Source organism: Streptomyces hygroscopicus subsp. hygroscopicus, from assembly GCF_030269125.1.
In the GTDB taxonomy this organism is placed as follows: Bacteria; Actinomycetota; Actinomycetes; order Streptomycetales; family Streptomycetaceae; genus Streptomyces; species Streptomyces hygroscopicus_C.
Genome location: NZ_BSSM01000003.1, coordinates 56,251 through 171,593 on the forward strand (window position 1 = coordinate 56,251; position 115,343 = coordinate 171,593).

Consider the following 115,343-nt stretch of genomic DNA (forward strand, 5'->3'; position numbering starts at 1 on the left):
CGGGGCGGGACACGGCGGAGGGCATCGCCCGCGCCGTCATCGACTTCGCGCAGCAGTTCCTCACCGACGACCACGAGGACGTCGCCGACACCCTGCGCCAGCTGGAGGCCGTCGGCGTGGGCCAGGCCCTCGCTGCGCACCCCGCACCGACCGGTGTGCACCCGGTGCGCCCCATCGCCGTGTAACGCGCGTGCCGCGCGGTGGCGGTGCGCACCATCGCATGGCCGCCGCACAGCCGCTCCCGGGCCGTCGCCGACCTGGTCCGGGCCGCCACGCGTTTCTGAGTTCGGGGAGCCGTCAGGCGCGCCGCGCCGTCGCCGTGATCGTCGCCGTGCCGATCACGTGGCTCGACATGGTGAAGCGGGTGACGGCGGCCGGGGTCGCCGCGGGCAGTTGCAGGCCGGCCGTGTCCAGGGCGTAGACCGTGATCCGGTAGTGGTGGGTGATGTCACCGGCCGACGGGCAGGGGCCCAGGTAGCCGGTCTGGCCGGCGTCGTCCGTGCCGGCCACCGCGCCGGTCGGCAGGGTGCCGCCCAGCTCGGTGCTGGTGGCGGGGATGTCCCAGGTCAGCCAGTGCCAGAAGCCGGACCCTGTGGGGGCGTCGGAGTCGAACATGGTAACCGCGTAGCTGCGGGTGCCCCTCGGGGCGCCGTGCCAGGACAGCTGTATCTGCTGGTTGGCGCCGGAGCAGCCGAAGGCGTTCGCGTAGGCGTCGGCCGGGAAGGCACCGCCGTCGCGGATGTCGGGGCTGGTGACCTTGAAGTGGGCGGCGGAGTCCGGGACGCCCTCGCGGACCTCGGTGTAGCCGTACCCTCCGTCGTCGGCCCGGCCAGTGCGGTGGGTGTCGGCGTTGGCCGTGGTCACGCCGGTGGTGACGGCGGCGGCGACCGCGGCCAGGGCGGCGGCTCGGATCGGCTTTCTCATGGTGCCCTCCTGGGTCAGGTGTCGGTGTCTGGGGGCTCCACGATCAAGGAGCGGGAACACCGGCAGGAAGGCTCTTGGATTCCTGGCATCCGGAATACCAGGCTCCCGGGTCGACAGGGCGCGGCCGGGCTCAGGATCATGAGGGCATGGCGAGTCACCGGTCACCTCAACGCGCGGAACTGGCGGAGTTCCTGCGCGCCATGCGGGCGCGGCTGCGGCCCGAGGACGTCGGGCTGCCGGGCACGGACCGGCGCCGTACGCCGGGGCTGCGGCGGCAGGAGGTGGCGCAGCTCGCCGCCGTCAGCATCGACTGGTACATCAGGCTGGAGCAGGGCCGGGTCGGCACACCGGGCGCCGCCGTGCTGGACGCGGTGGCCCAGGCGCTGCGGCTGTCGCCGTCCGAGCGGACTCATCTGCACCTCGTCGCGCGGGACGAGACCCCGGTGTCCCGGCACCTGTCGGCGCCGGTCGGCGACTCGCTGCGGGTGCTGCTGGCAGGGATGCCGCTGATCCCCGCCTACGTCGTGGACTTCCGTTTCGACGTGCTGGCCCACAACGCGGCGGCCACGGCCCTGTTCGGCGCGGACTTCGGCACGGCCGGGGAGACCACCGGCAACACCGCGCGGGTGCTGTTCCTGGCGCCGCGGATGCGCGAGAGCCAGCTGGACTGGGTGCGGGTGGCCCGTGAGACGGTCGGCAACCTGCGGGCGAACCTGGCCCGCCACCCCGACGATCCCCGGCTGCGCGAGGTGATCACGGACCTGCGGGACCACAGCGCGGAGTTCGCCGCCTGGTGGGAGGACCACACGGTGCAGCGACGCGCCCACGGCCGTAAACGCGTCGTGGATCCGGTCGTCGGCGAACTGGCCGTCTGTTACGACACGTTGGCCACCCGCGACGACTCGGACCAGTGCCTGATCGCCGTCACCCCGGCCGACCCGGCCGCCGAGGACGGCTTCCGCAGGCTCATGAGCGGCCCGGGTCTGCATGCCATCGGAGCGGCCTGAGGCCGCCCTGCGGCGCACCGCGCACGCGGGCGGCAAGAGTCCAGGCGGTGCTGGTGAGCGCGGCCAGGGTGAGGGTGATCAGGAACAGGGTGGTGTGGGAGCCGGCGCTGTCGGCCGCGCGGGCCACCGGATTGGGCAGGCCGAGGCGGTCGACCAGCTAGCCGAGGGCCGCGATCCCGGTGAGCACCGCGCCGGTCAGGCGGAGCGCGGGCTGGACGCGCAGGCGGGCCAGGACCAGAAGTGAAGCTTCCCCTTGATCGTGGACACCTGGAGACTGGGACCTGAGGTTCCAGAGGAAGTAGCACCAGGTGGGAAGCAAGTACACGAAGCGGTACACCGAGGAGTTCAAGAGGGACGCGATCGCGCTCGTCGACTCCTCGGGCAAGACGGTCACCGCCGTGGCCCGGGAACTCGGCATCAGCTCGGAGTCCCTGCGCGGTAGCGGAGCCGGACAAGGGGGTGCAGCGGAGCCGGACAAGGGGGGCGGTCGGCGGTGGGCGCACCAATGCGGTGCGCGCACCGGGTGCGGTGGACCGGCGCGCGGGACAGTGCCGGGCACCGTCGGAATGGTGCGGTGCTGGATGCGGTGAGCCTACGCCAACTTGAAATCACAGGTCAAAGGGCTGACGTGACCGGCTCTCGGGGTCCTCGCGCTGGTCGTGGGTGACTGTCTTTGCAGTAGGTCATCTGTCAGCGATTGGCTCCGACGTTTGTCAGGACGAGCAGCGCGTCTCGGAGGCGGTCGACGGGTGCAGTGCCCATGGCGCCGACAGGGCCCGGCCGACGACAGCCGAGCGGAATCGATCAGCCCAGCGACGCAGTTGCCGCACGCAGGTCTTCCAGGGCTGCCAGTGCATGTGGCGCGAGCCCTTCCTCGTCGTCACGATCGCCTTCGGACCACTGGGCGTATCCCCGCTTGAACGCCAGGACTCCCAGCTCGGCCGCGAGGTGCGCGGTCGTCTCGGGGACGCCGCGGGCGATGAGCGCGGCTGTCATGGCGGCCGCGAGACCGACACTCTTGAGGGCGTCGCGTTCTTGTAGTTCGGTGCTGGCTGCCACGGCTGCTTTGAGACGGGGGCCGAGTTCACGGTTCGCCGGACCCATGGCGCTCGATGCGCGCTCGAGAGCGGCCGCCACCGCCTGGAGCGGGCTGGCGCTCGCAGGGGCCTCGGTGATGCCGTCGGCGAGCAGCCTGCTGAGCGTCTCCTGGCCGGCGACCAGCAACTCGCGCTTGTCGGAAAAGTACCGGAAGAAGGTGCTCTTGGTGACACCGGCGCGCTCGGCGATCTGGGTCACCGTGGTGGCGTCGTACCCCTGCTCGGTGAACAGGTCGACGGCAGCAACGACGAGTCGCTGGGCCGCACCCGGTTGCCATCTAGCCATGAGACCAGGATAGGTGATGGGACACCTGTCCCGTCACCGTGTAGGGTCAGTGATGGGACAACAGTCCCATCACTTTCAGGGAGAGCTCATGCACGTCTTCGTCACCGGCGGTACCGGCACCATCGGCTCTGCCGTTGTCGCCGAACTGCTCGGCAACAGCCACACCGTTCTCGCGCTGGCTCGCTCGGACGGCTCCGCGCAGGCCCTTGAGCGCGCTGGTGCCAAGGTGCTGCGAGGAGACCTGGCGGACCTCGACGTCCTGCGGTCCGGCGCAGCGCAGTGCGACGGCGTGATCAGCCTGGCGTTCGGACGCGACTACAGCAGTCCGGAAGCGCTCGCCCAGGCCATCGCCGAGGAGAGCGCCGCTGTCGCTGCGCTGGGGCAGGAACTCATCGGAAGCAACCGCCCGATCGTCACGGTCTCTGGCACGCCCTGGGTGCCGGGACGCGCCTCTGTCGAGGCCGATCCGCTGCCGACCGACGGACCGGTGGGCGGTCGAGGCCGTTCGGTCAATGCGCTGCTGGACCTCGCCTCGCGCGGTGTGCGCAGCACGGCTGTCCGCATGCCGCGCACAGTCCACAACGAGGGCAAGGGCGGATTCGCCGGTCTGTTGACCGATCAAGCGCGCCGCACCGGGGTGGCCGGCTACCCGGGCGACGGCACCCAGCGCTGGCCGGCCGTGCACGCGCTCGACGCAGCGGTCCTGTTCCGTCTGGCCCTCGAGTCCGCGCCGGCCGGGACATCCTGGCACGCCGTCGCCGACGAGGGCGACACGGTGCGGGACATCGCCACAGTCATCGGCCGGCGACTGGGCCTGCCGGTCGAGGAGGTTCCGCAGGAAAACTTCGGCCCGTTCGGCCCGATCTTCGCCATGGACCAGCCGGCGTCCAGCGCCCATACCCGCGATGCCCTCGGGTGGCAGCCGACCCACTCCAGCCTCCTCGAGGACCTGGAAACCATTCAGCCCTGACGCACACCGGTTCCAGGGGAGCGGACGGGGTCGGCTCAATGGGTCACTGGTCAAGGGCCGGCATGCCCGGTACCGGGACACTCCAGTTCGTCGTGGGCGACTGCCTGCTGAGTGGATCCCTCAGCGGTTGACTTCGAGGTACGTCAGGACAGCAGGGCGCGCAGGAAGCAGGTGGCGCGGGCCGGGTCGGTGCGGAGTTTGGTGAGGATCCGCCAGTTCTTGAGGTGGGCGAAGCCGTGCTCGACCGGTGCGCGTCCCACGGCGAGAACGTGGTTGGCGGTCTTCTGGCCGACGGTGAGCTTGCGCGTGCGGGTGGCGTGGAAGCCGGTGACGATCACAGGGTCGAGTACGTCGTTGTCCAGGCCGCGAAAGCCCAGGTCCGCCAGGGCCCCGAGGCCGGCGGCGCGCAGGTGGGCCAGGAGGTGATCGTGGCGGGCTGCGGTGTTGTCGTGGGTGCGGCAGGACCGGGCGGCGGATATCCAGATCAGCCGGCCCCGCTCGTCGGTCAGGGCGAGGAAGTGCGGGCCGTGCCGGTGGTGTTTACCGGAGTAGTTGCGCCGGTCGGCCTTCCCGGTGCGGCGCTGGGTGGCAATGAGGGTGCCGTCGATCAAGACCACCTCCCCGCCCTGCTGGCGACCTTCTTCAGAGCGCGGTCCAGACGCGGCGCTTGCGCTGTCGTACGGCAATGTCGGCTGTGTGTGGGCTGGGGCGTGCCCCGACTGCTTGTGGGACTGTGCTGGAGCTGTTGCAACTGGCTCAAACAGCGCCGCGACCAGACGGTTTGTGCCCGCTGCCGTCGGATCCGGCATGTGGATGGCGATGGCCTGTGCCGCCCGTGCGCGATCGCGGTGCGGGAGGAGATCCGGTCCGGGATCGAGGCTGTTCTCCCGGCGCCGACCCAGCTGCACCTGTACGTACCGGGACTCGGCCAGCAGGGCGGACGGAACCTGCCGCGCCCGCGCGGTGCAGCCAGCCCCTGTCTCGGGCCCCGCGAGGTGCGTCGGCTGATCGATGATCCGCGGATTTGTCCGGCGGCGATGCGCGGGCAACACGCCCTGTTTCCCGTCCGGCGACGCCTTGAGCGCGAGCACGCCCGGCGGATCAGCGCCCGAACATGGCCCGAGGAAGCAGTCCTGCAGACACTCGCCGAGCAGCAGGCGGCGAAGGCCGGTCTGGCAGCCAACTGGCCGTACATGGCGATGCGGGTGATCCGGTGCGCGTTGGCGATCCGGGATGCAGAGGGTGAGGCTTTGGTCGCACCGGAGATGCTCGACCAGGTGCGGCTGCCGCTGAAGGCGACCGCGGCCGAGATCCTCGACGAGGTTGGGATGCTGCGGCCGCGTGCGGCTCCGCCGCCGGCCTTGTGGCCGGTCGGCGCATGCGCGGACTGCGGGAGTTGGGGAATCACCACGGCTCGGTGCGGCGGCTGCGGCGAGTGGCGGCACAATCCCGGCCTCTACCCGCTCGGACCGTGTCCGCGCTGCCGTCGGCAGGGCCTGCCTCTGCACAAGCAAGGGCTGTGCCGCGGCTGCCTGGCCTACGTGCGGGAGTGCGGCACCGAGTTGGCCGCGGTGTCCTTCACGCAGCTCGCCTTCGCCGGGGTGCTCGCGCACCAGCTGAAGCGGCGGGCCGGGGAGCCGGGGTTCGTCGTGCACAAGCGGTCCGGCCCCGTCAGCCGCGCACGCGAACGAGCCCGGACGACGTTGGCGTCCAAGGAACAGGTGACACCGGCGCCGATGGATCCGGGACAGCTGACCCTGTTCACCATGCCCCGCGCCTGGAAGCGCGAACAGCACATCGCTACCACGGCCCTGGCCCCGCTGCCGGCCCCGGCGCAGGAAGTGTCGGACACGTTCACCGCCGGCCACCCGCGAACCTGGGTCGCCGACAATCGCAGTGTGGTGGGCGGCGCGGCCCTGGTCCTGCATACACTGCCGGCCCGGGTGGGCCCGCACGCGCCGATTGCTGAGCGTGATGTGCGCTCCCTGGCCGGGACGGTCCAGACGGGGGTTCCGGACCTGGGCGCGGAGCGGCGGGACAGGCACGACGAACGGGCCTGTACGAGCGGATCGCGCAGCTGCCCGAGCCGATGGCCGACCAGCTACGGGCTCGGATACGGGTCATGCGCGGTCGCGGCCGGTTCCAGCGTCCACCGACCGGCTACCGGCGCATCCGCCACTGTCTGCGCATCGCCTGGCCCGCCCTGACCTCCTGGGCCGCTGCCGGGAAATGCTTGCGACAGGTCACCGCCGACGATGTTCCGGGCCGAACTTGCCCGGCACCGGGGCAACGTGACCCGCGGACTGCTCAGCGTACTGCGCAGTATCTTCCGCGCCCTGAAGCAGGAGCAGCTGATCTTCCGCAATCCCACCGCCGGGATACAGGCGTCCGCCGGAGTCCACCTGCCGCGGCCCCTGTCCAGCGACCGGCCGGCCGGTGTTCTGGACCGGCTGGACGGTCCCGCCGCCCGGCTCATCGTCGGCCTGGCCGCCATCCATGCCGTGCGTGCCGTGGAGATCGCCCGCCTCGACCTGGCCGATGCCGACTTGGCCCGGCGGACGCTGGCGGTGCCGAGGCAAGCACACGTACACCGTCTACCTCGCCCCCAGTTCGCCTTCGTGCCGGTAGCCGACCCCGTTGAGCCGGCAGATCAACTCGGGCATGACGGCATCCTCGGACACCACGATGTCGAGGTCGATGATCGGTTTGGCGGCGCGCCCGGGAACGGCTGTACTGCCGACATGCTCGATGGACACAGCCAGATCCGCGACGTGAGGTGCCAGTCGCTGCCGCAGATCCTCGAACTGCTCGGACCACCGGGGGTCGTAGTCACTGATCACGATCATGCCGGTCATATCGACAGTCTCGCAGGATCGCCAGAGCCCATCGCACCCCGCAGGGATCCCTGGCTATGGCATACCGAGTCGTTGATGTCGCTCACTGTCTCCGCGAGATCGCTCAGCGACGGGGCGTCTGTTCCTGCGGGAACGCACATGTGTGTTCACACCGGTGGCGCAAGCCGTTCGACGTCGGCCTCCAGCGGAATGTCGTCTGCCCAGGGCGGGTTTGCGCCGGGAACTGAACAGGTCAGGGCAGCGACGCGGACGGCGAAGGCGCAGGCGTCTGTGACGTCTTCGAGGCTCAGCGTGCTGAGTCGGCCGCCGAGGTGCCCGAGGGCGGCGAGGCGGTGCAGCAGACCTGCGGTGAAGGAGTCCCCCGCGCCGACCGTGTCGACGACGTCGACGGCCAGTGCCGGAACGGTGACGCGGAGGCCGTCGAGGGAGGCGAGGGCGCCGCGTCCGCCAAGGGTGATGACGACGAGGCGCGCACCGGCGGCGTGCCAAATGTCGCACGCTTGCTCCGGGCTGGTGCCGGGGAGGAGCACGGCGAGATCGTCCTCGCTGAGGCGGAGGACGTCGGCGAGGGCACACCAGTGGGGAAGCCGTTCGCGATAGGCGGAGGGCGGTACGAGCAGGGGGCGCACGTTGGGGTCGATGGAGACGGTGACGTGTTCGCGTGCCAGGGCGAGGTGGTCCTCGATGCGGCTGCCGCCGGGTCGGCGTATCAGTGCCAGGGAGCCGGTGTGCAGGCAGACACCGTCGTCGTGCGGGGTGGCCGCGAGTTCGTCGGCGGTCCACTGCCAGTCGGCGGTGCTGTCGGCGTGGAAGGTGTAGGCGGCCTGACCGGTGTCGTCCAGGGCGGCTACGGCGAGGGTGCTGGGCTCGGAGGCGGTCACGCTGCCGGTCAGGTCGACGCCGGACTCCCCGAGGCGGCTGCGGAAGAGGGTGCCGAAGACGTCATGGGAGAGCCGCCCGAGGAAGCGGGTGGGAGTACCGAGCCGGGCGAGAGCGACGGCGGTGTTGGCGGGGCCGCCCCCCGGCAGGACGCGCAGGGCGAGTTCGCCCGCGGCGGATGCGGCGGGTTCGGTGAAGGCGTCGGCGACGCACTCACCGAGGACGGTGATGGTGCCGGGGGTCTCGAGTCGGGCCATGGTGGCCTGCCTTTCTGGGTAAGCGCGCGGCTGCCGCGGCCCGCGCGCGGTGGTTCGGACGAGGCGGGGCGTCCGGCGCGTTCGTGCCGGGGAAGGGCGCCCGACCGGTGCCCTGATGTGCCCCCTGCGCAGGTATTGACTTGCGGCGCGAAACGGTCGTAACTTCCTCGCAACCTCCTACTAACGCGCGTTATTAAAGCGCGAAACCGAGGGCCTGTCGCGCCATCGTCCACCAACGGGGACCAAAAACTTGCCAAGCGCCAGGGCCCTCGGACGGCCAAGAGCGACGTGGCACGTCGTCGCGGACGCCTCGCAGGCCACCGTCCTCTTCGTCCTCGGAAAGGGACACGAACATGGACTACCGCCATCTGGGCGGCAGCGGCATGCTGGTCAGCGCCATCGCCTACGGCAACTGGGTCACCCACGGGTCTCAGGTCGACCAGGACGCGGCCACGGCATGTGTACGCGCTGCACTCGACGCCGGGATCACCACCTTCGACACCGCCGACGCGTACGCGGAGACCCGGGCGGAGGAGGCACTGGGCGCCGCCCTGAAGGGCGTGCGCCGCGAGGGCGTCGAGATCTGCACGAAGGTGTACTTCCCGACCGGCCCGGGGAAGAACGACCGCGGCCTGTCGCGCAAGCACATCATGGAGTCGATCAACGGCTCGTTGCGCCGCCTCGGCACGGACCACGTGGATCTGTACCAGGCCCACCGCTACGACTACGCCACCCCGCTCGAGGAGACGATGGAGGCCCTCGCCGACGTCGTCCACGCCGGCAAAGCGCACTACATCGGTGTCTCGGAGTGGAAGCCGCAGGAGATCAGGGCCGCGGCGCAGCTGGCGCGGGAGCTGAGGATCCGCCTGGTGTCCAACCAGCCGCAGTACTCCCTGCTGTGGCGCGTGATCGAGCCCGAGATCGTCCCGGCCTGCCAGGAACTGGGCATCGGCCAGATCGTGTGGTCCCCGCTCGCCCAGGGCGTGCTCACAGGCAAGTACAAGCCGGGAGCGCAACCGCCGTCCGGTTCCCGCGCCACCGACACCAACGGTGGCAACGACGCCGTGGCCGGATGGCTGCGCGACGAGGTCCTGACCCGGATCCAGGAACTGGCGCCTCTCGCTGCCGAAGCAGGCATGTCACCGGCGACCCTGAGCCTGGCGTGGGTGCTGCGCAATCCGAATGTCTCCGCAGCGATCGTCGGAGCGTCCCGGCCCGAGCAGATCGCGGAGAACGTCAAGGCGGCGGACGTCACGCTGGGCGACGATCTGGTCGATCGGGTCGACGAGATCCTCGATCCGGTCGTCGAGCGCGACCCCGCGCGCATCGACGTGTTCCCGCAGCGCCCTTGAGAGCCGTGCCCTCCGCATCACGCCACCCGACAGGTATCGCACCGAAGAGGCGTCTCGATTCCGACGCTGTTACTCCCGGACGATGTATTGACATGCCGCATAAGACAGCCGTAACTTCCCTGCAACACCGAACTAACGCGCGTTACTAAAGCGCGAAACCGGAGGCCCGCCGAGCGGCCTCCCTCGACCGAAGGGGACCAGAAGTGGCCACGAACGAGGCACGCCGCGTGACCATGAGTGACGTGGCCCGCCATGCCGGTGTCTCGCGGACCACGGTCTCGTTCGTCCTCAACGACAAGCCCGGCGCCGTCATCCCCGACGAGACCCGTCGACGGATCCTCGCGGCGATCGACGAACTCGGCTACCGGCCCAACGCCGGGGCGCGGGCCCTGGCCGCGAAGCGCAGCGGCTGGTTCGGTCTGATCACCGAGATTGTGACTGGCCCCTTCGCCGCCGAAGTGATCACGGGGGCGCAGAAACGCGCCTGGAGCGACCAGAGGTTCCTGCTGATCGCGGCGAGCGAGGGCGATCCGGCCCAGGAGGCCGCCGCGCTCGACCAGATGCTGGACCACCGCGTGGAGGGGCTGCTCTACGCCACGACCTGGCACCGGGCCGTCACTCTGCCGCAGGCCGCCCGTGAGGTGCCGACGGTGCTCGTGAACTGCTACGACGCCGAAGGGGAGCTGCCGTGCATCCTGCCCGACGAGGTGTCGGGCGGCTACCGGGCGACCCGCCGCCTCCTGGACGCCGGGCACACATGCATCGGGTTGATCAACCTCGACCCGGCGATCCCGGCCGCCATCGGCCGACGCGAAGGGTACGAGCGTGCCCTGCGCGAGGCTGGGATCATCCCCGACCCCTCCCTCGTCATCCCCGGCTGGGCCACCGCCGACGGCGCCTACACCGCTGCCTGCGAGTTGCTGGACCGCCCGGCCGCCGACCGGCCGACCGCGTTGTTCTGCGGCAACGATCGGATGGCGATGGGCGCGTACGACGCGATCAAGGAACGCGGACTGCGCATCCCGCATGACGTGGCCGTGGTGGGGTTCGACAACCAGGAACTCATCGCCGCCTATCTGCGGCCCAAGCTGACGACGCTCGCCCTGCCCTTCGAAGCCATGGGCACCAAGGGCGTCGAGATGCTCTCCGCTCTCGCAGCAGGGCAGCCGCTCGACACCCATCGGGTGACGATCGACTGCCCGCTGCTCGAACGCTCATCGGTCTGACCGCGAATCAGCCCGCTGAGTAGTCCCGTCCCGTCTTCGTCCTGTGTTGAAGAGAGAAGAGAGTCTTCATTATGGCAGCCTCCACATCCCCACGGCGGTTTCGGACCGCCCTGAAAGCGGTCACCGCGACCGCCGCCGCAGCCCTGGTCCTGTCCGCCTGCACGGGCGGCTCGGGTACTGCCGCCGCCGGTGACACCTCCGGCAACCAGCTGCTCACCATCCCGCGCGAGGACCTGGCGACCTTCACGCGCAACTTCAACCCGCTCTCTCCGCAGGCCGCCCCGATGACCCTGCAGGCGATCTACGAGCCGCTGGTCGTGCACAGCATGTCGGACGCCAAGGACACGCCGTGGCTCGCCACCAAGTGGACGCAGGCCAAGGACGCCCGCTCGATCACGTTCACGCTGCGTGACGGCGTCAAGTGGTCGGACGGCCAGCCGTTCACCGCCGACGACGTCGTCTACACCTTCCAGCTCCAGAAGAAAGTGCTGGGCGGCTTCGACTACCTCGACAAGGTCACCGCGGTCGACGCCCACACGGTGAAGTTCTCCTTCAACAAGCCCTTCTCACCCGCCTTCTACGAGATCGGCGGCCACTGGATCCTGCCGAAGCACATCTGGTCCAAGGTGAAGGACCCGGCGAAGTTCACCAACCCCAACCCGGTCGCCACCGGCCCGTACACCGAGGTCGAGAAGTTCCAGAGCCAGTCCTACGAGCTGCGCAAGAACCCCGACTACTGGCAGCCGGCCAAGCAGCGGATCGCCGGCATCCAGATGCTCGCCTTCTCCGGCAACGACAGCGCCAACCTCGCCTTCACGAGCGGCGAGGCCGACTGGGCGCAGACGTTCATCCCGGACATCGACAAGTCCTTCGTCGCCAAGGACAAGAAGCACAACCACTACTGGTTCCCGGCCACCGGCGCCATGATCAACTGGCAGCTGAACACCACGAAGGCCCCCTTCAATGACGTGGCTGTGCGCAAGGCGCTCAGCATGGCCGTCGACCGCGACCAGATCACCAAGGTCGCGATGAACGGCTACGCCCAGCCCGCCGACTGCACGGGCCTGGCCCGCACGTACGACAAGTGGCGCGACACCTCTCTCTCGGCCTCCTGCACGTGGACGAAGTACAACACCGATGCCGCCGCCAAGGCCCTGGACGCCGCCGGCTACAAGGAGAGCGGCGGGAAGCGACTGCTGAAGAACGGCAAGCCTTTCACGCTCGACATCTCCGTCGGCTCGGCCTCCTCCGACTGGATCTCGGTCGCCAACATCATCAAGCAGGACCTCGCAAAGGTCGGCATCACCGCCACAGTGAAGACGCCGGACTGGTCGGCCGTCTCGGCGTCGTACAACACCGGCACCTTCGACACCGGCATCGTGTGGAGCAACAACGGCGCCACCCCGTACGAGTACTTCCGGGGCGTGATGTCGACGAAGGTGCTTCAGCCGGTCGGCAAGCAGGCCACCGAGAACTACCACCGCTTCGGTGACAAGAAGGCCGACAAGCTCATCGATGCCTTCGCCGCCGCCACCGACGAGAAGGCGCAGCACGAGCAGATCGACGGTCTGCAGAAGCTGTACAACCAGGACGCGCCCGTGGTGCCGCTGTTCACCGGCCCCGAGTGGGGCGAGTACACCGACGCCCGCTTCACCGGCTGGCCCTCCGCGAAGGACCCGTACGCCACCCTCGGCAACCGCAACGGCAGCACGATCCTGGTGCTCACCTCGCTGAAGCCCGTCAAGGGCTGACGCCCGCGCGGACCGGCGGCCGTCCTCCTCCCCGGACGGCCGCCCCACCACCGCCCCCTTCGCCCCCTTCGCCCCCACCGACAGGAGCACGACCCGTGCGTCTCATCCTGCGTAACCTGGGGTTCTATCTGCTCGCCTTCTGGGCCTCCATCACCCTGAACTTCGTGCTGCCGCGCTTCATGCCGGGCGACCCGGTCTCCCGGATGTTCGCGCAGGCCCAGGGCACGATGCAGCCCGACCAGATAGCCCAGCTGCGCAAACTCTTCGGCCTCGACAACCGCCCCCTGTGGGAGCAGTACGTCTCCTACGTCAAGGACGTCTTCACCGGCAATCTCGGCATCTCCATCACCCGCTTCCCGACCCCGGTCTCCGACGTGATCGGCTCGCAGATCGGCTGGACCCTGCTGCTCGGCGGCGTCGCGCTCGTCATCGCCGCCGTCCTCGGCAACCTGCTCGGCATCGTCGCCGCCTGGCGGCGCGGCGGCGTCCTCGACTCCGCCTTCCCGCCCCTGCTGATCTTCGTCGGCTCCTTCCCGTACTTCTGGCTGGCGATGGGCGCGCTGTACCTGTTCGGGGTCAGCCTGGGCTGGTTCCCGCTGCGGCACGCCTACGACGTCGGCCTGACTCCCGGCTTCAACGGCGGGTTCCTCGCCGACGTCGCCACCCACCTGGTGCTGCCGGCGCTGACCATCGTGCTGGTCTCCATCGGCGGCTGGATGCTCGGCATGCGCAACACCATGATCGCCACGGCGGCGGAGGACTACATCACGATGGCCGAGGCGAAGGGGCTCGGCCCCTCGCGGATCATGTTCCGCTACGCCGCCCGCAACGCGCTGCTCCCCTCCGTCACCAACTTCGGCATGGCACTCGGCTTCGTCGTCGGCGGCGCGCTGCTCACCGAGGTCGTGTTCGCCTACCCCGGCATCGGCTACCAGCTGCTGATGGCCGTCCAGGGCCTGGACTACCCGCTGATGCAGGGCATCTTCCTGACGATCACGGCGGCGGTACTGCTGGCGAACTTCCTCGTCGACCTCGTCTACGTCCGCCTCGACCCGCGCGTCCGCGTCCGCTGAAGGGGGTTGCCGACATGACCGCCATCGAGATCGCGACGGCCACCACGCCGACCGCCACCGCGCCCACGTCCCGCCGGCGGGGAATCCTGCGCCAGCTCATCGACAGCAAGAAGGCGCTTGCCGGGCTGATCCTGCTCGCTCTTTTCGCGCTGCTCGCGTTGCTCGCGCCCGTCCTTGAGCCGGGCGACCCCTCCCTCATCAATTCCACGGGCAGCCAGGCGCCTTCGGCCGCGCACTGGCTCGGTACGACCGCCAAGGGGCAGGACGTGCTCGCCCTCACCCTGTGGGGCGCGCGCAGCTCCCTGTTCGTCGGGTTCACCGTGGGGCTCGCGGCGACCGCGGTAGCCATCCTCGTCGGCCTGGCGTCCGCGTACTTCGGCCGCATCGTGGACGACGCGCTGACCCTGGTCACCAACATCTTCCTGCTGCTGCCCGGGCTGCCGCTGCTCATCATCCTGGCCGCGTTCCTGCCCGCCGGGACCTCCACCGTGATCCTGGTGCTCGTCGTCACCGGCTGGGCCGGCTCGGCCCGGGTGCTGCGGGCGCAGGCCAAGTCGATCCGGGGCAAGGACTTCGTGGCCGCCGCGGTCGTCACCGGGGAGCGCCCGCTGCGGATCATGTTCCGCGAGATCCTGCCCAACATGGCGTCCGTGGTGATGACCACGCTGCTCGGCTGCGTGATCTTCGGCATCGGCGCCCAGGCCGGCCTGGAGTTCCTCGGCCTCGGCGACAGCAGCGTCGTCAGCTGGGGCACCAACCTGTACTGGGCCGGCAACGACGGCGCCCTGATGACCGGGGCGTGGTGGGCCTTCGTTCCCTCCGGCATGTGCATCGCGCTCGTCGCCTTCGCGCTCGCGCTGGTCAACTACGCGGTCGACGAGATCACCAACCCGAGGCTGCGCAGCCGCCGCGCCCGCCGTGAGAGGAGGGCCTGAGCCATGGAACCCGTACTCGAGGTGAGCGGCCTGCGCGTCGAATACCGCGGCGACGGACGCACCGTCGTGGGCGCCGACAATGTCTCCTTCTCCATCGGCACCGGAGAGGTCTTCGGCCTCGCCGGGGAGTCCGGCTGCGGCAAGTCGACCATCGCCAACGCGGTGATGCGGCTGCTGAAGCCCCCGGCGGAGATCACCGCGGGCGGCATCCGCTTCCAGGGCGGGGACGTCCTCGACCTGGACGCACGGGAGCTGCGTGCCTTCCGGTGGCGGCAGATCGCCATGGTCTTCCAGTCGGCGATGAACTCCCTCAACCCGGTCCTGACCATCGGTGAGCAGATCGTCGACATCTTCACCACCCACGACCGGATGAAGAGGAGGGCCGCGCGGGAGAAGGCGGGCGAGCTGCTTCAGCTGGTAGGTATCGACCCGGGCCGGCTGAAGGCATACCCGCACCAGCTGTCCGGCGGCATGCGTCAGCGCGTGGTCATCGCCATGGCCGTCGCTCTGCGCCCCCGGCTGCTGATCATGGACGAGCCGACCACCGCGCTCGACGTCGTCGTGCAGCAGGAGATCATGGCGCAGATCCGCGACCTCCAGCGGGAACTCGGCTTCTCCATCCTCTTCATCACCCACGACATGTCCCTGATGGTCGAGCTGTCGGACCGCATGGGCGTGATGTACGGCGGACGGATCGTCGAACTCGCCGACGCCCAGGACCTGTTCGCCAAGCCGCTGCACCCGTACACGAAGGCGCTGATGAACGCCTTCCCGCCGCTGACGGGCCCGCGCCGGGAGCTCACCGGCCTCTTCGACGCCCCGCGCACCGCCGACAGCTGCGGCTTCCACGTCCGCTGCCCCGAGGACCGCTCGGACTGCTCCATGAACATCCCCGACCTGCGCGAGGTCGCGCCCGGCCGCTGGGTGGCCCGCAGTGAGGCCCGCGGTCCGGAAGGAGCCTCCCGATGACCGAACCCCTGCTGTCCGTGCGCGGTCTGACCAAGGACTTCCAGGTCGGTACCGTCTTCTCCCGGCGACGGGTCCGTGCCGTCAACGACGTGTCCTTCGACCTGCCCGCCGGCCGGATCACCGCTCTGGTCGGCGAGTCCGGCAGTGGCAAGTCCACCATCGCCCGCTGTCTCGCCCGCCTCGAACAGCCCACCTCCGGTCAGGTGCTGCTCGATGGCAAGGATGTCCTGCGCGCCGAGCGGCGCCGGGCGTCACGGGCGTACCGCCGCGAGGTCCAGATGGTCTTCCAGGACCCCTTCGGCTCGCTCAACCCCGTCCACCGCATCGAGCACTTCCTCACCCGCGCCCTCGTCCTGCACGGCCACCCCGCCACACCCGAAGCACTGCGGGAGCTGATGGCCACGGTCGGCCTGACCGAGGACATGCTCCAGTCCTACCCGCACGAACTCTCCGGCGGCCAGCGCCAGCGCGTCGCCGTCGCCCGCGCCCTCGCCGTCGAGCCCCGGCTGATCCTCGCCGACGAACCGACCTCGATGCTGGACGTCTCCGTGCGCGTTGGCGTGCTCAACCTGATGCGGCGCCTGCGCGACGAGCGCAACATCGCCATGCTCTACATCACCCACGACCTGGGCTCCGCGCGCTACCTCGCGGACACCACCATGGTCATGTTCGCCGGCGAACTCGTCGAGGGCGGCGACGCACTGGCCGTCATGGACGCCCCCGCCCACCCCTACACCCGCCTGCTGCTGTCCGCCGTACCCGACCCCGAACGGGCCGGAAGCTACGACCCGATCGAGCGCGCCCGGCTGCGCGAGGCGATCCTCAACCCCACGTCCTGCCCCTACGGCGACGACGGCACGTGCAGCCGCACCGAGCCCGTCCGCCACATCGTCGGCGAAGACGACGGACAACCGCACTGGGTGCGCTGCCACCTGCGCGCACCCGCCTCCGACATCGCCCGCCGCGTCCTCAAGGCCACCGACCGGCCGACCGGCGAGGCCACCGACGACACCGAGAAAGCGGAGACCACCGCCGCATGACCCACGACCTCACCCTCCCCTCCGGCCGTCCTGCCGCCGAGGGGCTGGCCGAGCGCGCCTTGCGCGACCCCCATCGCCCCCGCTTCCACTTCACCTCGCCCGGCGGCTGGCTCAACGACCCCAACGGCCTGAGCCACTGGAGGGGCGTCTACCACCTCTTCTACCAGTACAACCCGCTCGCCCCCGCCCACCACCGCATCCACTGGGGCCACGCCACCAGCACCGACCTCGTCCACTGGAGCGACGAACCGGTCGCCCTCGTCCCCGGCACCGACGGCCCCGACCGCGACGGCTGCTGGTCCGGCGTCCTCGTCGACGACGGGGGAGTGCCCACGATCGTCTACTCGGGCCGGCACAGCGAGCGTGAACTCCCTTGCGTGGCCAGGGGGTCGGCGGATCTGAGGTACTGGACCAAGGACCCGGCGAACCCGGTCGTCACCGCCCCGCCCGAGGGCGTCGACATCACCGCCTTCCGCGACCACTGCGTGTGGCGGGAAGGACAGGTCTGGCGGCAGCTGATCGGCTCGGGAATCCGCGGGGTCGGCGGAACCGCCTTCCTGTACGAGTCGGACGACCTGCGCAGCTGGCGGTACGTCGGCCCCCTGCTGACCGGCGACGCCGCGCAGAACCGGGGCCAGCTCGACTGGACCGGCACGATGTGGGAGTGCGTCGACCTGTTCGGGCTGGACGGAACGGACGTGCTCGTCTTCTCCGCCTGGGACGAGGGCACCACCCACCACCCCCTGTACTGGACCGGCCGCTACCAGGGCGACACCTTCACCCCGACCGCCCTGAACCGCCTCGACTACGGCGGACGCTACTTCTACGCCCCCCAGTCCACCCGCGACGAGCACGGCCGCCGCATCATGTTCGGCTGGCTCCAGGAGGGCCGCACGGACGAGGCGAACGCCGAGGCCGGCTGGTGCGGTGTGATGTCCCTGCCGAGGATCGTCACGCTCGGCGCGGACGGCCGGCTGGACCAGGCCCCGGTGCCGGAACTGGGTGCGCTGCGGGGGGAGCACCTACGGATTCCCGCCGGCCCGCTGGAGACCGCGTATACCCGGCTGCACACCGTACGCGGAGACCAGCTGGACATCGAGACGGCCCTGCGCCTCGCCCCCGGAGCGACCGCCCGGCTCGTCGTCCGCGAGACACCGGACGGCGTCGAGCGCACGGTCGTGGAGGTGAGCAGGGCGCACGATGGATCGAGCGGCACGCTCCGTCTGCACCGTGAGAGCAGCAGCCTCGATCCGACGGTCGACACCGAACCCCGTCACGGTGAGCTTCCGTTGGACTCCGACGGCCGTGTGGACCTGCGTGTCCTCGTCGACCACTCCGCCCTGGAGATCTTCGCGAATGGGCGGCCCCTCACCGCCCGCGTCTACCCCACCCGCCCCGACGAGGCGGTCGGCGTCGGCATCGGTGCCGACGGCGCCGTGACCCTGGAGCACTTCGACGCCTGGCAGATGGCGTCGGCCTTCACCGACGGACCCCGGCCGCTGTGGCCGTGACCGTCTTACATCCGGCCGCGGCCCGCGGGGTGGACGTCCCCCTGGGCCGTGGCCCACCCTTCCCTGCTTTCCCTCAGGAGCCGCCATGAGCGTGTCCCGCCGTACCCTCCTGCTCGCAACAGGTACCACCGCCGCGCTGTTGCCCCTCGCAGGCGGCCTCCCCGCAGCGCAGGCCGCCACCCCGAGCGCCGCCGGAGACACCCCCGCCCCCACCCCGATCCCCGACCCCCTTCCCGTCACGGGGGCCTGGACCCGCACCTTGGACGGCGGCCAGAAGGCGACTGCCCGCCGTCGCGGTACCGCCCTCGCCCTGTCCGAGCAGCAACTCGCGACCAGGGGCACGTACACGGCGCGCATGACGCCCGAATCCGCGTCCGTCGTGGGCGGTCTGGTGTTCCGGGGCGCCCTGGACGGCTCGACCGGATACGTGGCCGCCCTCGACGCGGGCCGTGCCCGCATACGGCTCTACGACCTGGCGAGCGGCGAAACCCTCGCCGCCGCTCCGCTGCCGGGTGGGCCGACCGGGAGCGCCCACGACCTGGCGGTGGCCGTGGACGGACCGGAGCTGACGGTGTCCGTCGACGGCAAGCGGCTCCTGCGCGTGGAGGACCACCGTCACGACACCGGCTCGGTGGGCCTGCTCGCCCAGGGCGGCAACGTCACCTTCGGCCCGCCCTCCCTCTCCGCGGTCACCACCAACCTCACCGGCTGGGCCACGAGCGGCGGCACCTGGACGGCGACCTCACTCGGCTGGCGCGCGGGCCCGTCCCAGGGGGCCACCGCCCGTGCCATCACCACGACCCGGGCGTACGACACGGCGTTCCAGGCCGACCTGCTCCTGCACGACGCCTCCGCTGTGGCCTCGCTGCTGGTGCGTACCGACGCGACAGCCACGCGCGGCTACGGCGTCGAAGCCGACCCGGGCCAGGGCAGGCTGAGGCTCTACCGCATCGACGGGAACGTCACCCTCGGCACGTACCCGACCACCATCAAGGCCGACACGGTCTACCGCCTTCGCCTGGAAGCCGAGGGCACCGAACTGCGCGTGCACTGGCAGACCGACTTCCGCTCACCCGACGGCTACAGCCCCGCCATCACCGCTCACGACTCCACCCACACGACGGGACGGCTCGCCGTCACCGCATCGGCCGGCGCGGTCTCGTTCGAGAACCTCGCCGCCACCGACCTCCTCACCGGCCTTCAGGGCTGGACGGCCCGCTCCGGCACCTGGACCCCCGACCTGCGCGGCATCCGCGGCGAGAACGGCCTGCGCACGGCTCCCTTCGCCGACGGCGACCTGGTGGCCAGAGCCGACATCACCCCCGCCGGCACCGCGTCCACGGCCGGTCTCGTCCTGCGCGCGTCCGCAAGCGGCTCCGGCGGCTACGAGGCACGCCTGGAAGCCGGCCGCAACACCGTCGTGCTCCTGGACCGCTCCTCCGGCGCCCGCCTCGCCTCCACCTCCGGCCCGGTGCGGCCCATCGCGTCCGGCTGCACCTACCGCGTCGAGGCCCGCGCCACCGGCAAGACGATCGAGGTGTACGTGGACGGCGTACGGGCACTCAAGACCCGCGTGTCCCGCGCCACGGGCGCCACCGTCGGCACCACAGCCGCACACGGCCTGTCCTACTTCCAGAACGTCGAGTTCACCAGCACCGCCGACTACTTCACCGAGCCGTACCGCCCCACATACCACTACTCCCAGCTCACCGGCCGCACCAGCGACCCCAACGGTCTGGTGCACTACGACGGCGAATACCACCTCTTCCACCAGGACGAGGGCCGCTGGGCCCACGCGGTCAGCACCGACCTCGTCCACTGGCAGGCCCTGCCGATCGCCCTGCCCTGGAACGAGTACGGCAACTGCTGGTCCGGCTCGGCGGTCGTCGACGCCGACGACACCTCCGGCCTCTTCGACGGCGGCTCGGGCCTGATCGCGTACTACACCAGCTACCACCCGGACAAGCCGGGCGGGAACGCCGGCGTGCGCATCGCCTACAGCAAGGACAAAGGCCGCTCCTGGCACTGGCACGGCGGCTCCACCCCAGCCGTGGAGAACCCGGGCGGGCCCGACGCGGGCTGGACCTTCCGGGACCCGAAGGTCATCCGCGACGACCAGCACGACCAGTGGCTGATGGTGGTCTCCGGCGGCGACCACATCCGCTTCCTCACCTCCACCGACCTGCTCTCCTGGACCCACGTCAGCTCCTTCGGCTACGGCGACTGGGCCACACCCGGCGTCTGGGAGTGCCCCGACTTCTTCCCCCTCCCCGTCGACGGTGACAACAACCATGTCAAGTGGGTCCTCACCCTGAGCACGGGCGCCGTACGCGCCACGAACGGCTCAGCCGCCCAGTACTTCACCGGCGACTGGAACGGCACATCCTTCACCCCCGACCAGACAGCGGGCACAATCCTGCGCGCCGACTCCGGCCGCGACTACTACGCCGCCATGTCCTACTACGGCCTGCCCGACGGCCGCCGCGTCTGGCTCGGCTGGATGAGCAACTGGGACTATCCCTTCAGCGCCCCGACCGGCGCCTGGAACGGCCAGCTGAGCATCCCCCGCGAACTGACCCTCACCGACGCGGGTGACGGCGTGCGCCTGGTACAGCACCCGGTCCCGGAACTGACCGCCCTGCGCACCTCCACGACCACCCGCGCGAACCTCTCCGTAGGCCCCGCCTCCGCGAACCCGCTCTCGGGCATCAGGGGCATCGCCTACGAGATCGAAGCCGAGATCACCCTCGGCACCGCCACCGAGATCGGCTTCAGGCTCCGGACCGACGGCGACCAGCACACGACGGTCGGATACGACGCCCAAGCCGCCCAACTGTTCGTGGACCGCTCGGCATCAGGCGTCAGCGACTTCACGCAGTTCTTCACGGGCCGCACGAGCGCGCCGATGAAGCCGACGGACGGCAAGGTGACCCTGCGTCTGTACGTCGACTCGTCCTCGGTGGAGGCATTCGGCGCGGACGGCCAGGCCGCGGTGACCAGCCTCGTCTTCCCCACCCCGGACGCCGACGGCATGGCCTTCTACGCCAAGGGCGGCACCGCGCACATCGAGACGCTCAAGGTCCACCGGCTGGAGGGCACCTACCGCCTCGTGGACCGCGTGCAGCCGCCGGCGGCCGCCCCGACCGGCGGCCAGTTCCGCACGGACCTCGGCACGTTGACAGTCACGCCCGCCGGCCACTGGTCGACCGACAGCGCGGGCCGCGCCGGCTCCTTCGACGCTGACTCCAACGCCATGTCCGCGCGCACCGTGAAGGACGTGGACCTCACCACCCTGGTCCGGCTCGGCGGCCCCGACCCGGACACCGGCGGCGCCCTCTCCCTCCTCTGGCGCGCCTCCGCCGACGGCGCCAACACCTACTGCCTCAACATCGACCCCGACCTACGGGTGATCCGTCTGGTCGCCAAGGCCAACGGCTACTTCGACGACGACGCCGCCCTCGCCCGCGTCCCGGTCCTGGTCCGCCGTGGCACGACCTACGCGATCCGTGTGCTCGCCGAGGGCCAACGCATCCGGGTGTACCTCGACGGCGAACAGATCGCCGACGTAACCGACTCGACGTACACCGAAGGACACATCGGACTGAACGTGTTCGGAGGGAGGGCCGCGTACCAGGACACATATGCGCGGGAGCTGTGAGCCACCGTTCCGTCACAGTCGAGCATCTGCTCTGGCCCTCGCCCTGGTCCAGTTGGCTTCGTAATCGAGAATGGGTTCTGGCTCAGCTTTCGTGCAGTGGCCACGGTGAGTGACGGCTGAGCGTCTCCGGACGGTATGCGAAGTCGCCCGAAAATCGACGGTGGTCAGTGCAGCTGGGCTGACAGTCCGGGCCGTGGAAGACGTTGCACTCCAGCTGAAGGCGCTGTTGTTCCCGGCGATCGCGGACATCGCGGTGCGGTCGCTGGACGTGGATATCGAGAACGTGCGCCTTGACGCACAGTGCACCACGGCCGGCGCCGCCTGCCCGGTATGCGGAGTCTGCTCGACCCGGGTTCACAGCTCCTACCTGCGGTTTCTCGCTGATGTCCCGAGCGCCGGACGAAGCGTCGTACTCCAGCTGCGGGTCCGGCGATTCCGGTGCGGGAACACCAAGTGCCCACGTCAGACGTTCGTGGAACAGATATCCGGCCTCACCCGCAGGCACGGCCAGCGCACCGAACGACTGCGTTCCATCCTGACCGCAGTCGGCCTCGCCCTGGCTGGTCGAGCCGGCGCCCGCCTGGCTGCTGTGCTCGGCATGTCCATCAGCCGGAGCACGGTCTTGCGCCTGGTCGATGCGCTGCCCGAGCCGGAGGCGCCGACGCCTCGGGTGGTCGGCGTCGACGAGTACGCCACCCGCAAGGGCCGCCGCTACGGCACTGTCCTGGTAGACGTCGAGACCCGTCGTCCGATCGATCTCCTGCCTGATCGAGAAGCGTCAAGCCTGGCCGCCTGGCTCGCCCAGCGGTCAGGGATCGAGGTCGTCTGCCGGGACCGCGCGCACCCCAGGCGACGCAGGTCGCCTACCGTTGGCACTTATGGCACAACCTCGGGGAAGCCGCTGAGCGGGCGGTCGCCCGCCACCGCCAGTGCCTCCGCGTCCTGGTCCCCGATCCCGTGGCGAAGGCCGCCGAACCCGCGCCGCCCGAGGAGAAGACGGACTCGCCATGGCGGAGCGAGCGGTTCGCCAACCGCGGCCGAGCCCGGCACGCCACGGTCCACGCGCTGCTGGAAGCCGGCCACAGCCGCCGTTCCATCGGGCGTCAGCTCCAGATGACCCACCGCACCGTCAAGAGCCTCGCCGACGCTGTGAAGTCGGAAGACCTCTTTCGTGGCCAGTGGCAGCACAGCAGGACCTCGGTCCTCGACGAGTACAAGCCCTACCTGGACGAATGTTGGGACGAGGGCTGCACCAACGCCTGGAGGCTGTGGGAGGAGATCGTTCCCTTGGGCTATCGCGGCAGCTACGGCCGGGTCAGCGCCTACCTGCGAGAGAAACGCACCTCGCCACGGCCGGTCACCGCGCAGCCGCCGGCACCCCGCGTGGTGACGAGATGGATCCTCAGCCGACCCGAGACGCTGACCGAGATCGAACAGCTCCGGCTCAAGGCCGTCCTTGCCAACTGGTCCGAACGCGACGCCCTGACCGGTCACGTCCGGTCCTTCGCCCACATGCTCATCGAACGCCAGGGCGAACGACTCCCGCAGTGGCTCGACGCCGTCCGTCAGGACGACCTGCCCAGCCTCCACACTCGCGCGGCCGGCATCGACCGAGACCGCAACGCCGTCATCGCCGGCCTGACGCTGCCCTGGAACTCCGGAGTCGTCGAAGGCCACGTGAACCGGATCAAGATACTCAAGCGCCAGATGTTCGGCCGCGCAGGCTTCGACCTGCTTCGCAAACGGGTCCTGCTCGCCCCGTAGTCGTGTTGTCAGTGCTTGATGCGAGGATCCGGGCGACCATACGCAAGGAGATCAGCATGGGCACCTGGGATACCGGTCCCTTCGACAACGACACAGCCGCAGACTTCGCCAACGCGCTCGACGACGCCGAGCCCGAGGCGCGTGAAGCCCTGATCCGAGGCGTCCTCATCCGGACGATCGACGCAACCGGCTATCTCACGGAAGCGGAAGAGGCAGTGGCCGCCGCCGCTTTGATCGCGGCGCAATGCCCGGGAGGCGAACCCGTCGACATGTCCTACGGCCCGGAAACACCGATGCCCGTGTTCCCTTCCGATCTTCGGGCACTCGCCGACGAAGCCCTCGCCCGCATCGTCGGCGACGAGGATGGGCCGGCCTCAAACTGGGTCGACCCGGAGGACTGGAAGCAGTGGCGAGCCATACTGACGCGCCTTCGCGCAGTGCTTGCCCCGCCACCCCCTTCCATTGCGCTCTTCGATGTCCAGCCGTAACGGAGCGTCACTCAGCACAGAAGATGAGCCAGAACCGTAACTCGTGAACAAAGCCATCAGATCGCTGCTGAACTGATGGGGTGGCCCGATGTGGTGCCGAAAGACATCACGCTTGGTCTTCTTCACCCGTGCCCGGTGCATACGGCTGTTCCCCCTCCGCTCCCACATCATGGCCATCCTTCCCTCCGGGACAATTAGCCGGGCAGCCGCCCAGGCCCAGGAGCGTGTGGGCAGGAGCGGCGCGTGTCGGCGTACACGTGAACGTGCAGGGCCGCGTACGGATGAACGTGCAGGTTTCCTGATGTGTTGAGGTTCGGGGTTCGGCACTCTGCTGCCAGTTGGTCGAGGTCGCAGAGATGGGGTGGTCGTGGTCCTGGATCCGCAGCGCTGGCTGGAACTACGGCGTTTTCGTGGCCTGGTGCAGTCCGGAGCGATGAGCCTGACCGAGGTCGCCATCCCTGCCTCGCCGCCGCGGCGGTCGCCGAACGGCCGGTCACGGGTCAGGGTGATTGACGAGTTCGCGCCGCTGGTCGGCTTTCGCGGTGTTCCCGGGTGACGCACAGAACGCAGCGGGGGCCGCCGTGTGCGGCGGGATCCAGAGGTGCGCCGGGGTGGCGCTGGCATCCTGATACGCGGGGCCGGGACAGTTCGCGGGTGATGATGAAGGCAGCGTGGACCAGGTCGGCCGTTTTCTGGAATTCCTGGTCCGAGGAGCGGTAGTCCAGCTCCACTACCGTCTCGTTGAGGGCACGACGGGTAGTCATGAGCCCGTGTGGTCGTAGGGCGGGTCGGGTACCGCTCAGTGGCTGGTGGCGGACTCCATCGCTTTTTTCGCTTCGGGATGGCTGATGCGTCGGTTGTGGTTACACAGCAGACAGCGGCCCCATCCAGCAGGGGCCTCGGTGTCGACAGGTCCCCCGGGGTGTCGTTGGCAGCCGGTCGCGTTCGGGGACGGAGCGAGATTCTTGACAACGAGGAACAGATCCCACAGCGCGTCCGCGATGTCTTCGTACTCAGTGGGGTCAGCGGGGTCGGGCAGCACCGCGATGCGGTCATCGATGCCCGGAAGTTTGTTGTGCATCTCGCGCATCAGAAAAGGCCAGCCGGTCGGTACTCGGTAGGAAGAGTGCTTGCCCACGCTCGTCACGGTAGAGATCCTCGCCTGGCGGAGGCGGGCCTTGCCCTGAACGTCGCCCTATTGGATGAGCTGTCCGCGGTTGAGCGACTCGGGAATGCGATAGCGGGGCCGTGTACGGCACTTGCGCCCGGCCAACCGCCGTAGCGGGAGATTGACCCCTGGCAGGCATCAGCAGAAGACGGGGAGGGCCCTGGGCTTGTCCGGCGGCTGTCTTGTCTGATCATTGCATGCTGCTTCACCATCGGTGATCGTGCGGATACGGCCGAATGGTGGGGGTGGCGATGTCGTCGGGTACGGGCGGGAGTTACTGGTCGGACAAGGCTCTGCCCAGCGGTACCTGCCGCAGTTCCCTGATGGCCGGCTTCTTCGACTCCGCGCACCAGGACGTCGTCGCCGTGCTCCTGACCGTGATGGTCACGATCATCGGCACCGTCGGCCTGTGGCTCCTGCCGCCCGCCCTGTCGCCGCGGCTGCTCGACACCCTGCGCCCGAAGAAGTCGCCGGCGGCCCCGGCCTGACGACGCGGGCCGCGAGTCGCTGCTTGAATCCCGTCCAGGCATCAGTGCCGGCAGCCTGAACCACTGCAGCGGGAGTCTACTGGCAGTTCGCGGTGAGTCACTCAGAAGCGAACTTGTGTACGGCCGGGGGGAGCCCTGTGAGCGTGACTGCGGCAGGCGCAGAGGCCTCTGTCTGCGAGAGGCGCGGCACTGGGCACGGCGGTGCGATGACGCGGTCGGCCCGGGAGTCGTGCCATGTAGCGCATCGCTGCTCGATGATGTGCCGGGCGGTGCCGCGCCGTTACGGGTGGGCCGCGCCAGCGTAGGGAGCCAAGCTACTCAGAGGGCGGTACGTAACTTGATGTCCGTTTCACACTTTCGGGAGGAGTGTGCGGACCGGCCGTGACGTCGCCTGGCGGTTACGGCCGCGGCTGGGTGAACAAGCCCTGCTCGGTCTCGACCAGGATCCCGCGCTCGGCGAGCCGCTTGAGCTTCAGGCGGGTGTTGTTGATGTTGTTGGGCGCGATCTCCAGGTCCATCGCCTCGCACACCTGCCGCGCTCGTAGCGGCAGGTCGGCTGCGGATCGGGCAGCGCCAGCAGTGTCTTGCGGGTGATCCGGACCTCCTCGACGGCCCGGCCGAGTTCGTCCAGCCGTGCAGTCAGCTGCGCGATCTGCTCCCTCGTCGTCTCGGCCTGCACGGCGAGCTCCTGTTCCTGCTCCTCCAGACGTGCCAGGACCGCCCCGAGGGTCAGTTCCCCGCCGGTCATGTGCTGCGCCAGGCCGCAGCGGTGGCCCCGGTCAGCCGGCGCAGTATCACCGCGGTCATCGCCCAGTACACCCGCGACTCCGAACTGCGCGGCAGGTGCTCGTAATCGCGCACCAGCCTGCGGTGCAGCATCAAGATCCCGTAGGCGCGCTCCACGATCCACCGCTTGGGGATCGGCACGAACCCGGTCTGCGCCGGGTTGCGCTCGATGATCTCCACCTCGATGCCCACCTTCTCCCCGTGCGCGACGACGGCGCTCTTGAAGCCCTGGTCGACCAGGGCCTTCTGAACGGTTTCGGTGTCGGCGGCGACCTTGTCCAGCAGCGCGATGCCGGCGGCGTTGTCGTGCACCGACGCGGCGAGCACCACTACCGCGATCACCAGGCCCAGCACGTCAACGGCCAGGCCGCGCTTGCGGCCCGGTACTTTTTTGCCGCATCACACCCCGTCGACTGTGCAGGCACCCCAGCCGCCGCGTGCACGCTCTGGGTGTCGAGCACCACCAGACTCGGGTCCGCCTTCCGCCGCGCCTTCTCCCGCACGTGCCAGCGCAGCAGGTCGTGGATGGTCTGGTCGGTGCCGTCATCGCGCCACTTGGTGAAGTAGTACATCACCGCACCGCGCGGCGGCAGGTCGTGCGGAAACAGGTCCCACTGACAGCCGGTGCGACCCTGGTAGAGGAGCGCGTTGACGATCTCCCGCATTTCGTACCGGCCCTGGTGACCGCTGACCGAGCGGTGTGCGGCCTTCCATGCCGCGATCACCGGCTCGACAAGCGCCCACTGCTCGTCGGACAGGTCGGTCTTGTAGGGCTTGCGCTCGCTCACGGCGCTCAGCCCAGCACGCCCGAGCTCGCCGACCGCCCGGGATACCGTGCTGCCACACATTCAGGTGACGGCAAATCACCTATGCACCTACATACCGCCCTCTCAGATCTGGGGTTCAGAAACACGCACTCAAAGACGTGAACGAACTGCTAATTCTGCCGCGCCAAGCCACCGCGCCACGCCGGTTCCTCGTGGAACTCGCTTCGTGCGCCTGGGCGTTGAGCGGTCTCATAGGTGCCACGATGTTCCTTTCTGCAGGTCAGCGCACTGCACTCCGGTCTCGCGACGGACAGGAGAAGGCCTCGCCCGCAAGGCGGGCGGAGCCTGTTGGAGCTGTCGGACCCAACGGGTCTACAGCGGGGCGAGGCGGGCGGCGCGGTCCAGGGCTCGCAGCAGTTCGGGCTCCCGGTCGGCGCGCGTGGGGTGCCGAAGGCGAGCAGGACAGCACGAGCGCGAGCACGGTGACGAGGCGGTCCGCCGGTGCTGACGCAAGGCGGAAGCCGCCGCGGACCTGACCGAGCGCGGTCTGAAGCCCCGGCCGGAACTGGAGCCGTCCGACGTCCTGCGGCTGAAGAAGCTTCAGCAGCTTGCCGTCGGCGACCGCAACGGGCCCTAGTGCTGTGCCGCCAGGCGCAGAGCGACCTCGCCCGTCTGGAGCAGGATCTCCTCACCCGGCCGGCACCGGGCGGGACGCCGACGGGCGACTAGGGCCTGTCTTCGGTTGTGATCAATTGGGTTTCAGGAGGCTGCTGATCCAGATGGTTGCTGCCCGGAGATGGAGCCCTGATAGACGCGGCGACAGTGCGCTCGTGCCGAACGGGCTTCGCCGACCCTTGCCCGGTGAAGCCCGTTCGGCCGAAGTGGCGCTGTGTCACGCGGTGTGCAGCGTCAGCCCGTAGCGGTTCAGGATCTCGTTGATGGGCTGGTACCAGGTCTCGCCGCCGGAGGCGCAGTCGCCCCAGCCGCCGGAGGTGACGCCCTGCGCCTGGTCGCCGCTGATGAAGGAGCCGCCCGAGTCACCGGGCTCGGCGCAGACGTTCGTCTTCGTCATCTCATGGACGGCGCCCTGGCTGTAGTTGACCGTCTCGTTCTTGGCGAGGACGGTGCCGCAGTGCCAGTGCGAGGTGGAGCCGGAGCGGCAGATGGACGCGCCGACGGGCGCCTCGGCGGAGCCGCGCACAAGCTGGTCGGACACCGTGCCCCAGCCGAGCACGACCGGCACGGTCCACCAGCCGCTGCCGACGTTCACCCACGAGTAGTCGTTGTCCGGGAACGACGAGCCCTGGAAGCTGCCGATGTACGAGTTGTCCCAGCCGTACACCGCGCCGGTGTGCTGGTCGCAGTGCCCGGCGGAGACGAAGCCGCCGTACACCGAGAAGCCGATGGAACAGCGGACGTTGCCGGTGTAGTACGGGTCGCCGCCGACGGTACCGGCCGCGAGGGTCCGCGGTGTCTTCGTGGTCTGCTGCACGGTGACCGGGCCGGCCTTGCGCGCCCGCGCCAGGAACGTCCGGACATCGTTGTCATCCCGGTGCGCGGTGACGACGTCCACGACAACCTTGTTCGCCTTGGTGTCGACGTACCAGTTGCTGACGCCGGTGGGCGCGGACAGAGCGTCGATGCGGGCCTTCGCCGCGTCGAGCTGCCGCGCGCTGTGCTTCACAAGGCGTACGGTCGCACCGGTCGCGCGTACGGCGTCGGTGTCCGCGCCACGGGTGACGGCCACGGTCAGCTTGCCACTGTCGGCGTCGAACCAGGAGCCGCCGTAGGAGGACCCGGCGGCGCGCTTCGCCTTCCGTTCGACGGCCGTCGCCGTCTTCTCTGCGGCCAGACGGGCCTCGGCCTGGCTCTTGGTGAGGCCGAAGTCATGCTGCATCGCAGATAGGAGCGAGGCGGAGGCGGGTACCTCGGTGGAGGGTGAGGGGGAGCCGGCGGCGGTGGCCGGCTGGGTGCTCGCGGTCGCCCAGGTGCCCAGCAGGAGGAATGCAGGCAGGGCTGTGCGCAGGGCTGTTGTGCGTCTCAAGGGAGTGGCCCCTTCGTTGTTCCAACAGGGTGGGGGTGGAACAGCAGATAGTGAGAGCGCTCTCAGGCAGCGTGGCAGAGCATAGCGGGAAATCAAGGTCAGGTCCATGCCAAGTTCACGGGCGGTCGCGAAGGTTCTTTCCAGCCGGGGGAACGCCGGTTGCACCCGTGGGTGGCCGTCGAAGGCTCCGCGGGCCGAGATCGGTTTGGCGAACACAACCAGCCAACAGCGCCTGGGCCTGTGTGGAGTTGTGATCTCGTGGGCCCGGCCCGGGAGGGCCGGGGGCCTTGGAGTAAAACGGTGGGGTGTCTCGACCTCAACTTTCTGATGCCGAGTCGGAGTTCATCTCCCCGTTCCTGCCGGTCGGTGAGTTCGGGCCGTACCCGGAGAACCTGCGGGCGCACTTTGAGGTGTCGTGTGGCGGTTCAGGAACGGTGCGAAATGGCGGGAGTTGCCCGAACGATTCGGCCACTGGTCCACCGTTAACGGCCGGTTTCGGCAGTGGCGGGATGTCGGGGTGTTCACCGCGGTGTTCCAGGGTGCGATCGCCGAGGCGGCGAAGCGGGGCCTGGTGGACTTGTCGCTGGTCAGCGTGGACTCGACCACGGTCCTGGCCCATCATGATGCTACGGGGATGATCGTGGAGCCCGAGATCCTGGACGCGCTGGAGAAGGCCGCCGCGGAAAATGGGGCGCCTGCCAGGAACAAGACGGGCAACTGGACCAGGAGCGGGAAGAACGACGACGCGTGAGGCGTCGCCGCAGGGCCCGACTCGCCGCTGCTGACCTGGGACGTTCCCGCGGCGGGTTGACCACCAAGACGCACCTGTCCCGTGTGCCGCAATGCCGGCCCCTCTCGCTCAAGATCACTGCGGGGCAAGCCGGGGACAGTCCGCAGTTCATCCCCGTCCTGAACAAGATCCGCGTACCCGGCCCGGTCGGCCGGCCCCGCACCCGGCCCGACGCAGTCGCGGGCGATAAGGCGTACTCGTCCGCCAGAACCGTTGCGGGGCCGTGCGGGGTCACGGTGCGCGGAGCTGTTGCGGCCGCCCTGGGCCCTGCCGTGGGCCTTGTGCCCGCCGCCGTCGGGGATGTTGCCGAGCTTCTTGATGTCGACGTGGACCAGTTCGCCGGGCCGGCCGCGTTCGTAGCGGCGGATCGGCTCGCCGGTCGCCCGGTCCAGCGTGCCCAGTACGGGCAGGTGGTGTCGGACGAGGATGCGGTGGGCGGTGGAGGCGGCGATGCCGCACCGGGCGGCCAGCCGCAGTGGGCCGATGCGGCGCTCACGCCGCAGGTGCAGCACCCGGGCCTCGACGGCAGCCGGGGTTCGTCGGGGCTGGCGGTGCGGGCGGCTGGAGCGGTCGCCCATCCCGGCCTGGCGACCGGTCTCGGTCAGGGGTGCATTACGGTGGACCACGAGGGCCTTTCTGGTTGGTGTAGACGTCGCAATCCACACCGAACCGGAAGGCCCTCACCTGTTCAAGATCCCTCAGCCGAGACCTGGCTCACCCGTCCACAACCTCCCCGGACAGAACAACTAGCGGCTGGTGAAGGATCTCCGGAGGAGTCCGGCTTCGACGAGTTCCTCCAGCGCTTCTTCGGCTTCGAAGACGGTGGTGCCGGCGAGGGTGGCTACGTGGGCCGCGGCCAGCTCGGGTCCGGTGACGAGGCCGAGGAAGCGGAGCATCCGGGCAGTCTGTGCGGTCACTTGCCGGTACCACGCGCACGTCGCCCGCGACGAGTACGCGCAGCCGGTGTTCCTGGTGGGCCACGCTCCAGCCCGGGGCGGACCGCCAGCCGGTTCCCCGCCACCCGCAACGTCAACGGCAGCCCCCTGCACAGCACGGCCACCTGTGCCACCACCTCCTGCCTCGGCGTTCCCCCGTTCCCGCCGAGGATCCGGCGCAGGAGTTCGACGGGCCTCGGCTGCCATCTCCGAGACCGTGAGGAGGTCCACGGCCTCCAGTCCCGACAGGGGCCAGCGGCTGGTGACCAGTACCAGGCTGCGGCCAGATCCGGGCAGCAGGAGGCGGACATTGCGCGTTTTGTCGAGAACTCGTGGCACCCGCCGAAGTCCGCGGGTCGGGCTCGCTCACCGCGAAGTCGCGCGCCGCCTGACGAAAGCCGCTACCCGTGCCGCTCCTGACGCGTCCGGCAGCGCCATGTGCTTTCGTCAGGGCACCAGGACCAGCCGTCCGCGCAGCCCGCCCTCCGCGAGCCGGGCGTGGGCTTTGGCGGCGTCGTCCAAGGCGAAAGTCTCGGCCACGCGGAGGGTGAGTACGCCCTCGTCGACCAGTCGGGCCATTTCCGCCAGCCGCGCCCCGTCCGGACGCACCAGTACGGCCGCGGTGCGCACCTCGCGCACGGAGGCGGGCTCGGCCCCCGGGATCACGCCGACGTAGGCGCCTGTGTCGCGGACCCAGGCGAGAGCCGCCTCGCCGAGGACCGCCGCGTCGAGGACCGCGTCGTATGCCCCTGCGCCGTCGGTGGTGAAGCCGGTGGCGCCCAGCGACCTCACGAGCCCCTCGTCACTCTTCCGGGCCAGCCCCGTCACCGCGATCCCGCGGTGTGTGGCGAGTTGCACGGCGAACCCGCCGAGAGCGCCCGCCGCCCCCGTCACGAGGAGGGACTGTCCCGATGACAGCTCCAGCACGTCCAGGGCTTGTGCAGCGGTCAGCGCGTTCAGCGGCAGGGTGGCGGCCGCCACCGCGTCCACCGTCGTGGGCGCCTTCGCCACGGATTCAGCGTCGACGACGACGTACTCGGCGTGCGTGCCGAGCGGCTTGGCCATGCTGTAGTCGAGGGCCACCACCTGGTCTCCGGTGTTCCATACGCCAGCGTCGTCACCCGTCGCTTCGACCGTCCCCGCGACGTCCCAGCCGAGGCCGAGCTGGTCATCGCCCCCGAAGGCGCCGGAGCGTATGGCCGCGTCGATCGGGTTCAGCGCTGCCGCCGTGACCTTGATCCGTACCTGTCCGGCGGCCGGCTCAGGCATCTCCGCGTCGAGTACCTCCACGACCTCCGGTCCTCCGAAAGCCCGCACGACTGCTGCACGCATGACAACTCTTCCTGTCTAGTGACCATAGCTGACACTCACTGTGTGAGCTGTTCATTCACTCAATCAAGAGCCTTCAACCAATGTAATGGCGTTACTATCCATGCGGAAGTAGTTACCTGTAAGTGCATATGTGTCCAGGAGGAGAGTCATGACGACCTCGGTCGAGGCGCCGCACGGTGAGCATCCAACCCTCGCCTACGATGCGTTCCGCTGTGGATGCCCCACCAACCAGCTGCTCGGCAGGCTCAGTGACAAGTGGGTCAGCCTGGTCGTCGCCGCGTTGGCGCCCGGCACGCTCCGATACAGCGACCTGGCCCGCACCCTCGCCGGAGTGAGTCCGAAGATGCTCACCCAGGCGTTGCGTTCCCTGGAGCGTGACGGCATCCTCACTCGCACAGTCACTCCCTCGGTGCCCGTCCGGGTCGACTACGCCCTCACCCCGCTCGGTGAGAACCTTGCGCTGCTGCTGACCGCGGTGAAGACCTGGGCGGAGACGCACTTCGACGAAGTGCTCGCAGCGCGGGAGCGCTATGACACGCAGAACGACATATAGTGTCGCGACATGTGTCGAGTTTCACTTGGCAACAGTACGAGGCATGACCGCATAGCTCGAATGACTCGATGAGTCACTGATGTCATGTCCTCAATCACTCACTCACCACACCAGGAGGATTCATGGACCAGTCGGCACATGATGCTTCCCACCGTCGCAGAACCGTGCTGACCGCGGGCCTGGGTGCCGCGGCGACCCTCGGGCTTTCAGCCGGTGCCGCCCACGCCGCGCCAGCCTCCCGTCCCCAGCGAACCGCCCGCATCCTGGGCCGCGAGGTCGACGTCACCCACGCGACGCCGGAAGTGGTGCGCCTGTTCGCGTCCTACTTCGAGGCGAAGACGGCGAGGGACGTCGACGCGACCATGGCCCACTTCGCGCGGGCCATGACCTACATCGACGCCACTCTGGGATGGGCCTGGTACGACTGGCAGTCGCTGTACGACCTGTTCGCCAAGCTGATGCCGACCTGGCCTGGGACCTCCGCGTCCTACCCCACCCGTATCCTCGGTGACGCGAACAGCGCCCTGGTCTGCTTCACCGACACCCCGGAACTGTTCGGCCACGAGATTCGCCCCCTGGGAGCCGTGAATTTCCGGAACGGCAAGATCACGCGATGGATCGATTACTGGGACGGGCGTGCCTTCACCATCGCAGGCATCGAACAGGAGCGCACACCGGCCGACCGGTTCCCGACCGACTTCAAGGAGGCGGTGGTCGGGGAGACGGCGTCGCCGACGCTGCGGTTGACCGTCCGGAAGCTGAGTCACGCGCTCGGCACCGGTGATGTCGCACAGGCAACCTCACTGTTCCACCCCGACGCGGTGCTCGAGGATCAGGCCCTGCACCTGAGCGTCACAGGGCGCATCGCGCTGGAGGCGTTTCTGACCTCGGCGCTCGGCCTGCTGCCCTATGGCCGGGGCGCGGCGGTGCGCCACGTGGTCGGCAGCCGTAGTGGCGGTGGATACGAGTGGGTCAACGCCTCCTCCGCGGCACCCCGCGGCATCACCGCGCTCTCCCTCGACGCCGCGGGACTGATCACACGTCTGACAACGGTTTGGGACAGCTCCCTGTGGCCGGTCGACGCGATCGGCCGGGCACAGGCGGCGAGCATCCCGCAGTGAACAAGGGCCCCCGGTGAAGCCAGCCCACGCGGGAAGGTACCAGCGGGGCGTCCCGTTCCGGTTGCGGTGCCGCCTCCTTCGGGCGGCACCGCTCGGCCTTGGCCAAGGATGACAGCGGACCGCTGAAGAGCCCGTCCGAGAGCCGTGCATGGCCGCCAGGCAGGACCACAGGGGAAAGGAACTTTCGTGGAACTCGGCGACCTCCTCCTCGACCGCATGCCCGAGGCGGCCGGACGACGCCTGGACACGCTCGTGCGCCAGGCACGGGCTGCGGACGAGGCGGGGCTCGACGTCTTCGCACTGGGGGAGCATCACCGGCCCGACTACGCGGTCTCGGCACCGGAGGTGGTGCTTGCGGCCATCGCGGCGACGACCCGGCGCATCCGGCTTTCGACGGCCGTCGTCGTCCTCTCGACGGCAGATCCGGTGCGGTTGATGGAGCAGTTCGGCACCCTCGACCAGATCGCCCACGGCCGGGCCGAGATCACGGTCGGGCGTGGGGTGTTCCCCGAATCGTATCGCCTGTTCGGGTACGACCTGCGGGACTACGAGGCCTTGTTCGATGAGAAGGTCCGCCTCCTGCTCCAGCTGCGCGACGACCCCGACAAGCCGTGGGAAGGCAGGTTCCGGGCACCCTTGAACGACGTGTGGATCGGACCCCGGCCCGCTCAGGAGAGGCTGCCAGTCTGGATCGGAGTGGGAGGCACACAGCAGAGCGCCCTGCGTGCTGGAACGCTCGGACAGCCGATGTTCCTGGCGCTGTTCACCGGGCCGCGCGACGGCGCGCGTCTGGCCGACCTATACCGGCGCGCGGGTGAGGAGGCCGGCCACGATCCCGCGTCGCTGCGGCTGGCCACCGGAGGGCATATGTTCGTCGCGCGCACCTCGCAGGGCGCCCGGGAGCAGTTCTTCCCGCACTACTCCCGCTACTTCTCCTCCCATCCCAGTTTCCCCGGCGGCATGCCGCGTCACGTCTACGATCAGTGGATTGCCAAGGGCCTGCTTGTGGGGAGCCCGCAGCAGGTCGTCGAGGGCATCATGACCCACCGCGAGGTGCTCGCCATCGACCGATTCGTCGCCCAGTTCGATCCCGGCCTGCCCACGGACCTCGCCGACAGCAGTCTTGAACTCTTCCTCACCGAAGTGCTCCCCGCCATCAAGGCCGAGACCCGCACTGCCGGGACGGCGGAGACGGAGCCTGGGCCGTGAGGGCCGGAGTCATCATCGCTCCTCCGCTTTTCCACGGCTTCGCGCACCGCGCCCACCAGCATGCCGCCGGGGCTCGAAAAGGGGCCTCGTAGCCCGGACTTCGGGCGCTCCCGAGGCAGACTGACCAGCAAGATTCACCTGGTCTGCGACGGTGTCGGCCGCCCGCTCGCCTTCATCGTCACGGGCGCCAACACCAATAACTGCACCCAGTTCACCGCAGCGATGGGGGCGATCCGGGTGCCCCGCACCGGCCCGGGACGGCCCCGCGTGCGGCCCTCGCACGTCCTGGGCGACAAGGGTTACAGCTCCAGAGCTATCCGCACCTGGCTGCGTCGGCGCGGTATCAGTGCCTGATCCCGGGGCCCGCCGACCAGGCCGCCAACCGCAAACGGCGCGGAGAGGCCGGCGGGTGGCCTCCGGCGAGTCGACCGCGAGGACTGCAAGGCCCGGCACGCGGTCGAATGCGGGATCAACCGGCTCAAGCGCAATCGGGCGGTCGCCACCCGGTTCGATAGACTCGCCGTCCGCTTCGAAGTCACCGTCCTGATCGCCGCGATCGGCGAATCGTGGTGACCGGCCTGAGCTGTCGGCCTCACCTGCCATGCTGACCGCGACCAGGGTGAACAGGCGAGGGGATGGGGGCTCAGTTCTACGGTGCCGACAGCGAGAACGGCAACCGCATCGACGACCCCTCTGAAGACGCGCTTTTCATGGTGCTCAGCGACCTCAACGACTCCGACAACACCTTCATGGTCGTCCAGCCCGACGAGGACGACCCCGTCTGGCTCGCCTCAGTGGCCGTCTGGACGAAGGCGGCTACGAGATCGTCCGCCGCGACACCTCCTGCAACGCCTTGTCGCGCCGCTGTAGGCTCGGGCCACCGGCGTCTCGGCCGGGCCCGGCGTATCGGCGAACACCCGTCGCGCGGGATTCGGAAGCCTCGGAAGACGCCGTCGTCATCCGCTGCATCGACGAATGCTTCCCAGTCCACGTTGCATCTTGCGGTGGGTGCGGCGGCGCTTGATCTCCATGGCCTGGACCGCGTGCGGGAAGAACAGACCTGGCCGGACGGTGCAGACCTTCAAACGGCGGACCTCGCGGCGGCCGTGTCTGGCCCCGGTGGTGCGGGCCTGCAGCGGAATCTGATGCCAGGGCAGGCCCCGCAGCTGCTTGCGCAGCTTCTTCTGGTTCCCCTTGACCACCAAGAGGTAGTGGCCACTGGCGGCGATGACGTGCTCGGCGTGGGCGCGCTGGGTGTGCATCGCATCGGCGGTGACGACAACGCCGCGCAAGTCGATCCGGTCCAGCAGCGGGGCGAGCGCGGGGATTTCATTGCTCTTCGCGGCGACCTGGCGCTGGGCGATCACGGTCTGGCAGGCGTGGAGCGCGGCGGCGAGCAGGTGGACGGCTTGGCCGTCGGTGCGGGATCCGCGCCTGGTCTTGCCGTCGACGGCCAGACCGACCAGGGTGTCGCCGGGTCCGACGACCGGGTCGTCGACGTAGCGGGCGAGCCAGGCACCTACGGCGTCGTCCAAGGCGTCGCCGTCCAGGCGGGCGAGGAGTCGTCCCAGCGTGGAGGCGTTGGGTGTGCTGGAGGTCAGTCCGAGTTGTTCGCGCAGCTCGGAGTCGGTGTCGGCGGCGAAGCGGGCGATGGCGGCCAGGGACGTGGCTCCGCCGAGGACGGCGACCAGGCACAGTGCGAGCAGGGAGCCCAGGGGGTAGCGGCGGCCCCGGGTCCGGCGCGGATCGGGTAGCCGGCCCAACACGTCCGCCAGGCAGGCGAGCTGTGACGGTTCCGGTTCCGGGTATGCGGAGTCGGTGTCCGCGCAGTGGTGCTGCAGGACACCGATCAGGGAGGATGACACGCGAACGCGACCTCTGTTCATGATCAAAGGCTTCGACAACCTTGATCATCAGGGGTCGCGTCTCTCGTTGCAGAACTGGGTTAACGGTCCACGCCTGCGCGTACTTCTCCGTCATACTCAGCGTGTTGAGCCGCGCTGGCCAGCGTCTCGGTCGCGCCGAAGGCGGGGCCCGCACCGGGCTCTCGGAGAGGAACCGGCCGGGTTTTGGCTCTGCGCATCGGACGTGGCCATCTTCGCAGGCCATGTGTTACCGGCCTTGTGGGCCGATGCGGTGACCAACCAAGAAGGCGGCGGTACCGCTTGCTGTGGCGTCGAGAGGTCAGACGCGGAGCAGGTCGGTCGAGACCGTCCAGAGGCGCTTGGCGGTGGCGGGATCGAGCGCCCATTCCTTGACACCGTGCGGGTGCTGCGCGAGGTCGGCGTCGTTCGTCACGGTGTAGGCCTCTTGTGCATCGTCGAGGTAGTGGCCTCCGGAGTGCGCGAACTCCGGGGCGACGGCTGCGACGATGCTGGTGGCAGCGCCCTGCTCGACCGTTTTGTACGTGAAGACTCCTGCGGCTTCGGCCGCGTCGAGCGACTCCTTCTGTTGCGTTGTGAAGTTCCGCTGCAGTCCCGTCGCGACACCGCCGGGGTTCACCGCATTGGCGATGATGCCGTCGGATGCCCAGAGGCGACTTGCCTCGACGGCGAAGAGTGAGTTCGCTGTCTTCGACTGGGCGTAGGCAATCTGCGGATCGTAGCTGCGACGCTCGAAGTGGAGGTCGTCGAAGTCGATGCCGGCACGCATGTGCGCCGTCGAACTGACCGAGACGATCCGTGCTCCGTCGCGGTCGGCCGCTCCCAGGGCCAAGGCGTCATGAAGGCCGATGGCGAGGGCGACGTGGCCAAGATGGTTCGTCGCGAATTGCAGCTCCCAGCCTTCACGTGTGCGTTCGAGGCCACCGGTGACCACGCCCGCGTTGTTGATCAGCAGGTGCAGCGGGCCGTCCCACGCGTCAACGAATCGCGTGACGGTGGTCCTGTCGGCAAGGTCCAGCCGGAGGGCTCGGGGTCGTATTCCCCCGGTCGACTTCTCGATCGTCTCAGCGACGGCGTCCCCCGCCGTCGTGTTCCGGACAGCGAGCGTCACCTCGGCCCCGGCAGCGGTCAACGCGCGAGCCGTCTCGATCCCGATTCCGGAGGAAGCTCCCGTCACGATCGCGCGGACCCCGGTGAGGTCGACACCCCGCAGTACCTCGTCCGCGGTGCTGGAGGCGGTGAAGGGCGTGGAGATGGGTTCGCGAGTAGTCATGGCGGTGACTATACGCACTAGTCTTGGTTTGTATAGTACGACTCTCGCTCGTATGCTCGGTCCATGAACAGGCCCACCCCCAGCCCCCCGCCGTCGACGGTCGCCGACACCGACCGTCGGACCATGGTTCTGGACTCCGCCATGGTCACGTTCGCGCGATTCGGTTACCGGAAGACCTCGATGGAGGAGGTGGCGCGGGCGGCGGACATCTCCCGGCCCGGGCTGTACTTCCTCTTCTCCTCGAAGGAGAGCCTGTTCCGCGCCGCCGTCACCCAGGCATTGGAGCGCGACCTCGCAGCGGTCGAACACGTCCTGGCCGACACCGGCCGACCCCTTGCGGAGCGCCTCCTCGATGCGTTCGACCAGTGGGCGGGCCGCTACATCGGCCCGCTGACACGGGATGTGGCGGTGGTCATCGAGGACAACCCCGGCCTCCTGGGGGAGATCGTCGAGACCACGCCGCAACGTTTCGAGCAACTGATCACAAACGCGATCGCCGTCGAGGCAGGACAAGCGGCGGCCCGCCAAGTCGCCCAGACGATGATCAGCGCATCGACCGGCCTCAAGCACCAGGCCGCATCGCGGGACTTCTACCTCGAACGACTGGAGGTCGCCATCAATCTCCTGGTGCGCTGAAGACGTTCACCGAAGCCGCGGGAGAGAGCCCGGCCGAACAGCCAGGCCCGCCCGCCCGGCCAGATCTGGCACCGATCCCCCGCCACCGGACGATCCTCTGGCGCCCGGAACGTGCGCCAACCCGGCAGGCTTCCACCCCTGTTCGGCCTCCTTCAACACGTCTACCCAACAGGGAAGATGCGATGTCACCTGGCACGACATCCTCACCCCCATCGACTGCGGCGACAACCTCGAACGGATCGGCTGCCCGCACTGCGGTGCCTCGATCGACACCGAGTGGTACGCCGACCTGCTGGAAAGCCACTGTGAGGATGGCTTCGCCACCTTGGCCGTGGAAGTGCCCTGCTGCGGCGCCGCCACGTCGTTGGACGTGTTGGACTACGACTGCCCGTGAGGCTTCGCCCACTTCGAGATCGCCGTCTGGAACCCCGAACGTGACTGGTTCGGCGATGAGGAACTGGCCACTATCGGCGACACACTCGGGCACCCGGTGAAGCAGATCAGAGCCCACATCTGACTCAGATCTCAGCAGGAACCAAGTGCAGCCGTCCAGCCCGACATCACCCTTTCAAGTTCCGAAGCCAGCGAAGCGTATAGTCCCAACCGCTGGCACGGAATGGCCGATTCCCTGGTGTCCCCTGCGGACGCACCGCCATAGCTTGTCATGGACAGTCACCAACAACGGGGAGGACTGTTCATGCGGCGAATGGCCACAGCCTCAGCTGCCGTTGCATCCGCCATTGCCCTGTCAGGCTGATCCGACTGCGCACGTCACCACCCCGAGCCTTAGGCGGCCTCAAGGAAAGCGGCTGCAACAAAGACTTCTACGAGGACAGCACTTACCCCAACGCCCTCGGAGGCCGAGGCAGTGAGATCTGCATATGGGCCGAGGTGCTCGGGAAAAAGATCTCAACGAACCCGTCATGCACCTATAACGACGAGTAACGGGCTACCTGCACCGGATGGGATGCGCATCGCCGCACGTAGTCCGGTCGACGTGTTGACGCTCTTCGCCTCAACGCCACCTCATGACAGGATCGCGAAAGCAGGGTACCGCTGAGGAGCGGCACGAATGGGGATTTGCTCTACCGCTCGACGATCGCTCGACAACGGAGGGATTCACTCGCTCATGAAGCTCATCAAGAGAGCGTCCCTGGTGGCATCTGCAACCGCGGCAGCAGTTATGGCATTGTCCGCGACAGCCAGCGCCGTCACGTTGAATTTCAATGCCAACGGACCGGCCGATGGGAGCTGCACCATAACGACCAAGGGGTGGGGTAGCTACACCTACTACGCGAATGGCGGCGTCAAAGGTGGCTACCAGGCATACGCAGGTGGTTTCGACGTAACGGAACGCGACACCTGCTCCGATGGTTACGGCGCGGTACTGCACCTGACATATTACAAGTGGAACGGCAGCTCGTGGGTCTACACGACTGCCGATCCGATCAAGGTGACCACCGGGGCCGGCACCCAGGCGTCGCGCAGCTGGACCTTCGAAGACGTTCGCGATGTGAAGATCTACAGCTGCAGGATCAACAGCGCTGGCGGGCTCTCGTTGTGCGCCTCCGCAGCGTTCTAGTACTCCAGCTGTAGATCGCGATCTTCGTAGTACGCGGTCTGCCGGGCGTCGGCAGCGGCCGGCTGGGGCTTGGTGGCTGCGACGGGCTGGCGCGTAAGGTGCCGGGATGATCGCGATGCCAGAGGAGTTCGCACAGAGCACCGTCGACCGCGAAGGTGAGGCCGGGGCGGCATGGCTCGCCGAGTTGCCCGGGATCGTGGAGGAGTTGCTGGGGCGCTGGGGGTACGTGCCTGATGGCGAGGTCATGCACGGGGGCGTTGGCGTCATCGTTCCGGTACGGCGGCAGGCTGAGGAGAGCGCCGTGTTGAAGGTGTCGTTTCCGCATCCTGGCAACGTCCATGAGCCAGATGCGTTCGTTGCGTGGGGTGGGTGCGGCGCCGTCCTGCTGCATGAGCGCGACGACGAGCGCTTCGCGATGCTGCTGGAGCGGGTTCAGCCGTCGACTCTAGCGGAGGTCGAGGACGGCGACGAGGTGGTGACGGTCGCCGGGCGGCTCAATCGCCGTCTGGCCATCCCCGCACCGCGCGGCCTGCCCCGGCTGCGTGAGCAGGCCGATGCCTGGGAGGAGCAGCTGTGCAAGGACGCCGAGGAGCTGCCTCATGCACTGTCGCGTCAGGTGCTGGATGCCGCCGTGGCGACCGTTCGGGAGCTGGGCCGGGACCAGCCGGACACCCTCATCCATGGCGACCTCCATGCCCGGAACATCCTGCGTGCCACCCGAGAGCCGTGGCTGGCTGTCGACCCCAAGGGGTACGCGGGGGATCCCGCCTACGACGGCGGCACACTGCTGAAGTCCCGCGCACTGAAGCTCCTCGAAGCGGATGACCTGCACAAAGCTGTCCACCGCGTCTTGGACGTCTTCGCTGAGGCCGCGGAAGTCGACCGTGAACGCGTTCAGCGGTGGGCCCAGTTCCATGCCGTCCAGGCTGCGTTCTGGGGCCGCCGCCACGGCTTTCGTATCGCCCGCAGTGGACCACAGCTGGACTGGCTCACCGAATTCGCCGACCGCCTGGCGGAGTTGCTCACCGAACGCTCGTAGAGCGTGATGGTGCCGGCCGGGTCCGGTGGGTGGACGAGTGCGGCCACCGTTGATCATCGTGAGCTGTCTGGACTGACGATGAGATGGTGGCCGCAGGTCACGGCATGGATCCGGCCCGTTGGCGGGAGGCGTTCGCGGCGGCCATGGGCCGCATCGCGGGCCGGTTCGCCCGATACGAACCCCGCCTACGAGCCGGGCGGCTGGTGCTGGGCCTGCTGTCGAACCTGCCCCGCAAAAACTGCTGGACGATCGCCGAGTGGGTCGGGGAGGCCAGCCCGCACGGTATGCAGCATCTGTTGTGCCGGGCCGCCTGGGATGCCGAGGCCGTCCGCGACGACGTGCGCGAATACGTCGTCGAGCACCTCCACGACGAAGCCGCGGTGCTCGTCGTCGACGAGACCGGCGACGTGAAGAAGGGCGTCCACACCGTCGGGGTCCAGCGCCAGTACACCGGCACAGCCGGACGGATCGAGAACGCCCAGGTCGCGGTCTACCTCGTCTATGCCGGCGCCCGGGGACACGCGGCGGTGGACCGGGAGTTGTACATTCCGCGTTCCTGGACGAGCGATCCGGATCGCTGCCGGGCGGCAGGGCTCGCCGAGGACACCGTCTTCGCGACCAAGCCGGACCTGGCCCTCAGGATGATCGAACGGTTCTGGGATGCCGGACACTGTGTCGGCTGGGTCACGGGTGACGAGGTCTATGGCGGCAACCCGAGACTGCGCGCGGCATTGGAGGAGCGCGGCATCGGCTATGTCCTCGCCGTGGCCTGCTCGGCCGAAATGGCCACAAGTACAGGGAGGTTCCTTGCCGATGTCCTGGTGAAGAAGGTGCCGAAGCGGGCCTGGCAGAAGCTCTCCGCGGGACGCGGTGCGAAGGGACACCGGTTCTACGACTGGGCCGTCGTCGACCTCGTCGAGCCGACGCCCGGCAGCCACCAGCTCCTGATCCGCCGCAGCCGGACCACCGGCGAACTCGCTTATTACCGCTGCCACTCCACCGGTCCAGCCCCGCTGACTGTGCTGGTCAAGACCGCTGGTTCAAGGTGGCGTGTGGAAGAAACCTTCCAGGCCGAGAAAGGGCTGGCGGGACTCGACGAGCACCAGGTCCGCCGCTACCGCTCTTGGACCCGCTGGGTCACCCTCCCGATGCTGGCCCACGCCTTCCTCACGGTAGTCCGTGCCGACGAACACGCCCGCAGCCCCGCCCCAGACGGCCTGGTCCCACTGTCCTGCAACGAGATCCAGCGCCTGTTCATCACGGTCACCGTCCAGCCTCGCCACGACCTGGCCCACCGGCTCGGCTGGTCGCACTGGCGACGGCTCCATCAGCAGCGATCCCTCACCAGCCACTACCGGCGACAAGCCGCATCCGGGACATGAAGATCGCGATCTACAGCTGGAGTACTAGACTTCAGCCTACTGATCTGGTGATCTTGTCGCGGACTCTGACCGTCATGCGGTTGGGGCCGCAGCGGGCTCTGCGGAAGATTCGCCAGGACTTCAGACTCGCGACGCTTCGTTCGACTGGCGCCCGTGCCGCCGACAGCGCTCGGTTGATCGTCCGCTGGGTCGGGTTGAGGCTCTGGCGGGAGTCGCCTGATCGGCGTGGTCACCCAGGGACCGGCCCCGATGTAGGCGCGGTCGGCGAGAACGGGAACGCTCTGGCGTTCGTAGATCCGGATGATTCGGTGGGTGCAGGCTGCGGTCAGGTCGTGGGTGCGTCCGGGTAGTGCGGGCGAGATCCACAGCAGCTCGCCCGCGGGATCGGTGACGACCTGCACGTTCACGCCGTGTCGGCGGTGCTTGTGCGAGAAGTCGGCCCGGCTGTCGCCGCCCCGGTCGCACTCGGCGAGCGTGCCGTCGAGCAGGACGTGCTCGGGATCGGTCTCCCTCAGGACTCGCAGCAGGCCGGGGCCCGCCGGGCGAGGTGGTCGACGACGGCAGTGACGTAGGCGTGGGCGGTGCCGACGGATATGCCGAACCCGGCGGCGATCTGCGTCAGCGGGTCGTGCCGGCGCAGGTAGACCAGGGCGACGGATGGAGGTCTCGCCCTACGTCGCCTTCTTCTTCCTGTTCTTCGGCATGGTCGCGTTCAATGACCTGATGGTCGGCTCGCCCTGGACGAAAGACCTCAGGGCCATCGCTGAGGCAGGCGGTCTTTCAGGAGCAATTTGACCCGCTATTGGTGGGGATGACCGGAATTGACTCTCTCTGGAGTTCCGTGATGCTCATGACTGGATGAGGATGCGGGTCCGCAGGAGCTCGAACGAAGCCCGGCCATGCATTGCCCTCTTGAGGGTTTTGCCCGGTTCACATGGCCTTCGACCACGCCATAGCTCCACGGCAGGGTGAGCCCGGCGGTCACGGCGTCGAGGTCCTGGCGGAGGAAGCCGGCGAAGCCCTTCATCGGCTTCGGTGCGTCCTGCTCGGCCCGACGGATCCACTCCAACAGCAGGTATATCCACGCTGGTGGCGGACCAGATCGGCGAACGCCCGAGCGAGATCGCAGGCCCGGGAATGTCCGGGCAGGCGAGCCGGACCTGAAGCAGCCGCTCGTCCTGGCTCTCGATGAGCGTCTCGGGGCGCGCATGATCCAGGAGGTGATCTTGCGGGGGCCCCGGACCGGTTGTCGCGCAGAAGGCGGGCAGCAGGAGTGCCGCAACCGGTGACGTGGTTTATATGTATTCGGAATGGTAGTAATAGTTCGACTCTAAATCCGAGGCCTGCCGAATTACTGCCGAGATCGCCTCAATGAGTGGCTTTCCCGGGCCGGACCGGCGTGCTTCGGCAACCTTCCGAACCGGCTCTGTATCCCTATGAATGTTACGTGAGGCGACGGAAGGTAGGAGACAATGTTCGAGCGAAGGAGATTTCTCATGGCCGGTGCCATGGGAAGTGCGGCCATGCTTCCACAGGGCGTTCTGGGAGCGCGGGCGTATGCGGCGACTGCTCACACGGCAGCGTGTCCGGGCGGCCCGATTACGCACACCCCTCCGCTGGAGAAGTATGTCGACCCGCTCCCCAGGCCGTTGACGGCCGTCTCGGATCCTTCCGTCTATCCGGGCGCCGACTACTACGAGATCACGATGCGGCAGGGCTCGTGGCGCTTCCACCGGGATCTCGGGACGGCAACCGTGTGGGGTTACTGGGCCAACAACCCACACGATCCGCAGAAACCGATCGGCATGGGCTATCTCGGGCCGACCGTCAGCGTGACCACGGACCACCCGACGGTCGTCAAATACCGCAACGAGCTGCCGACCACCCACCTGTTCCAGTTCGTGATCGACGCCATTCGCAGCGGGTGCGACGAGCTGACCCCGACCCCTCCGCCCCCCTACAAGTCCATGGTGCCGTTTCCCCCGAATGTCAACGTGTGGAACGTCGTACACCAGCACGGCGGTTTCACGGCGCCGCAGTCCGACGGCATGCCGCTGCAGTCCTTCAGTCCGGACGGTATCCACGCCGAGTCCTACACCACCTTGGAGCCGGGCCGGGTCAAACCCAACGAAGCGATCTACGCCTACACCAACCACGACCGTTCGTGCATGCTCTGGTACCACGATCACGGCATGGGGATGACCAGCCTCAACGTCTACGCCGGCCTGGCCGGTCTCTGGCGCATCGGTGACCCCGCCGACGAGCGGCTCGGGCTACCGCGAGGCGAATTCGAGGTCCCCCTCATCCTGCAGGACCGGACCTTCCACCCGGACGGTTCGCTCGCCTACACCATGACCCTGCAGGAAGGCGAGGACACCCCGGTCGTCAACGGGAAGGCGTACCCCTTCCTGGAGGTCGAGCGGCGACGCTACCGGCTGCGCCTTCTCAACGCCTCGAACGAGCGCTTTTGGCGGCTGAGGTTCGAGACTCAGCCCAGGGACGCAGTGCCTGAGGCCCAACTGCCGTTCTGGCTGATCGGCACCGACGGCGGTTTCCGCGCCCCGTTGCAGATGCTGAACTTCCTGATCTCGCCGGCAGAGCGGTACGATCTGATCATCGACTTCAGTCAGGTGCGCATGGGCACGAAGGTCAGACTGGTGAACTACCATGCGCCGGTCCACTACCCCGGCATGCCGGGCGAGGGGCCGGAAATCCGGGAAATCATGGAGTTCCGGGTCACTAAACCACTGTCCGGAGGCGGGGACAGGTCGAGGCCGCCCAAGGAACTCAGGCTGCCGACAGTCGCACCGGTCAAACCGAAACCGCACACCCGTCGGCGGCAATGGGTCGTGTACCAGCACAAGCTGTTCAGGACCATGACGTTCAACGCGGTGCCGTTCGAGGCGCCGTCCCAGGACTTCATCGAGGAGGGCTCGACCGAGATCTGGGAGTACATCAATCCCAACCACGACGCCCACCCGATGCACGTCCACCTTGTCAACTTCCAGGTGCTGGACAGGCAGCCGATCGACGCGGCCGCTTACCAGGCCGATTACGACAAGTGGATTGACGGTGGCCGCAAACCGAAGGACCTGCCGGTGCTGGAGAACTATTTCACCGGCCCACCGGTACCGCCGGACCCGGACGAAGCACGGTCCAGCAAGGACACGTTCAAATCCTATCCGGAGACGGTGACCAGAATCATCATCCAGGAATTCACCCCGCCGACGGCTACGATCGCGTCCATTCCGGGGAGCGGTGCCGAACTCCCGGCGACGTACATCCACCACTGCCACATTCTCGAACACGAGGACGACGACCTGATGCGCCCGTGGACGATCGTCGGCCACGGGCAACATGACGGCGGCCACGGCCACTGACGGATCGATTGACCCGCGTGTGCCGGTCCGTGCCCACGAGGCTCGGACCGGCACCGGCCCCATGACCCCGACCCTGCCCGGACTGTCTCCCCATCAGTTCGACGGCGACGTAGCGCCTGCCGAGTACCGGGCTGCTCAAGGGCCTCGTTGGTCATCTATCCTGCCGCACTCGACCTGCCACATGCGCTCGTGGAGTGGGTCACCATGCTCCTCGTCACCCGTGAGGGCGACCGACTCTGACCGATCTCGCCTACCAGGGCGGCGGCCCCTGGCTGACCACCGGCATCAAACGCAGGCCCGTGCAGGAACTCACCCCCCACCGAGAAGACCGTCAACCGGGCCCTGGCCGCGGCACGGGCACCGGTCGAACGCGGCGTCGCCCGCTTGAACTCCTGGCGGATCTTCCGCCGCCCGATGCAGTCCGAACCGCATGACGTCAATCAGCTGCGCTCCCTCCCCGTCGTCTGTCGCGCATGGCCACCTGCCGAGCGCCGGCCGCGCCCGGCCGCGGAGGGCACCCGGCACCCGGCACCCGGCACCCGGCACCCGGCACCCGGCACCCGGCACCCGGCACCCGATGATCTCCTCCTCCACGGACATCACAGAGAAGTTCAGCTGCGCCGCTGACCGCACCACCGCACCGCACCGGTGCGGTGGTGCACACCCCATCCAGTGCGCACCACTGCGGGGGCTCTCCCACTCCCCCGCGTCCTGGCCCGGGGGCCGGTACGCGGCTGGCTCGCCGGGATCGGCCGGGGGCCGGGCACGGGGGTCGGAGGTCGGCGGCGGGCGGGGAGGTCGGGCAGGGACCACCCGGGCGGTGTAGAAGCTGTAGCCGACCTCCAGGAAGTGGGTGGAGATGGCGGCGACCACGACCTGGTCGTCCAGGCCGGGATCGCAGCGGCGGCCGCAGGGGCCGGTAACCCGGGTGCCAGCGCTGCTGCTCCTGCTCCTGGCGGTACGGCCCGGACAGGGCCGCCGCCGGGCGGAGCCCGGAGTGGCCAGGCCTCGTTGGCGCGCCGTGGGACGCCGGCCGCGCCGAGGCCGCCGTCGCCTGCGGCTGGCGCTAGTCGGTGGCCGCCCGCTGGCGCGAGCACGCCTTCGCAAGGCTGGACGCGATGGCGTCGCGGCGCCGGCTGAGGTCCGATCCGCTGGGACTTCGGCCGGTGCTGCTCGCCGAGGCCGGAGGCGGGCGGAGGTTCGGCGGGCTCGCGGCGGCGACGGGCTGCGAGCCGGTCGCCCAGGGCCCGGCTGCTGCACCTGCTGTGGTCCCGGCAGCTGGGCGTCGACCTGGCCGGCCCGCTCCAGGACCGCTCACTCGTGATGCCCGCCGGGGATGCGGGCCGGTGACCGCGGCGGCGGTGCTGGACCTTTCCCCGGCGCCGGGCTGGTGCTGGACGGGACGGAGTGGACGGTCGAGCGCCGCGAACCGCACCTGGGCCGGGTCCAGTTGGTCAAGGACGACGGCACCCGCGAGCGGATGACCTTCCGGTTCTTGGCCAACCATCCGCAGTGCCTGCCGTCGTCGCGGACGTCGGCGGCGGGGGCCGACCGGGGCCGCCAGCGCAAGGCGTCCGAGGACCTGAACGCGGGCCGGCTGGAGCTGACCGAGCTGCGGATGGCCCACCTGCTGGAAGTGGCGACCGGGTTCCGCTCCGGTGACCCGCTCCACCCGGGCCCGGGTGAACCGAGAGCCGAGTACGACCCGGCGACCACGACGCTCACCGAGCGCCGCCCGCGAAGGTGGCGGAACTCGCGGCCCTGGACCCTGCTCACGCGAAGCTGCTGGGGCTGGGCTCGGTCGGCTACCGCACGCTGATCCGGTGGGAAGACGCCCGCCGCCGGTTCGGGCTGGTCGGCTGCGCCGACGACCGGTGGCTGCGCCGCAGCGGCGGAACCCGGACGGTTTCCGAGGAGGTGCGGGAGGCGGTCCTGGCGGTCCGCGAGGAGACGAAGCGGATGGCGAAGGTGTCGATGCGGACCAAGGACCGCGTGATCCGCCAGTACGTCCGCGAGGAGTTCGGGCCCGGGACGAAGGTGCCCAGCTACGACACCCTGCGCGTGACGGCCACCGGGGCACACGACATCCCCCGCCAGGGCCGGGACGCCGCCCGAGGATCGGTGAGACCGCCCGGGACCGGTGGCTCTTCCGCCCCTGGATCCGGCCGCGACCCTCCTGCGCGCCCGGCCGGCGGCCGAGCGGGAGTCGCTGGACGGTGCCCGTCGAGCGGGAGTCGCTGGACGGTGCCAGGACCGCGCAGTCGCGGCCAGCGCTTTTCCGATTGTTCAGAGTGATGTCCGGGGGCTGCTGAACAATGCGCCGGCCGCTGAACTGGCTTCTGGCGGGCCTCGCTTCGGAGCTTCGAGGGCCGCACCGCACACCTTGCGGTCCCGTACACGAACGCCGGAAGAGGGCGAACGAACATGACGATCGCGAAGAGGACGACAACCCGTGCCGGAGTGCTCATGGCCACGGCGGCACTGGCGCTGGGAGCCCTGGCAGGGAACGCCGACGCCCGCAGCGCGAACATCTCCAGCTGGAACAGCAGGTCCGACTGCAACGGGGCGACCCCGTACTACTTCTGCCTGTACTACTCGCCCAACGCCAAGAACGCTCCGTACCGGAGCCGGGCGGCGAAGATCGGCGATCTGGGTACCAAGCGGTTCACCGGCAGCAAGGCCGGTCACGGGCTGAAGGTCCGCAACCACGCCGCCTCCGCCCAGAACGGCAGCTGGTGCAACGTGGGCATCTGGTACTCGCCGAACTACCGCGGGAACTCCAACTGGCTGTCGCCGTTCAAGGGCGGGAACTTCACGAGCTGGCTGCGCAACAACGAGGCGTCCATCGCCGTCTCGGACCACACGCGCTGCCCCGGCCTCGGTCACTGAGCCCGACGTTCCCTGATCACGCGGTGCCCCGCCGAGGGACGGGGCACCGCGTTCGCGGACTCCCGAGAAAGCGATGGCCATGGCGTACGTTTCCGCACCTGCCCTGACACGACCGGCACCGGCCGTACGACGCGTGCGGCGTCCACGGCGCGTACGACGCGTGTGGCGCGTACGACGCGTCGCGCTCGTCGGCGGCGCGCTGCTGGTGGCGGCCCTGACCGCCTGCTCGTCCCGGACTCCCCGGCCGGCCGGGCCGCCCGCGCTGGGGGAGATTCCGCGCACCGTCGCGGTGGAGCGTCTCCATCTACCCGTGGAGCGGTACATGCTGTCCCCACGCCAGGCGCTGCGCTTCGACGAGGTGCAGGACGCGGCCGTACGAGCCTGCATGAGGGGGCTTTCCGCGCCGTACCCGGCCGCGACCCGCCTCCGCGCCGGTTCGGCGGCGGAGCGGGAGGCACTGGACGAGTACACCGTGCTCTACCGGCGATACGGGCTCACCGACGCCGCGGAGGCCCGGACCTGGGGATACCACACTCCGGCCGCCGATTCCTCGGGAGGAACCGCTGCGAAGGCGCCGAAGCCGCAGTTCCCGTCGGCGGCGGCCCGGGATGTCCTCACGGGGGTGGACCCGTCGGGTGCGCCCGTCACCTCGTACCGTGGCCGGCCGGTCCCGCGGGGCGGATGCCTGGGGAAGGCCGAGAGGCTGCTCGGCGCCCGCGGTTCACAGGGGCCGGGCACCGACCCGGACGGGATCGTCGCCCGTATCAAGGCCGACAGCTTCGAGCGGTCCATGTCCGACCCCAGGGTCACGAAGGTCTTCGCGCGATGGTCGGCGTGCATGGACTCCCGGGGCTTCACGATGCACACCCCCATGGACGAGGTTCCCTCGTCGAACGGGGCCACCCCGTCCCGCAGGGAGATCGCCCAGGCACGGGCGGACGTCGCCTGCAAGGCGCGCACCGACCTCGTGGGGATCTGGTTCGCGGTCGAGTCGGCCTACCAGAAGGCCGCGATCGGACAGCACGGCGCGGAACTGGCCCGGGTGGAGGCCGCCCGTGACATGACGATCCGCACGATCGACCGGCTGTCGCGCGGCCAAGACCAGGGCCGGGCATGAAGACAGCACCGTCGCATGAGGCGGAGGATCCTGCCGGACTTCTCCGACCGGTGATCCGGCGGGGCGGCCCCGTCCTTCAAGGGCGGGGCCGCCCCGTCCACGCCGTCGGAGGCACCAGGGGTGTTCGCGTGTGGTCCGCTCAAGTACAGGGAGGCCGGTAGGCCAGGGTCCCCAGGCGGTGCCGCCACTGGGCAGGGCCCAGAGCATGGCCGGTCTCGTCGCAGATGTGGTGCATGGCACGGTCGATGTCCAGGTCCCACACCTTGATGATCCCGTCCTCGCCCGACGTCGCCAGCGTGTTTCCGGGGCCCACGACGGCGCTGTCGACCGCGCCGGTGTGGCCGACGAGCGCGTCACCCTCGGCTGTGGGACGCGCGGGGTCGGTGACGTCCCACAGCCCGATCATGCCGTCCGCGGTGCCGGTGACGAGGGTGCGTTCGTCGGGGCCGAAGGCCAGGGCGGAGACGACGCCGGAGGTGTCGGCGGGCCGGCCGAGCGGCTTGGGGCGGGCGACGTGGGCGACGTTCCACAGGCGGAGCGTTCCGTCGGCGGTGGCCACGGCGAGTGTGTGTCCGCGGGGGGCGAAGGCCAGCACGTCGGCGGTGAGGGTGCGGGCGACGCGCGTCGGACGGTGCGGGTCGTGGGTGTCCCACAGCCTGACCTTGTGCGAGGAGTCCGCCAGGGCCAGGCTGTGTCCGTCGGGGCTCAGCGCGAGGAACGGTCCGCTCGTCGCGTCGAGATCCTCGTGAAGGTGGATCGTTCCCAGGAGGCGGGGCCGCCCGGGTCTGCCGACGTCCCACAGTCTGATCCGGCTGTCGGGCTTCCCGTCCGCCTCGTCCAGCGCCGCGACAGGAGCGCCGGGCTTAGCACTCGGAGCGTTCCTGCTGGAGAGGAACTTGAGTTCGTGCTGCTCGGCCTCGGCCAGAATCCGGCCGTCCGCGCTGAAGGACAGGGCGCCGACCACGTGTCCGCCCGTGACCGATGTGTGCCCCAGGCGGCGGGGACGCGTCGGATCGCTCACGTCCCACAGTCGCGTGCCGCCCTTCGGTTCCGCCACGGCGAGAAGCCGGCCGCGGGGCCCGAAGACGGCGGACGTGCCCGGGAGAGCCGTCCCGCGCTCGAGGGGCCGGTCGCCGACGGTGTCCCACAGTCTGACCTGGTCCATGCCGCAGCTGGTGACCATGGCGCGTCCGTCCGGGCTCATCCCGGTCACCGTGTCCCCGTCGCACGCCCTTCGCAAGGGCGGCAGGTTCCACACCCGGATGACCCGATCGTCGTCCGTGATCAGGCTGCGGCTGTCGCGGCCGAAGACCAGGCTGGTGCCGAAGGTTTGGCCCAGCGGTTCCCCCAGTCGCGTCGGTTCCTCGTCGTCAGCCGGCGTGTTCCACAGCTGTGTTCCGTTGTCTCCCGACACGGCCATCGTGCCACCGTCCGGGCTGAAGGCCACCGCGTGGACATCGGATCCGTCGGAGTTCTCCAGCGACGTGGAGATGTGTCGCGGACGTCGGGGATCGGTGGTGTCCCAGAGCCGCACGGCCATGGCGCCGTCGTCTGCGGCCAGCATCCGCCCGTCCGGCCGGAAGACCAGGTCCTGGGTTCCGAGCGTCAGGCGGAACGCGCTCAACTCGCGCGGTCGCCGCGGATCGGACGTGCTCCACAGCCATGCGGTGTCGCTGTCCAGGCTCCCCGCCGTGGCCAGCAGATGGCCGCGCGGGCTGAAGGCGGGAAGGCCACCGGGCAGGGAGTGTCCGAGGCGCTCGGGATGCCGGGGATCGCGCAGGTCCCACAGGTGGACCCGCTCCCCGCCCGCGGCGAGGAGGCGTCCGTCGGGACTCAGCGCCACGGTGTTCCCGACCACGTTGCCGGGCAGGCCCAAGACGGTGAGATCCGTGGGGCGGCGTGGGTCCGAGGTGTCCCACAGCCGGAGTGTGCCGTCGGTGTCGTCCTCGGCTGCCAGCAGGTTTCCGTCCGCGCTGAGCGCCACGACCGATCCGCGCAGGGACCGGCCCACACGCCGGGGATGGAGGGCGTCGTGAATGTCCCAGAGCCGGACGACGTCGTCGGCCCCGACGAGGACCAGCAGATGCCGGGACACGTCGGTGGCGACCAGGCCGCCGCCGTGCCCGTCCCCGTCGCCCGGGCCGCTCTGATCCGGGGTCTCGGAGAACAGTGGCGAGTTGGCGGCGCTCAGCAGGCTCGTATAGGTGCGTGGCGACCGGCTCATCCGGTACGAGGCGATGTCGAGCTGGGCCGCCAAGGAGACGTTCTGCACCTGCGGCGGCAAGTTGTTTCCCCGCAGTTGCTCCGCCTCGGCGGCGATCTGGCGGGACACGGCGACGGCACCCTGCGAACGGGCCGTCGCCCGCTGCTGAAAGGCGACGACGGCCGTGGCGGTGGCCACGAGTATGAGGGCGGTCAGGCCGGCGACCAGGCACCGCAGGCGGCGCGTGGTGCGTGCGGCCGCCCTCTGCTCGCCGAGGCGGGCATCCAGGCTCGCCGTCAGGAAAGCGTCCTCCAGGCCGGTGAGGTCACCGCGGTCGGTGAAGGTCTCCTCGGCGGTGGCCAGCCGTGTGCCGCGGTAGAGCGCGCCCGGTTCCCGGTCCAGGGCGTCCCAGGCCCGTGCCGCCTCGGTGAGCCGGCGGTGAGCGCGCAACCGCTCGCGGTCGGTGTCGATCCAGCCGCGCAGCCGGGGCCATGCGGTGATGAGCGCCTCGTGCGCCAGGTCGACGGTGTCATGGTCCAGGGTGACCAGGCGGGCGCGGGCCAGCCGCTCCAGGACGGTCGCACCGTCGCCGGGGCCGTCCGCGCCGAGTTCACCGCGGCTGACCGGGCGGCGGGTGTCCTGGGTGCCGTCGCCCGGAGCGATGAGCCGCAGCAGGATGTGGCGTGCCGTCTGAGCCTGACCGGACGTCAGCCGCGAGAAGACGTTCTCGGCGGTGCGGGCGACCGCGCCGTGCAGGCCGCCCGCACCGTCGTAGGCGGCTTCGGTGAGGGCGCGGCCCTTGCGGCGGTGCCATGTCTCCAGCAGGGCGTGGGACATCAACGGCAGGGCGCCTGGTTCGCCCTCGACCTCGTCGAGGATCCGGGCGGTCAGGGAACGTTCGACGATCAGGCCGACGGTCTGGGCGGGTCTGACGACCGCCTCCCGCAGTTCGTCGCGGCTCATGGGGCCGACCAGCACGCTGCCGTCCTGCAGCGCATCGGTCAGCCGGGAATGTTCGGCGCAGCGGCCGAGGAAGTCGGCGCGCACGGCGATCACGACACGCAGTCGGCCGGCGGGATCCGTGGCGGTCAGGAGCCGGTCGATGAACGCCTCGCGCTCGGCCGGGTCCGCGCACAGGGTGTAGAGCTCTTCGAACTGATCGATGATCAGCCACGTGCCGCCGTCGCCGTCGGCGGGCACCAGGTGCTGGGCGTGGGTGCGCAGCGGGTGAGGACCGGGGGTGAGGACACGCAGCGCGGCCGGCCGCGCCCCCGCGACGGCCCCCGTGCGCAGGCGGGGGATGAGACCGGCGCGCAGGAGGGAGGACTTGCCGCTGCCCGAGGGGCCGAAGACGGCGGTGAAGCGGCGGGAGGAGACCAGTTCGAGCAGACGGCCGGTGAGCTGGTCGCGACCGAAGAACAGGCTGGCGTCGCCGGGTTCGAAGCGGGCCAGGCCCCGGTAGGGCGCCTCGGCGCCGTCGTCCTCCTCACGCGGCTCGGCCGCCGCTTCCGCGGCCGCCTCGCGCCAGCGCCTCTCCCACTCCCGCGGATCACCGTCGCACGCCTGGACGTAGGTCAGTACCACGGGCAGCGTGGGCAGCCGCTCCCCGGCGGCCGCCTGCGACAGGGTGCTGGCTCCCTGTCCCGCGCGCTGGGCCATCACCCGGTAGGTGGGAGTCCCGGCCTCCGCGCGCAGCTTGCGTAACTCGGCGGCGAACCGCGCCACCGGCCCCGCGGCCGGATCGACCGGGTTCTCCCGTCGCCCTGCCATCCGCAACTCCCTGCCCGGTACCGCCTCCCCCTGGACGCGGTGTTGTGGCCCGAGAAGCTACGCGCGTCCGTGCCGGAAGGGCAACCACAGGCGTCATCTTCGGTCAGCGCCCCCCAGCCGTACCCGTCGTCCGGGCAACGGCCCTTGAGCAGGCCTGCGGAACCGGCTGCCCAAGTCCTGGCCTCCAGGGATCACCCGGGGGCCGTCCATGAACGCGGAGCGAACGTGCGGTCCGAGGTGCGGTTCCTGCGGGCGTACCTCGAGGGGCGCTCCACATGCTGCAGCGGGGGGGCGTCCGGCGCCGCATACGACGTCGGCCTCGAGGCCGTGGTGGACGCGGTGGAGCCGAGCCGGGCCCGGATCCGCCTCACCGGATGACCCAGTCGGTCCGCCAGTGCCGTCAGCTGGTCCTCGCTGAACCAGAGGCGTTCGGGGTTCCGCATGGCGATCTCGAACCGGGCGAAACCGCAGGGCCAGTCGTAAACCAGCACGCCCAGAGTGGTTGATCCCCCACAGCATGGGACCTCGACCGCGAGCGAGGTGAACCCGTCGTCGCAGTGGGCCTCAAGGAGGTCACCCCACCACTCCGTGTCGATGGCCGCCTGACACGAGGGGCAACCGATCCTCTCGAGGTTCGCCCCACAGTCGACGGCGGTCACCACGTCGTGCCACGTCATGTCGATCTCCACGTCCACGCCGTCGGCGACTCCGGGAGCCAGATCCTCGACAAGCTCGGGGACGCGATCAGCCGCATCGCGATCCGGCTGCCACTGCGGATCACTGGGAATGATCGACAGGACGTCATCGCTCACAGCTTCCCCATCTCGCCAGACCACCGACTACTGCACCAGCGCGACGCGATGCTATCGATCAAACGTTCTTATGGTGCACAGCCCCGGGTCCGAAGCGCACGACACGGATCAGCGGGTGTTCCCAGAACTCGGCAACAGTCCAGAGCCAACCTGGCATCAGGTGATGCCGAAACCCACCGACAATCGTTCTTGGTTCTCACCTACGCAGCCAGCCGGGCGAGTTCATGAACCCCCTCATGGGCGCCATCGAGTTCGCGAACAGCAAGGACCACCCGCAGCTCCAGGTGGCGGACTGGGCCGCTGGCGCGACGCGCCATTGGGCGCAGCAGATGGCAGGTGGCGGCGGGGACCAGTTCTCGCGTGAGCTGGAGTCGGTTGCCCAGCCCTGGCTCATCGGCGGCATATGGCCGGCTCCCGTGGAGGGCTGAGGGCCGACCGCCCAGAGCGTGCAGCGCGAGCAGCACCCCCGCCCCGCAAAGCCACCCACCCGGTGCGCACCACCGTCCACCCGGTGCGCCTCCACTCGGTGGGCGGTGCGCGCACCGGTGCGGCCGGCGCGCGGGAGTGGTGCGCACCGAGTGGACGCGGTGGGGTGGAGTGGGCCCGGGTGGAGGCGGTGCGTTTCCCCTTAACCTGAGCCGAGGTCAAGGAGAAACGCACCGAGTGGATGCGCGGCCCCACTCCCCTCGATGTCGTCCACTTCCACCCGGTGGCTCCACTCGGTGGAGTGGATGCCGAGCATGGTGTCGTCCACTCCCGGACGGTGGACTCCACTCGGTGGGGTGGACGCGGGCCTCGTCGGTGCGGACCACCGCACCGGGTGCGCACCATCGGGTCCACTCAGTGGCCGGCCTCCCGGCCGCGGTGCGGTCCGGGTTGCTGTGGGCGGTGCGCCCTCTGGTCGTCCGGGCGAAGAGGAAATCGAAGTAAGTCTCGTGGAAGAACCCGATCTGTTCCCCGTCGCGCACCAGCACACCGTGCGACTCGAGCACCTTGATGTGCTGGCGGGCGAAACCATCGAGGAGAGCCATAGGCGCCTGGACGGGCTCCTCGTCTACGAACGGGCCGGCCCGAGGGTTTCGCGTTCGCTCATGGAGGCGCACAGCGTGCCCGTGATACCCCGCCAGTCCAGCGCGGCGACCTGTCGCTCGATCTCCTCGCGCCGTTCATCGGTGTAACGCACGTACAGCTCCTGCAAGGTCCGGTAGGAAGCGGCCCGTGCGGAGGACGACAGACGGCTGAAGACCGACAGGTGCAACGGAGTCCGCAACAGCTCCAGCGTCACCGACCCCAAGCCGTCGGGATCCGTCCCGCTGGCGGACAGCACAGCCCGCACCTGTTCCACATCCAGGACTCTGAGGGAGAACCGGACTGTCCGGGCGCGGTCGGCGACCAGGTCGGACAGCCTCCGGTCATTGTCGATGTCGATGGTGCGGGCCACCAGGAGCACCTTGACGTTCGGGGCGACGACCAGCTGTGCGAGTACGTCTTCCACGGCCTCATAGGCATCCGACATCCTGCCGTTGTAGGTGCTGACCGCATCCAGCTGGTCAATCACCAACAGCGCCGGCGCTTCGTCCGCGACCCCAGCCAACAGCACCGCCGGCGAGTCCGGCAGGGTCATCTTGGTACCCAGGTCCTTTGAGGTTCCCCGCAGTGCGGGAGTGGCTGACTAGCTGTTCAGGGCAGGTTGACGTGGTTTCGGGTTCACTTGTTCGGTCGCTGCCTGGTCGGCGTAGTGCTTCTCCTCGTACTCGATCGGGCTGAGGTAGCCGAGCCGTTTCTGGATGCGGCGAGGGTTGTAGAAGCCGTCGATGTACTCGAAGAGCGCGAGGTTGGCTTCGGCCCTGGTGGTGAAGACGCGGCCGCGGATGCATTCGGTCTTGATGACCATCCGCAGGTTCTCCGCCAGGGCATTGTCGAACGAGTCGCCGACCGAGCCCATGGACGCCTGGATACCGGCCCTGACCAGGCGGGTTGTGAGCTTGACGGACGTGTATTGACAGCGGTGGTCGGCGCGGTGAACGCGCTCGCCGGGGGCGACTTCGCGGCTGGCCAGGGCATACTCCAGCGAGGTGAGGACCAGGTCCGCGTCCGCGCGGGCGGAGGTCTCCCAGGCCACGACCCGGCGGGAGAACGCGTCGCGGATCGCGGACAGCCACAGCGGCCCCTCCCTGGTGGGGATCATGGTCAGGTCGGTGACCCACAGCCGGTTCGGCCCGTTCGCGGTGAAGTCGCGTTGCACCAGGTCAGGGGCCGGATCGGAGTCCGGGTCACGGCGAGTGAACCCCTTGCCCCGGCGTGGGCTGATCCCGGCCAGGCCGGCCTGGCGCATGAGCCGCTCGACGCGCTTGCGGCCGACGTGGACGCCCTCGAGTGCAACAGACAGCAGCTCCGGCACCGCATCGCTGCGGTGCCGGAGCTGCAAGAGCGGCGCAAGGGTAGGGGCGGGCACTAGGTGCGAATCGCGAAGTACGCCCAGCTGCTCCATGTGGGCAAATTGGCTGTATCGGTGCCCTGAGGATTGGACTCCGCCCTGACACGGAACCGGTCACCGACCGGCCCGGTGTAGGAGAACGAGTAGGTCAAGCTGCTGGTCGCACTCAGGCGAACGCAGCTCAGGTCCTTCGAGGTATGCCAGGAGCCGGAGTAGTAGTGCTGCACCAGCAGCCGCACGCATGCTCCCGGCTTGGCCGGGGCGACGGTCACCGTGTACTTCTGCTTCGCGGTGTGGTGGTAGACCCGATAAGACGTGCTCCCGAAAAGCGCGGTCGTGTAGTAGCCGCTCAGCGAACCATGAACCGATGCGTGGACGCCCACAGATTTGGCGACGGTGGTGGCGAAGTAGTCGTAGCTGCCGGCAAACACCGCGGTGAACGTCGTGCCTCTGGTGCCCTTGTAGCTCACGGCGAGGTTGCCGGAAGAATCCACGGTGCCCGATTTCAGCAGCTGCTTAGTGGCGCCAGCAGGCTGAGCGTAAATGGAGACCTTGCCACCCTTGAAGCCCACGCTCAGGTGCGCAGCGACCTTCGCGGTGGCGCCGTAGGCGTAGCTGCTGGCGTCGGTTCCGACGCTGAGCACCTTGGCCACGCGTATCGTCGCGGTGGCGTCCGACGGCAGGTGGTCAGCGTCGCCGGAATATCGCACCCGATAGGTGTATGTCCCTGTACCGGGCGGCGTGTCCCGGAAAGCGAAGCGGCCGTCGGATGTGAGGGGCGCCTCGGGAAGCACCACACCGTTGGGATGTGCCGCGTCCGCGCGGCTGATGTGGACCACGGCGCCGGCCGAGAAGGGGAGCGCGCTGCTCACCTCGCCGCTCTCGGGGAGGGCCGTTCCCGTGTTGAGGATCAAGTTGGGGTATGTAATGCCCATCGAGGTTTGGGCTGCTCGCGGCCGTAGTAGCTCGTGCAGCCGCAGTGTGCCCATGGTGTCGATTACCGACAACAGCCGGGAACCGTCGGGAGTCCATGCAATGTCCTGCAGCGTAATTCCGGTGGACTGGAAGTCCGGGAAGTCGTAGGTTCGCAGCCTCTGCGTGCCTTGGGGCTGTTCGGTCACGACACTCTCGTGAACCAAACTACCCGTGCCGTCCCAGCCCTCCATGGCCATGGTCCCGTCGGGAGCGAATGCGAAGCTGTTCAGCGACCAGCTCCGGGCGGGGAAAGAGCTGTAATCGGTATCCCACGAGAGGTCAGTAAGCCGCAGGACGCCGTTGAGGTCAGTGGCCACACCCTGGCCGTCGGGCGTGATCACGAGGCGTGACGACCAGACACCGGGGGCATGCGCCGTGATCCGGGGCGTGCCAGTGGTGACATCGACGACGTCGAGCTCCGGCTGACCGGCCACCTGGAAGGACGCCGCCAGGGTGCCCGGCGCTTTCGGGCTCGACTGAACGGCGTATCCCTGACCCAGTTCTGTGCGGGCGGCCGGCGCGGCTGGATCTGCAGGATCGAGAGAGCCGAGCCCACCGCTGTCGCCCTGCGTATAGGTGAACCAGATCTTCCCCGCGCTGAATGCGAGCGAGGTAGGGGCGGGACGGTCTGCAGTTCCGGCCTGCCCGCCAGTGTCGTAGCGGGCGACCTCCGACAGTGTTGTCGTGTCGATGGCTGAAATCGCACCCTGGCCCGGCAGCAGCGCATACAAAGTGCTGCTGTCCGGCGACAGCGCCAGTTTGGTTGCACCCGGCTCGTCCGCAATCTTACCGATCGCAGCGCCGGACAGGTCCGTAACGAGGATCTTGTCGTCGGTGCTGCCACCGCTGAGGAAGAGCCGATCATGCACTGGATCGACTATCAGGCTGTCGAAGCCGGCCATGGGGAGCACCGTGCCTGTGTCATCCTCCGCGGCTGCCGCGGACCCGGCCACCGCCAGATTTGCCGCGAGCAGCACCAACGCCGTCACGACGCCAAGCCGCACTCTCTTCACTTGCCCCCCTGAACTGCACTGTTGGTGCGAGCAATTTAGAGCATGCACATGACTGCCCATGCAGGGAGGGAGGCATGGTGCCACGAGCCGACCTACGCGGGGCCGGACTGGGACCCGTCGCTGCTCGCGGAGGGGGTGAGTGCCCAGACCGTCATGGAGACGCTGGGACAGCACCATCGCGGACATGCCCCGGGATCACGTCGGGGGCTTTGACCTGCGCGCGTTCGGCAGGATTCGACTGCAACTCCTTGATCCGTAGCCCAGCGGGTCGGATGCGAACTGATGTCTGTTTTGCCGTCGCTTGGACGTGTGGCGTCGCGGGCCCGTGGCCGGTCGCCGGGCCGGGACCGTGCTGAAGCCGCGGCAGTAGCCGCCAGGCGGCCCCCGATCAGCCTGCCCACCCCAGCCGCAGAGCAATACAGACATCAACTCACGTACCACCCTCTCACATGGGTAGGGGAGGTCCGATCCGACGCAGGCGGCAGGAGTGTCGATTTGACGCCAATTACGTTGCTTACCGGGCTAGTTCACAGTGCTGCCGCTAATCTGACCAGGAGCAGGGGTGGCGATCTGCCCGGCGGAAGGATTGAAGTGTCGCTGCGGTTCTACGTCTATATCAGCGATGCCAAGGTGGACATGCTGCTGCCGCAGGTCGATGCGGGGTTCACGCGTCGACGCACCACCGAGGTGGGCGTCAGCTTCAAGTTCTTCACTGTGAAGCGCAGCGCTGAGTCTCCTGAAGCTCATCGTATCGCGCGCCTTGAGCGGGTGCTTGAATACCTGGATGACTTCGGCGACGTGGGCACCGTCGACGATCCTGGTCAGTACGTGCGGGGGCGCCTGCCAATGCGGTGGGGGCCATTGCCGTCTGCGCAGACGTCCGCGCAGCCGGTCACTGCGGCATCCGCTCAGGCATCCCTCGTGTATTTCGGCGGCAGCACCGAGCGCACGATCATCGGACTCGGTGGTACCAGCGGCCATGTCCTCGGTGCGGGCCCTGTCGCGTCGGCGGAACAGGACCAGGCTTTCGCGCCATCCACCATGCCAGGGCTCGTGGGCGTCCTTGCCGCTGCTACAGCGGGGAATGGGGAGGCGGTGCCGCCGGGTGCGCTCGCTGTCGTGCGCACGGCGAACGGATTGATGCGCGGCGCGGCGCAGGAAGTGGAGTTCTTCGCCAAACGACTGTTGCACGGGCCGAGTCCGTACCCTGAGCTGGACGGCGGCAAGACAGTGCTGCTAGCCAGTCCCTTGTTCGTCGCGCTCGCCGACTGAACCCGTGGCGCGGCAGCCGGCCCCGGTCTGGGAACCGGGCGATGTCATCCTCGATCTGTACGAGGTGCTCGATGTGGCGAGCGGCGGCATGGGCCAGGTGCACCGGGTGCGTCACCGCGGCTGGCAGATGGACCTGGCGGTGAAGACGCCGCGCCCCGAAATGGTGCCCACGACGGACGCTGTCCGTCGCTTCGAGGCCGAGGCCGGTACCTGGGTGGGACTCGGCCTTCACCCGCACACGGTCAACTGTGTGTACGTACGCACCATCGACGGCATACCCCGAGTGTTTGCGGAGTGGGTGGCAGGCGGCAGTCTGGACGAGGCAATCCGCAGTGGAAGCCTCTACGGGGGAGGGCGTCGAGCGGTGCTCGGCCGCATCCTCGACATCGCCATCCAGATGGCGTGGGGGCTGGAACACGCACACGACAACGGGCTCGTCCATCAGGACGTCAAGCCGGCGAATGTGATGCTCGAACCCGACGGCACAGCCAAGATCACCGACTTCGGTCTGGCGAGGGTGCGTACGGTGGCCGGTGAGGATGCGGCACGACGACCGTCGGACCGCCAGGCGACGGCAACATACCGCGGCCTGACAAAGGAATACTGCTCTCCGGAGCAGGCGGCAGCCAAGGTGGGGCGTCGCGGGACGCGCATGACAGTGGCGACCGACGTGTGGTCGTGGGCGCTGAGCGTGCTGGAGATGTTCGTCGGTGAGCGTACGTGGCAGTACGGCCAGGTGGCGCCGGAAGTCTTGGAGGCGTATCTCCGGGACGGTGGCGCGGCCTATGCAGGCCTCCCCGAGATGCCCTCCGGCGTGGCATCCGTGCTGCGTCAGTGTTTCGCTCAGGATCCCACGGCCCGCCCGTCAGGATTCGATGTGCTGGCGGCGACGCTCCGAGATCTGCATGTGGAGGCGCTCGGTACAGCCCATGACCGGCCCACCCCCAGAGCAGCGGCGCTGCGGGCGGACAGCCTGTCGAACCAGGCGCTCTCACTCCTCGACCTGGGAACGCCTGAGGAGGCACGGAGCCTGTGGCTAAAGGCACTCAGGGTCGATCCGCACCACCTGCCCACCGTCTACAACTTCGGTCTCCACGAGTGGCGTTCGGGACGGCGCTCGGGCGAGGAGTTGGTCTCGGACCTGGAAGCCGCACGTGCTGCCGAGACAACTGCCCCACCGGGACTGGGCGCCCTCCTTCTGGGAGCGGCGGAGCTGGAGCTCCAGGAAACCGACCGGGCAGGGAAACTGCTCCAAGAGGCGGTCGCCGCCGACCCCTCCTCTACCGACGCCGCCGCTGCGCTCGCCGAGTGGAAGCGCCGACTGCCGCGCCCGTCCATTGACCTTGACGGGCACTCCGAGGAGATCTCGGCAATCACGGTCAGCACGGACGGCAGCCGTGTGCTGTCGGCCGACGTCTCGGGTCGGCTCCTGCTCTGGACACCGGGCGAGCGACGCACCCGGCGCACGCTGACCCGACGTGGGCTGCCGGTCACCGTGGCGGCCATGGACGGTGCAGGCACACTGGCTGTGATCGTCCGTGACGGCACGGTCGTCGAGATATGGGACCTCAAACGGTCCCGTGTGAGGGGCAGACTGAATTTCCGTGACGGGGCCTTGCGCATCCAGGCCGTCGCGGTCAGCGGCGACGGCCGTTACGTCGCGACAGGACGCTCGGACGGTGCGATCCACCGGTGGGATGCCGAGCAGGAGCGGTTGGTCACTTTCCTCATCGGGCACACCAGACCGATCACGTCGTTGGCGCTGAGTCCCGACGGGAGCCGAGGACTGTCGGCGGCCTTCGACCAGAGCTTCGAGGATGGCACCGTCCGCTACTGGGACATGGACGACCAGCTCCTTCTCGCCCAGCTCGTGGGGCCGGTCAGAGCATGGACCATGACCGGTGAGCCCGTGCAGACCCTCGAATGGGACGCGGCAGCCGTCTCTGCCGATGCCCGCACCGCCGTTGTGGCCTGGCAGAAGGGGCCGCTCACAGTGTGGGATGCGGAGACGTGCACCCTCGTGAGTGAAGTGCCGCATCACGTGCGGTCCACGAGGTCCATGGCGGCTGCCACGACCAGACCGGTCCTGCTCACGGCACCGGCCGGAGGGCCGTTCCAGGTGTGGGACGTTTCGACCGGCCGCCTTCTGCGCGGCCTCGACCATCAGTTACCGTCGGACGGCCGATGGGTCGAGGTCGCTGCGATGAGCGCTGACGGCCGGATCGTAGTCCTGGGTTCCAGAGGGGGCAGGGTCACGGTTCTGCCGCTGCCCGAGGGCGGCTACGAGGCGCCGTGGTGCTACGCACGGCCCCGCTCCGTACCCGAACTCACCCGTGCCGCGGAGGTGTACGGCGAGCACATGGAGCGTTTCTGGGACCTCAGGAAACAGGGGCGCCCCGCTGCTGCTGCCGAAGCGTTGAGGTCCGCTCAGCAGGTGCCCGGCTTCGCCCGCGATCCCGAGGTGCGAGCGGCCTGGACCGACATGGGCGCGCACGGTCGCCGGGGCACGCTGCTCAGCGGGGGACGGAAGTTCGAGTACAGAGATGACGAGCAGTTCACACAGCCGCCGACGCTGGCTCTGGACCAGCACGGGGTTCACATGGCGACCGGCCGGTGGACCGGTGAGGTGGACGTTTGGGACTTCGCCACGGCACAGCGGGTCCACACCTTCGCCCGTGACGTCGACGCGCGAGACATCCGATTCGCGCTCGACGGGGGCATGTTGCTGGTGTGGACCCTCGCGGGCACCATCCGGCGGCTCGCCCTTGACGGTGGCCCCAGATCTCTCCGTACGGACTGGGGGCCTGTCACCTGCTTCGCGGTCGCGGGCGACCGGATCCTCACCGGCGCGGCGGACGGCATCCTGCACTTGAGAGACCTGCGCACGGGTCGAAACTTGCACACCGTGCGGGCCCATGCCGGCCCGGTCCACGCTCTTGCACTCGGACCGGAGGGATTCATCGCATCACTCGGCAGCGCTCGCCCCAAGACGAAGCGCGGCTACGACCCGCAAGACGAGTACGAGGCCGGCCTGTGGCTGCCGGGCCGGGACCGACCTGCCTGGACCGCGCAGTCGGTCCCCGATGCGCAACGGCTGGAGTTCAGTTCGGACGGCCGGTTCCTGTTCATCGTTGCGGGTACCTTCGTGACCGCGGTGGACACGGCCACCGGCATGCTCGAGTACCAGGTCTTCAATGCCGGTTTGTGGGGCGAAGGTCAGACGGACATCGACTTCACCACCGATGGCCGGCTGGCCGCGTCCGCTCACGAGCAGAGGCTGAGGGTGTGGGAAACGGCTACCGGACATGTGGCGCACACAGTGCCGCTGCCGCCGAGTCCGTACTCTTTCGCTCTCGCGGCCGACGGCACGTTCGCGGTCACCGGCGGTCGGGATCGCATGGTCCGGGTGTGGGACGTGCGGTCGGGCCGCTGCCTGCGCACCCTGGAGGGTCACAACGCAGGTATCCAGAAGGTGGTGCTGAGCCGGGACGGCACCCGGCTGGCCACGGTGGACGTAGCCGGCGGTCTGTGGCTGTGGGAGTTGTCCTGGGACTACGAGGTCCCGCCCGGGGGCGAAGGCTGAGCCATGCCGTGGTCTGCTGTGCTCCTCGTCAGCAACGGCCGGAGCGATGAGGAGGCCGACTTTGCCGACGTGTATGCATTCACGGGCCGTGCCTCCTGTGTCCTCGGACGTGCCCGGGAGTGTGAGATCCGCTTGGCCCCCGGGCAACTCGAGGTCTCGCGGCGACACTGTCTGATCGTGGTCAGACCACCGCATGTGGTTGTGCGGGACCTGGGCAGCCGCAATGGCACATACGTCAACGGCAAACTCGTCGATGAGGCCCGCGGCGAATGGAAGCTGCAGCACGGTGACGAAGTGCGGGTCGGTTCCACCGTCATGCACGTCGTGGTGCGCACCGACGACCTCCCCGAACGGCTGCCGGGCATCTGGTTGGTGAGGGAGCTCGGGCGGGGCGGGCAAGGGGTGGTGCACCTGGCCCATGACACCGACTCGGGCAGGCTCGTAGCCCTGAAGGAACTGACCCTGCACGGCGGTATCGATCCGGCCGCGCGCGAGGCATTCTCGCGCGAGCTCGAATGCACCCAGGCGCTGCGCCATCCGAACATCGTGCGTTTCCACGGCAGCGTCACGCATGCTGGCGTGCTCGGCTTCACCTGCGAGTACTGCCCAAGAGGCAACGTCGCCGACCTCGTGCTGAGGCACGGCGGGAGACTCGCCATCGATGAGGCCGTGCCGTTGGCGCTCCAAGCCCTCAAGGGCCTCGCATACGCGCACCAGGCCGAGGTTCCGGTACGGCTCGCGAACGGACGGACCACCATGGGACATGGGCTGGTGCACAGGGATATCAAGCCGCAGAACCTGCTGCTCACGGGGTCCAGCCGCCAACCAGTCCTCAAGATCGCGGACTTCGGGCTCGCCAAAGCATTCGACCAGGCCGGCCTATCAGGCCAAACCCCCTCCGGTGCGCTCGGCGGCAGTGTGGCCTTCATGTCCCGCAGGCAGGTGATCAACTACAAGTACGCACGACCCGATGTCGATCTGTGGGCGGTCATGGCATGTCTGTACTGGATGCTGACCGGTCGGACACCTCGCGACTTCCCTCCCGACGCCGATCCCGTTGCCGTGGTGCTGCGTGAGCCGCCAGTGCCGGTGCGCGAACGCCGCTCGTCGATTCCTGGGCGACTCGCGGATCTGATGGACGAGATGCTCGACGAAGCGAACGAAGCGCTGCCTGCCTCGGCATCCGAGCTCTCCCGGACGCTGGAAGAGATGTGGTGAAGGGCGGTGTCCGCTCCGTGAAGCACCCTCGCCGGGAGGCCACTGCAACGCCCCAGTAGCGGGAAACGATCACATGCCGCTTGGGGAAGGAGATTCCAAGTGGTCGGCTCCGGAAGTTCTTCGGGGGTTGACTTGAGCACTCGTCTTGTGGAGTCCAGGTAGCGGAGTGGGCGTGCCACCGGTGTCTCCGGATGCGGACCCGGTCTGTGGCGGCGGATGTGCCCAGTTTCCGTCCAGGTTTCCGGGCTGGTCGGCCACTGCGGGTCAGCCGCGCACCGCAGCCATGCACTCGTCGTACAGGTCCATGATTTCGCCCTTGCCGTCGTTGGAGACCCAAGTCATCGACGCGGCATCCAGGCATGCGAACGCCGTCGCGATCACCGCGCGGGCCTTCGCGCCCTTGTTGCCGGTAGCTGCGTCCATACGGGTCTCGATGAGCGGCAGCAGGTTCTCCTGGAACCGCAGTCGCTTTTCGAGCCAACCGGCGCGCAGCGAGGCGGTGTTGTGGAGGAGACGGAACCGCTCCAGGGCCTGCTCGCGGCTGTCGTGCAAGGCCAGTACCGCGGCAACCCCTGCGCGCAGGGCCTCCCAGACGCCGGCTTCTGCGGACTGTTCGCTGATCGTGTCCATCAGGACCTGTCCGAACCGGTCCTGGCCGCCGCCGAGAAGGTCCTCCTTGGTGCCGAAATAGCGGAAGAGGGTGCGCTGGGAGACTCCGGCCTCCCGGGCGATCTGGGCGATGGTCGTCTCGTCGTAGCCCTGCTGGGTGAACAGCCGCAGAGCCGTATCGAGGATCTCCTGGGAAGCCAGCTGCCGTGTCCGGTCCCACAGCGTGGTCGGTGCACTCGTCGCTGATTTGGCTTCCTGCTTCATGCCGCCAGGCTACCTCAGAACTGCCAGACCGGCAGTCACATCATGTTTGGCAGTCGCTGCCAAATAGTCGTACGCTGCCAAGGGTCGTGGTGCAGCGCCGCCCGCTGCCCCACGGACAGAGCCGCTCACCCCCCTGCCCAGAAGTACGCAAAGGAGCGCATCATGCCTGCACCCACAGCTTTGATCACCGGTGGAACCAGCGGCATCGGCAAAGCGACCGCCGAACTACTCCACTCCCGCGGCTACCGCGTCATGGTCACCGGTGTCGGCAATGTCGCCGACACCGGACTTCCCGAAGACGTCACGGCCGTCCGGGCCGACGCACGGTCCCTGCCGGACATCGACCAGGCGATCGACCAGGTACGCCGTCAGCTCGGCTCCCTCGACCTGCTCTTCCTCAACGCGGGCATCTCCCGCCCCGGCCCGATCGAGTCAACCGACGAAGACGCATTCGACGCCCTGTTCGACATCAACGTCAAGGGAAGCTTCTTCACCCTGCAAAAGGCGCTGCCGCTCCTCAACGAGGGCGCCTCGGTCGTGTTCACCGTGGGCGCCGCCGAAGGGCTCGGGGCCGCGATGACAGCGGCCAAGGGCGCTCTGCTGCCCCTCATGCGCTCCCTTGCGCTCGAACTCGCCCCCCGCCGCATCCGCGTCAACGCGGTCAGCCCGGGAATCATCAACACCCCTGCCTACAGCAAGATGGGTGTCTCCCAGGAAGTGATCGACTCCTGGGCCGGGGACGTCCCGCTCGGCCGCATCGGCGCCCCCGCCGACATCGCCGAGGCTGTGGCCTTCCTCGCCTCGGACGCCGCCAGCTACATCACCGGCGACAACCTCACCGTCTCCGGCGGCATCGGTGTTCACTCCAACGCCTGACGAGTAATTCGGCTCTACGAGGAAGGTTCACCGGGCCCGATTCTCAGGCTGTGGCCCTGGCGAGCCGACGGCCCGCGCGGGATGCCGGTTCCGCCACTTCGTTCTCCACCACGGATGGATGGGCCGCCCTCCTTCCATGCCCGTGTGCTCCGCCGTGCCCTTGGAACTGACCGCTGCCGAGCGCCACCAGATCAAGAAGATGGCCTACGGCCACAAGACCCGCACCAGGCGCGCCAGCGGGCGACGATCGTGCTCCTGGCAGCACGAGGCCGCAGCAACGCCCAGATCGCCGCCGAAACCCACCTGCACGTGGACATCGTGCGCCGCCGGCCCGGCCGATTCGCGGCCGGCCGGGTGCCCGCCCTGGCCGACCGCAAGCGGTCGGGGCGGCCTCCGACGTTCACCGTGTCGCAGATCGCCGAAGTCAAGGCGCTGACCTGCCAGTTGCCCACGAGTCCGGAGCCCCGCTCTCGCGCTGGTCATGCCCCGAACTCGCGCGCGAGGCCGCACCGTCAGGCCGTCGAACGCAACCGGTCAAGTTCGCTGCCGATGGCATCCCGCAGCACATCGTGTTGCGAGTCGAGCTTGAACTGCTCGTCACTCCACCGCTCACGCGGATACAGCCACACCGGCTTGCCCACCAGCTCGGCCGGCTTCCACTCGAACCGCGGCCAGACATGGACATGCAGGAACGGGTCCGTGTCGCCGAGGATCTCCAGGTCGACCCGGCGGAAGTCGGGGTCCAGCCGACGACAGACCTGCTCAACCGCTTCTCCGAGTTGATCCATGTCGGAAAGAAACGACAGCCGCTTGGCCCTCGGCAGGTCAGACAGCCGTTGAACACCCGGCTCGTCCGCCAGGAGAACCGAGTAGCCGGGCAGGAACTGAACGTCGCCGATCACCGCGAAGCCAGACTCAAGCCGCCGCAGTACGGTCGGATTCTCGCCCCGCAGAGCAGCTCCGATCCGGTCCGTCTGCCGCCCCGACGGGCCGAGAGTCCGGATCTCCGGGACCATCGGGTTCGGGCGGTTGAAGATCCGCAACGCACGGCGTTGAGCCCCTCCTCCGTCTCGGATCCCCGAGGCGTCGCTCGCAACACCCCGGCTCACCCCTGGAATCCGCCCCCGGAACCACCTGTCCGTGCGCACGGAGCGGCGGCGGCGCCCGCTACCCCACGCAGGAAAACCCGTCCGAGCCAGGTGCTCTCTCCGCGGGGCGCAGCAGCGTCAGGTCGTCCCCGAAGCCGACGATCAGGCCCTCCTCCCCCAGCGCGGCGAGGCTCCCTACCCGGTGGGGGAAACGCAGCGGCTCGCCCAGCTCGGTCATCTGCCGCACGTCCCACGTCCGTACGGTGCCGTCATGGCCACCGCTCACCGCCACCGGGCGTCCGCCCAGCCGGGTCGCGGCCAGGGCCGTGATCAGGCCCCGGTGTCCGCGCAGGGGCACGCCGCGGGCGTACCCCGTGCTCACGTCCCACACCCACAACTGCGGGTCGAACCCGGCCGCGGTCACGGCGAGCACGTCGCCGCCGCAGCGCACCGGCACGATCCGCGACACCGCGCGCCGGTGCCCGCGCATCGGCCCGCCCAGCGGCCGCCAGCGGTTCAGCTCCCAGCGCCGTACGGTGTGGTCCGAGCGTCCGATGAGGACGACGGCCGGCCCGTCGTCCGAGGTCGTGGTGGCGGCGAGGGCCGTGATCCGGCGCGGAACCGCGTCCTCGCGCGGTGGCTTCAGCACGGGCCGCAGCTGCCGGCCCGTCGCCAAGTCCCACACCCGTACGGTCCCCTCCGCGCTCCCGACCAGAACCGCCAGCCGCCCGTCGACCACGGCCGTGGCCAGGCACTGCGGCTGCTCGGCGCCGCAGTCGATCGGCGGGTACGCCGCGGTGGCCGTCGCGAGGTCGGTGATCCGTATCAGTCGGTCCTCGTGCCCGGCGGTCACCAGCAGGGTCCGCCCGGCTTCCGTCACTGTGGCCATGGCTGCCACCCCTCCCCGATGCCTGGTCAACGCCACGACCGCGGCCCGCGGGTCGGCCGGGTTCCAGACCCCGGTCTCGCCGCTGTCCGGGTCGTCACCCACGACCACCCATCGCCCGCCGACCCGCGCCGCCACCCGCACCCGCCGTGCCGTGCCAGGTCCGTCCATCGCGCCGCCGCCGTGCCGCCGCCGCTCGGGCCGCCAGACGCGCACCACTCCGTCGACAGCCAGCCCGACCACCGCCGGCCGCCCGTCCGCCACCCCGAACTCCACGCTCGCCACCGGCTGTTCAAGCCCGACGAACGCCTCGGGGACACCGTTCTCCCCGGCGCCGTCCAGCGCCCGCCACCGCACAGTGCGGCCGAGGCCGCCGAACGCGGCATACGTCCGCCCGCCGTACCGCCCCACGGAGAGAGCGTCGATCCGGCCGGCCTTGCCCGGCGGACCCTCACGCACCGGCCCGGTGAGGCCGTCGTCGGCGATCTCACGCCCCGTCACCGGGTCCCACACCCGTACGACCCCGGTCCACCGCCCCACCGACACGACGACCGTGCGGCCGTCCCGTTCCGCCACCGCCAGGGACGCCGGTCCGTCCGGGGCGTGGCCCGCGTACGGACCACCGACCTCACGGCCGGTGGCCGGGTCCCAGACCCGCACCAGCCCGTCCCGGTCGTCGCACATCACCGCCGGCCGCCCGTCCACGACGACCCCGGCGGCCACCATGGCCAGGCCCTTGTCCGGCCCGAACGGCACCCCCACCGGCGTTCCGTCCACCACGTCCCTCAGCCGCAGCGTGCCCGCGCTCTCCCGCCGGCCCGGCAGCCCGGCGCCGTCCGACTCCTCCCGGCCGGTCAGCGCCAGCAGCCGCTTCCCGTGCGGCACAGCCGCCACCAGACGGGCCCCGTGACCGGCCGCGAAGCCCGCCCGCCGTTCCCCGGTCACCGCGTCACGGACGCGCAGGCCGCCTCTGCCGTCCAGGTCCAGCACGACGGGCCGTCCGCCCCACACGCCCAGCCGGCCGTCCACAACGCAGCGCAGCGTGCGGACCAGCCGCTCGTCCGCGCCCCGTCCGGTCGCCCAGACAGGCACCCACCGCGCGTGGGGCGCACCGCCCGCGCCGACGTCCTCCGGCCGCCAGCCGAACCGCAACGCCTCCAGCGCGAGCACCTGCCCGAGCGCCGTCTCCTGGCCGCCGGTGCCCCGCGGTTGCGTCAGCGACCGCCGTACGATCTCCGCCCGGCGCGCCACGTCCCGCTCGTCCTCCGCCACCTGTGCCTCCCTCTGATCGCCCACGCCCTCCACCGCCCACACCCCCGTCTTCCCGCCCCGGGGCCCGCGCACGGTCGCAGCGGCCAGAACCGCTGCGTCGGTGGGGTTTCCGCTGCGCGGCTCCTGCCACCGTCCAGGCGCTGTCAGTAGTGCTGTTCCCGGTAGACGCCGTCGGCGTCGGCGCCGCGGCTCCAGTCGCCGAAGCTCGTGTTGCCCAGTTCGATGTTGACGATGAACGAGCCGGCTGCGGCGAGGGTGATCCTGAACGGGGTGTCGTCCCCGTCGGGCAGGTTGTCCACGGCCACCAGCGGGAACTCCGCGGAGGCCAGGGCCTGCTCGTCGGCGATGAGGAGGAGGGTGCTTTCGGGCCAGCCTTCCTCGTCGCGGCTGACCCGTGCCTGGAGCTGGTCTGCCGTGCAGCCTGCATAGATCGGGTTGTCGATGACGGTGATCGACTCGTAGTGCTCCGAGGCGCCTTCGAGGGCCTGGAGCAGGCGCGCCCATGGCTCTGGCTGTTCGAAGGACGTGCGGACCAGGAGGGGGCCGGCGGCCTCCTTGATCGTGGGGGCCTCCGGTTCGGGTTCGGCGCCGGTGCGGTCGCCGGGGATGATCTGGATGAGGAAGCGGGGCTTCCTGCCGTCCGTCGAGCGGTCGCTGGCGTGGACGCGGACCAGGTAGGGGCCGGGCCCGGCGGTGGCGAGGTTCTGCTTGCGTACCGGTTCGTATCCGCTGTCGCACAGGGCGAGGAAGCCGGTCGTGGAGACCACGGTGGTCTCTTCGAGCTCGTCCCAGCCGCTCTCGGCTCCCGGGTCTGTTCCGGCGTAGAGGGTGACGACGGGGTTCTCCGGCGCGCTGCCTGCGTCGATGTGCAGCCAGTCCTTGCCCGCTGTCAGGAGCCCGCGGCCGGGTGGCTGCGTGCCGGTGTCGGGGTCCATGACGGTCAGGTCGCCCCATTCCTTCATCTTCAAGGGCCGGGTGCGGCCCTGGAGGAGGGGCCAGGCGGAGCGCGGCATGGAGAACCCCCGTCATCGGTGTGATGCCTGCTGGTCACGTGGCGTCAGGGACCAGTGTGGCAGGCACCGGTTTGGTGCCGGGTCTACTTGATGTGGACGTAGGAGGCGTCGCCGTTGAGGACGCGCTGGCCGTACCCGTTCCCGGCCAGGCGGCCACAAGATCGCGAAGTCAGACTGGAGTACCAGAAGACTGCTGAAAATGCTGGCGTGGGACCGGCCGAGGACCCTGCGGAGGTTCCTTCCGCCTGCGCTCTCCCCGAATTGCCGTATCCACGACGCTGCTTGGCACACTCGCCCTGCCGCTCGTTTCGGCGGCCACCGCGACCGCCGCCCCGGCAGCCGCTCCGCGCGCCGTGACTGTCTCCCGTGGCTCTCCGGCTGGTTCGCCCGGACCTCGACGGCGCCGAGGCCGCCTCCGACCTGGCCGAGATGGTTCCGCGCATGCTCGGCGCTCCCCCGTGTGACGCCCATGACGTCACCCGGCGCCCGCTGCCCGGCCCTGCCTGACAACGTCCTGCACCTGCCGCGCGGCCGTCGGTGGCGCCACACCGGCGGCCACGAGGAACGCGGTCGCAGCGGCCTCGCCCGTGGGGTCCGCCCATGTGCACGCGGCGTCCTCCTCGGCGAGGGCCAGCATCAGTGCTTCCAGGACCCGGGCGAGGACAGGTGCCGGGACATGACGGGCGAACACACCTTGGTGTTGTCCGCGTCGTAGGCTCGCGATGGCCGCTTCGCGGGCTGGTGCCAGGGTGGCGCGGATCGCTGTCTCTCCCAGGTGGCGGCGCCCGAGGGAGACGAGCATGCGGTACTGGCCGCCCACCGCCCATGCGGCCAGGACCATGCGCGCCATCGTCTCGACAGGATCGGCATCCTGGACGCGGACTGCGGCAAACGCCCGCTGCAGCGCTTGGCCTGCTTCCTGCGTCAGGTCGGCGACCAGCGCCTCGCGGCTGGGGAAGTGTCCGTAGAGGGTGCGCCGGGCGACGCCGGCCGCCTGAGCGATGCTGTCGAGACTCGCGTCGGGATCCTCCCGCAGTTTCTGCCGGGCGGCCGCGAGGATGCGTCTGCGGTTGGCGTGGGCATCCCCGCGCTGCGGAGTACGGCCCGGGGTGTCGGTCGTCTGCATGGTTCTGTCTCCCCACGGTTGCCGGAAAGCCGCGGGCGCCGGTGCTCCCTCACGCACCGGCGCCCACTCACCCCTGCCCGAGGTGACCTGGTGTTCTGCTGACGCGCGTCAGGGGACGAGGATGAGGCGGATCGGGTCACCGATCTTGTTCTCCAGCCGGTTGACCGCGTCGGTCGCGTCGACGAGCGGGATGTGGTCCGTGATGGAGGGGGCCAGGTCGAGGCGGCCTGCCGCGGTCAGCCGCACCAGCTCGGAGACGGACTCGGGGCTGCCGCCGTAGTGACCGCGCACCTGCTTGCACAGGTAGTTGAAGGTCAGGCCCTCGGTGATGGTGAGCGGCTTGGGCGTGATGCCGACCAGGATGAGGGAGCCGCCCAGGCCGAGCACGGAGGCGGCCTGCTCGCGGACGGCGGGTACGCCGGCGCAGTCGAAGGCGAAGTCCAGACCCCGTCCGTCGGTGGCCGCGCGGACCTGGTCGGCGAAGTCGGGGGCGGCCGGGTCCAGGACGTAGTCCGCGCCGAAGGCGAGGGCGCGCTCGCGGGCGCTGGGCAGCGGGTCGACGGCGATGATCGGGGCGGCGCCGACGAGACGGGCGAGGCGTACGTTGTGCGCGCCTACTCCGCCCACGCCCCAGACGCCGACGGACTGCGCGGGACGAACACCGGCGGTGGTGACGACGGCGGCGTAGGGGGTGGAGACCGCGTCGGGGATGATCGCGGCCTGGTCGAAGGGGAGGCTGTCGGGGATGGGGATGAGGGTGTCCTCTCGGGCGATCACGTACTCGGCCCAGCCGCCGTCGTAGTCGATGCCGGCGGTGAGCATCTGGGTGCAGGGGCGGTGGCGGGCGCATCCCGCGCACTTACCGCAGGTCTTGCCGGCCTCCAGGGTGACGCGGGTGCCGATGGGCAGGCCGTGCTTGAGGTCGGGGCCGAGCGTGTGGATCACACCGGAGACCTCGTGGCCGACGGTGACCGTGTCGGAGGTGGCGAACAGCGGGACGAGGGAGCCGTCGAGGAGGTGGACGTCCGAGAGGCAGACGCCGGCGGCCTTGACCTCGATGAGGACCTCGCCTGGGCCGGGCACGGGGATCGGGACTTCTTCCACGGCGAATCTCCTGCTGTCCAGGTGGAAGCGTCCGGCGAGCATGGTGTCCATGAAGATCTGCTTTCTGTGAGCGGCACCGCCCGGCGGCTCGGGCCGATGGATGCCGCGTGGTGTCTGGAGGGCTTGTGGGGGCCGGGAGGCGTGCGGAGTCGCAGGACGGGGCCGCACGCCTCCCGGCGGCTTGGGGACACACGCCGTACGGCGTGCGGCGGTCAGGCGAAGACGTCCTGCTGGTAGCGCTCGTCCGCCTCCATCTGGGCGAGCCACTGCTGGGCGGTCTCGTCGTCGCGACCTGTCTTCTGGCGGTAGATCGCGGTGAGGGCCTCGCGAACGGCGGGGGCCATACGGCGGCCGTCACCGCAGACGTAGATGCACGCGCCGTTCTCGATGGCCTGCCACACCGTGTCGGACGCATGGGCGATGGCGTTCTGCACGAACCGGGCCGGGTGGCCGGGCACCGCGGAGAAGGCGGTGTGGATCCGCGCGATCCCGGCCTGCTCCCAGTCCTGCATCTCCCGCTGGTAGAAGTAGTCGTGCTCCGGGTGGCGGCAGCCGACGAAGACCTGCGAAACGCCGACCTGCGTGCCGTGCTCGCGCTGCCAGGCCCGCTCCTCCAGGAAGCCGCGCAACGGTGCCACGCCGGTGCCTGGGCCGATGAGGATCAGCGGCGTGGCGGGGTCGGCGGGCGGGGCGAACGTCGGGGAGGGGACGCGCACGTAGCCGTACACGACGTCTCCGGGCACCAGGGCCGCGATGTAGGAGGAGCAGGTGCCGCGGTACTGGCCGTCGCCGGACAGCGCCGGGCCCTCCAGCAGGCCGACGGTCAGCCGCACGTGGCGCGGGTTGGCCGACGGGGCGGAGGAGATGGAGTAGAAGCGCGGACGGATCGGACCCGTCATCTCCAGGAACACCGCCAGCGGCAGCTCGACCGCCTCGAAGCGCTCCAGCAGGCCCAGCACCGAGACCCGCTTGCCGAGGATCTCCTGCTGGTAGCGCCCCTCGGCCTCCTGCGTGTCGGCGGTGTACGCCTGGAGCTGTGGCCGGGTCCACGGGCACTGGGTGTACTCGGCGAGCGTCTGGATCTGGGAGCGGGTGGCCACGTCCTGCAGCTCCAGGAACTCGGTGAGCAGGATGCCCGCGGTGACCGGGGTGCCTACCGGCAGGTGGGTGCGGCCACCGGCCGGCTGGTCGAGCCGGAGCACCTGGTCGTACTCGACGCCGAGCCGCCTCAGTGCGCGCTCCACCAGGGCGAGTTCGTTCTTGGCGAAGACGGCCAGGTGGTTGCCGGTGTCGTAGGTGACACCCTCGGGCAGCTCGAAGGTGATGGACTTCGCCGACGGGCGCGGCGGCTCGATGCCGAAGTCCCACAGACCGGTCGCGTCGGCCACGAGTTCCTCGTTGGCGACCACGGTGAGCGGGTACGCCTGCTCGGAGACGATGGCGGGGCGCACGTCGGACTCGGTGAGCAGCTGCACCTGGTAGCGCGGACCGCTCGCCTCGGAGGTGTCGGCGGCGTACTCCTCGGCCAGGGTGGCCCACAGGGTGTCCATCCAGCGACTCGCCATGCCGTCGAAGTCACCGGCGGCGTCCGCGATGCCGCGCTCGACGATGGGGGTGGCGCCGGCGGCCAGCAGACCTTCCTCGATCCGCTTCGGGAATGCCTGGTAGGTGGCCACCCACTGGGTGTTGCCGGCGCCCAGCAGCGCGAACCGCACGTTCGACACTGAACCCTCCGGCAGACCGGCGGCCAGCAGGGCGTCGAAGCGCTGGGCGTTGTCCGGCGCCTTGCCGTTGTAACTGGCGGCGGCGACGGCGAGCAGGCCCTCGGTGGGCAGGTTGTCGCCCAGCTCGTCCAGGCTGATGAGGGTGGTGCCGAACCCGGAGCGCTCACCGCGGTCGGCGATGGTGCGTGCCAGGTCCTCGCAGGAGCCGTAGGCGACGGTCAGGTTCACCCCGACACCACTGACCGCTGTCTGCGTCGGCGTGTCGCCGGTCTGCAGGTCGGCGGCGCCGAAGACGGTGCGCTCGTGTTTCTGACGACGGCGGACGATCAGCTCGAAGTTGCCGGGCTTGCGCGTCAGCGCCTCCCGTACGTCCATCTTGTAGTCGCCGGTGTCGGAGAACTTGAACTTCTGCAGCACCAGCGCCAGGGCCAGGCGGGCCTCGGTGAGCGCGAACTGCCGGCCGATGCAGGCGCGTACGCCGTTGCCGAACGGCTTGTAGGCGTGCGGGTGCTGCTGGGCCCGGTTCTCCGGCAGCCACCGGTCGATGTCGAACTCCTCCGGACGCTCCCATGCCTTGGGATGGGTGTGCAGCGGGCCTTCGAGAATCATGACCTGCGTGCCCTTCTTGAGCTGGTAGTGGCCGCCGATCACGGTGTCCTCCAGCGGGGCCTTGCCGAACGCCGGGATCGGAGCCCACAGGCGCAGCGTCTCCTCCAGGATCCGCGGGATGACGTCCAGCTGCATGATCGTGTCGTAGTCCGGGACCGTGTCACCGGGCATCAGGCGGTCGACCTCGGCGTACGCCTGGGCCAGGACGTGCGGGTTGCGCATCAGCGAGTACGTCGCGAACGACAGCAGGCCGCTGGTGGTCTCGTGACCGGCGATCAGGAACGTCAGCACCTGGTCGCGGACGTTGTCGTCGGCCAGCAACTTGCCGGTCTCCGGGTCGGTGGCCTCCAGCATCAGACCCAGCAGGTCCTCCTCACCGATGCCCTTCCCCTCGCGGCGCTCCTTGATCACGCTCTCGACCAGGTCCTGCATCAGCCGGATGTTGTCGCGGTACTTCCGGGCGTCCGCCTTGCGCAGCTTGGTCATCATCGGAAGTTCCTGCGAGCGCCGCAGCGACTCCACCAGCGCGCCCAGCAGCGCGGTGAGGAAGGGGTGCAGCTCCTCCTTGCCGAAGGACTTGAACCGGTAGCCGAACCCTGACAGGGCGATGGTGTCGAGCGTCAGGCGGGTGTAGTCGTCGGTGATGTTGACCGGCCGGCCCTCCCGGCGCTCCCACTTGCCCGCCAGGTTCTGAGCGATCTCCAGCATCTGCCCGAAGTAGGCCCTCATGGCCCGCTGGCTGAATGCCGGCAGCAGGACGCGGTGGGCCATGGCCCATTCCTCTTCGTGCTGGTGGGCGGTGAAGAGGCCCGCGCCCGCGAAGTCCCGGACGTGCTGCAGCGGTGTCTTGTCGATCTGCTTGAAGAACCGCGTCTCGTCGCAGACCTCGGCCACCAGGTCCGGGTCGTAGACGAAGATCTGCTCGATACCGGCGATGTCCATGCCGTAGATGCCCTCGGGGAACTGCTTGGACAGCTCACCGAAGTACTCCACCGGGTTGGTGTCGGGGATCTGCGGCGTGTGGCCGAGCAGGGGAATCCCACGGGGGGACCGGATGGGGCGAAGGTCGTTCGCGGAGTACGTGGTCATGCCTGCTCCTCTGCGTGGAGGGGGTGGAGGGGATGGGCAAGGGCGCGCTGCGCAGGTCGATACCGCGGCCCCATACAGAAACATACGCTGTATGGAATTGGTACCGTGCGGCGTATGGAAATCTGGCGCAACCTCCGCCGCGCAGGCCGGCGCCGTGATTCAGGCCATTTCCATACGGTGTACGAAACTGATACCGTACGTGGTATGGAAAAGAAGGTGAGGCGTCCCCCGCGGGGGACGAGGAAGAGAGACGTTCCTCTGACCGAGGCCGGGATCTACGCCGCCGCCCTGCGGCTCATCGACGCGGACGGGGTCGAGGCGCTCACCATGCGCAAACTCGCGACCGTGCTCGACGCGAACCCGATGTCGCTGTACCACCACGTGCCGAACAAGGAAGCCGTGCTGCGCGGCGTGACGAGAATGGTCGGCGCCCAGTTCCGTACGGTGACGCTGGAGGACGCACCCTGGCAGGAGCGCATCCGCCTGCTCGCCACGGACTTCCGGACCCTGGCGCACCGTCACCCCGAGCTGATGGCCTACTCGTTCAGCCACCTGCCGGACTTCATCCAGCCCGACGACCCGTTCTGGACCGCGCTCACCGCCGTCGTAGCCGCTGCGGGAGTGTCGAAGCCGGAGGTCCCGGAGATCGCCGCTCTCATGGTCGCCGTCGTCGTCGGTGTCCTCGGCGCCGAGCTCAACGGCTCGCTCCAGCAGTGGGCGAGCCTCAAGCCCACCGGTGCCGCCGCCGGCGCGGACGAGGTCACGGACGCAGACCAGGCAGGCCCTGATCAGGACCACATGTTCCGGCTGGTGATCGACACACTCATCACGGGCCTGGAGGGTCGGCTCACCGCCGGTTCTGACGGCCAGGACGTCGGCCGCCGTTGAGTCCGTGGCGCTGCAGCGCCACGGCTTGCGGCTCGTCCGTGGCCGACGAGCTCAGGTCGCCGCGCGCGGCGTCCATCCAGCGCCAGTTGGTCATCCAGCCCAGCTCGGCCTTCTCTCCCATGCTCATCGCCCCGGCGCTGGGTGCAGGCGCGTGGTGGCTTGCCCGCCGCACCTCCCTGGGCCCGTGTGTGCGACACCTCGGACGCCGAGATGAACATCCTCGGGGGACTGATCGGCCTGACGATCGGTGCCGGCGTCCTGCGGATGCCCTTGGTGTACCCGCCCTTGCGGCAGATCGTCGATGCCGGCGCCGCCTGCGTCACCGCCGGCGAGATGGACCCGGCGTGCACGCCGGGTCCTCCAGGGGCTCGCCCTTCCCGCACCAGTAGCGGCAGCTGCCTGCTGCGGGCTGCCTCTGCACCGTGTACCTCTTCTGCGGCCCCACCCCCCCTACCGGAATCTCCGCCGCTCCAGCAGGGGCAGCCGTGCCGGGACGCGCCCCCGCCGCTGGTGTACCGCCCTTCCCTGAGCCTCTGCGGCTGGCAGGTGTCTGCCGCGTTGGCCTTTACGCGTGGCGGCCTTGTGGCCATCCGGCTGCGTCGAACACGGCGACGGGGTCCAGGTAGTCGCGCCAATGGACCACCTTGCGGTCCTTGACGGTCACGACCGAGACGAAGCGGTTGTCGTAGGGCCGACCAGTCCGGACCGACGTGCCGTGCACTTCGTACTCCAGGACCACGACAGAAGTCTCGGGATCGCGGTGGATGCGGAGGTTGTCCGCGCCGTGCAGCCGCATGTAGTCGCCGTAGCCGCTGTAGAGGTCGATGATCCCCTGCCGTCCCTCGACTCGCTCGGGATACCCCGGCACGGAGATCACGTACTCGAAGACCACGTCCTCGGCGAGGAGGTCGAAGTAGTCCTCCCCGTCGACCAGGCCGTCCAGGCCCTTCTTGATGATGCGGAAGAACGGGCTGTCAGCCCCGAAGGGGGCATTGTCGCCGACCGTCTTGCTCATGACGCCTCCCCGGTCCATGCACGGGCGTTGCGCTCGGCGAACTCGCGGAACGTGGTGGCCGGCCGGCCGGTGACCTTCTCGATGTCGCCGGTGGGTGTGGCGCCGTTGCCGGTGACGATGGCGCCGGTGAGCCAGCGCAGCATCACCGCGTAGTCGGCGGAGACGCCGGCGGCGAGCGCGCCGTTGATCCACGCCTCCTGGTCGATATCGTCGTAGGAGACGGGGCGTCCGCTCACGGAGGCGATGGTGTCCGCGACCTCGCGGAAGGTGAGGGCCTCCGGGCCGGTCAGCGAGTAGACGGCGCCGGCGTGGGCTTCAGGGTCCAGCAGGGTCTCCGCCGCGACCGCCGCGATGTCCTCCGCGTCGACGAAAGCCTCCGTGCCGCCGTCGCTCGGGGCCGTGATCACCCCGTCGACGACCGGGAGGTGATCGTCGGCGAAGTTCTGCATCACCCAGGCGGGACGCAGAACGGAATGCGTCACGGAGCGCCGGGAGGCGAGGTCGGCCTCGACGGCCGCGATGTCGATCCCCTCCGGTGCCTGGTCGGCGTTGTAGGTGCTCAGGAACGTGACGTGGCGTACGCCGGCCGTCTCGGCGAGGTCCAGGAAGTCGGCGACCTGGTCGGCGTACCTGACGCGCATGACCGGTGTCACCAGGTAGAGGCGGTCGACGCCGTCCAGTGCGTCCGGATGGGTGGCGGGGTCGTCCCAGTCGAACCGGACGTCGGCTCCGCGGCGCGCGGCGGTACGGGGGGTGATTCCTCGCCGGGCGAGTGCGCCGGCCAGCAGCGAGCCGGTCCGTCCCGTGCCCCCCAGGACGAGTGCGGTAGGTGCTTCCTTGTTCATAGCTCCATCCTCGACGGCACAGCCGAGACAATCCATGCGCGTTCCGCTCGGCTTTTTACGTGAAGCTCTCGTTCCTTGACCCTGACGCTCGTCCTGCTCAACCATGAGCCCATGGACCTGCTGTCTGATCACCTGGTGCGGGCGCGCGCCGCCGGCGCGGTGTTCGCACGGACGGTCGCCGAACCACCGTGGGGACTTCGGCTGGGCGGCGCGATCCAGCTCGCCGTGCACACCGTCGTCCGCGGACGGGCCTACCTCTGGTTGGACACCCCCGGCAGGCCGGTGGAACTCACACCGGGAACCGTCGCGCTGGTACGCGGCGGGCCGGACCACTGCATCGGACACGAACCGGGCACCGACTGCCTGGAACCGGAGGAGTTCCGGGCACGCCACGCGCAGGCGGGGCCCGGCGACAACCCGCAGGCCACCGTGTTCCTGTGCGGCGCCTACCAGTTCACCGGCGACGTAGGCAGCGGGCTGCTCGACGCACTGCCCCAGGTCATGACCCTCTCGGCGGCGATCGACGACCCCCTACGGGAGGTGATCACCCTGCTGTCCCGCGAGCTGGTCCACACCGAACCCGCTCAGCAGATCGTGCTGGACCGACTCCTGGACCTGCTTCTCGTACTGGCCATCCGCAGCCACTTCCGCCACAGCGCCACCGCACCGCGCTGGTACCGGGCCTCCGCGGACCCCCGGCTGGCCGCCGCGCTACGAGCCATGCACGAGAACGCCGCCCATCCGTGGACGGTTCCGGAACTCGCCGCGATCAGCGGCCTCTCCCGGGCCGCCTTCGCACGAGTGTTCCGGGAGGCGCTCGGCCAAGCCCCGATGCAGTACCTGACCGAATGGCGGATGACGCTCGCCCGCGACCTCCTGCGCGCCGACGATCTCACCCTCACCCAGATCGCCGACGCCGTCGGCTACGGCTCGCCCTTCGCGTTCGCGGCCGCCTTCCGCCGCCACCACGGACACCCGCCAGGAACCTGGCGCCAGAGGGAGCAAGCAGCAGCAGACGCACCACGGCTTACCACCACGCACCCGGGCTCGTGAGGCTGTGCGTGGATGGTCAGGGGCCGAGGTCCAGGACGCGGACTGACTCGCCGGCCCACCGGTCCGGGGCGGTTGTGGCGATGACCGCCCCGTCGGGACGATCCGGGGTGGGCTGCGCGGCGTACTGGCAGTGCGCAGATCGAGTAAAGTACCGGCCCGGTTCCTCGTCGTTGCCCTCCGGGCACACCGAGGCGGTGGCCTTCACCGCCGTGGTCGCCCCTTCGTGGCCGCTGGCCTGGGGCGTTCTGCGCGGTGTCGGCCGCTCTGGTCGCCTTGAACGGGTGCAGTCAGGACACCCCTCGACCGGCCCGAACCAACCGTTGCCGTCGATGTCACCACCCGCCCCATCCTCGCTGCCGTGCTGTGCCCCGGCGCGCCCAATGCCGTCGACGCCGCCCTGCTGGCGGAGATGGCCGTCCCGCACCGCGCGCGCCCCGCCTGGCCGGACATCCCGCGCCTTGACCACGACCGCGCACTGCCCCACCAGCCGCAGCACAGGCACCACTCGTCGGCGGGCGATGAGCCCTACCGGTGGACTGTCGGGATGTGTGACGAACCCGAGCCGGGGGGTGGGTAGGCCCCCTGAACACAGGGGTGTTGACCGGATGGGACGGCCGGCGAAGTTCAACGAAGCTCTGTCCATGACGAAGAATTTCCGCAACGCCTCACTGCTCGCCGCCACCGCCGTCGTCCTCGGCCTGCTCGCTCCGGTCACGTCCTCCGCCAGTACCGGCGGGCCGCTGCACTGGGCCAGGTGTGAGGGCACTGGCCACGATCCCCAGCAGGAGTGCGCGACCCTCGCAGTGCCGATGGACTACGCCGTCCCGAACGGCCCGAAGATCGACCTGGCGCTCTCCCGTATCCGCAGCGAGAAGCCGTGGGCGCGCCGGGGCGCGCTGCTGCTCATCCCCGGCGGGCCGGGCGGCGACAGCCTTGACGACCCGTCCGGGAAGGGGCAGAAGCTGCCTCAGGCCGTGCGGGACCAGTACGACCTGATCGGGTTCGCCCCGCGTGGCAACGCGCCCTCCACGGCGGTCGATTGCCGAGTCGGGCACGGCGACCTCGCCCTGACGGCGCTGCGGCCCTGGCCCGACGCCGATGGATCGGTCACCGGAAACATGGCCACTGCCCGGCGTATGGCGGACGCGTGCGCCCGCAACGGCGGCGCGTTGATCCGGCACATCAGCACGGTCGACAACGCCCGTGACATCGACCGTATCCGGGCCGTGCTGGGCGAGCGCCGCCTGTCGGTGTGGGGCGTGTCGTACGGGACATATGTCGGCGCGATCTACGCCCAGCTGTTCCCGCAGCGCACGGACCGCGTCGTCCTCGACAGCAACGGCAACCCCGACCCGGTCAGGGCGGAGCGCGCCTGGCTCGCCGCGTTTGAGGTGGGCGTCGAGGACAACTTCCCCGTGTTCGCCAAGTGGGCGTCCGCCCCCGGCAATCCGTACCGGTTGGCCGGCACGGCCGCCGAGGTGCGACCCCTCTTGCTCCGCCTCGCCTCCCGCCTGGACCGCGCCCCGATCCCCTGGCCCGGCGCCAACCCGGCCGAGCTGAACGGCAACGTCCTGCGCCAGACCATGCTGAACAGCTTCTACAGCCCCCACGACTACGCCAGTCTGGCCCGGCTGATCCTGGCCGCACGCAAGGGCACGGTCCCGCCCACGCCACAGTCGCCCCCGGACACCGTCCTGCAGAACCTCACCGGCGTGGCCGCCGCCACCATCTGCAACGACGTCGCCTGGCCCCGCTCAACCGACTTCTATCAGAGGGCTGTTGACGAGAGCCGCGCCGAGTACCCCCTGACCGCGGGCATGCCTCGCAACGCAATGGTCTGCGCCGCCTGGCCGTGGCGGCCGGAACAGGCACCGGTGCGGATCACCGACCGCGGACCGGCCGGCCGGATCATGCTTGTCCAGAACAAGCGCGACGTGGCGACCCCACTGAACGGCGCCCTCAAGCTCCGTACCGCCCTGGGCCGCCGTGCCGTCATGGTCACCGTCAACTCCACCGGTCACGAGGCCTACCTCGCCAACGGCAACGCCTGCGGAGACGAAACCGTCTCGCGGTTCCTGGCCACCGGCCAACAGCCCCGGGCGGACGTCTACTGCGAGTGAGCGCACCCTGCCGCAGCGCCGGGCCAGCGCGCTAAATGCCCCCTCGGCTTGACCCCACGGAGCTTTCACTTATCCGGTATTCGCCAATACACAGCCGTCTGAGCAGCTGACCGCCGGCCGTCAACGCCGATGACCCGGCTGCTCATACGGGTGATTGCCACCCGCAGCTCAGTGGGTTGACCAGGTTCCAATCCGCAACACCTACGGACCGTACGTCATTGCTGTCAATGACTCGGCGCACAAGTGGTTGGAAACCAGGCCTTGACCCAAGGCCCGCCCCCTGGTGGAATCGGCCGACACACTTGGAGGTCATGCGCAACGAGCGCCTCGTGCTGGCGCACGCGATGCACCCGCACCCGGTGCTCACCGGTAGCCGCACCACCGTGAGAGTGGATGCTCACCTGTGCCCGTGGCGCGCACCCACCCGGTGCGTGCCACGGGCACAGGTGAGCATCCACGAATTGCCGGAGGCAGGCCACTGGCCGAGGCTCGTCCGGCGGATCACGGGCCGAGCCAGAGCCGGACCGAGGCGAGGGCTGGCCAGTGTCCTAATCGTGTTGACGGCCCCCGGCAGGCAGTGCTGGAGTCGACACGTGGACAGCATCCCCGCCAACCGGCGGCTCTGGAACCAGATCAGCAGCGCCTACCAGCACGAGCACGACCCGCAAATCGGCGCCGCACCCCGGCTGTGGGGCATGTACTCCATCCCCGACGCGCACCTGCACGCCCTGGGCGACGTCACCGGCAAGCGCGTCCTCGAACTCGGCTGCGGCGCCGGCCAGTGGTCCAAGGCGCTCGCCGCCGAAGGCGCCACCGTGGTCGGGCTCGACCTGTCCGAAGCCCAACTCGCCGCAGCGGCCCGCGCGATGGGAGCGACCCGCTACCCGCTGGTGCAAGGCGCCGCCGAACAACTCCCCTTCGCCGCCGACAGCTTCGACCTGGTGTTCTGCGACTTCGGCGGGCTCAGCTGGGCGCCCCCGCACCTGGCCGTCCCGCAGGCCGCACGCGTCTTGGGCCGAGGCGGACGCCTGGTGTTCAACGTGGCCAGCCCCTGGTTCGAAGCCTGCTACGACGAAGCCGCCAGCCGCGTGACCACGACGCTGCAGCAGGACTACTTCGGGCTGAACACCATCGCCGAAGACGACGGCGCGACCAGCTATCAGCTCACCTACGGCGACTGGGTCAAAGTCCTGCGCGGCGCGGGTCTCGTCATCGACGACCTCATCGAGCCGCGGCCCGAACCCGGAACAGCCAACGGCTACAACGAGACCGACCCACCCGACTGGGCGCACCGCTGGCCGGCGGAACTGCTCTGGGTAACCCACAAACCGTAAGTTCCACCACGCCGAGACGTGAAGGCATCCTCTCGCCGGCAGGGCTAGATGAGTAGTTCCGAATGGAGGGTTCACGGACGCAGGGGAGGGTGTCCAACATCGGGTTGTGACGACCGAGTTAGACACCCTCTTGACCGCACTGTAGGGACTGCTGCACTATCGGGTGACACCTGACCTGGCCACCGCGGGTTCCCGGTCAGCTCCGAGATCAAGGCGCATAGCATCACGAAGTCGAGTGAGCGCAGCCTCGTACTCGGCGCGGCCACCCGAGTACGCCTCGTCCCCAGCGAGGGTGCCAGCCGCTGCGAGATCCCGCACGTCACGTAGTCGGCGAAAAGCGTCCTCGGAGGCGACGAATACGTTCGACGCGGCCGTGATCGACATCTGGTAGCGCACGCCGTAGCACGGCGCGAAGCTGTCGCGGGCGGAGCGCTCTCGTTCGGCCAAGTCCACGGTCTGGTTGCGCGCCAGGCTACGGAAGTCGTTGCGGGCCTGAGAGAGGCACGCGAGGTACTCGCTGTACAGGACACGTTGTGTGCTGATGAGGCGGTCATCCTGCTCCCGCCGCCAGCGACTGCGGTCCAGCAGCGCGGCGGAAGCAGTCGCGATTAAGGCGCCGACTACGGCACTGGCCAGTGTTGTCCAAGGCATGGCCAGAGGGTAGGACGCGCGCCGGCATGCTGGAAGCGTGCTGAACGCCGAACGCGTGAGGCCCCGCACCGCGCTTCTGGCGCTGGTGCGGGGCCTTGTGGGTGCCTGGCCTCCTACAGCTCGATGCCGATCTGCTCATGTCGGTGAACTCCCACGCCCAGGCCGTGCGCGCGGGTGTTGTTGGCGCGGAAGTACATCTGGGCGAGGCCGGCGGCGGCGAATCTGCTGGAGCTGTTGCTCGGTGGCGCCCTGCTCGCGTGCGGTGAACAGCTGGTCGGCGTACTCGGGTGGCACGGCCTGGGCGCGGATTCGGGCGTCGTCGGTGGTGCCCGGCGCTGCGGTGAACCCGAAGCGTGCGCGCGTGCTGACGACCAGGCCGTCGGTGGAGGCCGCCTTCTTCCTCGCCTTGGCCCGCACCTGCGGCTGCCACCGCTTCTTGACCTCGCGCTCTAGGCGGCCGCGCAGGTCCTGGCGGGGCCGCTTGAGCTTGCCGGAGACGTACCGCTCTACGGTGCGCTGGGAGATCCCGAGCGCCTGTGCGGTGGCCTTGGTGCGCTTGAGCTGCTTGACCAGGTACTTCATGTGGGCCTGAGCGCTTTGCGGGATGCGGCGGGTGAACGCCCCCTCCAGCGCGCGGTCCAGGCTGTCCCCGAGCGAGTCCACCACGGCCTGCTCCCCTTCTCTGGCGGCGCCGACCCGCTCCACCTTGCGCTCATCTTCGGCATCGACGAGAAGACTGCCATCCGCTACGCGGACTCGGCGCGGGCACTGCTGGAACAGGCAGCCGGGCACTCGACAGGGCCCTCGGCAAAAGAACTTGGCCCGGAGCGCGGAGACTTGAAGAATGACGGCCATGCGGATTCGACAGGCAGGGCCTGATGACGCCTCGGCGGTCGCTCGTGTCCACGTGCGCTCCTGGCAGGTGGCCTTTGCCGGTCTTGTTCCGCAGCACTACCTCGACGCCATGGACCCAAACCACGAAGAGTCCAGCTGGACGTCACGTATCGCAGAGACACAGTGGCCATCATCGGGAGTGCTGGTAGCCGAAACCGAGGCCGGGATCGTCGGGTTCGCAAGTTTCAGCCCGTCTGAGGAGAGTTCTGCCACCGCGGAAATCGGCACGCTCTACGCGATGCCCGAGGCCTGGGGCGCTGGGGTCGGAAAGCGGTTGATGGCGGCAGTGTTGACGACTCTCGGCCAGGCTGACTACGAACAGGCCGTGTTGTGGGTACTCGAGGACAACGAACGAGCCCGGCGCTTCTACGAGGCCGCCGGTTGGCGCCCCGACGGCGCGGCAGTGGTGGACACCACCGGCGGGGCCACTCTCAACAAGTTGCGCTACGGCCACCCTCTTGGTTAATCCGCTTACCCTCTCGGCCGCCCAGAGAGCCAGGAAGCGGCGTGGTCGTGAGTTGGAGCCAAACTCGCGGAACCAGCACCGTGAAGCATGGCGACCGACCCTTGGGTTCCCACCAAGAACCCTTCAGTTTGCGTGAACCCGCGGGACTCTAGGCCCTGGAGTCCCATCCCAGACACCAGCCGCGAAGTAGCGGGTGGTCGGGTGCTCGCGGCCGTGGCGGCCTGCTCGTCGTGTTCGCGCAGCATCCGCATGACGGTGGCGCGCGATGGTGCTGCCCCTTCTTCGCACCGGGGGTGATGACGAGCCGCTTGGCGATGTCGCGCAGCACCTATGAAACACCGGCCGCAGCTCTGCCCGCAGTCCGCTGTCAATGTCCGAAGTCGCCTGCACGGATGTCCGAAGTCGTGTGCGTGGACGTGCCGTGGAGCGACCGGGCTCGCCGGGTTTTGACGTCGCGGTAGGAGTACGCCGCAATGGTCAGGACAGTCGTCACATAGCAGAGTGGCCTGTTGTCAGTGGCAATGAGGTTGACACCGATGACGGCAAGCAGCGCGGTCACGTACCCGATCCCGCGCGTGAGAACTCTGGAGCGCGGCGTGAGCGCCGCCGTCACCGCCAGGGTGATCGCCAGTGCGTAGACATACGCCCGGATACCCTCGCCGCCGTATTCGATCACGAACAACGGGACGTCGATCGCCTTCGTGACCGTCACGGTGAGCAGCACGGCTAGGACGGCTGAGGGACCGAACCGTTCCAGTGCCGCACGGTTCCTGCCCATGGCCGGGTGACGAAGGTGTGCTGGGTTGTTCAGCGATGCCGGTTTCGGCTGCGGCGAGCCGCTGCTTGGCCCCGGGGCGGAGACCCCGGGCGGGAGCGGAGTCGTGCGGGGCGTTGTGGGATGTTGGGTGAGGGTGACTGGTAGGGGTGCGGGTTGGGGCTCGTGGTCGAGTTGTCGTAGTGCGTGGGCGAGGTTGGCGGCGTTCGGGTACCGCTGGGCGGGGTCCTTGTTCAGCAGGGTTAGTACGACGTCGTCCCAGGCGGGTGGGATGCCCGCGGTAACCGAGCTGGGTGTGGGCGGCAGTTGGGTCTGGTGAGCCGTGAGGTAACCCACGCTGTCGGGGGCCTGGAACGGCAGCCGCCCCGTGATCAGCTCGAAGAGCAGGCAGCCGAGTGCGTACAGGTCGCCGCGCGGTTCCGGGAAGCCACGTGCCTGTTCGGGCGCCATGTACGGGGGCGTGCCCACGATGAAGCCGGTCTGGGTGAGTCGGTCCGCGGTGGCGTAGGGGTCGGCTGCTCTCGCGATGCCGAAGTCGAGGACCTTCACGGTTCTGGAAGGCGTGATGAGGATGTTGGACGGCTTGATGTCCCGGTGCATGATTCCGGCTGCGTGCGCGTCAGCAAGTGCGTCACCTATCTGCGCGCCCCACCGGGCCGCGTCCGCCAGGGTGACGACACCTCGGCGCAGCATCGCGTCCATGCCCTCGCCTCGGACCAGCTCCATCACCAGGAACGGGACCCTGTTGCCCTCGGTGCCGGTTTCGCCGAGGTCGTGGATGGTCACGATGTTGGGGTGCTCAACTGGGCGGTGATCCGTGCCTCGCGCAGGAATCTGGCCCGTGCCTCGCCTCCGAGGCTTCCGCCACCGGCGAGCAGAGAGATCACCTTGACCGCGACGGGCCGCCCAGCGTCTCGTCCTGCGCCTCCCATACTTGCCCCATGCCGCCCTCACCGAGCTGTCGCACCAACCGGTAACGGCCCCCGAGAAGCTGGTCTCGCACTGCTACGCCTCCCCCGTTTCGAACATTTCTGTCCCTTCTGCCGGCAAACCAGCGCGATCGGGATCATGGCGCGGCTTTGAAGGTGACACACCCGTTACCCAGAAACCCGCCAGACGGCGGGGGTGTTCGCCATGACGGGCACCCTGATCCGAATCAGCTTTCTATCCCCGGTGCGTCCCCGGCTGCGGAGCGGGGCCGTCGACTGCCGCTCGCACAAGACTTCCACTCCGCCCAAGGACATCGACCTGCAGCGGGTCAGGAACCAAGGTCATTGCGCGTCTCCGAACGGCGCGGCGGCGGAGTCTGCCTCCGCGAGGTAGCGGTGAAGCGAGGTCTTGGGGATTCCGGTCTTCGCGGCGATCTGCCCGAGGCTGGTGCCCTGCTGTTTGAGGAGCCTGGCGTACTCGATCTTGTCGGCGGGGTGGGCGATGGGGCGGCCGATGCGGCGGCCTGCAGCTACGGCGACGGCGCGGGCGTGGGCAACGCGTTCGGCGGTGAAGGTGCGTTCCATCTCGGCGAACAGGGCCAGCAGCAGGAAGGCCAGGCGGCCCATACCCTCGTCGGCGGTGTTGATCGGCAGGGGGGCCGTTCCACTGCCGCGGTGGCGCGCGGGTAGCCGATCCACCGGTCGGATCGCACGTAGCGCAGGCGACTTCGACTGTCCCGCGATTCCGCAGTGCCGTGCACTCACCGACGAAACAGCGGCTCACCTGCGCACGCGACTTCGAAAAACGACATCCGCCGCGCACTCCAACCCTTCGGAGCGTCATGCTCAGCTATCTGTCGATTGGATCGTCGTTCGTCAATGGCACCCCGCCTCGGGCGGCCAGGTGTGCCGCCCGGCGGCATTCAGCTGGCCGCCAGGGCCGCGCCCAGCGGCGTGTGCTCGTAGCGGACAGCCCGGCCGGTGCGGGTGCGGGTGACCAGACCGGCGTCGCGCAGCACCGCCAGATGGCTGCCGACGGTGCCCAGGCTCAGGCCGAGCTGGGCGACCAGCTGCGTCGTCGTTGCCGGCACGTCCAGCGCGCGCAGCACGTCCGCGCGGTGCGGGCCGAGCAGCCGGCTCAGGGCTTCACCGCCTGGTGTACGCGCCACGGGGCCGAGCAGGTCCGCGATGCCCCGGGCGGGATAGACCAGGGCGTAGGGCCATGGCGGTTCGACGTAGCTGATCAGAGTGCCGAAGACCGTGGGCATCAGCAGCAGGCCCTGACCGGTCAGCTGGTACCGGTCCCATGCGGTTCGCGAGCCCGTGCGCACCTCGATGGTCCCGGCCTGCCCCTGGGAGCGCCATCTCACCCGCGGGTCGAGATCGGACAGCGCTGCTGCCCAGCCGTACGTCGCCAGGTGCCCGGCGCGGCGGACCAGGTCACGTTCCAGCACCGTGCGCAGCCGGGGCCAGTCCGGCTCGACCAGTGCCTGCCAGCTCGCTTCGAGCGCGTCGGCGAGTCGGGTGACCACATCCGGCGAGTCGAGGATGCGCTGCACGTGGCGTGGCGGCGTCCGCAGCCCCTGCAGGTTGCGGGCCAGTTCCAGGCGTGCGCGGTGCAATGGAGTCGCTCGTACGGCGGCCAGCTCGGTGGCGAAGTCGCCACCGGGGCCCGACGGTGGTGGATGGATGAAGTCGGCGTTGTAGTGGCCGCGGCGGTACAGCGCCGTCAGCGCCCCGACCGCGGGCACCTGCCGGCGCAGCTGCTCGTACCGGGGCGCGATGCGCTCGGTCCACGGCCGGAGCGGGCCGGGGGTCTGCACGCCGGCTGCGACGCGCAGCGCCTGCATCGCCTCGCCCAATGGTGAGATCGCGTAGCGGGTACGCGCCACGTCGACGGGTCCCACCCCGATGGCCAGCATGTTTTGCCTCCACACGAAAGCATAGTCACCGTGGCCGGGCTGCCGTGATGCTGTCGGCCATGACCACCACGCCCGCCGCGGCACGCTCGGCCACCTACCGCGAGGTGTTCGCTGTGGGCCAGTTCCGTGTGCTGTTCGGCAGCTACACGCTCTTCCTGACCGGCGAGACGGTGCGGATGCTTGCCCTGTCCGTGATTGTCTACGCGGCAACCGGGTCGCCGCTGATGTCGGCGCTGGCGTATGCGGCTGGCTTCCTGCCCTATGCCCTGGGCGGCGCTCTGCTGCTGGCGTTCGCCGACCGCTGGCCCCCGCGCACCGTCATGGTCGGCTACGAGATGCTGCGCGCCGCGGTCAGCGTCGTGCTCGCTGCCGGTCTGCTGCCGGTACCGGCCCTGCTCGTTCTCGTGTTCGTCACGGGTGTGCCCAGTGCCGTCGCCTCCGCTTCGCGCACCGCCCTTCTGCCCGACCTGCTGGACGGCGACCACTACGTGCTCGGCCGTGCCGTGTTCTCCATGGCGGCCGGCGGCACGCAGGTGCTCGGCTTCGCCGCCGGAGGCATGCTGATCGCCGCTGTCGGCGCGTCAGGCGCGCTCTGGATCACCGCCGCGACCTGCCTGGCCTCGGCAGGCCTGCTGCGACTGTGCCTGGCCGACCACCCGCGCCGCCGCACCGGCGTCTCGGCCGGCATCAGCGTGACCTGGCAGGTGAACCGGGCGCTGCTGCGCCAGCCCCCGGTCCGGGTGCTGCTGCTGGCGCAATGGCTGGCACCGGCGCTGATGGTCGGCGCGGAGGGCGTGCTGGTCCCGTACGCCGCGCAGGTCGGCGCGCCTGACGCGGCCGGTCTGCTGTTCGCAGCGGTCGCCGCCGGGATGTTCGCCGGCAATCTGATCGTCGGCCGCCTGGTGCGTCCTGCGGGCCGGGAGCGGCTGGCCCGTCCCCTGGCGCTCGCGCTCGGATTGCCGCTGCTGGGGTTCGCGCTGTATCCCGCACCGGGATACGCGGCCATTCTGCTGGCCGTGTCGGGTTTCGGCGTCGCCTATCAGCTCGCACTGGCCCGCAGGTTTGTCGACGCGGTGCCCGAGACGCAGCGTGGTCAGGCGTTCGGTTTGCTGCTGACCGGAACGATGACGCTGCAGGGCCTGGCCGCCGCAGTCGGAGGCGCGCTGGGCGAAGTCGCGGCCCCGGCGCTGGTCGTCACACTGGCCGGCGCTGCCTCGGCCGTCGCCGCTCTGATGTCCTGGCGAACGCTGTCGCCCACCCGGCGACCCTGACCATGAGCATCCTTCGGAGACGAACGACTCCCGTTTTTGCGACATCAACCAAGTGGGGAGGTGGAGGTCGATCGTGCCCAGTCAGGCATCCGCATCACGGGCCAGGTCAGGTGCTTGAGCGATTTTTCACTGCCCTCGGAAGCCGCCGAGGCGGACATCGGACGGTCATGAGCGGCTGATGGCCCTCGTCTTGCCCAGCGGGGTCCATTACAGTCCGTCTCAACCCGCCAACAGCGGTGAACAGAATCTCGGCGACCTGCGGGGCACCGGATCACGCCCGCCAACAAACGTGAACGGTCACAGACAACTCAGCGACCTGAAAACGCACACCGTGTTGTTCCGGCTGGAGGACCAGCCGCGGCTCACCAACCAACTCTCGGACGACATGGTCCTGGAGGACGACATGGTCCTGGAGGACGAGGTGGTCCTGGAGGACGAGGTGGTCAGCAAGATCGCCGCAGGCTCCGGAGTACTCGCGGCCCCCAAGTCCGAGGGTGGGCTCGATGACCGGCAGGCATTTCACGCGCTCATGCTGCTGGTCCGGACCGGCCAGCGCATGAACGAGGTCCTGATTTCAACTCGGTGTCCTGTGCCGCGTGGCCGGGGACGTCCGTGCAGGGAATCTTCGTGTCCCTCAACCATCCGGCGCACGCCCACCTCGACTCGGGCAGTGGAGGCGTCGCCTCCTTCTACGCGCTGGCCGACGACGGGCGCGTCGACACGGTCGTCTACGACATCAGCTCCCACCGGCGGAACAACGACTACCAGTGGCAGAGGTCCGGCAACAGGAAGTTCGACAAAGGCCCCCCGTCGCTGGAGATCCACGCGAACGCCGAGCCGTTGGTCGCGTCACGCAGGCGAGTGGCGGCCGCCGAGTCGGCGGCCCGTTCGGCACGGGACACCGCGGCCCGGCTCGATGCCCGCGCCGCCGGTGCGGACCCGCGCCGGCGGGCTGCGGGAGCCGACCGGGGAGCAGTCGGCACCAGGGCGGCCGAGCCCGGCCTCGCCCTGCTCGGCGGCAGCCGAACGCCTGACGGCGCCCCCGTGGACGACCGTCTGCCAGGGCCGTAGGGTCCTGCGCGGCGAGCAGATCAGCGAACCGCTCCCGGCCGTGCGCCAGTTGCCTGACATAATCCGCGAAGTCCTCGTCCCGCAGGGCGGACCCCTGCCAGGACGGACGGCTCAGGAACTCCCGGGCGAAGCCGGGCCATGGCTCGCCCTCACCGTCCAGCAGGGCGGCCAGGCCCCGCCGGCGCAGTACCGCCGCGAGCCGGCCGGCCTCCTCTGCCGACAGGGATGCGGGCAGTTCGTCGAGCCGTCCGACGAGCCGCACCGTGCGGTTCACCTGGTCACGCAGACGTGTGTCCAGGAAGGGACCCAGGTGCGGGTGGCGGACGGCCGCCCGCCACAGAGGGCTTTCCGCGAGCGCCTCACGAACGAGTTGGGGCCGGTCGTTGAGTGCCTTGACGAGTTCCGGGTGCCCCAGGAGGGCGGTGCGTACGGAGTCGGACGCGAGGAGTGCGGTGAGATCCCGTGGCCGCCTGACGATGACGAGGCGACGCGCCTCCGCCGACTCGGCGAGCCGGTCCGTGATCTCGCCGTGCTTCACGATCAGGTCGAGTACCGGCCTCCGCGTCAGCGCGGCGTGTGCGTCGTCCGACGTCGTGGCGGCGAGCGCGTCCACGAACGTCGGGGCACGTCCGGCGACATGGAGCCCGTGGGAGTCGACGAGGACGGTGCGGACCGTCCGGCTGTCGGCGCGGGAAAGGCGGGACAGCAGGTTCGGGTCCCCCAGAAGGGTTCGCCACGACTACGCGTCCGCGAGGACGTCCTTCCGCCGTGCGAGCAACCTCCCTCAACCCCGGTATGCGAGCGAGCTGCCGCACGAGCCGGGGATCTCGCGCGGTGAGTCCGCCCCCCCTTTTAGCCCGCACGTGAGCGGAGTCGAGGACCACGCGCGAGACGTCGATGAGGCCGGCGTCATCGAGTCGGTGCAGCACCGCTTCATGCAGCCGGCCCCACACCCCGGCCCGCGACCAGATCAGGAACCAGCGGTGCGCGGTCGACTTCGGTATCCCCCGCCCCGCGGCCGCACCGTCTTAAGTACTCCAGCCGTAGATCGTGATCTTGCTGGTCGGGGCTGGTGCGGAGATGGCTGTGGCCACCGTTGATCACCGTGAGTTGTGTGGACAAACGAAAGGACTGACCGGGGTGGCTTGCGCCGCAGCCGCTCAGCCTGGAAACCGGCCAGTCGACCGTAGTTGCCAGCGGCGCTCGGCGTAGGCCAGGTCGTCCCGCCACAGTCGGCCGGCCGCGGCGCGCGCCAGGGGACGCAGCAGAGGTGCGGCCAAACGTACGGCACCGAATCCGGGGCGGTTCGAGGCTGCGATCACCGCCTCGATGACGGCGGTCCGAGGCCGGCCCGTGTCGTCCGTGCCAAGGGGCGTGGCATGGGTCTCCACGGTGGAGCCCGCGCCCTCACCCTCGGTGATGTGCATGACGACAGTGCGGGGTTCGGGGGCGGTGAAGACGGCGCGTACCGGCACGACCAGTGGGCCCGCCACCTTGAAGGACACGTCGACAGTGAGGGAGTCCGGGCCGTCGTCTGAACAGCCGGGTACGTTCACCACCGTCAGGTCGACGAAAGAGTAGGGGTGGAACCATGCCCCGTGCCACGGATCGAGCCGGTTGGCCATGATGTCCTCGGGCTCACAGACACCTACGCAGGTGTGGACGGCTGTCACCGCGCGCCTAGGATCGGGTCGCCGCGGTAGGACCGGTGCGTCCAGCGGCTCCTCGCCGCCTACCGCGTCCAGTCGTGTCCAGACGAGCACCCCGTCGTCGTGCACCGGCAGCGGCGACCAGCCTGCGTGCGAGCGGCCGTCCAGGGCCAGCCCGTGCCAGTGGCACACCAACGCGCCGCACCGCACCGGGCTGTCGCGCAGCGGTGCCCCCATGTGCGGGCAGGTTCCTGGTCCGCCGACGAGGCGCCCGTCAGGCCCTCGCCACACCACGACCTCCTGCCCCGCCACGGTCCGCCCCAGCTTGCCGTCACCCCGCAGGGTGCTGGAGGCGCCGACGACGTACCAGTTCCCTGACTCGCGACTCTGGGCCCGCTTCAGCGCGCCGGCGATCAGCCCAGGCCGCGCCTCGGGCCAGGTGGGCCGCTGATCCTGCCAGGGCACGGCGTGGCGGCGCAGGGACAGCGGTAGGCGGCGGTTCACGTGACCTCCCCAGCGGAGTGGTCGGCCGTCGCCGGTGGGAACGCGGTTGCGGGTAGGGCACGGTTGTACGGGCCGTGTCTGGGTCCGGGTCCGGGTCGCGCGCGGAAGCGGGCGGCTGTCACCCGGACCAGCCCATCGGCGGCGACCACCGCTCTGCGCCGCCGCTGTACTACCCCGCGCCGGTGCAGCACGGTGTAGCCCTCGCGGGCAATGGCGTCCAGGATGCCGCCGTACAGGACGGCTGCGGTGCGGATGCAGGGGCGCGACACCGGGTCGAGCAGTTCGACACCGGGCATCGCGGCCCGGTACACGTTGCGGGTCAATGTCTCGAATTCTCTGAGTGCGGCGGTGATCCGGCGGTCCGTTCGGCGCGTCGCGCGGCTCCAGCTGAGGAGCGCCCGGTCGACGCCGTGAGCGGCGAGCAGGTCGGTGGGGAGGTAGATGCGCCCGCGGTCGAGGTCCTCGCCGACGTCGCGTAGGAAGTTGGTGAGTTGGAAGGCGACGCCGAGCGACGCGGCGTAGGGCTCAGCCTCCTTGCACGGCCCGACCGTGCCCAGTACGGGGAGCATCTCGAGCCCGATCACTGCGGCCGACCCGTGCATGTAGGCGCGCAGGTCGGCGTAGGTGGGGTAGGAGGTCACGACCAGGTCGGAGCGCATCGCGGCCATGAAGTCCTGGAAGTGGGCGGGGTCGATGGCGTAGCGTCGGGCGGTGTCGGCGAGAGCGTGTACCACCGGCTCGCGGCTGCAACCCTGTCGCAGTCCTTCCTCCAGTTCCTTCTGGAGCCGGGTCAGCGCTCGCGCTCGCACATCCGCTCCGGCGCCGGAGTGGAGAGAGTCGACGATGTCGTCAGCCCAGCGGGCGAAGCCGTAGAGGGCGTGCACGGCGGATCGGCGCTCCACGGGCAGCAGCCGTGTGGCCAGGAAGTAGGTCCTGCCGTGTCGAGCGTTCAGGGCGCGGCAGTGCCGGTAGGCGGCGCGCAGCTCCGGATCGTTGATCTTCGCTGCGTCCAGCTCTCGCTCGGTCATCCTGCCCTGCCTTCGGTCGGGGCGGCCGTGGGGTTCTCTGGCACTTCGGTCTGCCTGGCGGCAGCCTCGGGATCCGGCCGGGAGACCGACGGCTCATGCACGGTGGTGGCCAGGGTGCGAGATGCCTCGTCCACGCGCGGGACGGCCGGCGGCTTGCGCTCGCCGGCTTCGCACACGGATGGGACAGGGCAGCTGGTGGCGGCCGGGGCGCCGGTCCGGTCGGGGAGAGTGACGGTTGCGGAGTGACTCCAGCGGCTGCCGCCGCGTCTGGGTACGCCCGTGATCCGGGCCGCGGCCAGCTTTCCCGAGAGCAGCACGGTCGGCACGCCAACGCCGGGTGTGGTGCCGCATCCGGCCAGGATCGCGTTGTGGGTGCCCCGCACCAGGTTGCGCGCCCGGAAGGGCCCGGTCTGCGTGAAGGTGTGAGCGGCCGAGAACGGGGTTCCCGCAGCATGCCCTTGCGCGTGCCAGTCGGCTGGGGTGACCAGACACTCCTGCTCGATGGCGGCTCCCAGGCCGGCCAGCCCGCGCTGCTCCAGCTCGCCCAGCAGCTTGTCCCGGTAGCGCGGGCCTAGCTCGGACCAGGCGGCCGCGTCCGGGCCGATGTCGGTGTTGGGACAGGGCGCGAGGATGTAGTGCAGGTGGTGGCCCGGCGGCGCGAGGCGGGGATCGGTGGCGGTGGGGCGTGTGACGAGCAGCGAGGGGTCGCTCATCAGTCGTCCGGTGCGGGTGATTTCGTCGAACGTGGAGTGCCACGCCGTGCCGAAGAGGATCGTGTGATGCGCGAGCTGCGGCCAGGTCCGGTCCGTGCCGGCGTGCAGGACGACCGCGGAGGGGGAGTGACGTAGGCGCAGAGGTCTGCGCGGACGCCGTCCGAGCAGCCGGTACGCGACGGGCAGGTCCGGAGTGAGGACGACCGCGTCGCACGGGATGCGGGCGCTGTCGGTGACGACCGCCGTGATCCGCTCACCCGAGCGCTCCAGACGAGTCACCCGCTGTCCGAACTGAAGCTCGGCGCCGGCTGCGGCGGCCGCGTCCGCCATCGCACGGGGAAGCGCGTGCATACCGCCCCGCGGGAAGTACACGCCGGCGACGGTGTCCATGTAGGCGATGACCGCGTAGGCGGCCAGCGCCCGCGCCGGGGGCACACCCGCGTACAGGGCCTGGAAGGAGAACACGCGGCGCAGCCGTTCGTCGCTCAGGAAACGGCCGATCTGCGGGTCCAGGCGGCCGAACCCGCCGAGGGCGGCCAGCCGGGCGAGGTCGGTGGTGAGCAGGCCGAGCGGTGAGTCGAAGTTGGTGTCGATGAACCGGCGCATTTGAACTCGGTACAGCCGCTGAAGCCACTCGCGCAGGCGACGGTAGCCCGCTGCCTCGGCCGCCCCGGCGAACCGCTCCACTTCGGCGGCCATCGCGTCCGCGCCGGTGTGCACGTCAAGGCTGCTGCCGTCGGCGAAGCAGGCCCGGTAGGCCGGGTGCAGGGGGATCAGCTCGACCCGATCGTTCAGATTCTGGCCGACGGCGGCGAACGCCTCGTCGGCCAGGTCGGGCATGGTCAGTACGGTCGGGCCGGTGTCGATGCGGTATCCGGCCAGGTCGAGGCGCCCGGCCCGGCCGCCGGGCAGCTTTTCACGCTCGACGACGGTGACCTGGCGCCCGGCCCCCAGCAGGTGCAGCGCTGCCGACAGCCCGGCGAGGCCGGCGCCGACGACTACCACGTGATCGGTGGGACCGGGCAGGGTGCGGGTCACTGGTTGTCCCCCGCGCCGTCGTAGGCAGGAGTTTCGTACCCGCTGTCCCCGGGCTGCAGAGGTACGGCGGCATCCGTGCCCGGCCGCGCGCCGGCCGTGGCGAGCAGCAGACGGCGCAGCGGTGCTGCGGCCTCCGCGTCGAGCACGGCATCGTCGAAGTACCGCAGTCCCTGTGCGGCGAGTCGGTCGAGCCTGGCCTGCACGGTGGCGCGTGCGCCCGTGGCGACCAGTACGTCGCGCACCTCGTCCAGACCCTGCTCGTTGAGGGCCGCGTCACCGAGCCACCGCTCGAGCACGGCCAGCGCGGCGCCGTCGCCGGCGGCCTCGGCGCGTGCGCGGGCGACGGCGGCCAGGTAGGTGTGCTTGTCCTCCCGGATGTCGCCGCCGCACGTCTTGCCGGTCTCCCGCGGGTCGCCGAAGACGTCGTCGAGGTCGTCGCGCAGCTGGAACGCCATGCCGACGCAGCGTCCGGCGCCGCACAGCAGGCGAAGCGTCGCATCGTCCGCGCCCGCCACGGTCGCCCCCAGGGCGAGCGGCCGCTCTACCGAGTACGAAGCGCTCTTGAGGCGGGTGGCGCGCAGCGCGCCCGTCAGGGACCGCGCCACCGTCATCCGGCCCCGTACGTCCAGATACTGGCCTGCGACCATCTCCGTGCGCAGGTCGCCCCATAGTCGCCGTACCACTGCCCCTGGCCTGGGTGGCAGCGGCGTTTCCGCCACCAGATCGTCGGCCCACGCCAGTGCCAGGTCACCCGCGAGAACCGCCGCCGACTGCCCGAACCACTCAGCACGCTCGTGCCCTCGCCGGCCGGCGAACCTGCCGGACAGATCCGTGTGCAGTGCGGGCCGGCCGCGGCGCAGCGCCGCCCGGTCCATCACGTCGTCCTGGACCAGCGCGCAGGTCTGGAGCAGTTCCAGAGCGGCTCCGATCCGCAGGGCTGCTCCCGCGGGCATCGGGTCGCGGCCCGCGCAGGCCCGGAACGTCCACCACACCAGCTGGGCGCGCGTGCGCTTGCCGCCCTCCCGGGTGAAGCGCGTCATCGGTTCGGCCAGTTCTTCGGCGAACCGGGGATCCGCCAGTCGGGCGCGGCGCAGGCGCTCTGCCAGCACATGGTCGAGCATCCGGCCGACGGCGCCGGGCACGTCCGAGTCGACCGCCCGCACTTCGGCAGGGCCGCCGGGCAGTGGCCCGCTGACCGCCCGCCACGCATCGGTCATGTCGTCTTCGTCCCGGTCACCGGCCGCCGGCCTGCGCGGAAGTGACGTCACGGGCGCCGTCGCGACCGGCGGCGGCGCCGTCGCGGAGCGGTCCTTCGCGTGGGTGAGACGCATCCCGGTTCCTTCCGTCCTGTCCGATTCCGTCGTTCCCGTCACCCGTCAGTTCCGGCTCGGGCCGTGCGGAAACAGATGTGCCGGCGCCCCACGTGACCGGGACCGAGGGCGACCGCTCCTCCACCGTGCCGTCTGGGGCGCTCGGTTGCTCGCCGCCAGGGGGTGCGCTTGCATCCATCGGGGTACAAACTGCGGGATATCAGGTCAGATCATCCAGGAGCGGGCACCGGGCGTGCTCGGCTCGGAGTCCGTCACGCCGTAGGCCCCTCCGCCGGCAGCCGCGTACGGGTCGGATCGGATCGAAGGGAGACGCAGTGCCGGATACGGACGTGGCCATCGTGGGTGCGGGCGCTGCCGGGCTGTCGCTGGCCCACCGGCTCGCCGGGAGCGTCGCCGGCCTGCGCACACCCTCCGCGGTCCTGCTGGACGCGCCGCCCGGCCCGCTGCGGCCACCACCGCGGACCTGGTGTTACTGGACGGCAGGACCTGGACGGTTCGACGCGGCGGTACGGGACGAGTGGCAGCGGCTCAGGGTTCGCCCGCGCACCGGCGCCCCTATCGAGGGAGACATCGCCCCGCTGTGGTACCGCATGATCCGCTCCGACGACTTCGAACGCCTGGTCGCCAGGAGCCTGGCACACACCTCCAACGTGCGGCGCTTGGAAGCGATCGTCGAAGCGGTGGAGGACGTGCCCGGCGGCGCCCATGTCCATCTCAGAGACTCCCGCGGCCGGGCGCGGGTGCTCAGTGCCCGCTGGGTGTTCGACTCCCGCCCCCTCGGCGAGCTTCCGGCCGCCCGAACGACCATGCTTCAGTGCTTCCACGGCTGGTTCGTGCGCACCGCCCGCCCGGTTTTCGACCCCGCCGTCGTAGAGCTGATGGACTTCCGCACCCCGCAGCCCGCCCACGGCCTGTCCTTCGGCTACGTACTGCCGACCGGACCGTGCGAGGCGCTCGTGGAGTACACCGAGTTCTCCCCTGATGCCCTCGCTCCGGAGCGGCACGAGGTAGCCGTACGGCATTACGCCGACGAGGTGCTGCGGCTCGGCGAACGGCAGGTGCTGGCCACTGAGACCGGCCTCATCCCGATGACCGACGGGCTCTTCCCCCGGCAGACCGGAGCCTCCGTCTTCCGCATCGGTGCCGGTGGCGGAGCGACCCGCCCCGCCACCGGCTACACCTTTGCCGGACTTCAGCGCCAGACCAGAGCCATCGCCGACGCCCTGCGCCGCGGACGCCGTCCGGTGCCGCCCCCCGCCCACCGGATGCGCTCGCGTGCCATGGACGCCGTCCTGTTGCGCGCCCTGGACAGCGGCCGGGCCGACGGCCCGGAGCTGTTCAGCCGCCTGTTCACCCACGTGCCCATGGCACGGCTGCTGCGCTTCCTCGACGGAGACACCCGCCTGCACGAGGACGTGTCCATCGGCCTGTGTACGCCGGCCCGGCCGATGTTGCGCTCCGCCCTGGAGCTGCTCGGTCTTCCCCGCCGCCCCTTCGACCTGGCCACGCCCTCGCGCCCGCCGACGCCTCCCGCCACTGCGCCGCCGCCCGCGCCGGACGCATCCGCCCCGCACCTCCCCCCGACGGAGACCCCATGACGCAGCTGCGCGACGATCACCTCGCCGCCGCTTTCGATCACGCCTCCCGCACGTACGACACGCTCGTGGCCGCCAACCCCGGTTACCACGCCCACCTGCGCCGCTCGGTGCGCCGACTCGGCCTGCCCGGAGCCGGCCAGGGACTGCGCCTGCTCGACCTCGGCTGCGGCACCGGCGCCTCCACCGCCGCGTTGCGCTCCGTCCTGCCCGCCGCCCGCATCACAGCCGTGGACGCCTCGGCCGGCATGCTCCGGCGAGCCGCGGCCAAGCCGTGGGCGGACGGGGTGACCTTCGTCCACTCCCCTGCCGAGCAGCTGCCCCAAGCGGGGGTGCGTGGCCCCTTCGACGCGGTACTGGCCGCCTACCTCTTCCGCAACGTCACCGATCCCGACGCTGTCCTCGCCACCGTTCGCGAGCTGCTGCGGCCGGGCGGCCGACTCGCCGTGCACGAGTACACCCTGAGCGGGCGGCACGCCGACCGCGCGGTGTGGACGCTGGTGTGCAGAGGTCTCGTACAACCTGTCGCGACCCTGCTGGGGGACGGCCCGCTGTACCGGCACCTGTGGCGCAGCGTGCTGGACTTCGACACCGCCTCGTGTTTCGCGCGGCGGCTCGACGCGGCCGGCTTCGACAAGGTCCGCTCCCTGCCTCTGCCGGGCTGGCAGACGGGCATCACTCACACCTTCCTCGCCCGCCGAGCACACGACCACGGGCGAAACGCATGAGGTCGCCGCGACAGGGCGCCGCGCGCCGGGGACGCGACCGGCGGGCACGCATGCTGCCCGCCCCGTCCGGAGCCCCCCGGGTGCAGGGCACCCCACCGTCGGTGGCGGTGGTCGGCGCCGGCATCGCCGGCCTGGCCGCCGCCACCGTGCTCGCCGAGCGCGGGGTGTCCGTCACCCTGTACGAGAAGCGGCCGTACCTCGGCGGCCGAGTCGGCGGATGGCCGACCGAACTGCGCGACGGCACCACGGTCAGCATGAGCCGCGGCTTCCACGCCTTCTTCCGCCAGTACTACAACCTGCGCGGACTCCTGCGCCGCACCGACCCCGGCCTTCAGCGGCTCACCGGTCTTCCCGACTACCCGCTGCTCCACGCCGACGGCCTGCACGACAGTTTCCGGTACGTCCCGCGTACCCCGCCGCTCAGCGCGCTCGGTTTCGTCGCGCTCAGCCCCTCCTTCCGGCTCGCCGACCTGCGTGCCATGAACCCTCTGGCGGCCCTCCCGCTGCTCGACGTGCGGGTGCCGCAGGTGTACGACCGCCTGGACGGCATCAGCGCGCACGACTTCCTGGACGCCGTGTGTTTCCCCGCCAGCGCCCGGCACCTGGCCTTCGAAGTGTTCTCCCGGAGCTTCTTCGCCGACCCGTGGCACTTGTCCGCGGCCGAGATGGCGCTGATGTTCCACATCTACTTCCTCGGCTCCGCCGAAGGGCTGCTCTTCGACGTACCCAGCGCCCCTTTCGCGGCCGCCTTGTGGGACCCGCTCGCCGGCTACCTCACCCGTCACCACACGGAGGTGCGCACCGGCATGGCCGTCGAGCACATCGCGCCCACCCCGGACGGCGGTTTCGTTGTCGCTTCCGAACGGGAGGAGCGCCCCTACGGCGGAGTCGTCCTTGCTCTGGACAGCGCGGGGCTGCGCTCGCTGGTCGAACACTGCGGGCAGCTGGGCGACGCGCCCTGGCGTGAGCGGATCGGGCGACTGCGCACCGCTCCGCCGTTCCTGGTCAGCCGCCTGTGGTTGGACCGTCCGGTCGCATCCGATCGGCCCGGCTTCCTCGGTACCAGCGGCTTCGGCACCCTCGACAACATCAGCGTGCTGGAACGCTATGAGGACGAGGCGGCCCGCTGGAGAGCGCGCACCGGAGGTTCCGTCGTCGAACTGCACGCCTACGCCCTGCCGCCCGGAGCCGTCCGGGAGGTCGAGCAGAAGCGCCTGCTCGGCCAACTCCACCAGGTGTATCCGGAGACCGGCACGGCCACGGTCCTGAACACCCGCCACGAATGGCATGCGGACTGCCCCCTCTTCCCGGTGGGCGGCTACCGCGACCGGCCCACCGTCCGCACTCCGCACCCGCGGCTGGTCATGGCCGGCGACCTGGTCCGCACCGACCTGCCCGTGGCACTCATGGAACGAGCAGCCACCACCGGCTTCCTCGCGGCCAACGCCCTGCTGGAACAATGGGAGGTACGGGGCCAGACGCTGTGGACGGTACCGGACCGCGGTCGCAACGCGGTGTTGAGGGCCCTGGCCGCACGGGAGTTCACGCCCACCATCCGCAGACACTCGGACTGAGGCAGCTCCGCTCCGCAGGATGCATCTCCCGTCAGCGCGGCGGACCACGGCGTTGTGCGAGGCTGGCATCGCCTGACCGGCAAGCGCAGCAGTGCAGTGAGCCTTCGCCAACTTGAAGTCGCAGGTCAGAGGGCTGGTGTGACGGTCTTCCGGGGTACTCGCGCTGGTCGTGGGCGGCAGGAGCCTCGTGGACAGTTCAGATGCCTCGGATCAGCAGTGGATTTCGCCAGGTCCGCTGAGACGACGAGGTGGCGCGCAGGACCCGGGAGTGTTGGCGAGAGGCAGTGATCAGCTGCCCCTCCAGCCCGCCGGGCCGGTCTCGTCAGCGACCCCGAGCTTGTCGAATATCGATATGCTCCTCTATCTTGGGCATATCGAAAGTCGATAGGTGGGGGATGTAATGAACACGCGACTCACGAGGACCCTGGCCTCGGTGACCTTTCTGCTGGCGTTCCTCTGCGGGGTCGCCTTCATCGGCACAGGAGTCACGCACATGCTCGATGACGGGGCGGTCTGCGTGCAGACGGACTTCTGGCACAACGCCTCACTGGCGGATCCACTGCCGGTGGGCACGGGCGTGAAGGTGTCCAGCAGTGCCACGCGCCTGTGCCAGGACAGTCCCTCCGTGGGTCAGCGCGCCGCCGACCTCGGGGGCAAACTGCCCTGGCTGCTGTTCGGTGCGCTCGCGCTGCTGCTCTTCTCCCGGCTACTCAAGGCAGTCTTGCTGCAGGGGCCGTTCACCGAGGCGGTGGCACACCGACTCTCCGTTCTCGGCTGGTTCGTCACCGCGGGCACGCCGCTGGCCGGCCTCATCGTCGGCTGGTCCGAGTCCTGGCTCGTCGGGAGCATGGCGCCGATCGTGGGTTCCGGGCCGACGGTCTCCGGGCCGCTCGTGCTCGTCCTCGCCGGCCTCGCCGCAGTGATCATGGGGAAGATCATGCGCGAAGGCGTACGCATGCGAGAGGACCTCGAAGGAACCATCTGATGCCCGAAGAGGAACCACACGCGATCCGGATCCACCTCGACCACCTTCTCGCCGAACGCGGGATGACACTCACCGAACTGTCAGCACAGGTGGGTATCACCGTCGTCAACCTGTCCGTACTGAAGAACGGGCGGGCCAAGGCCATCCGCTTCTCGACCCTGTCGAGGATCTGCGAGGTCTTGCGGTGCCAGCCGGGAGACCTGATCACCCACGACCCCGCCTCCCTCTGACCTGCGACTTCAAGTTGGCGAAGGCTCAGTGCACAAGCGTTCCATCTGCTTCCGCACCAGGAATGCGAGGAGGAACGGGTTGGCCTGGGCGCAGTAATGGCGATCCTTGCCTGCGTGGCCTTTTACGCACTCCTGCTACTTCTTGCGGTTTACGTGATTTCCTGGCGGCTCACGCACGGCATGCCGGAGCGGCCGGGATGCCGCCACCGGGACCGGCTGAACGGCCACGTACTGGGATTGAAAGCGCGATGTCGTCATCGTGGGGTGCGCAGGAATCCGGTTCCGGTGAGGCAGCCGTCGAGGGCGTCGTGGCGGTACTGGAGCTGGCGTAGGCCCAGCCGGACGGCGGTGATCAGGTCGTGCGGGTCGGCGAAGGCGCGGTTGGTCGTGGTGGTGCGCCGGAGCACTGACCAGATGCCTTCGACCGAAATCGTGAAGTGCTGTTGCGGATGGGGTGTGCGTGTGGAGTGGCACCTGGACGAATGTGGTCACACTGAGTTCGAGAGGCGTGAGCCGACCGAACGGCGGGAGAACATCCGCGAGACCACGCTCGAAGGCAAGGCGCAGCAGGCGTTCCAGCGGGACCTGACGGCCCTCGCGCAGTGGGTGGAGCGACAGGGTGGACGAGCCTGCTGCGCGCAACTCGGCATGAAGCCGGCCTCAGTCCAACGAGTGAGCCTGTGACGGATGGCTCGCTGCCCTGGTTGCACAGCCGATCCGGCGGTCCCGAACGCTGCCAGCCTTGACGACGAAGGCAACAGGGCCATCTCCCCGGCGCCGGGGTCCTGTGGGATCGTGACTGGTGCTGTGTGAGAGGGGGAGCGGTGGTGTCTGCGCCTGCAGCCGGTGGCTTTATCGAGTAGTACGGGAGTCACTCACGGCCCAGCGGACGGTTGGGGGGCCAGCCCCCGCCGCCGGCCCCTCCTCGCTCCCGGCCCCGTGGGCTTCCGGGGCCGTTCACGTGGAAAGAGAGTGGCATTGGTTCCTGACAGGCAGCTGACGGGGATCGTCCCAGTCGTGCCCTGCGGCGGCAGCTCAGCGGCCGCGCCGCCCGCCGTCCGCCGTCCGCCGTCCACGAGCGGATCCGTCGTCGGCCTGGCCACCGCTCACCTTGGCACGCCCCCGACGACTTGCGAGACGAGGACCTGCTCGCCGCCTTCCAACCGTGCATTCAACCCTGGGTGAAGGCCGAAAGGGGGGTCTTTGATCCCTGTGGATCAAATCCCTCTCAGTCCTGCTTTCCGTCGCATACGACAGTTCCGCCCACCGTGTGCGGGATCCGCGATCCGCAGGCGACCATCTTCCAGTCGAGCCGCAGCGTGTAGGGATTTCCCTTCACGTGATAGTCGATCCATGCGGTGTTGATGTAGCCACCCTGCTTTCCCACATCGAGGACGAACAGCAGCTCGGTGAAACCTGTGCCTTCCTTGTCCTGGTCGGCGCAGCTCTGGGTGATGCGGCTTCCTGTCCGTACGTCCTTGTACTCGCCGGGTGCCTTGCGCTGCTGGAAGTGCGGCGGTGCGCCCAGAGCGGCACCGATCTGGCCGGCGTCGACGGTCGCCTTCCACATGTGCGGGGTGACGGTCCGCAGCTTCAAGGAGACCGACCTCGGCTTCACGGGCGTGCGGTAGCGGATGCCGTCGATGGTGATCGGGTCCCCGCTGGTCGAGCACAGGAGGTAGCTGCCGAACGTCACCGTCCACGGAGCCTTCTTCGGTGCGTAGACCGATGTGGTGCCCGTGTCGGTGTGGGATTGCAGAGGGCCGGCCCCGCTGACGTGCTCTACACGCTCGTCACCGAACGGCCAACCGGTCAGCAGCGACACCGTCACCACCGCGACCGCTGCGAAGGCGGCCAGAGAAAGCGCGGTCTTTCCCTTGCGACGACGGGGCCGCCGTGCGGGCACGGCGCCTTCCTCGCGCGTGGAGCCGCTGGTCACAAGTCGAAACCCTTTGTGTTGGCGACCGAGGCGCTGCCGGACGCGGACCACTTCGTGCCGTTGGTGGTGACCGCCGCGCCGTAGGTGACCTCGGAGCCATTGCTGTGGGTCATCCACGCCGTGCCGCGCTTGGTGCCGTACCCCGGGGCGGCCGGGTATCCCTCGCCGATGGTGGCCCAGGCGTCGTTCTGGCCGATCTTCGTGGTGCGGCAGGTGTCGGCGCGGGGAGACACGAGTGCCGCCTTCACTCCCTTGGCAGCCTTGCCCAGGTGAACGTTGATGTTGGGCGGCAGACTCGCGATGGTGCGGGTGGTCCCGCTCTGCGCGGGGGCGATCGGGTTCGCCCAGTGCCGGGCTGACGCGGGGCGGGTGGCCCACTGTCCGACCAGGCGGACAGACTGGGTCGTCCAGGCATAGCCGTTGCTCGTCGGGTCGAAGATCTCCATCTCCAACGACACCAGACCGTTGGGTCCGATGTAGCGGTCGGGGACGTCGGCCGGATCGACTGCGACGGTGAAGGAGTTCCCGTTGGTGCTGATCCCTGTGGTCGGCAGGTTCAGCATGGGGACTTCCTCGCCATTGGCCAGGCGAGCGGTCTCTGCGGGAGGGAGATCGGCGCGCAGCGTGAACCGGGCTTTGTCGAGCGGTAACTTCGCGTCGACCTGTCCGGTGAACGCCACTAAAGGCCCGGTTGCCGCCTGTGAAGCCGGCACGTTGACGAGGCCGACGACAGTGCAGACGCCTGCCGCGAGTACGGCGACTCTCTTCGCAATCATGCAGGTTCCCCCTGGTGCGGTTGCACAGAACTCCGAAAAGAGTCGTTCCTGATGATTTGATCGCCATGAACATATCAGGCCCCTGAGTTGCCACACCGGATATTTGTTCACGGCTGTGGCGTTGGGGCTGCTGGGAACAGCTGCCGCACCGTCAGCCGTGGCCGACCTGACGAGTGCCGGCCAGCTGCGCGTCACCATCGGCTCGGCAACCCGGCCCAGGCGAACGGCTTCGCCGCCGGCCCGGCATCGAACGCCACCTGCGCCATCAACAAGATCACGGTGAACCGGTACAGCGAGTGCGAGTGGGTGTCGATCCACGTCGACGTCATCAAGATCATCAACGGCAAGCCCGAACTCGAGAGCACCGTCGACGTCGACGTCAAGCACCAGATGACCCTGAAGGCGAACTCCGCGCACTGATCGCAGAAGTTCCACGTCTCCGAGGGGCGCACGACCCGAGCGGGCAACGGTGTCGCCGTCGACATCAGCGCTGGCCGGCGACCGAGCCGCGCACCGGCAGGCCGGGGCGCCTGCCGGTGATGGAGATTGCCGCGGTGCCGCATGAGCTGATCCGCTGGACCTCCCGGCGCAGCGACCAGATCGCTGCCTGCCTGGCCGCGTCGACGACGACGGCAAGCCGCGGTTCCTGCCCGTGGTCTTCAAGCGGGCCCGCGCCAAGCTGAACCGGATCGCCGCCCGTGAGACCCGCTTCGGCCGCGTTCTGCCTCAGGACGTGCTCCGCTCCTCCCAGCGGTCCCGGAACCACGCAAGCGTCTCGGCAAAGAGTTCGCAGTTGCGGTCCTTCTCCAGCAGAGAAAGCCGGATGTTGGGGCGCAGCTCCAGCTTGCCCTCCGGGATGTCGACGCCGTCGAGTGTGTTGAGACGCACGAGGAGTTCGGCGCGCAGTGCACGGTTGGTGAACGGCTCCCGTGCGGCGAGGTATTGGAACACCACCTCTGCCGTGCCCCCGCGGCCGGTACCGGGGTAGAGCGTCACCGGCCAGATGCCGCGGCCCGGTCCGCCCGCCTCACCGAGCATAAGGAACGCGCTCGTAGTAACGCGGCCGGCGCCGTGACCGATCCAGCCGCCGAGTCCCTCCCAGTGAGTGAAGAGCTCGCGGACCGCAGCGACCGTCTCGGGGGAGTCATCAGCCGCGAGCTGGCGGAAGAACCGCTCGGCGCGCGTCTCCTCCCCCGGCGTCTCCGTGGTGCCGCTCCGAGCGGTGTCCTCGTCGCCGGACTCATCGTCGTCCGTACCGGCGAGCAGCGCGGCGAGGTCGTCGGCGGTGAGCCGCTGAGCGGGATCAGCGGCACCGGTGGTCGTGAAGCGGACGCCGTCGGCGGCAAGCCGGGCGCGGACGTCGTCGCTCCCGGCGTCCTGGGGCGCCGCCCACCGGAAACCGTCGGATACCTTGCCCTCGGAGGTGAGGACCCGGTACGCGAACGCCACGCCCGGGGTGTTGGCCAGGTGGTTGCCCACGGCCTGGGCGCCGGAACCGAGGAACGCTGCGAGATCGCCGTACGAGGTCCAGGTGCCGTGGGGGAGCGCAGCGAGGACCTGGTGGGCGAGCTGCCAGTCGCGGCTGCGTTCGGCACGGCCCACTCCGCGCAGCGGCGCCGGCCACAGATCGATCGCGCGGTCGGCAAGTTCGTCGGCGCGGGCCAGGATCTCCCGCACGCCCCAGCGCTCGGTGGCGGCAATTCGGCGGTTCATCTCCAGGTGGCTGCCTCGCAGCAGATCCTGCTTGCGCTCGAAGGGGTGATTGGACAGCTCCGAGTTGACCGCAGTGAGTGTCAGGTTGCCCAGAGTGTGCTGAAACCGAGCGTGCAATTCCTCCGCGGTCTCGTCTTCGGCCGCGTCCGCGCTCAGCTCCCGCAGCCACTCATTGCCGGGTGACTGCGGCATGACGTGCTCGACGGTGAGTTGCGCGGCGGCGAAGTCGACCGGTTCGGGATGCTCGTAGCTCTCCTCCAGCCGTTGCAGCACGAGTTTGCGCTGCTGCGGCCGACCGTACTGGTAGAACGGCGCCTTCCTGATCTTGTCGCGCAGCTCGGCGTCGTCGGGCCAAAAGCGGTTCTCGGAGGAGAGGAGCCGGTGCAGCCCCTCGGTGACGGGCACATCGAGGGGGAGCTGTCCGGGCACCGCCTGGAAAATCCGGTTGAGGTTGTTAGTCGGTACCCGGCAGATCATCCTGCGGACGAGGAAACTCTCGATGTACGCCATCGCACGGGCGACTTCGTAAGAGCTCAGCTCGCCGCGCTCGCGCCGGTCGAACAACGGCATCAGGGCGGGGTAGGTGACGGCCGCTTGCCACGCGTCCAGACGGCGCAGCGCGGCCCTGACCGCGGGATCGGGTTCCTCCTCGGGGTGCAGCAGCCGGCGAAAATGGGCGCCGCGCCGGTGCAGCTCCTTGATGTACTCCTCGATCTCCGCCTCGCCGATCCTCGTTTCCTCGAAGCGCCGCTGCTGGGCGGTGTACAGATCCTGGCGGCGCACCCGGTCGTCCCCGTCGAGTACCAGCTGCAGCCACATGAGCTGTTCGAGCTCGTCGTTGCTCAGACTGTCCTGCAAGGGGAGCCAGTAGGCCTCGTAGATGTGCTCACCGCGGGAACCCAACCGCATGAAGAGGTAGTTGCGCAGCAGATCGGCCTGGCTCAGTTTGAGGCCGGTGTTATTGAGCGACTCGAAGATGCGGTGCACGTTGTCGCCGCGTTCGGCGGTCACTGCCACCAGGGTGAGCCGGGAGGTGATCGCCTGCTCGATGCGGAAGACGTCTTGCGGAGCCGCCGGATCGTCCGCCTCGACAAGCTTCTTACGGAAGAAGGCGTAGGCGGTGGCGACACTGCTGCTGGCGGCCTGATCGGTAAGGGGGCCGCGGATATGGGCGGCGAACCGCGGCCGGTCCGCCTGCGTCGGCAGGAGACGGAGGTGATCGTTCCCGTTCTTCCATTTGTTGATCAGGTACTGCTCGTCAATGCGCTGAGCCTCGTCGGGCGCGGTGCCCGCGACGTGATCGCGGATGGCGGCCAGCGCCAGGGAGAGCGTGGTCAGTCGCTGCTGGCCGTCCACGACGAGCCAGCGGGGGAAGGTCGCCTCGTTCTGCGGTGACGGCGCGAGCACGACCGAACCGAGGAAGTGCGTGCTGGCCTCCTCCGCCCGTCCGAGCAGGTCAGCCTGCTCCAGGATGTCGCTCCACAGCTGCTTGAGGTGCTTCTCGGCCCAGGAATACGTTCGCTGGTAGAGAGGCACCTGGAATTGCTGGGCCCTCCCCTGGACGAGATCGGCGAACAGCGTCTCCTTCGCCTGCATCGTGTTGTCCCCCTCGGTGACTTGTTCACTTGTGGCGTGGGGACGACCATAGGGCTTCCCACCGACAGCCGCGGTCCCTTCATGTCTGCGGCCGGCGAGCACGGCCTCACCTTCTGGACGGTGTCCCGTAAATGCTCTGCGGCAGGCTGGGTGGCCTGCTGGTTTACCTGTCATCCGGTGAGGGTGAGGTTGTACAGGCGGGCGATGCCGAGTATGGCGTGGTGGACGCCGTCGCCTTCGAGGCGGCAGTCGCGCAGGACCTTCCAGCTTTTCATGCGGGCGCAGGTGTGCTCGACACGGGCGCGGACGCGGCGGTACGAGGTGTTGTGGTCCACTTTCCAGGCCGGCAGTTCCTCGTTCTTGTGACGGCGGCAGTACGGGATGGTCAGGCCGGTGCCCCGGCAGCCGCCGTCGGCAATCACCGTGGGGATGCGCCGACGGCGGCCTTGGCAGCGGAGTCCTCCCGGGCCCGGCAGTCGTTGCGGTTGCCGGGCAGCGGTTTGCCGACGACGGCCACAAGGCGGGTGCCGGCCTCGGGTGAGGACCAGCGGACCAGCGTGCCGTCCACGATGAGCACCGTGTCCTTGCGGAACCGCCGCCGGGGCTGGAGGGCGAGAGACGGCCCGAGGTGGTCGACGATCCGGTCGGCCGCCGACTTGGAGATGCCGAACAGCGGGGCGAGTTGGCGCAGGATGAGGTTGGTGCGCCAGTACGCGGCCACCAGCAGCACCCGGTCCTCCAGTGGCAGCGACCACGGCCGGCCCTTGCGGACAGGATCGGCCCCCTCACGCCGCAGCGCGCGTGGTCAGCTTGGCGAACTGCCGCGGGCTCAGTCCGGTGAACGGGGGCTGTCCAGGAGGGCTCCGACGCCGTGATCACACCAGACACGACAAGATCATCCCACCTCTGACCAGCAGTTACGGGACAACCTCTCGTGCCGCATCAGACAACGTTTGCCCTGCGGGCATCCCTGCCCAGGGCCAGGGTGGAGTCCTTCGTGATACGTTCCTGCCGCCGTGCACTGCTGCGAACTGAGGAGGTGAGACCGATCAACGCTTTGACAGGTCGGGCCTCCCTCCCTCGCATGGCCTAGGGAGTGCCCGCAAAGGCATCCCGAAAGGCATGAAACGCTATGCGCTTCATATCTGAGACGTCGTCCGGCGGCGTCCGCGAACAGCTCTTCACCCTCGGCGAGATTCCTGGCGTGTTGTGGACGCCGGAAGGTGCCGTCGCCACTCGTCCACTCGTCTTGATGGGACACGGTGGCGGTCAGCACAAGAAGGCCCCCGACATCCTGTCGCCTGCAGGCCGCTTCGTGACAGAGCTCGGTTTCGCGGTCGTGGCGGTCGACGTGCCCGCCCATGGCGACCGGCCGAAGATCGAGGAATACGACCGGATCGCCACCGAGAACCAAGCTCGTCTGGAAGCCGGTGAAGAGTTGGCCCCGTTGATCGCCGGCTTCCAGGCGCTCGTGGCCCGCCAGACTGTGCCGGAGTGGCGGGCCGTCCTGGACGCGGTTCAGCAACTTGAGCACGTTGGCGCCGGCCCGGTGGGTTACTGGGGGGTTTCGCTGGGATGCGGACTCGGTGTTCCGTTCGTCGCTGCCGAACCGCGGGTGCGCGCGGCGGTACTGGGCTTGGGCGGGGTGCTGGCGTCGGCCGAGGCCGCCGCGCGGATCACGGTCCCAGTGGAGTTCTTGGTGCAGTGGGACGATGAGCGGGTGCCGAGGGTTCAGAGCTTGGCGCTGTTCGACGCCTTGGCCTCGGCCGAGAAAACGTTGCACGCCAACCCCGGCAAGCACGGAGAGATCCCGGCATTCGAGCTGGAGAACACGCTGAGGTTCTTCGCCCGGCACCTCGGCTGATACCGCCGACTGCAGTCCCGCGAGGCGCCGATCGGGGACCCGGATCCCGATCGGCGCGTTCACTGAAACCGGTCGGCGTGGCCGACAGGGTTCAGGTTCGACAGATCGACGATGACGAGGGACAGCGCCTGCTGCGGATCATCCGCAGAGGCACCGGGTCAGTGGTGACATGGCGGCGGGCCCAGATGGTTCTGCTGTCCACGCAGGGCATGCTGGTGCGAAGATCGCCGAGGTGTCGTTCACCAGCGCGGACCGGATGAGGGATGTGATCCACAACTTCAGCACGGACGGCTTCGACTCGTTGTACCCGAAGTACAAGGGCGGCCGGCCGAAGACCTTCACGCTGCCCGAGCGGCGCGAGATCAGGAAGCTCGCGAAGTCGAAGCCGACCGAGCACGAACTGCCGTTGTCGACTGGAGCCTGACCAAGCTGGCGGACTTCCTGGTTGCCGAGGGGTGGTCGACGACATCAGCCAAGTGGGCCTGCGCATCCTGCTCCGCGAGGAGGCGTCTCCTTCCAACGCCTGAAGACCTGGAAGACCTCCCGCGATCCGGACTACCGCACTCGGGCCGTCAGCGGGCCGAACGCGGAGGCAAGCACAGGGACCCCGACCGGGAACCGCGCCGCAGGCGGCGAGCCACCTACAACCGCTACGGAGGTGTGCGCCACCTCTTCGCAGCCCTGGAGCTGGCCCGGGACAAGCTCTGGACGGTGTCCCGTAGACGCGCGGGCCTTTCGCCCCGTTCCCGCAGGAGAGCCGCTGCCAGGCGTCACCGGCTTCTTCTTCGATGAGCTCATCGATGCGCCAGATCTCGGATAAATAGCACCAACATGCCCAATGGCTATCAGTTCACCTCATTCTATTCGCCTTGGGGCGGGGCCTGCGCATGGACACAACGCCCCTCACGCCCGAGACAAGGAGCTCGTCGAGACAGCGGGCCAGGAATCGGCTTTCGGAATTCGCCGGACATGCATCCAGTAGCACGACGTGCGAGAGGTCCAAGGCCGCCACATTGGGCTCGAAGCCGGGAAGTGCACGCTCAAGAACAGCCTTCCTGACAGAGAGGCCGAACACGGCCACGCCGCGATCTTGACAGAGGGGTTTGTCTGCACCTGTCAAGCACTCATGCAGGTCATGAGCTCGATGAGGATGCAGGCACGTAAGGCACTGGCCGGCCGCTCCGAAGCCGTTTGACGTGGAGGTTCACGGCGTGGACGCGGCTCAGGGCGTGTCGCGGATCTGGGCTGCGGCTCGGACCAGTGCGGCGAGGGCCGACGAGTGGTGGCCGGCTGACCATGCGAGCACGGTCGTGATGACCGGGGCATCGACGACGGGGACCGCGACATGGTCGGGCCACTGCCAGGCGCGGCTGGAGGCGGGGATGACGAGCAGGGTCTTGCCCAGCGCGACGAGCTGGGCAAGTTGTGACTGGGTGTGCACCTCCGGCCCGGGACCGTCGGGGTAGGAGCCGTCGAGCCGGGGCCATCGGGCGATGGGAAGATCCGGGACGTTGCTGACGTCTTCGAGGGTGAGCTGAGGTCGCGAGGCGAGGGGGTGCCCCGAGGGGAGGAGTGCGACTTGGCCCTCGGTGTGGAGGTCCGCGGTATCGAAGCCGGCCAGGTCGTCGACCGGACGGTGCATGAGGGCTACGTCCGCGCGCCCGCTGCGCAGGAACCGCGCCTGCTCGCCGACCTCGCACAGGACGACGTCGACCGGTGCCGTATCGGTGTCGGCCGCCGACAGGGCGAGCAGGCGTTGTAGCAGTTCGTGTGATGCGCCGGCCTTCGTCACCAGTACCAGTGCCTGCTGTTCATTCCCTGCCCGCCGGGTTCGGCGCGCGGCAGCCGTGACGGCATCGAGGGCTACGCGCGATTCGCGCAGCAGCACACGGCCAGCGTCGGTGAGGGCCACCACTCGTCGGTTCCGTGACAGGAGCTGGACCCCGAGCCGGCGCTCCAGCTGGCGGATGGCGCGCGACAGGGGTGGCTGCGCGATCCCGAGCCGCTCGGCCGCGCGCCCGAAGTGCAGTTCCTCGGCGACCGCAACGAAGTACCGCAACTCACGGGTCTCCAGGTCGTCCATGCACATGCCCTATCCACCGTGTGATACCTGCTGGGTATCACAGTGTACTGGACCGATATTGGACGAAACGGACGCTGTGCGCGGAGCATGAGCAGCGTGAATAACACCAAGACAGCGTTGGTCACCGGCGCGAACAAGGGAATCGGCTTCGCCATCGCTCAGGGTCTCGGAGCTCTTGGCTTCACCGTCGCCGTGGGGGCGCGTGATGACGCTCGACGCGAAGAGGCCGTGGAGCGGTTGCGTGCCGCGGGCACAGACGCGTTCGGAGTCGCCCTCGATGTCACCTCCGACGCCAGTGTCGCCGCAGCGGCGGTGAGCATCGAGAAGGAAGCTGGGCGACTCGACGTCCTCGTGAACAATGCGGGAATCTCCGGGCGGTTCGCGGACGGGGCGCAGGACCCCACTACGCTCGACCTCGACGTCTTGCGCACGGTCCTGGAAACGAACGTGCTCGGGGTTGTCCGGGTGACGAACGCGATGCTCCCGCTGCTCAGCCGAGCTGCCTCGCCCCGGATCGTCAACATGTCGAGCAACATGGGCTCGCTGACGCTGCAGACCGGCCCGGTCATGGCCGCTTACGCACCCTCCAAGTCGATGCTCAATAGCGTCACAGCCCAGTACGCCCGCCGATTCGCGGACACGAACATCATCGTCAACCTGGCATGCCCCGGTTACGTGGCAACGGACTTCACCGGATTTGCCGGGGACCGAACACCTGAGCAGGGCGCTGCGATCGCCCTCCGGCTCGCCACCCTGCCCGACGACGGCCCCCGTGGCGGCTTCTTCGACGACAACGGGGTCGTCGCCTGGTAACTCCGCGCGAGCAAGGCGGCGCGACGGCGATGGGCGCGACCTGCACCCGCCCCGGTGTCCATCACTGGCCGCCGTTGGCCGAGTTCTCGGTTCGGATCATGCGGCGCAGGCCCTCTCGGGCACCAGCGAGATCGTCCTGGACCTCGTTGAGGTGTCGGGTGTCAGTTCCGCGGCCTGGGCCGGGGCGGCGTCGCGCTCGGTCCGCAGGCTGTTCTCGGCCGTGAGTTCGTCGACCCGGGTGCCGAGGTCGGCGGCGCCGAACTGATCGAGCTGCTGGCGGCGGCTGCGGCGGACGGCGCGCTTGAGTCGTTCGACTTCTTCGCGCAGGCGCCGGTTGTCCTCCTGGAGCAGCGGCTTCTCCAGCTTCCATCCGGCCGGCTCCCTGCGACTGGTTCGGGCGCCGTTGGGTGCTGCGCGTCCTTGACGGCGCCGCGCAGCCTCTATGTGCTCGCGCACGCCCTCGGCGTAGACGAGCCAGTGCGAGACGTTCGCTGCGCGGGCGACGCCGGTGAAGGTGACTGGCTCGTCGTCCGTGATCGGCTGGTCGACAACGGAGAGCACGCACGCGCGCTTGGTGCGTGACATCGAAGA

Annotated in this window: 95 protein-coding genes and 13 pseudogenes; 59 read left to right on the top strand and 49 right to left on the bottom strand. The window is 69.4% G+C overall.

What is annotated here, in order from left to right; translation table 11 throughout:
* Positions 1–297: 297 nt before the first annotated feature.
* Positions 298–924, bottom strand: a complete 627-nt coding sequence (locus QSK45_RS08355; protein WP_285554770.1) for a YbhB/YbcL family Raf kinase inhibitor-like protein — start codon at positions 922–924, stop codon at positions 298–300.
* Between the two features lie 146 nt (positions 925–1,070).
* Between QSK45_RS08355 and QSK45_RS08360 the strand changes: the two genes are divergently transcribed.
* Positions 1,071–1,931 (top strand): helix-turn-helix transcriptional regulator, encoded by an 861-nt coding sequence (locus QSK45_RS08360; protein ID WP_285554771.1) that lies wholly within the window; start codon positions 1,071–1,073, stop codon positions 1,929–1,931.
* A gap of 157 nt (positions 1,932–2,088) precedes the next feature.
* Here the strand turns inward: QSK45_RS08360 and QSK45_RS08365 are convergent, their stop codons facing one another.
* Complete coding sequence (locus QSK45_RS08365; RefSeq protein ID WP_285554774.1) at positions 2,089–2,349, bottom strand: hypothetical protein; 261 nt, start codon at positions 2,347–2,349, stop codon at positions 2,089–2,091.
* On the opposite strand from QSK45_RS08365, the gene QSK45_RS38365 reads away from it, so the two are divergent.
* Positions 2,240–2,521, top strand: coding sequence for a transposase (locus tag QSK45_RS38365; RefSeq protein WP_490993520.1), 282 nt, complete (start codon positions 2,240–2,242; stop codon positions 2,519–2,521). The genes QSK45_RS08365 and QSK45_RS38365 overlap by 110 nt on opposite strands.
* A gap of 214 nt (positions 2,522–2,735) precedes the next feature.
* Here the strand turns inward: QSK45_RS38365 and QSK45_RS08370 are convergent, their stop codons facing one another.
* A complete protein-coding gene (locus QSK45_RS08370) occupies positions 2,736–3,314 on the bottom strand; it encodes a TetR/AcrR family transcriptional regulator (RefSeq protein ID WP_285554775.1) in 579 nt (192 codons plus the stop codon).
* Between the two features lie 88 nt (positions 3,315–3,402).
* On the opposite strand from QSK45_RS08370, the gene QSK45_RS08375 reads away from it, so the two are divergent.
* The gene (locus QSK45_RS08375) at positions 3,403–4,284 is read left to right on the top strand and encodes an SDR family oxidoreductase (RefSeq protein ID WP_285554776.1); all 882 of its coding nucleotides are present in this window, start codon (positions 3,403–3,405) and stop codon (positions 4,282–4,284) included.
* Between the two features lie 143 nt (positions 4,285–4,427).
* On the opposite strand, the gene QSK45_RS08380 is transcribed toward QSK45_RS08375, so the two are convergent.
* The gene (locus tag QSK45_RS08380) at positions 4,428–4,895 is read right to left on the bottom strand and encodes a transposase family protein (RefSeq protein ID WP_285554780.1); all 468 of its coding nucleotides are present in this window, start codon (positions 4,893–4,895) and stop codon (positions 4,428–4,430) included.
* 198 nt (positions 4,896–5,093) lie between these two features.
* Between QSK45_RS08380 and QSK45_RS08385 the strand changes: the two genes are divergently transcribed.
* Positions 5,094–6,491, top strand: a complete 1,398-nt coding sequence (locus QSK45_RS08385; protein ID WP_285554781.1) for a hypothetical protein — start codon at positions 5,094–5,096, stop codon at positions 6,489–6,491.
* Positions 6,492–6,527: 36 nt separating this feature from the next.
* On the opposite strand, the gene QSK45_RS08390 is transcribed toward QSK45_RS08385, so the two are convergent.
* From QSK45_RS08390 to QSK45_RS08400, 3 genes are all read right to left on the bottom strand, one after another.
* Positions 6,528–6,875: a hypothetical protein gene (locus QSK45_RS08390; RefSeq protein ID WP_285554782.1), complete on the bottom strand. Its 348-nt coding sequence runs from the start codon at positions 6,873–6,875 to the stop codon at positions 6,528–6,530.
* A 3-nt stretch (positions 6,876–6,878) separates the two neighbouring features.
* Positions 6,879–7,139 (bottom strand): GrpB family protein, encoded by a 261-nt coding sequence (locus QSK45_RS08395; RefSeq protein WP_285554783.1) that lies wholly within the window; start codon positions 7,137–7,139, stop codon positions 6,879–6,881.
* Positions 7,140–7,285: 146 nt separating this feature from the next.
* Entirely contained in the window at positions 7,286–8,275 is a 990-nt protein-coding gene (locus tag QSK45_RS08400; RefSeq protein ID WP_285554784.1) for a carbohydrate kinase family protein, read from the bottom strand.
* A gap of 353 nt (positions 8,276–8,628) precedes the next feature.
* Between QSK45_RS08400 and QSK45_RS08405 the strand changes: the two genes are divergently transcribed.
* The 13 genes and pseudogenes from QSK45_RS08405 (at position 8,629) to QSK45_RS08465 (ending at position 24,598) form a co-directional block, all read left to right on the top strand.
* Positions 8,629–9,627, top strand: a complete 999-nt coding sequence (locus QSK45_RS08405; protein ID WP_285554785.1) for an aldo/keto reductase family protein — start codon at positions 8,629–8,631, stop codon at positions 9,625–9,627.
* Between the two features lie 233 nt (positions 9,628–9,860).
* On the top strand, positions 9,861–10,853 hold the full coding sequence (locus QSK45_RS08410; RefSeq protein WP_285555515.1) for a LacI family DNA-binding transcriptional regulator: 993 nt from the start codon (positions 9,861–9,863) through the stop codon (positions 10,851–10,853).
* A gap of 71 nt (positions 10,854–10,924) precedes the next feature.
* A complete protein-coding gene (locus QSK45_RS08415; RefSeq protein WP_285554786.1) occupies positions 10,925–12,604 on the top strand; it encodes an ABC transporter substrate-binding protein in 1,680 nt (559 codons plus the stop codon).
* 95 nt (positions 12,605–12,699) lie between these two features.
* On the top strand, positions 12,700–13,677 hold the full coding sequence (locus QSK45_RS08420; protein ID WP_285554787.1) for an ABC transporter permease: 978 nt from the start codon (positions 12,700–12,702) through the stop codon (positions 13,675–13,677).
* A gap of 14 nt (positions 13,678–13,691) precedes the next feature.
* On the top strand, positions 13,692–14,612 hold the full coding sequence (locus QSK45_RS08425; protein WP_285554788.1) for an ABC transporter permease: 921 nt from the start codon (positions 13,692–13,694) through the stop codon (positions 14,610–14,612).
* A 3-nt stretch (positions 14,613–14,615) separates the two neighbouring features.
* Positions 14,616–15,581, top strand: coding sequence for an ABC transporter ATP-binding protein (locus QSK45_RS08430; protein WP_285554789.1), 966 nt, complete (start codon positions 14,616–14,618; stop codon positions 15,579–15,581).
* Positions 15,578–16,621, top strand: a complete 1,044-nt coding sequence (locus QSK45_RS08435) for an ATP-binding cassette domain-containing protein (RefSeq protein WP_285554790.1) — start codon at positions 15,578–15,580, stop codon at positions 16,619–16,621. The genes QSK45_RS08430 and QSK45_RS08435 overlap by 4 nt, the downstream gene beginning before the upstream one ends.
* Positions 16,618–18,132: a glycoside hydrolase family 32 protein gene (locus tag QSK45_RS08440; protein ID WP_285554791.1), complete on the top strand. Its 1,515-nt coding sequence runs from the start codon at positions 16,618–16,620 to the stop codon at positions 18,130–18,132. Before QSK45_RS08435 ends, QSK45_RS08440 begins: the two co-directional genes overlap by 4 nt.
* Before the next feature lie 85 nt (positions 18,133–18,217).
* Positions 18,218–21,790: a glycoside hydrolase family 32 protein gene (locus QSK45_RS08445; RefSeq protein ID WP_285554792.1), complete on the top strand. Its 3,573-nt coding sequence runs from the start codon at positions 18,218–18,220 to the stop codon at positions 21,788–21,790.
* A gap of 283 nt (positions 21,791–22,073) precedes the next feature.
* Positions 22,074–22,574, top strand: a pseudogene (locus QSK45_RS08450) (transposase family protein); the annotation flags it as partial.
* Positions 22,575–22,747: 173 nt separating this feature from the next.
* A complete protein-coding gene (locus tag QSK45_RS08455) occupies positions 22,748–23,554 on the top strand; it encodes a transposase (RefSeq protein WP_285554793.1) in 807 nt (268 codons plus the stop codon).
* A 56-nt stretch (positions 23,555–23,610) separates the two neighbouring features.
* Entirely contained in the window at positions 23,611–24,042 is a 432-nt protein-coding gene (locus tag QSK45_RS08460) for a DUF4259 domain-containing protein (RefSeq protein ID WP_285554794.1), read from the top strand.
* Between the two features lie 367 nt (positions 24,043–24,409).
* Positions 24,410–24,598: a hypothetical protein gene (locus QSK45_RS08465; protein WP_490993521.1), complete on the top strand. Its 189-nt coding sequence runs from the start codon at positions 24,410–24,412 to the stop codon at positions 24,596–24,598.
* Between the two features lie 243 nt (positions 24,599–24,841).
* Here the strand turns inward: QSK45_RS08465 and QSK45_RS08470 are convergent, their stop codons facing one another.
* Positions 24,842–25,180: a hypothetical protein gene (locus QSK45_RS08470; protein WP_285554795.1), complete on the bottom strand. Its 339-nt coding sequence runs from the start codon at positions 25,178–25,180 to the stop codon at positions 24,842–24,844.
* Between the two features lie 281 nt (positions 25,181–25,461).
* On the opposite strand from QSK45_RS08470, the gene QSK45_RS08475 reads away from it, so the two are divergent.
* Positions 25,462–25,698, top strand: a complete 237-nt coding sequence (locus tag QSK45_RS08475) for a hypothetical protein (RefSeq protein ID WP_285554796.1) — start codon at positions 25,462–25,464, stop codon at positions 25,696–25,698.
* Between the two features lie 744 nt (positions 25,699–26,442).
* Here QSK45_RS08475 and QSK45_RS08480 read toward each other — a convergent pair.
* Together QSK45_RS08480 and QSK45_RS08485 are read right to left on the bottom strand one after the other, a co-directional pair.
* Positions 26,443–27,272: pseudogene (locus QSK45_RS08480) on the bottom strand (IS5 family transposase).
* 871 nt (positions 27,273–28,143) lie between these two features.
* Complete coding sequence (locus QSK45_RS08485; protein ID WP_285554797.1) at positions 28,144–29,295, bottom strand: S1 family peptidase; 1,152 nt, start codon at positions 29,293–29,295, stop codon at positions 28,144–28,146.
* Between the two features lie 305 nt (positions 29,296–29,600).
* Between QSK45_RS08485 and QSK45_RS08490 the strand changes: the two are divergent.
* A pseudogene (locus QSK45_RS08490) lies at positions 29,601–30,288 on the top strand (transposase); the annotation flags it as partial.
* 45 nt (positions 30,289–30,333) lie between these two features.
* Here QSK45_RS08490 and QSK45_RS08495 read toward each other — a convergent pair.
* The 3 genes and pseudogenes from QSK45_RS08495 to QSK45_RS08505 form a co-directional block, all read right to left on the bottom strand.
* A pseudogene (locus QSK45_RS08495) lies at positions 30,334–30,711 on the bottom strand (transposase family protein); the annotation flags it as partial.
* Between the two features lie 120 nt (positions 30,712–30,831).
* Positions 30,832–31,002: a hypothetical protein gene (locus QSK45_RS08500; protein WP_285555550.1), complete on the bottom strand. Its 171-nt coding sequence runs from the start codon at positions 31,000–31,002 to the stop codon at positions 30,832–30,834.
* A 465-nt stretch (positions 31,003–31,467) separates the two neighbouring features.
* Positions 31,468–32,352: an NADP-dependent oxidoreductase gene (locus QSK45_RS08505; RefSeq protein WP_285554798.1), complete on the bottom strand. Its 885-nt coding sequence runs from the start codon at positions 32,350–32,352 to the stop codon at positions 31,468–31,470.
* A gap of 148 nt (positions 32,353–32,500) precedes the next feature.
* Between QSK45_RS08505 and QSK45_RS08510 the strand changes: the two genes are divergently transcribed.
* The 5 genes and pseudogenes from QSK45_RS08510 to QSK45_RS08530 form a co-directional block, all read left to right on the top strand.
* Complete coding sequence (locus QSK45_RS08510) at positions 32,501–32,905, top strand: winged helix-turn-helix transcriptional regulator (protein WP_285554799.1); 405 nt, start codon at positions 32,501–32,503, stop codon at positions 32,903–32,905.
* A 122-nt stretch (positions 32,906–33,027) separates the two neighbouring features.
* On the top strand, positions 33,028–34,026 hold the full coding sequence (locus QSK45_RS08515; protein ID WP_285554800.1) for a nuclear transport factor 2-like protein: 999 nt from the start codon (positions 33,028–33,030) through the stop codon (positions 34,024–34,026).
* A 186-nt stretch (positions 34,027–34,212) separates the two neighbouring features.
* The gene (locus QSK45_RS08520) at positions 34,213–35,235 is read left to right on the top strand and encodes an LLM class flavin-dependent oxidoreductase (protein WP_285554801.1); all 1,023 of its coding nucleotides are present in this window, start codon (positions 34,213–34,215) and stop codon (positions 35,233–35,235) included.
* A 44-nt stretch (positions 35,236–35,279) separates the two neighbouring features.
* Positions 35,280–35,808: pseudogene (locus QSK45_RS08525) on the top strand (IS5 family transposase); the annotation flags it as partial.
* Between the two features lie 62 nt (positions 35,809–35,870).
* A pseudogene (locus tag QSK45_RS08530) lies at positions 35,871–36,085 on the top strand (hypothetical protein); the annotation flags it as partial.
* A 106-nt stretch (positions 36,086–36,191) separates the two neighbouring features.
* Here the strand turns inward: QSK45_RS08530 and QSK45_RS08535 are convergent.
* Both QSK45_RS08535 and QSK45_RS08540 read right to left on the bottom strand, forming a co-directional pair.
* The gene (locus QSK45_RS08535; protein WP_285554802.1) at positions 36,192–37,100 is read right to left on the bottom strand and encodes an ISAs1 family transposase; all 909 of its coding nucleotides are present in this window, start codon (positions 37,098–37,100) and stop codon (positions 36,192–36,194) included.
* A gap of 319 nt (positions 37,101–37,419) precedes the next feature.
* Positions 37,420–38,391 (bottom strand): SDR family NAD(P)-dependent oxidoreductase, encoded by a 972-nt coding sequence (locus QSK45_RS08540; protein WP_285554803.1) that lies wholly within the window; start codon positions 38,389–38,391, stop codon positions 37,420–37,422.
* 141 nt (positions 38,392–38,532) lie between these two features.
* On the opposite strand from QSK45_RS08540, the gene QSK45_RS08545 reads away from it, so the two are divergent.
* The 4 genes from QSK45_RS08545 (at position 38,533) to QSK45_RS08560 (ending at position 43,030) form a co-directional block, all read left to right on the top strand.
* Positions 38,533–39,027, top strand: coding sequence for a TetR/AcrR family transcriptional regulator (locus QSK45_RS08545; protein ID WP_285555517.1), 495 nt, complete (start codon positions 38,533–38,535; stop codon positions 39,025–39,027).
* A gap of 1,129 nt (positions 39,028–40,156) precedes the next feature.
* Positions 40,157–40,609, top strand: a complete 453-nt coding sequence (locus QSK45_RS08550) for a hypothetical protein (protein ID WP_285554804.1) — start codon at positions 40,157–40,159, stop codon at positions 40,607–40,609.
* A 106-nt stretch (positions 40,610–40,715) separates the two neighbouring features.
* Positions 40,716–41,648: an aminoglycoside phosphotransferase family protein gene (locus QSK45_RS08555; RefSeq protein WP_285554805.1), complete on the top strand. Its 933-nt coding sequence runs from the start codon at positions 40,716–40,718 to the stop codon at positions 41,646–41,648.
* Positions 41,649–41,791: 143 nt separating this feature from the next.
* Positions 41,792–43,030 (top strand): IS701 family transposase, encoded by a 1,239-nt coding sequence (locus tag QSK45_RS08560; protein ID WP_285555519.1) that lies wholly within the window; start codon positions 41,792–41,794, stop codon positions 43,028–43,030.
* Between the two features lie 31 nt (positions 43,031–43,061).
* Here the strand turns inward: QSK45_RS08560 and QSK45_RS08565 are convergent.
* A pseudogene (locus tag QSK45_RS08565) lies at positions 43,062–43,557 on the bottom strand (transposase family protein).
* Positions 43,542–43,679, bottom strand: a complete 138-nt coding sequence (locus tag QSK45_RS38370; RefSeq protein WP_490993536.1) for a helix-turn-helix domain-containing protein — start codon at positions 43,677–43,679, stop codon at positions 43,542–43,544. Before QSK45_RS38370 ends, QSK45_RS08565 begins: the two are co-directional and overlap by 16 nt.
* An 8-nt stretch (positions 43,680–43,687) precedes the next feature.
* Between QSK45_RS38370 and QSK45_RS08570 the strand changes: the two genes are divergently transcribed.
* From QSK45_RS08570 to QSK45_RS08600, 6 genes and pseudogenes are all read left to right on the top strand, one after another.
* Positions 43,688–43,825, top strand: coding sequence for a hypothetical protein (locus tag QSK45_RS08570; RefSeq protein WP_285554806.1), 138 nt, complete (start codon positions 43,688–43,690; stop codon positions 43,823–43,825).
* Between the two features lie 701 nt (positions 43,826–44,526).
* Positions 44,527–46,410: a multicopper oxidase family protein gene (locus tag QSK45_RS08580; RefSeq protein WP_285554807.1), complete on the top strand. Its 1,884-nt coding sequence runs from the start codon at positions 44,527–44,529 to the stop codon at positions 46,408–46,410.
* Between the two features lie 224 nt (positions 46,411–46,634).
* Positions 46,635–46,861 (top strand): annotated as a pseudogene (locus QSK45_RS08585) (transposase family protein); the annotation flags it as partial.
* 939 nt (positions 46,862–47,800) lie between these two features.
* Positions 47,801–48,229: a hypothetical protein gene (locus tag QSK45_RS08590; RefSeq protein ID WP_285554808.1), complete on the top strand. Its 429-nt coding sequence runs from the start codon at positions 47,801–47,803 to the stop codon at positions 48,227–48,229.
* 605 nt (positions 48,230–48,834) lie between these two features.
* Positions 48,835–49,299, top strand: a complete 465-nt coding sequence (locus QSK45_RS08595; RefSeq protein ID WP_285554810.1) for a hypothetical protein — start codon at positions 48,835–48,837, stop codon at positions 49,297–49,299.
* A gap of 79 nt (positions 49,300–49,378) precedes the next feature.
* The gene (locus QSK45_RS08600) at positions 49,379–50,416 is read left to right on the top strand and encodes a hypothetical protein (protein WP_285554812.1); all 1,038 of its coding nucleotides are present in this window, start codon (positions 49,379–49,381) and stop codon (positions 50,414–50,416) included.
* A gap of 139 nt (positions 50,417–50,555) precedes the next feature.
* Here QSK45_RS08600 and QSK45_RS08605 read toward each other — a convergent pair whose 3' ends face one another.
* Together QSK45_RS08605 and QSK45_RS08610 are read right to left on the bottom strand one after the other, a co-directional pair.
* Positions 50,556–54,389, bottom strand: coding sequence for a WD40 repeat domain-containing protein (locus QSK45_RS08605; RefSeq protein ID WP_285554814.1), 3,834 nt, complete (start codon positions 54,387–54,389; stop codon positions 50,556–50,558).
* Between the two features lie 191 nt (positions 54,390–54,580).
* Positions 54,581–55,201, bottom strand: a complete 621-nt coding sequence (locus tag QSK45_RS08610) for a hypothetical protein (RefSeq protein ID WP_285554816.1) — start codon at positions 55,199–55,201, stop codon at positions 54,581–54,583.
* 224 nt (positions 55,202–55,425) lie between these two features.
* Between QSK45_RS08610 and QSK45_RS08615 the strand changes: the two genes are divergently transcribed.
* On the top strand, positions 55,426–55,629 hold the full coding sequence (locus QSK45_RS08615) for a DUF3800 domain-containing protein (RefSeq protein WP_285554818.1): 204 nt from the start codon (positions 55,426–55,428) through the stop codon (positions 55,627–55,629).
* Positions 55,630–56,255: 626 nt separating this feature from the next.
* On the opposite strand, the gene QSK45_RS08620 is transcribed toward QSK45_RS08615, so the two are convergent.
* From QSK45_RS08620 to QSK45_RS08630, 3 genes are read right to left on the bottom strand one after another with little or no spacing between them, the layout of a single operon-like run.
* Positions 56,256–56,825 (bottom strand): hypothetical protein, encoded by a 570-nt coding sequence (locus tag QSK45_RS08620; RefSeq protein WP_285554820.1) that lies wholly within the window; start codon positions 56,823–56,825, stop codon positions 56,256–56,258.
* 48 nt (positions 56,826–56,873) lie between these two features.
* Positions 56,874–57,692 carry an IS3 family transposase gene (locus QSK45_RS08625; protein WP_285554822.1) on the bottom strand — a complete coding sequence of 273 codons (819 nt, stop codon included), beginning with the start codon at positions 57,690–57,692 and terminating at the stop codon, positions 56,874–56,876.
* Positions 57,656–59,626 (bottom strand): hypothetical protein, encoded by a 1,971-nt coding sequence (locus QSK45_RS08630; RefSeq protein WP_285554824.1) that lies wholly within the window; start codon positions 59,624–59,626, stop codon positions 57,656–57,658. Before QSK45_RS08630 ends, QSK45_RS08625 begins: the two co-directional genes overlap by 37 nt.
* A 591-nt stretch (positions 59,627–60,217) precedes the next feature.
* Here QSK45_RS08630 and QSK45_RS08635 point away from each other — a divergent pair.
* Genes QSK45_RS08635 through QSK45_RS08645 form a run of 3 tightly spaced genes read left to right on the top strand, consistent with a single transcriptional unit; the run spans position 60,218 to position 65,699 of the window.
* Entirely contained in the window at positions 60,218–60,898 is a 681-nt protein-coding gene (locus QSK45_RS08635; protein ID WP_285554826.1) for a DUF7019 family protein, read from the top strand.
* Positions 60,899–60,902: 4 nt separating this feature from the next.
* Positions 60,903–64,481 carry a WD40 repeat domain-containing serine/threonine protein kinase gene (locus QSK45_RS08640; protein ID WP_285554829.1) on the top strand — a complete coding sequence of 1,193 codons (3,579 nt, stop codon included), beginning with the start codon at positions 60,903–60,905 and terminating at the stop codon, positions 64,479–64,481.
* Between the two features lie 18 nt (positions 64,482–64,499).
* Positions 64,500–65,699 carry a protein kinase domain-containing protein gene (locus QSK45_RS08645; RefSeq protein WP_285554830.1) on the top strand — a complete coding sequence of 400 codons (1,200 nt, stop codon included), beginning with the start codon at positions 64,500–64,502 and terminating at the stop codon, positions 65,697–65,699.
* A gap of 264 nt (positions 65,700–65,963) precedes the next feature.
* Here QSK45_RS08645 and QSK45_RS08650 read toward each other — a convergent pair whose 3' ends face one another.
* Positions 65,964–66,572, bottom strand: coding sequence for a TetR/AcrR family transcriptional regulator (locus QSK45_RS08650; protein WP_285554832.1), 609 nt, complete (start codon positions 66,570–66,572; stop codon positions 65,964–65,966).
* A 162-nt stretch (positions 66,573–66,734) separates the two neighbouring features.
* Between QSK45_RS08650 and QSK45_RS08655 the strand changes: the two genes are divergently transcribed.
* Together QSK45_RS08655 and QSK45_RS08660 are read left to right on the top strand one after the other, a co-directional pair.
* Positions 66,735–67,448 carry an SDR family NAD(P)-dependent oxidoreductase gene (locus QSK45_RS08655; RefSeq protein ID WP_285554834.1) on the top strand — a complete coding sequence of 238 codons (714 nt, stop codon included), beginning with the start codon at positions 66,735–66,737 and terminating at the stop codon, positions 67,446–67,448.
* A 114-nt stretch (positions 67,449–67,562) separates the two neighbouring features.
* A pseudogene (locus QSK45_RS08660) lies at positions 67,563–67,841 on the top strand (helix-turn-helix domain-containing protein); the annotation flags it as partial.
* A gap of 119 nt (positions 67,842–67,960) precedes the next feature.
* On the opposite strand, the gene QSK45_RS08665 reads toward QSK45_RS08660, so the two are convergent.
* The 3 genes from QSK45_RS08665 to QSK45_RS08675 all read right to left on the bottom strand — a co-directional run bounded on the left by QSK45_RS08665 (position 67,961) and on the right by QSK45_RS08675 (position 71,707).
* Entirely contained in the window at positions 67,961–68,464 is a 504-nt protein-coding gene (locus QSK45_RS08665; RefSeq protein ID WP_285555521.1) for an HIT family protein, read from the bottom strand.
* Positions 68,465–68,615: 151 nt separating this feature from the next.
* Complete coding sequence (locus QSK45_RS08670; RefSeq protein WP_285554836.1) at positions 68,616–70,718, bottom strand: WD40 repeat domain-containing protein; 2,103 nt, start codon at positions 70,716–70,718, stop codon at positions 68,616–68,618.
* Positions 70,719–70,837: 119 nt separating this feature from the next.
* The gene (locus QSK45_RS08675) at positions 70,838–71,707 is read right to left on the bottom strand and encodes a DUF6924 domain-containing protein (protein ID WP_285554838.1); all 870 of its coding nucleotides are present in this window, start codon (positions 71,705–71,707) and stop codon (positions 70,838–70,840) included.
* 357 nt (positions 71,708–72,064) lie between these two features.
* On the opposite strand from QSK45_RS08675, the pseudogene QSK45_RS08680 reads away from it, so the two are divergent.
* A pseudogene (locus QSK45_RS08680) lies at positions 72,065–72,214 on the top strand (TetR/AcrR family transcriptional regulator); the annotation flags it as partial.
* On the opposite strand, the gene QSK45_RS08685 reads toward QSK45_RS08680, so the two are convergent.
* From QSK45_RS08685 to QSK45_RS08695, 3 genes are all read right to left on the bottom strand, one after another.
* Positions 72,183–72,833 (bottom strand): TetR/AcrR family transcriptional regulator, encoded by a 651-nt coding sequence (locus QSK45_RS08685; RefSeq protein ID WP_285554840.1) that lies wholly within the window; start codon positions 72,831–72,833, stop codon positions 72,183–72,185. The pseudogene QSK45_RS08680 and the gene QSK45_RS08685 overlap by 32 nt on opposite strands.
* 108 nt (positions 72,834–72,941) lie before the next feature.
* Positions 72,942–73,988, bottom strand: a complete 1,047-nt coding sequence (locus QSK45_RS08690; protein ID WP_285554842.1) for a zinc-binding dehydrogenase — start codon at positions 73,986–73,988, stop codon at positions 72,942–72,944.
* A gap of 161 nt (positions 73,989–74,149) precedes the next feature.
* Positions 74,150–77,359: a bifunctional cytochrome P450/NADPH--P450 reductase gene (locus QSK45_RS08695; RefSeq protein WP_285554844.1), complete on the bottom strand. Its 3,210-nt coding sequence runs from the start codon at positions 77,357–77,359 to the stop codon at positions 74,150–74,152.
* A gap of 204 nt (positions 77,360–77,563) precedes the next feature.
* On the opposite strand from QSK45_RS08695, the gene QSK45_RS08700 reads away from it, so the two are divergent.
* The gene (locus tag QSK45_RS08700) at positions 77,564–78,247 is read left to right on the top strand and encodes a TetR/AcrR family transcriptional regulator (RefSeq protein WP_285554847.1); all 684 of its coding nucleotides are present in this window, start codon (positions 77,564–77,566) and stop codon (positions 78,245–78,247) included.
* A gap of 565 nt (positions 78,248–78,812) precedes the next feature.
* Here the strand turns inward: QSK45_RS08700 and QSK45_RS08705 are convergent.
* The gene (locus tag QSK45_RS08705) at positions 78,813–79,262 is read right to left on the bottom strand and encodes a nuclear transport factor 2 family protein (protein ID WP_285554849.1); all 450 of its coding nucleotides are present in this window, start codon (positions 79,260–79,262) and stop codon (positions 78,813–78,815) included.
* Positions 79,259–80,107 (bottom strand): NmrA family NAD(P)-binding protein, encoded by an 849-nt coding sequence (locus tag QSK45_RS08710; RefSeq protein WP_285554851.1) that lies wholly within the window; start codon positions 80,105–80,107, stop codon positions 79,259–79,261. The genes QSK45_RS08705 and QSK45_RS08710 overlap by 4 nt, the downstream gene beginning before the upstream one ends.
* A gap of 75 nt (positions 80,108–80,182) precedes the next feature.
* Between QSK45_RS08710 and QSK45_RS08715 the strand changes: the two genes are divergently transcribed.
* From QSK45_RS08715 to QSK45_RS08725, 3 genes are all read left to right on the top strand, one after another.
* Complete coding sequence (locus tag QSK45_RS08715; RefSeq protein ID WP_285554853.1) at positions 80,183–81,160, top strand: AraC family transcriptional regulator; 978 nt, start codon at positions 80,183–80,185, stop codon at positions 81,158–81,160.
* A gap of 641 nt (positions 81,161–81,801) precedes the next feature.
* Entirely contained in the window at positions 81,802–83,280 is a 1,479-nt protein-coding gene (locus QSK45_RS08720; RefSeq protein ID WP_285554855.1) for an alpha/beta hydrolase, read from the top strand.
* A 593-nt stretch (positions 83,281–83,873) separates the two neighbouring features.
* Entirely contained in the window at positions 83,874–84,614 is a 741-nt protein-coding gene (locus QSK45_RS08725; protein ID WP_490993537.1) for a class I SAM-dependent methyltransferase, read from the top strand.
* Between the two features lie 156 nt (positions 84,615–84,770).
* Here the strand turns inward: QSK45_RS08725 and QSK45_RS08730 are convergent, their stop codons facing one another.
* Together QSK45_RS08730 and tpg are read right to left on the bottom strand one after the other, a co-directional pair.
* Positions 84,771–85,265: a hypothetical protein gene (locus QSK45_RS08730; RefSeq protein WP_285554859.1), complete on the bottom strand. Its 495-nt coding sequence runs from the start codon at positions 85,263–85,265 to the stop codon at positions 84,771–84,773.
* Positions 85,266–85,400: 135 nt separating this feature from the next.
* Positions 85,401–85,931, bottom strand: coding sequence for a telomere-protecting terminal protein Tpg (gene tpg / locus QSK45_RS08735; protein ID WP_490993522.1), 531 nt, complete (start codon positions 85,929–85,931; stop codon positions 85,401–85,403).
* Positions 85,932–86,118: 187 nt separating this feature from the next.
* Here tpg and QSK45_RS08740 point away from each other — a divergent pair, with 187 nt between their 5' ends.
* Entirely contained in the window at positions 86,119–86,625 is a 507-nt protein-coding gene (locus QSK45_RS08740; RefSeq protein ID WP_285554861.1) for a GNAT family N-acetyltransferase, read from the top strand.
* 367 nt (positions 86,626–86,992) lie between these two features.
* Here QSK45_RS08740 and QSK45_RS08745 read toward each other — a convergent pair whose 3' ends face one another.
* From QSK45_RS08745 to QSK45_RS08755, 3 genes are all read right to left on the bottom strand, one after another.
* On the bottom strand, positions 86,993–88,186 hold the full coding sequence (locus tag QSK45_RS08745) for a serine/threonine-protein kinase (RefSeq protein WP_285554863.1): 1,194 nt from the start codon (positions 88,184–88,186) through the stop codon (positions 86,993–86,995).
* Between the two features lie 485 nt (positions 88,187–88,671).
* Complete coding sequence (locus tag QSK45_RS08750) at positions 88,672–89,028, bottom strand: helix-turn-helix domain-containing protein (RefSeq protein ID WP_285554866.1); 357 nt, start codon at positions 89,026–89,028, stop codon at positions 88,672–88,674.
* Between the two features lie 224 nt (positions 89,029–89,252).
* A complete protein-coding gene (locus tag QSK45_RS08755; protein WP_285554868.1) occupies positions 89,253–90,251 on the bottom strand; it encodes an ArsR/SmtB family transcription factor in 999 nt (332 codons plus the stop codon).
* Between the two features lie 59 nt (positions 90,252–90,310).
* On the opposite strand from QSK45_RS08755, the gene QSK45_RS08760 reads away from it, so the two are divergent.
* From QSK45_RS08760 to QSK45_RS08770, 3 genes are all read left to right on the top strand, one after another.
* A complete protein-coding gene (locus tag QSK45_RS08760) occupies positions 90,311–91,522 on the top strand; it encodes an MFS transporter (RefSeq protein WP_285554870.1) in 1,212 nt (403 codons plus the stop codon).
* Positions 91,523–92,149: 627 nt separating this feature from the next.
* Positions 92,150–92,593 carry a hypothetical protein gene (locus QSK45_RS08765; protein WP_285554872.1) on the top strand — a complete coding sequence of 148 codons (444 nt, stop codon included), beginning with the start codon at positions 92,150–92,152 and terminating at the stop codon, positions 92,591–92,593.
* A gap of 49 nt (positions 92,594–92,642) precedes the next feature.
* The gene (locus QSK45_RS08770; RefSeq protein WP_285554874.1) at positions 92,643–93,431 is read left to right on the top strand and encodes a hypothetical protein; all 789 of its coding nucleotides are present in this window, start codon (positions 92,643–92,645) and stop codon (positions 93,429–93,431) included.
* Here the strand turns inward: QSK45_RS08770 and QSK45_RS08775 are convergent.
* From QSK45_RS08775 to QSK45_RS08795, 5 genes and pseudogenes are all read right to left on the bottom strand, one after another.
* Positions 93,415–93,600 (bottom strand): annotated as a pseudogene (locus tag QSK45_RS08775) (IS5/IS1182 family transposase); the annotation flags it as partial. The gene QSK45_RS08770 and the pseudogene QSK45_RS08775 overlap by 17 nt on opposite strands.
* Before the next feature lie 153 nt (positions 93,601–93,753).
* A complete protein-coding gene (locus QSK45_RS08780) occupies positions 93,754–94,746 on the bottom strand; it encodes a Rieske (2Fe-2S) protein (RefSeq protein ID WP_285554875.1) in 993 nt (330 codons plus the stop codon).
* Positions 94,743–95,774 (bottom strand): phytoene/squalene synthase family protein, encoded by a 1,032-nt coding sequence (locus tag QSK45_RS08785; protein WP_285554878.1) that lies wholly within the window; start codon positions 95,772–95,774, stop codon positions 94,743–94,745. The genes QSK45_RS08780 and QSK45_RS08785 overlap by 4 nt, the downstream gene beginning before the upstream one ends.
* On the bottom strand, positions 95,771–97,525 hold the full coding sequence (locus QSK45_RS08790) for a phytoene desaturase (RefSeq protein WP_285554880.1): 1,755 nt from the start codon (positions 97,523–97,525) through the stop codon (positions 95,771–95,773). Before QSK45_RS08790 ends, QSK45_RS08785 begins: the two co-directional genes overlap by 4 nt.
* Positions 97,522–98,856, bottom strand: a complete 1,335-nt coding sequence (locus tag QSK45_RS08795; RefSeq protein ID WP_490993523.1) for a polyprenyl synthetase family protein — start codon at positions 98,854–98,856, stop codon at positions 97,522–97,524. Before QSK45_RS08795 ends, QSK45_RS08790 begins: the two co-directional genes overlap by 4 nt.
* 314 nt (positions 98,857–99,170) lie before the next feature.
* Between QSK45_RS08795 and QSK45_RS08800 the strand changes: the two genes are divergently transcribed.
* The 5 genes from QSK45_RS08800 (at position 99,171) to QSK45_RS08820 (ending at position 103,968) form a co-directional block, all read left to right on the top strand.
* Positions 99,171–100,454: a lycopene cyclase family protein gene (locus tag QSK45_RS08800; protein ID WP_285554883.1), complete on the top strand. Its 1,284-nt coding sequence runs from the start codon at positions 99,171–99,173 to the stop codon at positions 100,452–100,454.
* A complete protein-coding gene (locus QSK45_RS08805) occupies positions 100,451–101,179 on the top strand; it encodes a class I SAM-dependent methyltransferase (RefSeq protein ID WP_285554885.1) in 729 nt (242 codons plus the stop codon). Before QSK45_RS08800 ends, QSK45_RS08805 begins: the two co-directional genes overlap by 4 nt.
* A gap of 50 nt (positions 101,180–101,229) precedes the next feature.
* The gene (locus QSK45_RS08810) at positions 101,230–102,753 is read left to right on the top strand and encodes an FAD-dependent oxidoreductase (protein ID WP_285555523.1); all 1,524 of its coding nucleotides are present in this window, start codon (positions 101,230–101,232) and stop codon (positions 102,751–102,753) included.
* Between the two features lie 433 nt (positions 102,754–103,186).
* Entirely contained in the window at positions 103,187–103,738 is a 552-nt protein-coding gene (locus tag QSK45_RS08815; RefSeq protein ID WP_285554887.1) for a DUF2975 domain-containing protein, read from the top strand.
* Positions 103,738–103,968 (top strand): helix-turn-helix domain-containing protein, encoded by a 231-nt coding sequence (locus tag QSK45_RS08820; RefSeq protein WP_285554889.1) that lies wholly within the window; start codon positions 103,738–103,740, stop codon positions 103,966–103,968. Before QSK45_RS08815 ends, QSK45_RS08820 begins: the two co-directional genes overlap by 1 nt.
* A gap of 254 nt (positions 103,969–104,222) precedes the next feature.
* Here QSK45_RS08820 and QSK45_RS08825 read toward each other — a convergent pair whose 3' ends face one another.
* On the bottom strand, positions 104,223–104,375 hold the full coding sequence (locus QSK45_RS08825; protein ID WP_490993524.1) for a hypothetical protein: 153 nt from the start codon (positions 104,373–104,375) through the stop codon (positions 104,223–104,225).
* Between the two features lie 55 nt (positions 104,376–104,430).
* Between QSK45_RS08825 and QSK45_RS08830 the strand changes: the two genes are divergently transcribed.
* Entirely contained in the window at positions 104,431–104,652 is a 222-nt protein-coding gene (locus tag QSK45_RS08830; protein WP_285554892.1) for a hypothetical protein, read from the top strand.
* A 544-nt stretch (positions 104,653–105,196) separates the two neighbouring features.
* Here the strand turns inward: QSK45_RS08830 and QSK45_RS08835 are convergent.
* Together QSK45_RS08835 and QSK45_RS08840 are read right to left on the bottom strand one after the other, a co-directional pair.
* Complete coding sequence (locus QSK45_RS08835) at positions 105,197–105,907, bottom strand: hypothetical protein (RefSeq protein ID WP_285554894.1); 711 nt, start codon at positions 105,905–105,907, stop codon at positions 105,197–105,199.
* The gene (locus tag QSK45_RS08840; protein ID WP_285554896.1) at positions 105,904–106,683 is read right to left on the bottom strand and encodes a hypothetical protein; all 780 of its coding nucleotides are present in this window, start codon (positions 106,681–106,683) and stop codon (positions 105,904–105,906) included. The genes QSK45_RS08835 and QSK45_RS08840 overlap by 4 nt, the downstream gene beginning before the upstream one ends.
* Before the next feature lie 279 nt (positions 106,684–106,962).
* Here QSK45_RS08840 and QSK45_RS08845 point away from each other — a divergent pair, with 279 nt between their 5' ends.
* Positions 106,963–107,103: a hypothetical protein gene (locus QSK45_RS08845; RefSeq protein WP_285554898.1), complete on the top strand. Its 141-nt coding sequence runs from the start codon at positions 106,963–106,965 to the stop codon at positions 107,101–107,103.
* A 64-nt stretch (positions 107,104–107,167) separates the two neighbouring features.
* On the opposite strand, the gene QSK45_RS08850 is transcribed toward QSK45_RS08845, so the two are convergent.
* From QSK45_RS08850 to QSK45_RS08860, 3 genes and pseudogenes are all read right to left on the bottom strand, one after another.
* Entirely contained in the window at positions 107,168–107,449 is a 282-nt protein-coding gene (locus QSK45_RS08850) for a hypothetical protein (RefSeq protein WP_285554900.1), read from the bottom strand.
* Positions 107,410–109,992 (bottom strand): GmrSD restriction endonuclease domain-containing protein, encoded by a 2,583-nt coding sequence (locus QSK45_RS08855; RefSeq protein WP_285554902.1) that lies wholly within the window; start codon positions 109,990–109,992, stop codon positions 107,410–107,412. The genes QSK45_RS08850 and QSK45_RS08855 overlap by 40 nt, the downstream gene beginning before the upstream one ends.
* Positions 109,993–110,162: 170 nt before the next feature.
* Positions 110,163–110,880: pseudogene (locus QSK45_RS08860) on the bottom strand (transposase family protein).
* Between the two features lie 244 nt (positions 110,881–111,124).
* Between QSK45_RS08860 and QSK45_RS08865 the strand changes: the two are divergent.
* The gene (locus QSK45_RS08865; protein WP_285554904.1) at positions 111,125–111,856 is read left to right on the top strand and encodes a dienelactone hydrolase family protein; all 732 of its coding nucleotides are present in this window, start codon (positions 111,125–111,127) and stop codon (positions 111,854–111,856) included.
* Positions 111,857–111,933: 77 nt separating this feature from the next.
* A pseudogene (locus QSK45_RS38375) lies at positions 111,934–112,564 on the top strand (helix-turn-helix domain-containing protein); the annotation flags it as partial.
* A gap of 514 nt (positions 112,565–113,078) precedes the next feature.
* On the opposite strand, the gene QSK45_RS08875 reads toward QSK45_RS38375, so the two are convergent.
* A complete protein-coding gene (locus QSK45_RS08875) occupies positions 113,079–113,939 on the bottom strand; it encodes a LysR family transcriptional regulator (protein WP_285554908.1) in 861 nt (286 codons plus the stop codon).
* A gap of 87 nt (positions 113,940–114,026) precedes the next feature.
* Here QSK45_RS08875 and QSK45_RS08880 point away from each other — a divergent pair, with 87 nt between their 5' ends.
* On the top strand, positions 114,027–114,752 hold the full coding sequence (locus tag QSK45_RS08880; protein WP_285554910.1) for an SDR family oxidoreductase: 726 nt from the start codon (positions 114,027–114,029) through the stop codon (positions 114,750–114,752).
* Positions 114,753–114,848: 96 nt separating this feature from the next.
* Here the strand turns inward: QSK45_RS08880 and QSK45_RS08885 are convergent, their stop codons facing one another.
* On the bottom strand, positions 114,849–115,337 hold the full coding sequence (locus QSK45_RS08885; protein ID WP_285554912.1) for a hypothetical protein: 489 nt from the start codon (positions 115,335–115,337) through the stop codon (positions 114,849–114,851).
* Positions 115,338–115,343 lie beyond the last annotated feature (6 nt).

Coding starts and splice junctions, on each gene's coding strand:
- QSK45_RS08515 (WP_285554800.1), top strand. CDS start 33,028: ATGGACCAGTCGGCACATGATGCTTCCCACCGTCGCAGAACCGTGCTG.
- QSK45_RS08395 (WP_285554783.1), bottom strand. CDS start 7,139: ATGACCGGCATGATCGTGATCAGTGACTACGACCCCCGGTGGTCCGAG.
- QSK45_RS08430 (WP_285554789.1), top strand. CDS start 14,616: ATGGAACCCGTACTCGAGGTGAGCGGCCTGCGCGTCGAATACCGCGGC.
- QSK45_RS08710 (WP_285554851.1), bottom strand. CDS start 80,107: ATGAACAAGGAAGCACCTACCGCACTCGTCCTGGGGGGCACGGGACGG.
- QSK45_RS08435 (WP_285554790.1), top strand. CDS start 15,578: ATGACCGAACCCCTGCTGTCCGTGCGCGGTCTGACCAAGGACTTCCAG.
- QSK45_RS08795 (WP_490993523.1), bottom strand. CDS start 98,856: ATGCGTCTCACCCACGCGAAGGACCGCTCCGCGACGGCGCCGCCGCCG.
- QSK45_RS08705 (WP_285554849.1), bottom strand. CDS start 79,262: ATGAGCAAGACGGTCGGCGACAATGCCCCCTTCGGGGCTGACAGCCCG.
- QSK45_RS08550 (WP_285554804.1), top strand. CDS start 40,157: ATGAAGCTCATCAAGAGAGCGTCCCTGGTGGCATCTGCAACCGCGGCA.
- QSK45_RS08865 (WP_285554904.1), top strand. CDS start 111,125: ATGCGCTTCATATCTGAGACGTCGTCCGGCGGCGTCCGCGAACAGCTC.
- QSK45_RS08545 (WP_285555517.1), top strand. CDS start 38,533: ATGGTCACGTTCGCGCGATTCGGTTACCGGAAGACCTCGATGGAGGAG.
- QSK45_RS08875 (WP_285554908.1), bottom strand. CDS start 113,939: ATGGACGACCTGGAGACCCGTGAGTTGCGGTACTTCGTTGCGGTCGCC.
- QSK45_RS08600 (WP_285554812.1), top strand. CDS start 49,379: ATGGCGTACGTTTCCGCACCTGCCCTGACACGACCGGCACCGGCCGTA.
- QSK45_RS08820 (WP_285554889.1), top strand. CDS start 103,738: ATGCCCGAAGAGGAACCACACGCGATCCGGATCCACCTCGACCACCTT.
- QSK45_RS08475 (WP_285554796.1), top strand. CDS start 25,462: ATGTCGTCGGGTACGGGCGGGAGTTACTGGTCGGACAAGGCTCTGCCC.
- QSK45_RS08445 (WP_285554792.1), top strand. CDS start 18,218: ATGAGCGTGTCCCGCCGTACCCTCCTGCTCGCAACAGGTACCACCGCC.
- QSK45_RS08510 (WP_285554799.1), top strand. CDS start 32,501: ATGACGACCTCGGTCGAGGCGCCGCACGGTGAGCATCCAACCCTCGCC.
- QSK45_RS08360 (WP_285554771.1), top strand. CDS start 1,071: ATGGCGAGTCACCGGTCACCTCAACGCGCGGAACTGGCGGAGTTCCTG.
- QSK45_RS08580 (WP_285554807.1), top strand. CDS start 44,527: ATGGCCGGTGCCATGGGAAGTGCGGCCATGCTTCCACAGGGCGTTCTG.
- QSK45_RS08675 (WP_285554838.1), bottom strand. CDS start 71,707: ATGCCGCGCTCCGCCTGGCCCCTCCTCCAGGGCCGCACCCGGCCCTTG.
- QSK45_RS08885 (WP_285554912.1), bottom strand. CDS start 115,337: ATGTCACGCACCAAGCGCGCGTGCGTGCTCTCCGTTGTCGACCAGCCG.
- QSK45_RS08425 (WP_285554788.1), top strand. CDS start 13,692: ATGACCGCCATCGAGATCGCGACGGCCACCACGCCGACCGCCACCGCG.
- QSK45_RS08665 (WP_285555521.1), bottom strand. CDS start 68,464: ATGGTCCCGGAGATCCGGACTCTCGGCCCGTCGGGGCGGCAGACGGAC.
- QSK45_RS08355 (WP_285554770.1), bottom strand. CDS start 924: ATGAGAAAGCCGATCCGAGCCGCCGCCCTGGCCGCGGTCGCCGCCGCC.
- QSK45_RS08810 (WP_285555523.1), top strand. CDS start 101,230: ATGCTGCCCGCCCCGTCCGGAGCCCCCCGGGTGCAGGGCACCCCACCG.
- QSK45_RS08695 (WP_285554844.1), bottom strand. CDS start 77,359: ATGACCACGTACTCCGCGAACGACCTTCGCCCCATCCGGTCCCCCCGT.
- QSK45_RS08625 (WP_285554822.1), bottom strand. CDS start 57,692: ATGGAGCAGCTGGGCGTACTTCGCGATTCGCACCTAGTGCCCGCCCCT.
- QSK45_RS08440 (WP_285554791.1), top strand. CDS start 16,618: ATGACCCACGACCTCACCCTCCCCTCCGGCCGTCCTGCCGCCGAGGGG.
- QSK45_RS08785 (WP_285554878.1), bottom strand. CDS start 95,774: ATGACCGAGCGAGAGCTGGACGCAGCGAAGATCAACGATCCGGAGCTG.
- QSK45_RS08370 (WP_285554775.1), bottom strand. CDS start 3,314: ATGGCTAGATGGCAACCGGGTGCGGCCCAGCGACTCGTCGTTGCTGCC.
- QSK45_RS08690 (WP_285554842.1), bottom strand. CDS start 73,988: ATGGACACCATGCTCGCCGGACGCTTCCACCTGGACAGCAGGAGATTC.
- QSK45_RS08615 (WP_285554818.1), top strand. CDS start 55,426: ATGAACCCCCTCATGGGCGCCATCGAGTTCGCGAACAGCAAGGACCAC.
- QSK45_RS08505 (WP_285554798.1), bottom strand. CDS start 32,352: ATGCGTGCAGCAGTCGTGCGGGCTTTCGGAGGACCGGAGGTCGTGGAG.
- QSK45_RS08375 (WP_285554776.1), top strand. CDS start 3,403: ATGCACGTCTTCGTCACCGGCGGTACCGGCACCATCGGCTCTGCCGTT.
- QSK45_RS08365 (WP_285554774.1), bottom strand. CDS start 2,349: ATGCCGAGTTCCCGGGCCACGGCGGTGACCGTCTTGCCCGAGGAGTCG.
- QSK45_RS08760 (WP_285554870.1), top strand. CDS start 90,311: ATGACCACCACGCCCGCCGCGGCACGCTCGGCCACCTACCGCGAGGTG.
- QSK45_RS08415 (WP_285554786.1), top strand. CDS start 10,925: ATGGCAGCCTCCACATCCCCACGGCGGTTTCGGACCGCCCTGAAAGCG.
- QSK45_RS08685 (WP_285554840.1), bottom strand. CDS start 72,833: ATGCAGACGACCGACACCCCGGGCCGTACTCCGCAGCGCGGGGATGCC.
- QSK45_RS08410 (WP_285555515.1), top strand. CDS start 9,861: ATGAGTGACGTGGCCCGCCATGCCGGTGTCTCGCGGACCACGGTCTCG.
- QSK45_RS08880 (WP_285554910.1), top strand. CDS start 114,027: ATGAGCAGCGTGAATAACACCAAGACAGCGTTGGTCACCGGCGCGAAC.
- QSK45_RS08720 (WP_285554855.1), top strand. CDS start 81,802: ATGACGAAGAATTTCCGCAACGCCTCACTGCTCGCCGCCACCGCCGTC.
- QSK45_RS08400 (WP_285554784.1), bottom strand. CDS start 8,275: ATGGCCCGACTCGAGACCCCCGGCACCATCACCGTCCTCGGTGAGTGC.
- QSK45_RS08555 (WP_285554805.1), top strand. CDS start 40,716: ATGATCGCGATGCCAGAGGAGTTCGCACAGAGCACCGTCGACCGCGAA.
- QSK45_RS08560 (WP_285555519.1), top strand. CDS start 41,792: ATGGGCCGCATCGCGGGCCGGTTCGCCCGATACGAACCCCGCCTACGA.
- QSK45_RS08740 (WP_285554861.1), top strand. CDS start 86,119: ATGCGGATTCGACAGGCAGGGCCTGATGACGCCTCGGCGGTCGCTCGT.
- QSK45_RS08570 (WP_285554806.1), top strand. CDS start 43,688: ATGGAGGTCTCGCCCTACGTCGCCTTCTTCTTCCTGTTCTTCGGCATG.
- QSK45_RS08540 (WP_285554803.1), bottom strand. CDS start 38,391: ATGACTACTCGCGAACCCATCTCCACGCCCTTCACCGCCTCCAGCACC.
- QSK45_RS08700 (WP_285554847.1), top strand. CDS start 77,564: ATGGAAAAGAAGGTGAGGCGTCCCCCGCGGGGGACGAGGAAGAGAGAC.
- QSK45_RS08655 (WP_285554834.1), top strand. CDS start 66,735: ATGCCTGCACCCACAGCTTTGATCACCGGTGGAACCAGCGGCATCGGC.
- QSK45_RS08605 (WP_285554814.1), bottom strand. CDS start 54,389: ATGGCAGGGCGACGGGAGAACCCGGTCGATCCGGCCGCGGGGCCGGTG.
- QSK45_RS08855 (WP_285554902.1), bottom strand. CDS start 109,992: ATGCAGGCGAAGGAGACGCTGTTCGCCGATCTCGTCCAGGGGAGGGCC.
- QSK45_RS08755 (WP_285554868.1), bottom strand. CDS start 90,251: ATGCTGGCCATCGGGGTGGGACCCGTCGACGTGGCGCGTACCCGCTAC.
- QSK45_RS08650 (WP_285554832.1), bottom strand. CDS start 66,572: ATGAAGCAGGAAGCCAAATCAGCGACGAGTGCACCGACCACGCTGTGG.
- QSK45_RS08620 (WP_285554820.1), bottom strand. CDS start 56,825: ATGACCCTGCCGGACTCGCCGGCGGTGCTGTTGGCTGGGGTCGCGGAC.
- QSK45_RS08840 (WP_285554896.1), bottom strand. CDS start 106,683: ATGATTGCGAAGAGAGTCGCCGTACTCGCGGCAGGCGTCTGCACTGTC.
- QSK45_RS08405 (WP_285554785.1), top strand. CDS start 8,629: ATGGACTACCGCCATCTGGGCGGCAGCGGCATGCTGGTCAGCGCCATC.
- QSK45_RS08730 (WP_285554859.1), bottom strand. CDS start 85,265: ATGCCTTGGACAACACTGGCCAGTGCCGTAGTCGGCGCCTTAATCGCG.
- QSK45_RS08460 (WP_285554794.1), top strand. CDS start 23,611: ATGGGCACCTGGGATACCGGTCCCTTCGACAACGACACAGCCGCAGAC.
- QSK45_RS08595 (WP_285554810.1), top strand. CDS start 48,835: ATGACGATCGCGAAGAGGACGACAACCCGTGCCGGAGTGCTCATGGCC.
- QSK45_RS08805 (WP_285554885.1), top strand. CDS start 100,451: ATGACGCAGCTGCGCGACGATCACCTCGCCGCCGCTTTCGATCACGCC.